Annotated in this window: 89 protein-coding genes, 1 tRNA gene and 3 pseudogenes; 54 read left to right on the top strand and 39 right to left on the bottom strand. The window is 48.0% G+C overall.

Annotated features, from left to right (window positions below; genetic code table 11):
* Window positions 1-1080, top strand: a 1080-nt coding sequence (locus tag ACO0K2_RS18845) for an MBG domain-containing protein (RefSeq protein ID WP_423021606.1), incomplete at its 5' end; no start/stop codon positions are given.
* A 213-nt stretch (window positions 1081-1293) separates the two neighbouring features.
* Window positions 1294-2967, top strand: a complete 1674-nt coding sequence (locus tag ACO0K2_RS18840; RefSeq protein ID WP_423021605.1) for a ShlB/FhaC/HecB family hemolysin secretion/activation protein — start codon at window positions 1294-1296, stop codon at window positions 2965-2967.
* Window positions 2968-3033: 66 nt separating this feature from the next.
* Here the strand turns inward: ACO0K2_RS18840 and ACO0K2_RS18835 are convergent, their stop codons facing one another.
* The 4 genes from ACO0K2_RS18835 to ACO0K2_RS18820 form a co-directional block, all read right to left on the bottom strand.
* Window positions 3034-4779 carry a glutamine--tRNA ligase/YqeY domain fusion protein gene (locus ACO0K2_RS18835; protein WP_423021604.1) on the bottom strand — a complete coding sequence of 582 codons (1746 nt, stop codon included), beginning with the start codon at window positions 4777-4779 and terminating at the stop codon, window positions 3034-3036.
* 352 nt (window positions 4780-5131) lie between these two features.
* Window positions 5132-6460, bottom strand: a complete 1329-nt coding sequence (locus ACO0K2_RS18830) for a diguanylate cyclase (RefSeq protein WP_423021603.1) — start codon at window positions 6458-6460, stop codon at window positions 5132-5134.
* The gene (locus tag ACO0K2_RS18825) at window positions 6457-7440 is read right to left on the bottom strand and encodes an ABC transporter substrate-binding protein (RefSeq protein ID WP_423021602.1); all 984 of its coding nucleotides are present in this window, start codon (window positions 7438-7440) and stop codon (window positions 6457-6459) included. The genes ACO0K2_RS18830 and ACO0K2_RS18825 overlap by 4 nt, the downstream gene beginning before the upstream one ends.
* A 3-nt stretch (window positions 7441-7443) precedes the next feature.
* Entirely contained in the window at window positions 7444-9516 is a 2073-nt protein-coding gene (locus ACO0K2_RS18820; protein WP_423021601.1) for a TonB-dependent receptor plug domain-containing protein, read from the bottom strand.
* Window positions 9517-9818: 302 nt separating this feature from the next.
* Between ACO0K2_RS18820 and dnaE the strand changes: the two genes are divergently transcribed.
* The gene (gene dnaE, locus ACO0K2_RS18815; RefSeq protein WP_423021600.1) at window positions 9819-13346 is read left to right on the top strand and encodes a DNA polymerase III subunit alpha; all 3528 of its coding nucleotides are present in this window, start codon (window positions 9819-9821) and stop codon (window positions 13344-13346) included.
* 210 nt (window positions 13347-13556) lie between these two features.
* Complete coding sequence (gene msbA, locus ACO0K2_RS18810) at window positions 13557-15308, top strand: lipid A export permease/ATP-binding protein MsbA (protein ID WP_423021599.1); 1752 nt, start codon at window positions 13557-13559, stop codon at window positions 15306-15308.
* A 69-nt stretch (window positions 15309-15377) separates the two neighbouring features.
* Here the strand turns inward: msbA and ACO0K2_RS18805 are convergent, their stop codons facing one another.
* Both ACO0K2_RS18805 and ACO0K2_RS18800 read right to left on the bottom strand, forming a co-directional pair.
* Entirely contained in the window at window positions 15378-16496 is a 1119-nt protein-coding gene (locus ACO0K2_RS18805) for a glycosyltransferase family 9 protein (protein ID WP_423021598.1), read from the bottom strand.
* A gap of 35 nt (window positions 16497-16531) precedes the next feature.
* Window positions 16532-17650: a glycosyltransferase family 9 protein gene (locus ACO0K2_RS18800; protein ID WP_423021597.1), complete on the bottom strand. Its 1119-nt coding sequence runs from the start codon at window positions 17648-17650 to the stop codon at window positions 16532-16534.
* 919 nt (window positions 17651-18569) lie between these two features.
* Here ACO0K2_RS18800 and waaF point away from each other — a divergent pair.
* The 3 genes from waaF to ACO0K2_RS18785 all read left to right on the top strand — a co-directional run bounded on the left by waaF (window position 18570) and on the right by ACO0K2_RS18785 (window position 22451).
* Window positions 18570-19664: a lipopolysaccharide heptosyltransferase II gene (waaF, locus tag ACO0K2_RS18795; RefSeq protein ID WP_423021596.1), complete on the top strand. Its 1095-nt coding sequence runs from the start codon at window positions 18570-18572 to the stop codon at window positions 19662-19664.
* A gap of 3 nt (window positions 19665-19667) precedes the next feature.
* Window positions 19668-20243, top strand: a complete 576-nt coding sequence (locus ACO0K2_RS18790; RefSeq protein ID WP_423021595.1) for a Crp/Fnr family transcriptional regulator — start codon at window positions 19668-19670, stop codon at window positions 20241-20243.
* Window positions 20244-20450: 207 nt separating this feature from the next.
* Window positions 20451-22451 carry a diguanylate cyclase domain-containing protein gene (locus tag ACO0K2_RS18785; protein ID WP_423021594.1) on the top strand — a complete coding sequence of 667 codons (2001 nt, stop codon included), beginning with the start codon at window positions 20451-20453 and terminating at the stop codon, window positions 22449-22451.
* A 111-nt stretch (window positions 22452-22562) separates the two neighbouring features.
* Here ACO0K2_RS18785 and ACO0K2_RS18780 read toward each other — a convergent pair whose 3' ends face one another.
* Window positions 22563-24431, bottom strand: coding sequence for a PHA/PHB synthase family protein (locus ACO0K2_RS18780; protein ID WP_423021593.1), 1869 nt, complete (start codon window positions 24429-24431; stop codon window positions 22563-22565).
* A gap of 227 nt (window positions 24432-24658) precedes the next feature.
* On the opposite strand from ACO0K2_RS18780, the gene ACO0K2_RS18775 reads away from it, so the two are divergent.
* From ACO0K2_RS18775 to ACO0K2_RS18735, 9 genes and pseudogenes are all read left to right on the top strand, one after another.
* A complete protein-coding gene (locus ACO0K2_RS18775; RefSeq protein ID WP_423021592.1) occupies window positions 24659-26080 on the top strand; it encodes a TolC family protein in 1422 nt (473 codons plus the stop codon).
* Window positions 26081-26123: 43 nt separating this feature from the next.
* The gene (locus ACO0K2_RS18770) at window positions 26124-27236 is read left to right on the top strand and encodes an HlyD family secretion protein (protein WP_423021591.1); all 1113 of its coding nucleotides are present in this window, start codon (window positions 26124-26126) and stop codon (window positions 27234-27236) included.
* Window positions 27237-27244: 8 nt separating this feature from the next.
* Window positions 27245-27754: pseudogene (locus tag ACO0K2_RS18765) on the top strand (ATP-binding cassette domain-containing protein); the annotation flags it as partial.
* 510 nt (window positions 27755-28264) lie between these two features.
* Window positions 28265-29230: pseudogene (locus ACO0K2_RS18760) on the top strand (ABC transporter ATP-binding protein); the annotation flags it as partial.
* Window positions 29227-30381, top strand: coding sequence for an ABC transporter permease (locus ACO0K2_RS18755; protein WP_423021590.1), 1155 nt, complete (start codon window positions 29227-29229; stop codon window positions 30379-30381). The pseudogene ACO0K2_RS18760 and the gene ACO0K2_RS18755, both read left to right, overlap by 4 nt.
* Window positions 30382-30414: 33 nt before the next feature.
* On the top strand, window positions 30415-31575 hold the full coding sequence (locus ACO0K2_RS18750) for an ABC transporter permease (RefSeq protein WP_423021589.1): 1161 nt from the start codon (window positions 30415-30417) through the stop codon (window positions 31573-31575).
* 137 nt (window positions 31576-31712) lie between these two features.
* Window positions 31713-32492 carry an enoyl-ACP reductase FabI gene (gene fabI, locus ACO0K2_RS18745; RefSeq protein WP_423021588.1) on the top strand — a complete coding sequence of 260 codons (780 nt, stop codon included), beginning with the start codon at window positions 31713-31715 and terminating at the stop codon, window positions 32490-32492.
* A 79-nt stretch (window positions 32493-32571) separates the two neighbouring features.
* Window positions 32572-33996 carry a bifunctional enoyl-CoA hydratase/phosphate acetyltransferase gene (locus ACO0K2_RS18740; RefSeq protein ID WP_423021587.1) on the top strand — a complete coding sequence of 475 codons (1425 nt, stop codon included), beginning with the start codon at window positions 32572-32574 and terminating at the stop codon, window positions 33994-33996.
* Window positions 33993-35222: an acetate/propionate family kinase gene (locus ACO0K2_RS18735; protein WP_423021586.1), complete on the top strand. Its 1230-nt coding sequence runs from the start codon at window positions 33993-33995 to the stop codon at window positions 35220-35222. Before ACO0K2_RS18740 ends, ACO0K2_RS18735 begins: the two co-directional genes overlap by 4 nt.
* Before the next feature lie 17 nt (window positions 35223-35239).
* On the opposite strand, the gene ACO0K2_RS18730 is transcribed toward ACO0K2_RS18735, so the two are convergent.
* The gene (locus ACO0K2_RS18730) at window positions 35240-36274 is read right to left on the bottom strand and encodes an acyltransferase family protein (RefSeq protein WP_423021585.1); all 1035 of its coding nucleotides are present in this window, start codon (window positions 36272-36274) and stop codon (window positions 35240-35242) included.
* Between the two features lie 252 nt (window positions 36275-36526).
* Between ACO0K2_RS18730 and ACO0K2_RS18725 the strand changes: the two genes are divergently transcribed.
* From ACO0K2_RS18725 to ACO0K2_RS18710, 4 genes are all read left to right on the top strand, one after another.
* Window positions 36527-36841, top strand: a complete 315-nt coding sequence (locus ACO0K2_RS18725; protein WP_423021584.1) for a c-type cytochrome — start codon at window positions 36527-36529, stop codon at window positions 36839-36841.
* Between the two features lie 69 nt (window positions 36842-36910).
* Complete coding sequence (locus tag ACO0K2_RS18720; protein ID WP_423021583.1) at window positions 36911-37534, top strand: histidine phosphatase family protein; 624 nt, start codon at window positions 36911-36913, stop codon at window positions 37532-37534.
* A 314-nt stretch (window positions 37535-37848) separates the two neighbouring features.
* Window positions 37849-38229: a DUF2946 domain-containing protein gene (locus ACO0K2_RS18715; protein ID WP_423021582.1), complete on the top strand. Its 381-nt coding sequence runs from the start codon at window positions 37849-37851 to the stop codon at window positions 38227-38229.
* Between the two features lie 250 nt (window positions 38230-38479).
* Window positions 38480-39091, top strand: coding sequence for a Crp/Fnr family transcriptional regulator (locus tag ACO0K2_RS18710; protein WP_423021581.1), 612 nt, complete (start codon window positions 38480-38482; stop codon window positions 39089-39091).
* Window positions 39092-39156: 65 nt separating this feature from the next.
* Here the strand turns inward: ACO0K2_RS18710 and ACO0K2_RS18705 are convergent, their stop codons facing one another.
* The 16 genes from ACO0K2_RS18705 to ACO0K2_RS18630 form a co-directional block, all read right to left on the bottom strand.
* Window positions 39157-41547 (bottom strand): TonB-dependent receptor, encoded by a 2391-nt coding sequence (locus ACO0K2_RS18705; RefSeq protein WP_423021580.1) that lies wholly within the window; start codon window positions 41545-41547, stop codon window positions 39157-39159.
* A 104-nt stretch (window positions 41548-41651) separates the two neighbouring features.
* Window positions 41652-42077: a DUF2946 domain-containing protein gene (locus ACO0K2_RS18700; protein ID WP_423021579.1), complete on the bottom strand. Its 426-nt coding sequence runs from the start codon at window positions 42075-42077 to the stop codon at window positions 41652-41654.
* Between the two features lie 50 nt (window positions 42078-42127).
* On the bottom strand, window positions 42128-43129 hold the full coding sequence (locus tag ACO0K2_RS18695) for a TonB-dependent receptor (protein ID WP_423021578.1): 1002 nt from the start codon (window positions 43127-43129) through the stop codon (window positions 42128-42130).
* A 63-nt stretch (window positions 43130-43192) separates the two neighbouring features.
* Window positions 43193-43738: a YcnI family protein gene (locus ACO0K2_RS18690; protein WP_423021577.1), complete on the bottom strand. Its 546-nt coding sequence runs from the start codon at window positions 43736-43738 to the stop codon at window positions 43193-43195.
* A 42-nt stretch (window positions 43739-43780) separates the two neighbouring features.
* Window positions 43781-44254: a copper chaperone PCu(A)C gene (locus ACO0K2_RS18685; protein ID WP_423021576.1), complete on the bottom strand. Its 474-nt coding sequence runs from the start codon at window positions 44252-44254 to the stop codon at window positions 43781-43783.
* Window positions 44255-44274: 20 nt separating this feature from the next.
* Window positions 44275-44883, bottom strand: coding sequence for an SCO family protein (locus ACO0K2_RS18680; protein WP_423021575.1), 609 nt, complete (start codon window positions 44881-44883; stop codon window positions 44275-44277).
* 291 nt (window positions 44884-45174) lie between these two features.
* Window positions 45175-45606 carry a DUF2946 domain-containing protein gene (locus ACO0K2_RS18675; protein ID WP_423021574.1) on the bottom strand — a complete coding sequence of 144 codons (432 nt, stop codon included), beginning with the start codon at window positions 45604-45606 and terminating at the stop codon, window positions 45175-45177.
* A 212-nt stretch (window positions 45607-45818) separates the two neighbouring features.
* On the bottom strand, window positions 45819-47285 hold the full coding sequence (rng, locus tag ACO0K2_RS18670) for a ribonuclease G (protein WP_423021573.1): 1467 nt from the start codon (window positions 47283-47285) through the stop codon (window positions 45819-45821).
* A 12-nt stretch (window positions 47286-47297) separates the two neighbouring features.
* Window positions 47298-47915 carry a Maf family protein gene (locus tag ACO0K2_RS18665; RefSeq protein WP_423021572.1) on the bottom strand — a complete coding sequence of 206 codons (618 nt, stop codon included), beginning with the start codon at window positions 47913-47915 and terminating at the stop codon, window positions 47298-47300.
* 17 nt (window positions 47916-47932) lie between these two features.
* A complete protein-coding gene (gene rlmH, locus ACO0K2_RS18660; protein ID WP_423021571.1) occupies window positions 47933-48403 on the bottom strand; it encodes a 23S rRNA (pseudouridine(1915)-N(3))-methyltransferase RlmH in 471 nt (156 codons plus the stop codon).
* Window positions 48404-48519: 116 nt separating this feature from the next.
* Window positions 48520-49221 carry a ribosome silencing factor gene (gene rsfS / locus ACO0K2_RS18655; protein ID WP_423021570.1) on the bottom strand — a complete coding sequence of 234 codons (702 nt, stop codon included), beginning with the start codon at window positions 49219-49221 and terminating at the stop codon, window positions 48520-48522.
* 5 nt (window positions 49222-49226) lie between these two features.
* Complete coding sequence (gene nadD, locus ACO0K2_RS18650) at window positions 49227-49898, bottom strand: nicotinate-nucleotide adenylyltransferase (RefSeq protein WP_423021569.1); 672 nt, start codon at window positions 49896-49898, stop codon at window positions 49227-49229.
* Window positions 49889-50788 (bottom strand): oxygen-dependent coproporphyrinogen oxidase, encoded by a 900-nt coding sequence (hemF, locus tag ACO0K2_RS18645; RefSeq protein WP_423021568.1) that lies wholly within the window; start codon window positions 50786-50788, stop codon window positions 49889-49891. Before hemF ends, nadD begins: the two co-directional genes overlap by 10 nt.
* Window positions 50789-50917: 129 nt before the next feature.
* Entirely contained in the window at window positions 50918-52192 is a 1275-nt protein-coding gene (gene purD, locus ACO0K2_RS18640) for a phosphoribosylamine--glycine ligase (protein WP_423021567.1), read from the bottom strand.
* A 1-nt stretch (window position 52193) separates the two neighbouring features.
* On the bottom strand, window positions 52194-52919 hold the full coding sequence (locus ACO0K2_RS18635; RefSeq protein ID WP_423021566.1) for a YebC/PmpR family DNA-binding transcriptional regulator: 726 nt from the start codon (window positions 52917-52919) through the stop codon (window positions 52194-52196).
* 193 nt (window positions 52920-53112) lie between these two features.
* Complete coding sequence (locus ACO0K2_RS18630) at window positions 53113-53310, bottom strand: hypothetical protein (protein ID WP_423021565.1); 198 nt, start codon at window positions 53308-53310, stop codon at window positions 53113-53115.
* Between the two features lie 240 nt (window positions 53311-53550).
* Between ACO0K2_RS18630 and ACO0K2_RS18625 the strand changes: the two genes are divergently transcribed.
* From ACO0K2_RS18625 to ACO0K2_RS18615, 3 genes are all read left to right on the top strand, one after another.
* Window positions 53551-54471: a DMT family transporter gene (locus ACO0K2_RS18625; RefSeq protein WP_423021564.1), complete on the top strand. Its 921-nt coding sequence runs from the start codon at window positions 53551-53553 to the stop codon at window positions 54469-54471.
* 9 nt (window positions 54472-54480) lie between these two features.
* Window positions 54481-55455, top strand: coding sequence for a quinone oxidoreductase family protein (locus tag ACO0K2_RS18620; RefSeq protein ID WP_423021563.1), 975 nt, complete (start codon window positions 54481-54483; stop codon window positions 55453-55455).
* Window positions 55456-55729: 274 nt separating this feature from the next.
* Window positions 55730-57943: a DUF1631 family protein gene (locus ACO0K2_RS18615; protein ID WP_423021562.1), complete on the top strand. Its 2214-nt coding sequence runs from the start codon at window positions 55730-55732 to the stop codon at window positions 57941-57943.
* Between the two features lie 65 nt (window positions 57944-58008).
* On the opposite strand, the gene ACO0K2_RS18610 is transcribed toward ACO0K2_RS18615, so the two are convergent.
* Window positions 58009-58644, bottom strand: a complete 636-nt coding sequence (locus ACO0K2_RS18610; protein ID WP_423021561.1) for a DUF4136 domain-containing protein — start codon at window positions 58642-58644, stop codon at window positions 58009-58011.
* Window positions 58645-59151: 507 nt separating this feature from the next.
* On the opposite strand from ACO0K2_RS18610, the gene pepN reads away from it, so the two are divergent.
* Window positions 59152-61830 (top strand): aminopeptidase N, encoded by a 2679-nt coding sequence (gene pepN, locus ACO0K2_RS18605; RefSeq protein WP_423021560.1) that lies wholly within the window; start codon window positions 59152-59154, stop codon window positions 61828-61830.
* 140 nt (window positions 61831-61970) lie between these two features.
* Complete coding sequence (locus tag ACO0K2_RS18600; protein WP_423021559.1) at window positions 61971-62972, top strand: class 1 fructose-bisphosphatase; 1002 nt, start codon at window positions 61971-61973, stop codon at window positions 62970-62972.
* Between the two features lie 113 nt (window positions 62973-63085).
* On the opposite strand, the gene ACO0K2_RS18595 is transcribed toward ACO0K2_RS18600, so the two are convergent.
* On the bottom strand, window positions 63086-64975 hold the full coding sequence (locus tag ACO0K2_RS18595) for a DUF3857 domain-containing transglutaminase family protein (RefSeq protein ID WP_423021558.1): 1890 nt from the start codon (window positions 64973-64975) through the stop codon (window positions 63086-63088).
* 161 nt (window positions 64976-65136) lie between these two features.
* Window positions 65137-66249: an MBL fold metallo-hydrolase gene (locus ACO0K2_RS18590; RefSeq protein ID WP_423021557.1), complete on the bottom strand. Its 1113-nt coding sequence runs from the start codon at window positions 66247-66249 to the stop codon at window positions 65137-65139.
* A gap of 267 nt (window positions 66250-66516) precedes the next feature.
* Here ACO0K2_RS18590 and ACO0K2_RS18585 point away from each other — a divergent pair, with 267 nt between their 5' ends.
* From ACO0K2_RS18585 to ACO0K2_RS18480, 22 genes and pseudogenes are all read left to right on the top strand, one after another.
* Entirely contained in the window at window positions 66517-67131 is a 615-nt protein-coding gene (locus tag ACO0K2_RS18585) for a TetR/AcrR family transcriptional regulator (protein WP_423021556.1), read from the top strand.
* Window positions 67132-67317: 186 nt separating this feature from the next.
* Complete coding sequence (locus tag ACO0K2_RS18580; protein ID WP_423021555.1) at window positions 67318-68109, top strand: DUF4349 domain-containing protein; 792 nt, start codon at window positions 67318-67320, stop codon at window positions 68107-68109.
* 139 nt (window positions 68110-68248) lie between these two features.
* The gene (locus tag ACO0K2_RS18575; protein ID WP_423021554.1) at window positions 68249-68671 is read left to right on the top strand and encodes a hypothetical protein; all 423 of its coding nucleotides are present in this window, start codon (window positions 68249-68251) and stop codon (window positions 68669-68671) included.
* A 200-nt stretch (window positions 68672-68871) separates the two neighbouring features.
* Window positions 68872-69207, top strand: a complete 336-nt coding sequence (locus ACO0K2_RS18570; RefSeq protein ID WP_423021553.1) for a hypothetical protein — start codon at window positions 68872-68874, stop codon at window positions 69205-69207.
* A gap of 102 nt (window positions 69208-69309) precedes the next feature.
* Window positions 69310-69756, top strand: coding sequence for a hypothetical protein (locus ACO0K2_RS18565; protein WP_423021552.1), 447 nt, complete (start codon window positions 69310-69312; stop codon window positions 69754-69756).
* Window positions 69757-69855: 99 nt separating this feature from the next.
* Entirely contained in the window at window positions 69856-70224 is a 369-nt protein-coding gene (locus ACO0K2_RS18560; protein WP_423021551.1) for a hypothetical protein, read from the top strand.
* A 114-nt stretch (window positions 70225-70338) separates the two neighbouring features.
* Entirely contained in the window at window positions 70339-70614 is a 276-nt protein-coding gene (locus tag ACO0K2_RS18555) for a DUF6881 domain-containing protein (RefSeq protein ID WP_423021550.1), read from the top strand.
* 94 nt (window positions 70615-70708) lie between these two features.
* The gene (locus ACO0K2_RS18550; protein WP_423021549.1) at window positions 70709-71248 is read left to right on the top strand and encodes a nucleotidyltransferase family protein; all 540 of its coding nucleotides are present in this window, start codon (window positions 70709-70711) and stop codon (window positions 71246-71248) included.
* A gap of 124 nt (window positions 71249-71372) precedes the next feature.
* Window positions 71373-71837 carry a hypothetical protein gene (locus ACO0K2_RS18545; RefSeq protein WP_423021548.1) on the top strand — a complete coding sequence of 155 codons (465 nt, stop codon included), beginning with the start codon at window positions 71373-71375 and terminating at the stop codon, window positions 71835-71837.
* A 95-nt stretch (window positions 71838-71932) separates the two neighbouring features.
* The gene (locus ACO0K2_RS18540) at window positions 71933-72733 is read left to right on the top strand and encodes a DUF4272 domain-containing protein (RefSeq protein ID WP_423021547.1); all 801 of its coding nucleotides are present in this window, start codon (window positions 71933-71935) and stop codon (window positions 72731-72733) included.
* 105 nt (window positions 72734-72838) lie between these two features.
* Window positions 72839-73114, top strand: coding sequence for a DUF6881 domain-containing protein (locus ACO0K2_RS18535; RefSeq protein ID WP_423021546.1), 276 nt, complete (start codon window positions 72839-72841; stop codon window positions 73112-73114).
* A 408-nt stretch (window positions 73115-73522) separates the two neighbouring features.
* Window positions 73523-73753 (top strand): hypothetical protein, encoded by a 231-nt coding sequence (locus tag ACO0K2_RS18530; RefSeq protein ID WP_423021545.1) that lies wholly within the window; start codon window positions 73523-73525, stop codon window positions 73751-73753.
* A gap of 40 nt (window positions 73754-73793) precedes the next feature.
* The gene (locus ACO0K2_RS18525; RefSeq protein ID WP_423021544.1) at window positions 73794-74168 is read left to right on the top strand and encodes a hypothetical protein; all 375 of its coding nucleotides are present in this window, start codon (window positions 73794-73796) and stop codon (window positions 74166-74168) included.
* 449 nt (window positions 74169-74617) lie between these two features.
* A complete protein-coding gene (locus ACO0K2_RS18520; protein WP_423021543.1) occupies window positions 74618-75031 on the top strand; it encodes a hypothetical protein in 414 nt (137 codons plus the stop codon).
* 337 nt (window positions 75032-75368) lie between these two features.
* Window positions 75369-75572, top strand: a complete 204-nt coding sequence (locus ACO0K2_RS18515) for a hypothetical protein (protein ID WP_423021542.1) — start codon at window positions 75369-75371, stop codon at window positions 75570-75572.
* A gap of 66 nt (window positions 75573-75638) precedes the next feature.
* A complete protein-coding gene (locus tag ACO0K2_RS18510) occupies window positions 75639-76037 on the top strand; it encodes a hypothetical protein (protein WP_423021541.1) in 399 nt (132 codons plus the stop codon).
* 74 nt (window positions 76038-76111) lie between these two features.
* Window positions 76112-76332, top strand: a pseudogene (locus tag ACO0K2_RS18505) (IS6 family transposase); the annotation flags it as partial.
* Window positions 76333-76373: 41 nt separating this feature from the next.
* Complete coding sequence (locus ACO0K2_RS18500) at window positions 76374-76619, top strand: hypothetical protein (protein WP_423021540.1); 246 nt, start codon at window positions 76374-76376, stop codon at window positions 76617-76619.
* A gap of 24 nt (window positions 76620-76643) precedes the next feature.
* Complete coding sequence (locus ACO0K2_RS18495) at window positions 76644-77006, top strand: hypothetical protein (protein ID WP_423021539.1); 363 nt, start codon at window positions 76644-76646, stop codon at window positions 77004-77006.
* A gap of 102 nt (window positions 77007-77108) precedes the next feature.
* Window positions 77109-77477, top strand: coding sequence for a hypothetical protein (locus tag ACO0K2_RS18490; protein ID WP_423021538.1), 369 nt, complete (start codon window positions 77109-77111; stop codon window positions 77475-77477).
* Window positions 77478-77553: 76 nt separating this feature from the next.
* Window positions 77554-78039, top strand: coding sequence for a hypothetical protein (locus ACO0K2_RS18485; protein ID WP_423021537.1), 486 nt, complete (start codon window positions 77554-77556; stop codon window positions 78037-78039).
* Between the two features lie 591 nt (window positions 78040-78630).
* Complete coding sequence (locus ACO0K2_RS18480) at window positions 78631-78999, top strand: hypothetical protein (protein WP_423021536.1); 369 nt, start codon at window positions 78631-78633, stop codon at window positions 78997-78999.
* 557 nt (window positions 79000-79556) lie between these two features.
* Here the strand turns inward: ACO0K2_RS18480 and ACO0K2_RS18475 are convergent.
* Complete coding sequence (locus ACO0K2_RS18475; RefSeq protein ID WP_423021535.1) at window positions 79557-80294, bottom strand: tetratricopeptide repeat protein; 738 nt, start codon at window positions 80292-80294, stop codon at window positions 79557-79559.
* Window positions 80295-80502: 208 nt separating this feature from the next.
* Here ACO0K2_RS18475 and ACO0K2_RS18470 point away from each other — a divergent pair, with 208 nt between their 5' ends.
* Together ACO0K2_RS18470 and ACO0K2_RS18465 are read left to right on the top strand one after the other, a co-directional pair.
* Window positions 80503-82128 (top strand): mechanosensitive ion channel family protein, encoded by a 1626-nt coding sequence (locus ACO0K2_RS18470; protein WP_423021534.1) that lies wholly within the window; start codon window positions 80503-80505, stop codon window positions 82126-82128.
* A 195-nt stretch (window positions 82129-82323) separates the two neighbouring features.
* Complete coding sequence (locus tag ACO0K2_RS18465; RefSeq protein WP_423021533.1) at window positions 82324-84717, top strand: TonB-dependent receptor; 2394 nt, start codon at window positions 82324-82326, stop codon at window positions 84715-84717.
* Between the two features lie 111 nt (window positions 84718-84828).
* Here ACO0K2_RS18465 and ACO0K2_RS18460 read toward each other — a convergent pair whose 3' ends face one another.
* The 10 genes from ACO0K2_RS18460 to ACO0K2_RS18415 form a co-directional block, all read right to left on the bottom strand.
* Window positions 84829-85512, bottom strand: coding sequence for a DUF4272 domain-containing protein (locus ACO0K2_RS18460; protein ID WP_423021532.1), 684 nt, complete (start codon window positions 85510-85512; stop codon window positions 84829-84831).
* A gap of 102 nt (window positions 85513-85614) precedes the next feature.
* Window positions 85615-85998, bottom strand: a complete 384-nt coding sequence (locus ACO0K2_RS18455) for a hypothetical protein (protein WP_423021531.1) — start codon at window positions 85996-85998, stop codon at window positions 85615-85617.
* A gap of 226 nt (window positions 85999-86224) precedes the next feature.
* Window positions 86225-87502 carry a glycosyltransferase gene (locus ACO0K2_RS18450; protein WP_423021530.1) on the bottom strand — a complete coding sequence of 426 codons (1278 nt, stop codon included), beginning with the start codon at window positions 87500-87502 and terminating at the stop codon, window positions 86225-86227.
* A gap of 74 nt (window positions 87503-87576) precedes the next feature.
* Complete coding sequence (locus tag ACO0K2_RS18445) at window positions 87577-89109, bottom strand: cryptochrome/photolyase family protein (RefSeq protein ID WP_423021529.1); 1533 nt, start codon at window positions 89107-89109, stop codon at window positions 87577-87579.
* A gap of 3 nt (window positions 89110-89112) precedes the next feature.
* The gene (locus ACO0K2_RS18440) at window positions 89113-90447 is read right to left on the bottom strand and encodes a DASH family cryptochrome (RefSeq protein ID WP_423021528.1); all 1335 of its coding nucleotides are present in this window, start codon (window positions 90445-90447) and stop codon (window positions 89113-89115) included.
* Complete coding sequence (locus tag ACO0K2_RS18435; RefSeq protein ID WP_423021607.1) at window positions 90444-90557, bottom strand: DUF2256 domain-containing protein; 114 nt, start codon at window positions 90555-90557, stop codon at window positions 90444-90446. The genes ACO0K2_RS18440 and ACO0K2_RS18435 overlap by 4 nt, the downstream gene beginning before the upstream one ends.
* 47 nt (window positions 90558-90604) lie before the next feature.
* Window positions 90605-92170: an FAD-binding domain-containing protein gene (locus ACO0K2_RS18430; protein WP_423021527.1), complete on the bottom strand. Its 1566-nt coding sequence runs from the start codon at window positions 92168-92170 to the stop codon at window positions 90605-90607.
* A gap of 264 nt (window positions 92171-92434) precedes the next feature.
* A tRNA-Ser gene (locus tag ACO0K2_RS18425) sits at window positions 92435-92524 on the bottom strand.
* A 98-nt stretch (window positions 92525-92622) separates the two neighbouring features.
* On the bottom strand, window positions 92623-93087 hold the full coding sequence (locus ACO0K2_RS18420; protein ID WP_423021526.1) for a rhodanese-like domain-containing protein: 465 nt from the start codon (window positions 93085-93087) through the stop codon (window positions 92623-92625).
* A gap of 39 nt (window positions 93088-93126) precedes the next feature.
* Window positions 93127-96087: a bifunctional diguanylate cyclase/phosphodiesterase gene (locus ACO0K2_RS18415; RefSeq protein WP_423021525.1), complete on the bottom strand. Its 2961-nt coding sequence runs from the start codon at window positions 96085-96087 to the stop codon at window positions 93127-93129.
* Between the two features lie 680 nt (window positions 96088-96767).
* On the opposite strand from ACO0K2_RS18415, the gene glnA reads away from it, so the two are divergent.
* The 5 genes from glnA to ACO0K2_RS18390 all read left to right on the top strand — a co-directional run bounded on the left by glnA (window position 96768) and on the right by ACO0K2_RS18390 (window position 102625).
* Window positions 96768-98183, top strand: coding sequence for a type I glutamate--ammonia ligase (gene glnA / locus ACO0K2_RS18410; RefSeq protein ID WP_423021524.1), 1416 nt, complete (start codon window positions 96768-96770; stop codon window positions 98181-98183).
* Between the two features lie 167 nt (window positions 98184-98350).
* On the top strand, window positions 98351-98839 hold the full coding sequence (locus ACO0K2_RS18405; protein WP_423021523.1) for a DUF4124 domain-containing protein: 489 nt from the start codon (window positions 98351-98353) through the stop codon (window positions 98837-98839).
* Between the two features lie 88 nt (window positions 98840-98927).
* Entirely contained in the window at window positions 98928-100004 is a 1077-nt protein-coding gene (gene glnL / locus ACO0K2_RS18400) for a nitrogen regulation protein NR(II) (RefSeq protein WP_423021522.1), read from the top strand.
* A gap of 81 nt (window positions 100005-100085) precedes the next feature.
* A complete protein-coding gene (gene ntrC, locus ACO0K2_RS18395; protein ID WP_423021521.1) occupies window positions 100086-101585 on the top strand; it encodes a nitrogen regulation protein NR(I) in 1500 nt (499 codons plus the stop codon).
* Between the two features lie 212 nt (window positions 101586-101797).
* Complete coding sequence (locus tag ACO0K2_RS18390; protein WP_423021520.1) at window positions 101798-102625, top strand: HDOD domain-containing protein; 828 nt, start codon at window positions 101798-101800, stop codon at window positions 102623-102625.
* Between the two features lie 81 nt (window positions 102626-102706).
* On the opposite strand, the gene ACO0K2_RS18385 is transcribed toward ACO0K2_RS18390, so the two are convergent.
* Window positions 102707-104317, bottom strand: a complete 1611-nt coding sequence (locus tag ACO0K2_RS18385; protein ID WP_423021519.1) for an NAD(P)/FAD-dependent oxidoreductase — start codon at window positions 104315-104317, stop codon at window positions 102707-102709.
* Window positions 104318-104637 lie beyond the last annotated feature (320 nt).

The following is a 104637-nucleotide window of genomic DNA, read 5'->3' as shown; positions in this document are numbered from 1 at the left end:
AACGGCAATCAGCAAAGTGTTAGCGGCTTCACCGCCACAGGACTCGTCGGTTCTGATACAGCGGCCAACATCAGCGGCTTTACCGCTAGTGGTGCGATAGGTACTAATGCTGGCACCTATACCAACACTGTCAGTGGTAGCAACAGCAACTATAGCAATATCATTTTCACCAACGGTACGCTGAACATTGATCGTGCGATCGCAACGATCAATGCCACCAAGACCTACGATAGCACAACCACTTTAAATGGCGGTCAGATTAGCATCACCGGGGTCAATGGCCAAACACTGAACTACACAGGAACGGCATCAGCAAACAATGCCAATGTTGCTGCTAATGGAAGTAACTATGTCAGTGGCATTACTGGTTTAAGCGACGGCACTGGTTTGGCGTCAAACTATATCTTACCAATTCAGGGTAAATCTTCGTTAAATAATATCGTTAATATTCATCCTGCTTCACTCGCGATCATAGCCAACAGCGTATCGAAAATAGAGGGGGAGACCATCACGGTGAGTGGCTTCACAAGCACAGGATTGCAAGGTCGGGATAGTCTAGATTCTGTCATTGTAAAGAGTGATGGGGTTGATCCAAGCGCGACTCAGGGCTTTTATACGATTACCGCCAGTGGTGCTCAAGGGAGTCGTTTTGACGCGTCAAACTACAACATCAATTATGTAAGCGGCCGATTGGATGTCTTACCGGTTCCCGAAGCACCAGCTCCTACCGTTATACCTTTTGTCGGACAAAAACAAACAGCCTCACCGACAGTCAACTTTAACGACTTTATCAGTGTCAAGGCGTTTACGCCGCTTGCATTATCCCATGCATCACCGTTTGTGTTCACGCTTCCCCCGGATACCTTTGTGTTCAGTAATCGGAAAATTAATTTGGTGTTTGAGGCGCATTTAGCGACCGGAGAAAGTTTGCCAAAGTGGTTGAAGTTCGATGGTACAACGGGAACTTTTAAAGGTATTCCAACAACGGAAGTGAAAAATATTGATGTCGTTGTGACGGCCCATGATGGTTCTGGCGCTCAAGCGCAAACGAAGATTGCGCTTGTATTTGATAAAACCTAATAACTCAATCATGCCGTGTTGAGGTAAGAGCATTGATCTGAAAAGAGATGCCCCATTAATTGCGACTTGTGTATTCACCAGAATGCGAAAAGGTTCTGGTATTTTTAGCCTATATCAATGATATTTTTTGATTTTTTTCTCGAACGACACCATTTCTCTCGCCCCTCTAATCTTTACAGGCTGATCGTCTATTTTTTTCAGCGCAGTCTTATTTTGACTCTTTTCATTCTTCCACAATTTGGTGTTGGTCAAAGCATCCCTGATGCTGGTGCGTTACTACGCCAAAATAAAATCGATGGGAATGTGATCGAGCAACAAGTATTGAAGAGCACAACCACGCCAGCCATTATTCCTATGTCATCAGAAAGATTGGAAGATAATTCGCTGACATTTGTTGTCACTTCTTTTCGGTTCACGGGAGCGACGTTGCTCTCTGAATTGGAGTTGCAACAGATCGTTCAACCTTGGGTTAATCGCATGTTGCATTTCCATGATTTAGAAGTAATCTCGAATGTAATAACCGAGGAATATCATTCCCACGGATGGTTCGTACGCGTAGTCATTCCAGAGCAAGACATTGATGATGGTATCGTGACATTGAATTTCATCGAAATGAAACTAGGTAGAGTCAGGGTCGTCGCTCATCAGGAGCATCCGCGTTTTCATTCGCAAACGTTGATCGATATTGTTACCGCTCGACAGAAAATTGGAGACTATCTAAACGTAAATAACTTAGATCGGGCGAGTAACTTGCTGGGCGATTTATCTGGTGTAATTTCTCGCTTATCACTCGCACCTGGCGAGGGCATTGGCGTCACCGATGTTGTGATCGATGTCGAAGAGAAGCCACTCCTATCTGGTCTTTTTCAAATAGACAATAATGGTACATTATCTACAGGGCTCAATCGGATCACTGCGTCATTGAATATCGAGGATCCTCGCGGGATCGATGATCAGATATCGTTCAATACCATTTCTAGTTCCGGAAGTGAGTACGGACGTATCAGCTACACGGTCCCTTTTTTTTATGACGGGTTACACGTAGGTGCTGAATTTTCTGAAATGAGATACCACCTTATTGGCGATTTTGCGTCTCTTGATGCGAATGGCTCGGCGCAAACTCGTGGCCTATTTTGTACTTATCCTGCATTACGACTGAGAAATCTGAGTATGTCGATGAGTTGTTCCTTGGAAGAGAAAATATATAAAAATAACGCTGCGATGCAGCAAGTATCTGACAAGAAAGTACGTGCATTGACCCTCGGTGTCAGTGTCAGCACATCGGCGGCAGATGAAAGTTTTACATTATTAGGTAGTAATATCACGCTAGGCAACCTTCGCTTATCTGCTAACCCAAAAAATGAAATGGTTGATCTCGCGGGAGCACATACCGAAGGCGTCTATGGAAAAATAAATCTCAACTTCGCACACCTTCAACATTTATCAGGTAGGTGGAGATTATGGTTCTCGATCAAGGGTCAACTTGCCTTGAAAAATCTTGATTCCTCTGAGAAATTTTCGCTCGGTGGGCTCGATGGCGTTAGCGCTTATCCTAACCTTGAAGCAACTGCTGACAATGGCGTTGTCGTTACTACGGAGTTACGTAAAATATGGAATCAAAAGTTGCAAACGACACTGTATTATGAATTCGGTGCAGTGACGGTGAACCACTTTGCGAACTATCCAGGTGCTACTCAACTGAATGACTATTCTCTGGCTGACGTGGGGATAAGTTCCACTTGGAACGAAGAGAGTAAATACTCGATTAAGGCAAGTGTGAGTAGACGGCTTGGAATTAATCCCGCTGCGAACTCAGCTACTGGTGCAAATAGTGATGGTAGCATTGGCCGTACACGCTATTGGCTATCTGCTTCCTTCTATTTTTAGAAAGAGAGAACGAAAGATAATAACGGCACACCAGATCTTATTGTTCTGATGTGCCCTTAGTGCTGCTTACTTGCCGAATGAATCTTTCAACGTCGTAATCCGGTTAAATACGGGCTTTCCGATGGCGCTATCAACGCGGTCAGCGACAAAGTAGCCATGGCGTTCAAATTGGAGGCGGGTATCCGGATTGACTTGCGCAACACCCGGCTCCACATAGGCACGAATCGTTTCTAACGAAGCGGGATTGAGCAAGGTCATAAAATCCTTACCACCAGCGTCTGGATTCGCATCGGTAAAGAGGCGATCATAGAGACGCACTTCGACCTCTAATGCATCAGCAGCATTGACCCAGTGGATATTGCCTTTGACTTTGTAATTGGCGCTACCCTCGGTACCGGATTTGCTATCAGGGAAGTAGTTACAATGAACAGCAATGACGTTACCATTGTCATCTTTATCGCATCCAGTACATTCGACCACATAGCCGTAGCGCAGGCGTACTTTGTTGCCAGGGAAGAGGCGGAAATAGCCTTTGACTGGCTCTTCCATAAAATCTTCTTGCTCAATCCATAGTTCTTTACCAATCGTGAACTCGCGGTTGCCACGCTCAGGATGATGTGGATGGACCGGGGCTGTGCAATGAATATTTTCGCCCTCTGGGAAATTATCGATAATCAGTTTCAATGGACGCAAGACGGCGGTGACACGTGCTGCTTTTGGATCAAGATCTTCACGCAAACAGCCTTCCAATGTACTGTAATCGATCCAGCCATCTGAGCGGGTCACACCGATACGTTCACAGAATGCTTGAATTGATTCTGGTGTATAGCCGCGACGACGAATACCAACGATGGTTGGCATACGTGGATCATCCCAACCGCTGACGATATTGTCTTCAACGAGCTTACGTAATTTACGCTTACTAGTCACCACATAGGTCAGGTTGAGACGTGCGAACTCATACTGACGCGGAACGGGGCGTTGCACAAAACCACCTTGCGCTGCGTGTTCAATGATCCAGTCATAGAACGGACGATGATCCTGAAACTCGAGAGTACAAATCGAGTGAGAGATGTTTTCAATCGCGTCTTCGAGTGGATGTGCATAGTCATACATCGGATAGATGCACCATGCGTCCCCTGTACGATGATGGTGTGCGTGGCGAATACGGTAAATTGCCGGATCACGCATGTTCATATTGGGCGAGGCCATATCGATTTTGGCGCGTACGATATGTTCTCCATCTTTAAATTCACCCGCTTTCATACGGCGGAATAATGCTAAAGACTCAGCCGGTGCGCGATCACGGAACGGTGAGTTCACGCCCGGTTTAGAAAAGTCACCACGGTTGGCGGCCATATCTTCTGCCGATTGGCTATCCACATAAGCATGTCCAGATTCGATCAGATATTCTGCGATCGCATAAAACTGATCAAAATAATCGCTGGCAAAATACAAATGATTGCCACCACCAGCAGACGCTGGTTGCTGCCAATCAAACCCCAGCCACTTGACGCTATCCATGATGGAATCGACATATTCCTGGTCTTCTTTTTCTGGGTTCGTGTCATCAAAGCGCAAGTGGCAACGACCCGCGTAGTCGCGCGCCAGACCAAAGTTGAGGCAGATCGACTTTGCATGACCGATGTGCAGATAGCCATTGGGCTCTGGTGGGAAGCGCGTAATGACGCTTGGCATACCGGAGCGTTGATAGGTGCCAGTTGCCTGATCGTTATCAATGATGGCGCGCAAAAAGTTAGAAACGGGGGCGTCGGAAGGGGCGGCTGCGGCTGGCTTTTTTTCGTTGCTCATAAAGTTTGCTGATAAATTTTCGTAAGACGGCATTCGGTTTATAAAAGACGACGCAAGCGCGTTGCACACATCGTTGGCGGAGTGAATCGTGTCATCACCGCAGCCGATGTACATTGGACAATAAATGTGCACGGTAATCTGCTGGTATACAACCACGAGCGATAGGTCTTTTATGGGGGTATAGCAAGTATTTTACCGTAGCGCAGCACAGAAAGGACGTTTGTTTGTGTTTTGATAGCTATTTGCTGCGCTTAGGAAAGTATTCATCAATGGAAGACGCTCAGTATCGATGGCAATCTGCGATGAAAGTTGAAGTTATTGCAATTTCTGGTTCGATTCGAGACACTCGAAATCAATGGATTTCAAATTGCACCAGATTGCGTCCTTTATTTTTTGCCTGATAAAGGGCATTATCCGCTCGGATCATCATTTCTAAGATGCTATCTGGATGGCGGTAGCAGGTAACACCGAAGCTAGCTGTCCGATAGCCAACCATGTGGAATGCATGGGTTGCAATGGCTTCACGCAGTTTTTCTGAGATGATCAAAGCATCATCGAGATCAGTTTCCCTGAAAATGACGAGGAACTCTTCGCCGCCCCATCGCCCGACTGCATCAATACTACGGATATTTTCTTGCAAAATGATACCGATGCTGACCAATACTTGGTCGCCTGCGGAGTGCCCGAACGTGTCGTTAATCGACTTAAATTTATCCACATCGATGAGTGCGATCGAAAAATGGCTTCCATAACGTTGGCTACGAATATGTTCCTCTTCGAGAATTGTTTCTAATCTTAAACGGTTAAATAATCCAGTCAGCCTGTCCGTATTGGATAAATATTCCAGATCCTGATTCTTCAATTCAAGTTCTCGTGTGCGAGCAGCAACAAGATGTTCAAGGTTCGCATTCACTTCGAGCATTTTGTTGTGACTATTTTCGACCTCTGCTGCCATCAAATTGAAACCCTCTTCGAGATCTTGTAACTCACCACCAGAGTCTGCTTTGATGCGGATGCTGAATTCACCTTTCGCCATACCGTGTACGCCATCGATGAGGCGCGAGAGTGGGCGGGTTAAATCGCGACTCATCCTGAATGCGAAATAAGAGGCGCCCGCTGTACCTACTGCACCGATCAGTAGGCAAACGAAAACAAATAAAATTTTTGCTTGCTGACTCGATGCGGTGCTGAGCTCGACGAAGACAAATCCTAATAATTTTGGTTTTCCAGCAGGTTCGGTTCGACCATGATCAATCAGGTCAAAGTTATCCGCCGCAGGCATACCTTGGTAGATCGGGGCACCAAAAATCAGACCACCATGTGCACCGTGACGAATGCTTCCTTTAAGCGCAGCTTGGATCAGAGGTTGATCAACAAGCTCTAGTTTTCCGCTCGCTGCAAGAATGCGGTTGGCCGGGTCGGTCACCACAACACCTTGTGCGTCTTCTTCCTTCAAAGTAGCTTGAGTCAATGCCTGCAAGACCTCACGATTGCCTGAAAACGCTCCGTATTCACAGGCGCTACTCAGATGTCGCGCAATCAGCGCACCTCGGTCCTTGAGCGCACCATCAATTTGCGAGGTGCCGACGATGGCAACCATGCCGGTCAGCAACATCGTAATGATCCACATCGGCGCGAGTGCCAATAATAAAATACGGTGTGAGAGGCGCCATTGTTTCATGGTGCACGCTCCGTTATATGTTTAAGTTTGTATTGCAATTCAGGTTCAGGGGCAATGTTTATTCCGAGAGACCGAGCGACTTGAGGATTGGTATTGATCGAAAAATAGCGCGGATACTGTGGAGGGGGTAAATTGCCGCTGGCTGGCAGATTATTGATGATTTCTGCCACTTGCTGACTCACTTGGGTCGGTAAGCTATACACCGATGCCAGAGCACCGGCCTTAACGTACGATGCCGAAAATCCGAACAGGGGAATTTGCTGCCGGTAGCTGGTGAGTAAAATACTTGAAATGTTGTTCCTGTTATATATTTTAGGATCAGGCACCGCCAATAAGGCATCGCTGTTCGCGAGTAGTTTGCGCAGCGCAGTGAGCAGTTCAGCATCGTCAGCGACTGTTTCGATATTGAGGCTCATATCAGCGTCTTTCGCAGCACTTTGTAGTGCTGGGATCGACTCCGTTTCCTCTTTACCGAGCAATACACCGACCCGCGGATGACCTGACATACTGACCTGGATTAAACCTAATTGCCGAGCCCATGACTGATCAACAAAAATGGCTGAGAATTTGCGGCTATCCTGGAGCCGACTATTTTGTCGGGTGATTTTGTAAAAATTGTTTTGGGGAATGAGAACATTGAGTACAGGTATCGGCGTTGGTTTTTGTGCCAGAGCGACCATGGCTGTCGTGCCTACTGCGACAATCATTTGATTTGAAGTTGTCCGTGGCAAATCGTCTGCGCTGAATTTGTTGGCGGCAATGATTTTCACCGCAGGACGGGTGGTTGCTGATTGGGTGAGTATGTTGCTGAGGTTAATAGCAAATTCCGAATACACCCCTGCCTCTTCACTTAAAACAATGGTGACACCATCAACTGCTGCACTATAAGCGGAGGTCGCAACGAGTGAAAAAAACAGCACTAGCCGCAGCAACCATATTGAGGTTGTTCGTGTTCGACGGAAGAGACGCGCCCAATGCATGGGTCAGAATTCCGTTTTTACATTGAGTCTCGCCAGCCGACCGGGTACTTCGTTGTCGTGCCGAAGCTCGAAATAGTGAGCATTGGCGATGTTTTGCACAATGACCGCTACTTCTGTTGGTCGTCCACATAAAAGAAAACGACGTGACAGCTTCGCATCAAAGCGTTTATTTCCCTCGATGAAATAGCCGCGCCCCTCACCGAGATTGAAGTCAGTATCGTTGAACTTTGTCCGCGAGATTTGGTAAGCAATCAGACTTCCTCGCCATTGTTCGTTAAACTGATGCGTGATCGTGAGGTTATGGTTGTAGGCTGGCAGCGAGTCTGTGTAAATGACACCATTGACGTTGTCACTTTTTACGCCCCCACCCGAAAGGCTGTACACAACGTGCGTCTTATCCGATAAAGGCGCTTTGAATTGCAATTCATAGCCACGCATTAATGCATTACCCGCATTCAGATTGCCACTTTTTGGCGACTTGTGGTTTTTGACATCGATTAGATTGGTGTAATCGTCATAAAAAAGACGAAAATCAAGATCGATTTTTCCGATGCGTCCGATGTAGCCCAGATCTGTTGCTTTGGCTTTTTCTGGCTCTATTTTCGGTAAATTCGGATATTCACCTGGCGCTCGCCAGTATGTTTCGTAGACTTTTTCATAGACAGAAGGTGCACGTGTTGCCCGCGAGTGGCCAAGACGGATCGTGTGATCCGGCGTAACGTGCCAGTTGAGCGCCAAACGCGGCGTGAATTCTGTTCCCGTGTAGGAATTATTCTCTACCATCGCCCCGGTATTGAGTAGTAAGTCTGGACGTATGTGCCACTCTAGGTTACTAAAAATACTACCTAGTCGATAATAGAAGTTGCCAAATAAATACTGATTATCCTCAACGCCAAGGTAATAGGGCGCGTAAGTGACGTCTTGCCTGACAGTTGCACCCCAGACAATCCGCGTTGCTGCTGTTGGTGAGAAGGTGTGTTGCACATCAAGTTCGTCACGTTTGAATGAGGCATTGCCATTGCTGATGCCGTCAGAATCCATTAAGCGTCCGTTGATACGCTCCTCTGTGTGGTACGCCTTGACGGTCAATTCGCCATTGCCTTCGAGGGCGCGCCGCCAGTTAATCATCTCAAAATGGTTACTTGATGTGCGGTCGATCGAGATAAAGTTATCATATTCGCCAGCCAGTCTGGGGCCGCCGTTGTAGCCAAATTGAAATTCGAGCGTGTCCGATGCGTTGATCTGATATGCGCCTCTGAAATTAAAAATTTGGATATTTTTATTGTCGTATTTGTTGAGTGTCCAAAACAGGATTTGTGACGTCGGATTGTGAATTCTGTCGCTTTCACCGTTATCTTTGCGCTCACTTGCCGTAATTTGATAAGTGAGATTACCGCTTTTACCCCCATACCGAAACACCCCCTCCATGCGGTTTGTGCCGTAACTGAGGGAGGCCGATGCGCCCTGTGTTTCTGCAGGATGTCGGGTAATGATATTGATGACAGCGAGGAACGAGTTAGCGCCATAACTGGCAGAATCGGGACCGCGTACGACCTCGATCCGCTCGATATCGTCCATCACGATGGGTAAATCACTCCAGTTCACACCGCCAAATAAGCCAGAGTAGACAGAGCGCCCATCAATAAGCACTTGCATACGATCGGACGTCGTACTTGTCACCATGCCATGATAAGCAACAGTACTATCGGCAGAGTAAAAGTTTGGATCAGCGTGGTAAGCGACAAACATGCCGGGTACCAGACGGAATACTTCGGATAAATCCCATGCGCCTGAATCGCGAATGGTTTCTCGGTCCAACACAGTGACTGCTACCGGTGCTTCATTCACAGGTTGTACGAGGCGCGATGCACTCAAGACAACGGGAACATCGTCGAGAAAAATGGATTCGTCGTTATTTGCCTCGGCATGTGCCGTGTGGATGAAGGGGAGTGTGCAAAGCAGCAAGCCCCACGTGAGTGAGGAGGGACTGCGTAAAGAAACCAAATGACTGGAACGCAACTTCCTAAAAGCGCGTTCTCTGTGATTTGAGCTGATGTTACCGTTGGAGCCTTGCATTTCTATTACCACTATAACGAATAATCTTATTGATGTTGAAGTTACCGTACCGCTATACAAAAATGCTGCACTGCAAACAAAGACGATCTTCTCACAGCATAAATGTGTCTGTATAGAAAATCGATCTTTTTCCATCAATCACTATCTCGTTTGAAGAAAAAAACCACTAATTCGTGATTTTATGATTATTTTGTCAATTGATGGGCGCTATTTTTCAAACGAAATCTTGCCATGCAATGCCGTAGAGAAATTGTATGGTCGAAAGCCTATAAACCGTTCTCTCTACACGGTAGAATAGCGGAATGACTACAGAACTAAGCATTTCTCCGACAAATGGAGACCAAGCAGTAGCGGCAACTCCCGCAGTGCCTCGCGACCCACAATTTGTCCATCTCCGTATCCACTCTGAATATTCGATTGTGGATGGTCTTGTGCGCATCGACGATGCGATTAAAGCCGCTGTCAAAGATAAACAGCCCGCCATGGCTATCACCGATCTGGCCAACTTGTTCGCCATGGTGAAGTTCTATAAATCCGCGCGTGGCAAGGGCATTAAGCCGATCGCAGGTTGTGATGCCTGGATTACGAACGACGATGACCGCGAAAAACCGTCCCGTTTGATGTTACTGGTAAAGAATCGCAAAGGTTACCTTCAGTTGTGCGAATTATTGGCTGAGGCGTGGTTGACCAACCAACATCGAGGCCGCGCAGAAATTCGCTATGAATGGCTGAAAAAAATCCATGACGATGGCGAAAGCGGGGGCTTGATTGCGCTTTCAGGTGCGCATTTTGGCGATGTTGGGATTGCCATTGATAATGGCAATCTTGATTTGGCTGAGCGCTGTGCGCAGCGTTGGAGCAGTATTTTCCCTGACCATTTTTACATTGAAATTCAGCGTGCCGGCCAAGCCAACATGGAAAATCATGTCCGTGCCGCAGTGATGCTCGCCAATAAACTGAAATTGCCGGTCGTTGCAACGCACCCAGTACAGTTTATTAGCAAAGAAGACTACATCGCACATGAAGCGCGGGTATGTATCTCCGAGGGTGACATGCTCGCCAACGCGCGTCGCGTGCGTCGCTTTAACGATCAGCAGTGCTTTAAAACGCAAGAAGAAATGGCTGCCTTGTTTGCCGATTTGCCGGGCGCGCTCAAAAACAGTGTTGAGATCGCCAAGCGATGCAATTTGACGCTGGAGCTGGGAAAACCAAAATTGCCGGATTTCCCCACACCGGAAGGCATGACGCTCAATGACTTTTTAGTGCACGAAGCCAAGCGTGGATTAGAGTTCCGGTTGCAGCACTTGTTTCCCAATGCAGAAAAACGCGAAAAAGAACGCGCACGCTATGAAGCCCGGCTCAAGTTTGAAACAGACACCATTATCAAAATGGGGTTTCCGGGGTACTTCTTGATCGTTGCTGACTTTATCCAGTGGGCAAAAAATAATGGCGTGCCGGTCGGACCAGGTCGTGGATCTGGTGCGGGTTCGCTGGTGGCGTATTCCTTGTTGATTACGGATCTCGACCCGCTGCAATATAACCTGCTGTTCGAACGTTTCCTTAACCCAGAGCGGGTATCCATGCCCGACTTTGATATTGACTTTTGCCAAGAGGGACGAGATCGCGTTATTCAATACGTGAAAGACCGTTATGGTAAGGATGCGGTCTCGCAGATTGCGACCTTTGGTACGATGGCCGCAAAAGGTGCGATCCGTGACGTTGGACGTGTTCTTGACTTTGGTTATATGTTCTGTGACGGCGTTTCGAAGCTGATCCCGTTCAAACCGGGTAAACAAGTCACGATTGCCGAGGCGATTGTCGAAGAACCGTTGCTAGCCGAACGCCAAGAAAACGAAGAAGAAGTCAAAACATTACTCGACTTGGCGCAGCAAGTAGAAGGTATTACCCGTAACATCGGTATGCACGCGGGTGGTGTGCTCATTGCGCCGGGCAAGCTGACCGATTTCTGCCCACTTTACACACAGGGCGGTGACTCTGGCGTCGTTTCTCAATACGATAAAGATGACGTTGAAGCCGTCGGTTTGGTGAAGTTCGACTTTTTGGGTCTGACAACACTGACGATTCTTGACCGTGCGGTGCGCTACATCAAAATGCTCGATCCTGCGATGGCGGACTTTGATCTGGCCAAATTGCCGCTCGATGACCGCGCTTCTTACGAATTGCTGACCAAAGCCAAAACCGTTGCCGTATTCCAGCTGGAAAGCCGTGGTATGCAAGGGATGTTGAAAGACGCTCGTCCGGACCGTTTTGAAGACATTATTGCGCTCGTGGCGTTGTACCGTCCGGGTCCGATGGATCTGATCCCTGACTTCTGTAAGCGTAAGCACGGTGAGAAATTCGACTATCCGGATCCGCGTACCGAAGGCATTTTGTCTGAAACCTACGGCATTATGGTGTATCAAGAGCAGGTGATGCAGATGGCGCAGGTGGTCGGTGGCTACTCCTTGGGTGGCGCTGACTTATTGCGTCGTGCGATGGGTAAAAAGAAAGCAGAAGAGATGGCGGAGCATCGCCAGATTTTCCGCGATGGTGCTGCGAAGGATGGTTTGCCGCAAGAAAAAGCAGACGAGATTTTCGATTTGATGGAGAAGTTCGCGGGCTACGGCTTCAATAAGTCACATGCAGCTGCTTATGCATTGCTGTCTTACCATACCGCGTATCTCAAAGCACATCATCCCGCCGCGTTTATGGCAGCCAATATGTCGCTCGCCATGGACGACACAGATAAAGTCAAAATTCTCGTCGAGGATGCGATTGATGTCTGTAAGCTCAAGATGCTGCCGCCCGATATTAATCAATCCGATTACCGCTTCGTCCCCGTCGGAGAGCCAGGCAAAAAATCAAATCAAATCCGCTACGGTTTGGGCGCGGTCAAGGGCTCGGGGCAGAATGCCATCGAAAATATCGTGGCATCCCGCCAAGCGGATGGACCGTTCAAAGACTTGTTTGATTTTTGTAAACGCGTCGATAAGCGCCAAGTCAATCGTAGAACAATTGAATCCTTAATCCGTGCAGGTGCAATGGATTGTTTAGGGAAAGACCGCGCTGTGTTATTGGCGACCGTCAGTTTGGCCATTGAGGCGGCAGAACAGGCCGATAAAGCGGCGAACCAAGTGAGTTTGTTTGGCGACGATGATGATCTTATCCCGCCGCCACAATACATCGAGGTGCCTCGATGGACCGACAAAAAACGGCTCACAGAAGAAAAACTCGCGCTCGGATTTTATCTGTCGGGTCATTTGTTTGATTCTTATGCCCCAGAGGTACGTCAGTTCATCAAAACCACGCTAGCGAAAGTAGAGCCGTCGCGTGATTTACGGTTGATCTGCGGCATTATCACAGGTGTTCGCACCCAAATGACGCAGCGGGGCAAGCTGATGGTGGTCACCCTTGACGACAGCACGGCTGTTGTCGAAGTGACCGTCTACAGCGAGCTCATGGAAGAATTTAAATCATTACTCAAAGAAGATGAGTTTTTAGCCGTATTGGGCAAAGTGTCTGAGGACCGATTCTCAGGTGGTTTGCGTATTTCTGCTGAAAAGGTGATGGATATTGGTCGTGCACGCGTCCAGTTTTCTCAAGGATTACGACTCACATTAGACGACAAAACGGACACCAAAAAGCTGCAAGAAGTGCTGAAGCCGCACCTCAATCCTGATGGATGCCCCGTCTTGATTCAGTACCAAAATGCGACGGCGAGTGCGGAGTTGTATTTATCTGATCAATGGCGAGTGAATCCAGATGATGAACTGCAATTGAAATTGGTAACGATGTTAGCCCAAAATAAAGTGGCTATTGTTTATTCGTAAATTCTTGAAGTGAGCCCGCATTTCCCCGCATAGATCTTATTATTTCTTTTGCTATATCGGGGATGCGCGGCATGATTGCCCCCATAGCGATAAAATGCGCGGCGGCAATCATGCCTAATGATCTGGATAATTTCTTAATATTTGCTTTAATTGTAACAAGTTATTTTAAGTAGTTTTTATTGTTACAGTCTGCGAAAGAACGCTTTTTTTATGACTATCAATCCTTATTTCGTGCGCCTGTGGCGCGCCGTAGAACCCTATAAGCACCGCATTGGTTTGGCATTATTAGGGATGATTGGTGCTGCGATGACAGAGCCTATCTTTCCGGCGTTAATGAAAAAATTAACCGATAATGGCTTTTCAGAAGACAGAACAATGCCAGTCTGGATGGTGCCGCTTGGTATTGTCGGCATTTTCTTTGCGCGCGGTATTTGCACCTTTTGTACGCAATACTATATGTCTTGGATCGGCAACAAATTGCTCAGTGACATGCGCGGTAGTATGTTTAAACGAACCCTGGATGTTCCTATTAGTTACTATCAATATGAGTCCAGTGGTCGTTTGATTAACACGATCATTTCTGAAGTGCAGCAAGTTGTTGAAATGGTGAAGGTTTCCATCAACACATTGATCCGTGACTCTATTACGGTGTTTGCATTAATTATTTTTCTCGTTTATCAAAATTGGCAATTAACGATTGTTGCCTTATTGATTGTCCCATCGATGGCGTATGTTGTTCGTCTGACGGGCAAACGACTACGTTTGTTGAATCAGAATCAGTTGAAACTCAACAGCGAATTAACGCAAGTCGTTGAAGAGGCGACCCGCGCCAGTCAGGTTATCCGGATTTTCGGTGCGCAAGACTACGAATATCAGCGTTTCCATAAAAAGAGTGAACAGTTACGCGGCTATGCGCAACGTGTGACTGTCGCGTCAGGCTCCACGACACCGATTACACAAATGGTGGCGGCGTTAGCGGTATCCTTGGTGGTGATCGTTGCGATGCGTCCCAATTTACTGCCGTTTCATAGTGATCATTTTACGCCCGGTGATTTCATCGCGTATCTGACGGCCATGTTGTTGCTGCTTGCGCCATTGAAACGTTTATCTGACCTCAATGGTCCTTTACAACGTGGTTTGATTGCTTCTGAATCCGTCTTCAATTTAATCGATTCACCAGCAGAACCTGTCGGTGGCTTTGAGTTCGAGGAGCGTGCAAAAGGCGATTTGGAATTCATCAATACAGAATTCAGTTATGAACGTCAGGAGATGCAAGCCTTAAAAGGGATCAATCTCAGGATTAAGGCTGGCGAGACGGTCGCATTGGTCGGCATGTCGGGTGGTGGTAAAACTTCATTAGTGAATTTGGTACCTCGCTTTTATGCGCCAACGGCAGGCGTCATTAAATTAGATGGTCACGACTTAGCTGATATTTCCATTTCGAGCTTACGTGCGCAAATTGCGATGGTCGGACAGAGTGTGGTCTTATTTGATGACACGATTGCCGCCAATATTGCTTACGGTGACCATCATCCCGATCAGGCAAGAATTGAGGCGGCTGTAGCTGCAGCTCATTTGTCAGACGTGATTGCAGATCTTCCTTTGGGGCTGCAAACAGAGATTGGCGACAACGGCACACGGCTCTCCGGTGGTCAACGTCAGCGTTTAGCCATCGCTCGTGCTATCTACAAAAATGCACCGATCTTGATTCTCGATGAGGCAACGTCTGCGTTGGATTCAGAATCTGAGCGTGCAGTACAGGCGGCGTTAGATACCTTAATTCAGGGGCGAACAACACTTGTTATTGCACATCGATTGTCCACGATTGAGCGCGCTGATCGCATTGTTGTATTAACCGATGGCGAAATCAGTGAAATGGGAACGCACGCAGAGTTGCTGCAGAAAAATGGGACCTACGCGCATTTACACCAGTTGCAATTCAGTGCGGAAGAAAATCATTGATCAGGCATCTTCCATAACCGCATATAAAAAAAAGGGGCACCAGCCCCTTTTTTTATGGGAGTGCGTTGATTAGGGTAAGGCAGCCATGACCTGCTCAACGGAAATAGCATCAATCCACGCCTTGCGGTCGGACACTTTGACTAGCGTCGTAATGTCAGCGTTGATGGGCACCCACTCAGGGCTTGTGAGACGCATTAAGGCAATCACAGGAACATGAACTGCATTTGCGAGATGCATTACGGCGGTCTCTACAGAAATAATCAAGTGGCAACGACTCAGTACCGCGGGAAGTTGGAAGAAATTATCAACGGCACTAAATAACTTCACATCATCAAGGTGATATGTCGCGTGCATGGCCTTCGCCTCAGGGAGCTTTTCTGGGACGACATTGACGACGAATTTGACCTTGGACCATTTTTCACGTTGTTTCATTTGAATAATTAATTCAAAAATACGCTCCAATGGCCATGTGCGATCGAGTGATTTAGAAAAGCTATTGAGAAACACGATCTTTTCATCTGGCGCAAAACCCCAGTCCGCTATTTGCTTGGAGGCGTAGTCCTGCCACTCTGCTGGAATGGTCACAAATGGAAACAGATCCGTTGTCGGAATATCGAGGTTAAATAACTGGTGAAACCAGTTTGCATAAATGCGGCTGATATGCGGGATATCGACTTTTCCCGCCTGTTGTTCGCGCGTGACTTTGTAAGCGGGAATGAAGGCATCTAATTTGCTGTAGATATAGTGTTTTCTGATATCTAACAAGCGTACGCGTTTCTTTTGTCCAACGATAAAACCTTTTGGACTGATTTTACGAATCAAATTGACATAGCGATGGCGGTTGTGGACCGCAACGGAAATAACAATCGGGTAGTCTTCTGCTTGCGCCTCTTTAACAGATCGTTCAAATAATTGTGGGCTGTATGTTTCGGTATAGACTTTGTCAAACATATCGCAAGCGTTGATCCAATCGTAGAGGGAATACTTGCGCAGATGCTCCCATTGTTTTTTGTCAGATGTGCGCCGTAACTCATCAATCCAAAGATGTATTTTGATATGCGGATACGCTTTTGCAAAAGCCCGGAAGCTGTTTTGCATATAGGTGAAATCACCGAGTGCCAAGTGAGCAACAAACAAGATTTTGTCTGCTTTAGCGAGCAGATCTGGTGGTACGAGTTGGGTGGTCATTACTATCGTCGATTTTTAAAAATGGCATGAAAGTTTCAATCAGTCTTCTTGCTTACTGCGTCAACGATTTTTTCGACTGGGATGGCATCGACCCATTCGCTACGACGCTCTGTCATGACGACCGTGCTACGTTGATGGTCAATGGGAACCCATTCTGGATTTTTTTGGCGCATCAGTGCAATAACAGGAACCTGCACCGCATTGGCTAAATGCATCACCGCTGTCTCAACGGAAATAATGAGATTGCAACGTTGCAAAATGGCGGGTAACTGGAAAAAATTATCGCTGGCACTAAAGACGTAAGTATCGCTGATCTGATACGCATTAAAAATCGTCTTTACATTTTTTAACTCCTGCGGAACTGCATTGATCACAAAATGCGTTTGACGCCACTCTGGAAGTTTCCGCATAGCAATCACTAATTCCGCGACGCTCTTGAGCGGCCAGCATCGCTTTTTTGTTTTTGCAAAAGCATTGATAAAAACGATTTTATCGCCTTGCGCAAGACGCTCTGATGTGATTCCCCATTCCGTTAATTGACGTGTCGCATAGTTCGTCCACTCGTCAGGAATGTGCACGAAAGGTAGTCGATTTTCAGTCGTGACACTGACGCCACCTAATTGTTGAAACCAATCAGCATAGACATCGGTAATGTGGTATCCATTTTTTGGTGCTTTGAATGGAGCGAACGTTGCATCAAGCTGTTTGTAAGCAGCAGCATCCCATGGGGCGTACCATCTTGTTTTGCCACGAATGCCAACGGTAAAGGCATTGGGGCCCACTTCACGCGCGAGACGTGCGTAATTGTGCGGTCTGAGTGTGGCGAGAGAAACGACAAGTGGATAGTTTTCTTCACGGGCTTCAACAATGGTTTGCTGTAATAAATCAGGGCTGTACGTCTGTCGATATACTTTCCTGAAAAAAGAACAGTTTTCTGCCCAATCGTACAGCGAATACTTTTTGAGAAATTCCCATTTATTCGGATCGTTGGTGCGGCGGACTTCATCAATCCAGATGTCGATCTGAAGATGGGGATAGGCGCGGGAGAATGCACTGAAAAAATTCTGTAAATACGTAAAGTCGCCGATCGCCAGATGAGTAATGAATAAAATCTTAGTTGATTTTTCCAGTGATTGCGCTTGGATGAGTTGCATATGGGGGAGCTGACTTATTCTGAGAAATTAAATATGGGAAATAATCGTTGCAAGTGCGTTGACAATCAACCTGTGATGTTGCGGACGTTTACGATTGCGGACGACGGCATCAAATGCCATGCAGACCCAGTCCGGGTCAACGCGTTGATCTCGACGTTGCATCATCAACGATGCCGGTAATGCGCAGAAATATGATGTGGGAATACTATCCTACATGGTCAAATAAGGCAATTTGCGCGCCGGGAACGAGTTGCCTAATGTATCTGATTGATGCACGAAAAAAGGGCATTGTTACGTGAATTTTCATGCTCGCCATATCAACGGTGGTGCGTTGATTTCATCGAACACGTTGTCGTCTGTGTTGTGATCGCTGTCATGTGGTCTGCTTTGATATTGAATTACAACAACGCAGTCTATCGGCTTGCTTTTACGGTGATCGGACGAGAATTCAAGTTGAACACTGGTATAATTTCGCTGCGGTAACTGTCTGAAACAATTTAATCAATAAGTTCTATAGTACGTTACTTTTCTTTTAGAATTTTTGTTGTGTGTCGGGTGTTTTTGGATAAGAAAATTAATTTTTTTATCACATTAATAGGACGCGTTTTACACAATCAATGCTGAGTTGCTATTCCTACGTCCCCACACGAAGACCGTTGTGGAATTGGATGGGGCGGGAACCAGTTGGTACGTAGAAAATAATGTGAATCAAGATTGTTGAATGGACGAGAGCGCGTTTCATTTCTCGATAAGATGGCGATCGTCATCTGTGACTAAAAATAAGAGGGTAGTTGATGATGAAGGATGTCTCGCGTTTCCCAGTACCTGAGTTATTCACTTTACCAGAAGATATTCGCGCGATCCTTCTTCCATGTAGGAACAATGGGATTCCGTTCTTCTCGATGGGACGACGCTCCTGATGAATGCATTAGTTGCCCCAACGGGCGGTAAGCCCAAGCGCTTGTTGATTATCAGCCCGAATTGGATTGGTGATACGGTCATGGCGCAGCCACTGTTGCAATTACTGAAAAAACAGTATCCTGACCATCTCATTGATGTCATGGCACCCGGTTGGGTTGCGCCGGTACTTAAAGCGATGTCGGAAGTCGATACGGTATTGGAAACATCATTTTTACATGGCGCTTTGCAGTGGAAAGAGCGCCGTCGTTTCGCTGCCGTGCTGCGGCAACGTGGTTATGACGCGGCTTATATTCTCTCCAATACCATTAAATTTGCGCTATTACCTTGGATGGCAGGGATCAAAAAGCGGGTGGGCTATCGTGGAGAAAGTCGTTACGGTCTTATAAACGTTATGCATCATAACGACAAAGCAAATCCGCTCCCCATGGTACCGTTTTATGCTGCACTTGCTTTTCCGCCCAAGCAGCCGATCAAGGATCAGTTATCACGGTTACCTAAGCCACGTCTCTCAGTGAGCGACGACGTGCGACGAGCGGCGATGGAAGAGGCGGGACTGGCCTATGACCAACCCTTGTTTTGTTTTTCGCCGGGTGCCGAGTTTGGTTCGAAGAAGCGCTGGCCTGCTAGTCATTTCGCGGAACTCGCAAGACGAATTCTGCAAGAAAATCCCGGTATCCAGATCGCCTTATTGGGTTCAGCAAAGGATGCTGAGGTGTGCCTTGAGATACAGCAGATGGTGCCGGAACTTCATCAGCTTGCTGGTAAGACGACGCTTGATCAGGCTGTGGCGATCATTGCGGGTGCCATCGGTATTGTGAGCAATGACTCTGGATTACTGCATATTGCATCAGCCTTAAATCGCCCCGTATTTGCTATTTATGGACCGACAGACCCTGATCATGCGCCACCGTTCTCTGACGTGTCTTATAGTTTTTCTTTGCGCCCATCGTGCGCGCCGTGTGATGGTCGCGATTGTCCTTTAATCCATCATGCATGTATGCAGAATATCCTCCCCGAGACTATCTGGAAGCCCATCCAGCCTTTGCTAACACCAACGGTGATACCCCCTGATTTAGAAATTGAAGTTGAATAAAAAATGATGCAGCAAACCCGATTATTAATGGAGCGAGCGGCAGGTGAAGCGCTGCCTGATTGGGACGTTCTTAACGCGTCTTTTCAGTTGCTTCATATCGCGAAGGGCCACGATGTTTTCGCGGCAGACGAATGGCAGCCAAATGTCTATGTTGTTCGCAGTGGTATTGTGAAGCTCACTTATCTCAGTGAGGATGGTCAAGAGTGGATTAAGTCGTTTATTGGTGAGGGCGATTTTTTTGCTTGCCCTAACGTACTGATTGCCGGTTTAAAAACGGATTATTTTGCGACGGCTGTTGAAGACTGTGAGATTGAACAGTTTGATTCGCAATCCATGAAAAAGCTCACCGACACCTATCCACAATGGCAGAAAGCGATTCGTCAACTATTAGAGTGGCATATCGTACGGAAAGAACTGAGAGAACGTGAGCTATTAACAATGGCACCTGAGGCGCGTTACCAATCCTTCCTCAAAACCTATCCGCTGATTGCGGCGAGAATCCAGCTCAAGGATGTCGCTCAATATTTGGGTGTGACCGCCGAGGCATTAAGCCGTATCCGAAAACGGCTACAGATGTGAATGTTGTAATAGCTACTCGTTTCCTGTTGATTTGATGTCAATTTACTATATTGTTGATATGAAATAAAAAAGAGACCATCAAATCTTTTAGTATTGACTTGTCGGCGATATTCGTTGATGAGCGTGTTCGACATCCACCACGGTGACTGGCACTGTGTAATCTGGGAAGAACTTATTTATGTATTGCATTCAATGGGTGTGTGGGCCATGAATCGCTTTAAATGCTTATTGTGTGCGATGGTGCTGGGGCTGTGTTTTCCGAGCTTCGCAACGCAAGCGTTCGCCCTTGATAAAGTCAGCTTGCAACTGAAATGGACGCACGCTTTTCAATTTGCTGGGTACTACGCGGCGAAGCAACAGGGCTATTATCAACAAGCCGGACTCGATGTCGATATACGCGAGGCAAGTCCCGGCATCAACGTCACCGACGAGGTCATCAGTGGTCGTGCTGATTTTGGTGTAGGCACGAGCAGCCTCATTTTGGAGCGCAAAGCAGGCAAGCCGGTTGTTGTCATCGCCGTTGCATTTCAGCATTCACCACAGGTGTTCGTGACACAAAAGACGCCACGCATCCAGAGCATTCATGACCTGAAAGACAAGCACATCATGCTTGAACCGCAGTCGGAAGAATTGCTCGCTTATCTCAAAGCTGAAGGTGTTCCTTTAGATAGTATTCATTGGCAAACGCATCGTTTTGATGTGCACGACTTGATGTCGGGGACGACCGACGCGATGTCTGCTTACTCGATCAGTGAGCCGTTCTTTCTTGATCAGGCGCAGGTTGCCTATCAGGTCTTTACACCCCGATCTGCAGGGATTGATTTCTATGGGGATAATATTTTTACCTCTGAAAAGCAGATCAGCCAGCATCCAAAACGTGTCCAAGCCTTTCGTGATGCGAGCATGCGTGGTTGGGAATACGCGCTTTCTCATAAAGAACAAATTATCCAATTAATTCTGAATCAATATCCGACCAAGGACCATCGAAACACACCGGAATTTTTACACTTTGAAGCTGATAAAGTGGCTGACCTTATGCGTAACGATCTGGTAGCGGTTGGTTATATGAATCCAGGTCGGTGGCAACATATTGCCGATACGTACGCAGATCTTGGCATGCTACCGAAGCACTATGCGCTCGATGATTTTCTTTATGATCGCAATCTGCCTGTGAACTATTTGTTGATTTATGGCGTCGTTGCAATTGCCTTATTGCTTGCGTCGTTGACGGGTGGGGTGACGTATTATATTTTGCGCGTCAATCGTCGTTTGGCAAAGACCGTTGCCGAGTTGAAGGCAGGGGAGCTCAAGCTGAAATTATTATCGATGGCGGTTGAACATAGTCCAACGTCGGTCATTATTACGGATGCTGATACACGGATTCAGTATGTGAATCCGCAATTCACTAAAGAAACGGGTTACTCCAGCGAAGAGGTCTTTGATAAGACACCAAAAATTCTACAGTCAGGCTTGACCCGCATCGATACTTACCAAGACATGTGGGCACATTTGACGCAGGGTGATTCATGGAAGGGTGAGCTGATCAATCGACGTAAATCGGGTGACTTATACTGGGAGGAAGCGCATATTTCTCCCGTCTTTGATGAAAAGAATCAGCTAACTCATTATGTGTCCGTCAAACTCGATATCACCGAACGCAAACACGCGAATGAACGCTTGGCACATTTGGCGCATCATGATGGATTAACGAATCTTCCTAACCGTACTTTGTTTTTTGAGCGGGTTGAGCATGGCCTCAAATTAGCGAAGCGTCATCGCACGCGGTTAGCGTTGATGTTCATTGACCTCGATAAATTTAAGCCCATTAACGATCGTTATGGACACGCGATTGGCGATGTGATTTTGCAGGAAGCGGCAAAGCGCATGGTACAGTGCATCAGAGAATCAGACACTGTTGGGCGTATCGGCGGCGACGAATTTATTGGCCTGATGCTCGATATTGGTGATCACGAACATGCTGAACACTTGGCGCATAAAATTTGTCATGCATTGAACTTACCGTTTGAGGTTGCTGGGCAGGTGCATCAATTATCGGCAAGTATTGGCATTGCAGTATATCCGGAGCATGGGGAAGACGATATGCATCTCGCAAAAAGTGCCGATTTGGCGATGTACTATGCCAAAGCAAGTGGTCGTAATAACGTGAAGATTTTTCATGAAAGTATGACTAACTATTACCATCCCTAAGCCAGCTACCAATTTTTGATGACGCTGAAAAAGTGCTTTTTTCAGCGTCATCATCTTCCTCAGCTACATACTCATCTCACCGACATCGGCAGTGAGATAAGACATCAAGGCTCACTTTTCAAAAACGTAGGTTCCCGGTGCATCGCCTAATGTTGCATCGCTCTTTGGTTTGATTGCTTTCACTTGCTTCTCATCAGAATGATGTTTGAGCCAGTCTTGCCAGTAGATCCACCACGAACCTTGTTCTGTCATCGCTTCCGCTTGCCAAGCATCAGGATCGTTATAGGTCTTATTCCTCATGCTTTCTGGTAGATACTGGTAGGTGCGATGTGCATGTCCGGGTTCGGAAACAATACCGGCATTATGTCCACCGGATGCCAGTACAAATTCAATCGGGGTATCGGTCAGAACGTGGATTTTGTAGACCGAGCGCCATGGTGAAACGTGATCTTTGGCGGTGCCGACGACGAACATAGGCACACGAATATCATTGAGAGCGATGGCACGCCCATGGACTTCATAATGTCCCTTTGCGAGATCGTTATGGAGAAACAAATGCTTGAGATATTCACTGTGCATCCGATATGGCAGACGCGTGGTATCACTATTCCACGACATCAAATCATTCGGTTGGGTGCGCAACCCCAATTGATAATCACGCATAATTTTTGACCAGATCAGATCTCTTGAATTGAGTAACTGAAATGACCCCGACATCTGCTTACCATCGAGATAGCCTTGTTTCCACATGAGTGCGTCAAGCATCGCTAACTGACTTTCATCGATGAATAAGCCAAGTTCTCCCGGTTCGCTAAAGTCTGTCTGCGCAGCGAGTAGCGTCACACTGGCTATCTGTGCAATGGGTTTGGACACTGCGGATATGCCATTGTTTCTGGCGAGTGCCGCTGCGCCGATCGCCAACAAGGTGCCACCTAGACAATAGCCGACGGTATGAATAGCACGTCCATTAGTCGCATCATTGACAACGGAAAGTGCGGCGTAGAGACCGTGTTCCACATAATCATCCATACCCAAATTGCGGTCATCCTTGTCGGGATTGCGCCAAGAGATGATAAAGACAGTGTGTCCCTTCTCCACCAGAAACCGCACCATCGAATTGTGATGCGATAAATCGAGAATGTAATACTTCATAATCCACGAAGGAACAATCAGCAATGGCTCCGCATACACCTGGGTGGTTTGAGGTGTGTACTGAATCAATTCAATGAGATGATTCCTGAAAACCACTTTGCCGGGCGTGATCGCGACATCGTGGCCTGGTTGGTACTGAGGCCGATCAGCATGATCGCTCTGTTCGTTGAATTCATGATGGTGAGGGAATTCCATGCCCAAGTCTTGTAAGAGATGAACAAATCCGGAGGCGAGATTTTTACCGCCACTATTCACACTTGCTTGTATGACTTCTGGGTTGAGTAAAGGGCTATTGGAGGGCGAGACCATGTCCAATAATTGCCGCGACATAAAGTTGACGACGTCTTCATGATGCGCTGTCATGCCACGGACGCCCGATGTGGCCACCTCCCAGAAGTCCTGTGATTGGAGAAATGCTTTACTCATTACGTTATAGGGCCATTGCTGCCAGGCTTTATCTGCAAAGCGGGTATCCGACGTCGCTTCAGAGATCTCTGGTTCTGCAGATTGCGCGCCAGCCGTTTGACTGATCTGCAGCAGTTTCTTTTTCAGAAATGGAGGCCACTCGGCAGCTTGGCGTTGCGCAAGTCCCACCAACTCCATTTGCTTTCCTGGTGACGTCGCAAGATGCATCGCCCAATCCATCCACGCCAGACTGACGCTTGCGGGAGAGATTCCACCCGTTAATTTAGCAATATGGTTTTGCAGCGCCATATCCAGTGGGTTGATGGGATAGTGGGCTTCATGAACGTAGGTGTCGGCTTGAGCAACCTGTCCTGACTCTGACACGGTGGGTAACTGCACTACATCAACTTGGTTGTCGCTCATTTGTATTCCTTTAAGGCTAGTCATGAGATGCGAATGTTGCGCATCGACAGGGGGAGAGTTGGGTACTAAGGTCGTTACTGTGCACTGTCAGAATCAAATTTCAATGCATTCCGCGATGCGCTGATTGTTGCAAACTAAATCACGTTTCGAATTGATTCTGATCAATTTGATTGTGCATTCGCAGCAATACACTGTGATGACTTACTTTAGGTACCACAATGAGAAACATGGATTTCACACTCAATTACCCTGACAATGTGGTTAAAAATAGTCATCGACACGTCGGTGAAAAATGCTATTTAAGACCTGAAATTCGCTCAAAATACAACAAAATGACGCTATCATCAAAAAGATTGATCTGGATCAAACTTTTTGGTTTGAGTCTGTTGATGAGCGGGATGCCTTGCTTTGCCGAGACATTAGAACAGGCATGGTCGGTGGCTTTGTCACGGGATCACACACTTGCTGCGTCGCAATATAAAGAAGAGGCGGCACAGCATCAAGTTGCTGCTGCGCAAGCCAATTATCTGCCGCATGTTTCTCTCGAAACAGGACACTTACGAACGCAATACGAGCCTGCAGCGAAACTGTCTATTCCTGGTTTACCAATGTTGCAGGGAGTGGCTTTACCGTTTGCGCAAGATTCTGCCTATTACGGTGGGGTGACCGTTTCTGCGCCATTGTTCACCAGTGGCAAGATCTCTTCAGGTGTGGCCGCCGCACAGGCCATCGCTGACGCCAGTCAGGCGCATGCCAGTATGACACGCAGCGACATTAAACTGGCCGTCGCACAATCGTATATCGCTGTATTACGCGCTCAACACGCTGTGCAGGTTACTGACAGCTACATCAACGCGGTCAGTCGTCATGCCACTGATGTGCAGGAACTATTCGTTCAAGGTTATGTGGCAAAGCATGATGTGCTAGCGACTCAAGTGGCCCTCGCGAATGCCCAGCAGCTCGGTTTGCAAGCTAATAACGCCTTAGAACTTGCCCGCGCAGCATATAACAGGTGGATGGGGCGTCCATACCAGCAAGGTGTTGAATTACAAGAAATGAGTGAAGCATCGATGCAGGAAAGCGATAAAACGCTATCGACCTTACTAGATGCAGCCCATGCCCAGCGCCCTGAATTAAAAGAGCTCTTAAAACAAAGCGAAGCGTATCAACAGCAGGCATCGAGTGTGAAGGCAGGGCATTTACCACAGATTGGTATCAGTGGTGGGTACGGCAAATTAGAGAATAAATATCTGGCAGAGGACAAGGGCTGGTGGGTTGGTGTTGTGATGAAGTGGAATCTGTTTGATGCCGGACTGGTTCGTCATCAGGCATCAGAGCTTGCTGCCAATGCGAAAGCCATTGACGAAGTGGCACAAGACACCCGCGAGCGCATTGGCCTTCAGGTACGCCAATCTTGGTTATCTCACCAAGAAGCCACTGCGCGTATGCGGCTCGTGGATAAAGCGGTAGAACAAGCCGAAGAAAGTCTCTCACTGGCACGCGAACGCTATCGCTCTGGGCTCGCACCTAATAGCGAAGTATTAGACGCAGAAGCCAGTCGTTTGCAAGCGTATTCAAACCGAGATAACGCGAGGTACGACCGCGAATTATCGCGTCTTCAACTTCAGTATGCCACTGGCGCTTTATAAGTGCTTTCCACATCAATGAAGCAGCAATCCGTAGAAAGTGAATATGGAAAACAAAAATAAATTATTAGGTCCTGTATTAATTGGTATTGTCGCCGCGGTGATTGGTGCGGGTGTGATCTACTATTTTATAGAGAGTCGCAAACTCCCTGAGGGATTACTTGTCGCTAACGGTCGGATCGAAGGCGATCGTATCGTCGCTGCCGCGAAATATCCTGGTCGTGTGAGCCAGATGTTTGCCAAAGAAGGCGATACCGTGAAAGCAGGGATGGTGATCGCACAGCTCGAAGATGCCAGCTTTCAGGCTAAGGTAGAACAAGCGCGACAAGCGCTCTCTGGTGCCGATTCGCAACTTCGAGCAGCACAAGCCAATCTCGCGATCGCGCAGAGAGAAGTGCCGATGGGCGTGAGCGTGGCGGATGCCAGTTTGAGCCAGGCGAAGGCTGCATTGGCAAAAGCAAACGCCGTAGAGGCGCAAGCGAAATTAGATGCGCAACGCCATAAAGACTTGTTTGAACGCGGTGTGATTGAGCGTCATCGGTATGAACAAGCTGATTTGGCGTGGCAGGTTGCACAATCGGATGTCAAAGCGGCACAAGAGGCCACGAACCGCGCACAACAAGGATTGGCGCAAGCCGATTTAGGTACCGATAAAGTCAAAGCAAAGCAACAGGATGTGGAGGCATTACGTGCGCAACGAGATCGTGCCGCAGCAGCGGTTAGCGAGGTAGAGTCAGTGTTGTCAGATCTGGTGATTAAGTCTCCTGGTAATGGCGTGGTGCTTACTCGCCTGCGTGAACCGGGTGAAGTCGTAATGCCCGGTGGTGCTGTCGTGGAGATTGTTGACCTCGATCACTTATATTTGAAAGTCTACGTTCCTGAATCAAAAATAGGGCAACTGCGCCTTGGCTTGCCAGTCCGAATTTACACTGATGCGCAGCCCGATCACTTTTATGAGGCAACAGTCAGCACTATTTCTTCTCGCGCTGAATTTACCCCGAAAGAGGTACAGACCACCGATGAGCGTGTGAAGTTGGTGTATGCCGTGAAGTTAGTCATTAAAAATAATCCCCAACACCAGCTCACACCAGGGATTCCTGCCGATGCTGTGATTCGCTGGAAAGAAACCGTTGGTTGGCAAAAACCACGTTGGAATTGAACGCGTTCATGACAATGGCTTCTCAAGTAACCTCTGTTGTCGAGGTCAATCACCTCATGAAACGCTACGGCGATCGCATGGCGATGGATGGTGTGTCGCTTCAGGTACAAGCGGGTGAAATATTCGGTCTGATTGGCCCCGATGGTGCGGGTAAAAGTAGTCTTCTCAAGGTCATCGCTGGCGTTCTCGCCCATGATGCAGGAACGCTGCGCGTCTTTGATTGTTTGATTGATTCTGAGCGGACAAGTGAGCAAATCAAAGACCGGATTGGTCTGATGCCACAAGGATTAGGACAAAATCTCTATGGCGATTTGTCTGTCGAGGAAAATATCGACTACTTTGGTGGACTGCGTTTGCTGAGCAAAGCAGAGTTGAGTAGTCGTAAAGAAGCACTCCTAAAAAGCACCCGACTGGATCGCTTTCGTGATCGTCCCATGAAAAACCTCTCTGGAGGTATGAAGCAAAAGCTGGGTTTGGTTTGTACGCTAATCCATGAGCCACAATTGGTGATCTTGGATGAACCCACGACTGGTGTCGATCCTGTATCACGGCGTGAGTTTTGGAGCATCTTGGCGCGGTTACTCAAAGAAAAAGGGATTACTGCGATTGTATCAACGGCCTATATGGACGAGGCAAGTCGCTTCCATCGCGTCGCCTTAATGCATGCAGGAAAGATTTTGGCTTCGGGTGATCCGGAGCAATTGAAAGCGTTAGCAGTCGGTGCCATTGTCAGCACGACTTGTGCTGATGCAATACAGCAGATGCAGGCAGTACAACGATTATCGCAACGTTTTCCGCAAATGGAAGTGCTAGGCCAAGAGATGCGCTTATTTGTGGATGAGGCCGACCCTGTGAAAGCCACCGCGGAGGTCTTAGGCTGTCTTTCAGCGATTCCGCAGAAACAGATGGATGTACTGGAGCCAGAATTAGAGGATGTGTTTATTGCGTTACTGCGCAAAACTGGTCCCGATCATGGTGCGCAGAAAAAAACGGAAACCGTCATGGGGATGCGCCATCCCGATCAAGGGTTGGCGATCGAAGCTGAACAGTTGAGCCGCACATTTGGCGATTTTAAGGCCGTGGATGGGGTCAGTTTCAAGGTGCCACAAGGAGAGATCTTCGGTCTACTAGGTGCGAACGGTGCGGGGAAAAGTACTGTCATTAAAATGTTGACGGGGATTTTGAGTCAAACCGCTGGTAAGGGGCATGTAGCTGGCGCTGACGTACGTACGTCGGGCAGGCAAATTCGGGAACGGATTGGCTATATGTCGCAGGCTTTTTCGTTGTATCTGGATTTGTCGGTACTTGAAAATATCCGTTTGTATGCCGGTATCTATGGACTTACCCGCAAAGAGACCGCGGCGCGTATGGACTGGATTCTCGATATGGCTGGATTACGTCCGTTTGGAAAGTCCCTCACGGGTAGCTTGCCCATGGGCTTACGTCAGCGACTGGCACTCGGATGTGCCTTGATTCATCGACCACAAGTGCTTTTTCTAGATGAACCGACGTCCGGTGTTGATCCTATCGGTCGCCGCGCGTTTTGGGATGTACTATTTCAGTTATCCCGCGAAGAAAATGTCACGATTCTCGTCACCACACACTACATGTCAGAAGCGGAGCATTGCGATCATATTGCCTTGATGTATGCCGGACGGGTCGTGGCAGATGCGTCACCTGATCAATTGAAAGCGGATGTCGAAGCGCAAGCAGGAAAGCTGATCGAAATACAGGTTCCAGAACCACAAGCCGCATTAGACCTGCTACAGGGCGCAGGTTATACCAGTGCTGCTTTATTTGGTTCAAAATTGCATGTGCTCCTGCCTGAGATGGCGGCAGATCGAGAGCGGATCGCCCATTTATTGCGCCCGCTTGGCGAGTGTCACATGTCGCCGCGAAAGCTATCAATGGAAGACGTGTTTGTGGATATTGTGACCCGTTTAGAGGCGCAAGAAGCGCACCATGCGAAACCAACACAAGGAGCGTCGTCATGAATTTGCGTCGGATCCGCGTCGTCGCTTACAAAGAGTGGCGTGAAATTATTCGTGACCGATTATTCTTCGCGTTGGCTTTCATTGTGCCCTCATTGCTGATGCTGTTATTTGGCTATGGACTCTCATTGGATGTGGAAAATATTCCCTTAGCCATTGTGGATTATGATCAGTCCGTCACGTCACGGGATTATGCCCACCATTTCACGGATTCACGCTATTTCGCGTTTCAGGGATATGCGGGCCGTGAACAAGAGGCGGAAAAACTGCTCATCGATAATAGCTTACGTGCCGTGATTATTATTCCACCGCAATTCGGAGAGCGACTTCTTGGCGGTCGATCTGCTGCAGTGCAGACTTGGATTGATGGAACATTTCCGTTCAGAGCATTGACAGCCAAGGGCTATGTGACGGCGATCAATGCCGCGATCAATCTGGATCATCTCGCGTCTTATTTGTCAGGGGTCACCGGTGTCAGCGAAGACGATCTGCGTAACGCAGCACAACCGGTGAAGCTCGAAACCCGCTATTTATATAATCAGGAGGTGAAGAGTATTTGGTCAATGGCCCCCAAACTGATTATGGTCATTTTGATGCTTTCACCACCGTTTTTAACGGCGTTGGGGGTCGTCAGGGAAAAAGAGTCGGGTGCGATCTACAATGTGTATTCATCCACCTTATCGCGCGGGGAATACCTGATCGGGAAACTGTTGCCGTACGTTGGTATTTCGGTTGTGAACGCATGCGCCTTGGCAGCCATGACTTTATTCCTGTTTGGTGCACCGTTTCGGGGTGATCCTATTTTCTTTTTTCTCTCAACCATTCTGTATGTGATTTGCACGACAGGGATTGGACTGCTCGTGTCTGTTGTTGTCAACACGCAGGTCGCGGCAATGGTGGGGACGTCAATTGTGACGGTGGTGCCGGCCATTTTATATTCCGGCATGATTATTCCGATTCCTTCTTTATCGGCGGTCGCCACAATCATTGCGCATGTGTTGCCCGGCATGTACTACGCAGAAATTGTCATTGGAAGCTTTCTGAAAGGGGTAGGTATCGGTTCTTTGTGGATGGATATGGCGATTCTCGCGGGGTACGCCACGGTGTTATTTACTGCCGGTTTTCTAGCGTTTCATAAGCGCCCCGACCGTTAAGTGCAGAGCAGAAAGAGAGTCGCGAGGATGACGATGATAAAGATGATGTTAAGCCGTGTTTGGTGGAGCCGCTTGCAAGCGATGACATGGAAGGAATTATTGCAGCTCTTGCGCGATCCTATTTTGTTGGTGTTCGTCATTTACGCCTTCACCGCTGATATTTATAACGCGGCTTCGGGCGTCTCATTTCAGCTCAATAATGCGGCGTTGGTCTTGTTTGATCTTGACCGTAGCGCTGCATCGAGAGAGCTTGCAGGGCGCTTTATGCCGCCAGAATTCAAATGGCTTGGTGGCATTACGCATAATGAACAGGGGCAGGCATTATTAGATGATGGCAAAGCCATGGCGGTACTGGATATCCCACCAGGTTTTGGGGCAAAACTGGCTCGAGGAGAGCAACAGTCAGTGCAATTACAAATCGATGCCTCGAATTCAGTACAGGGTTTTCTGGCGTCGGTGGATGCAACGCAGATCATTGCCCGATACGGCTTAGAGCAAATGGCCACGCGTCTGGGTGCAGAGAGCGGTGGGGTGGCTGGGGCCCCCCCTGCGATCGATAATGCCACACGGGTATGGTTCAATCCTAACCAGAATGATGCTTGGTTTATGGGTATTTCTGAATTACTCAATGTGGTGACGCTATTTTCAATGTTATTGCCGGCAGCTGCGATGGTGCGAGAAAAAGAACGGGGTACGATCGAACAATTACTTGTCTCACCGTTGTCACCTTTGCAGATTATGATGCCTAAAATCATTGCCATGGTTGCCGTGATTTTAGGGGGGATTGCGCTGGGTTTATTCGGAATTCTCATTCCTGTGTTTTCAATTCCAGTTGTTGGGAGTCTCTTGGTATTTTTTGCTGTTAGTACTTTATATGTGAGTACCCTAGCAGGGATTGGTATTCTGATCGCCACAGTAACAAATAACATGGCGCAGGCGGGAATGATGGTGATTTTGATTTTGGCACCGATGATGTTTTTGTCTGGTGCCTGGACGCCACCCGAGGCGATGCCGGTGGTGATGCGTTTAGGGATGTATGTTTCTCCGTTGTATTACTACATTAATGCGAGTTACGGCATTTTGATGAAAGGCGCTGGCCTCATGGTGCTATGGCCGATGTTAGTAGGGATTATCGTGATTGGCATGATGGTGAGTACAGTGACGATACTGAAATTTAAAAAGCAGTTTGGCTAACGATGTTACGGTCACGAGACATTGTTAGCGTTTGGTTATTGTTGTTGAGTCTTAAATGGTGCAAGCAGTCTCGGCAGCTTCAACGTCATCCGTACGTACATGAAGCTACAACATTACTTATCTGAAGGGATAGCAATATGTCAGAACAACATTCTGCATTTTCATTGGCTGGCAAGCGCGGTTTGATTATCGGGTTGGCAAATGAACACAGTATTGCCTATGGTTGTGCAAAGGTGCTTCATGGCATGGGGGCAGAGTTAATGGTTTCCTGCGTCAATCAAAAAGCGGAGCCTTATGTCAAACCCTTGGCGGATCAACTGCAGGTACCGCTCGCCATTTGTAATGTAGAAGAAGAGGGCGCACTTGCCGCTCTCGTCGCGCAGGCTGTTGCCCATTTTGGACAATTAGACTTTGTTATCCACTCAATTGCATGGGCTCCGCTGGATGATTTGCACGGACGGGTGGTCGATAGTTCGAGCGCTGGCTTTTTACGTTCGATGAATGTGTCTTGCCATTCTTTTGCGCAAGTTGCTAAGTTATGTGAGCCACATTTAAGTCCAGAGGCGAGCCTCATTACGATGACCTACTTAGGGGCCGACGAAGCGGTAGCACACTATGGCGTGATGGGGCCCGTCAAGGCCGCATTAGAGTCTCTCGTGCGCTATTTGGCGACAGAATTGGGTGAGAAGGGCATTCGGGTGCATGCGATTTCACCAGGACCTGTTCCCACCCGCGCAGCGTCGGGATTGCTTGAGTTTGATGCGTTGATGGAAAAAGCCATTCAGCGCTCTCCATTGAAGCGTCTGGTGACGCTCGAAGAAGTCGGGCAATTAGCAGCATTTTTAATCAGTAATGCTTCATCAGGCATGACTGGGCAAACGCTGTATGTGGATGGTGGGTATCACATCGTCAATTAAACATGGCGTTTGATATCACCCATCACGTTGTCAATCATTGCTATTTACTCTGACGCATCAGCATCAAGGAGCATACATCATGAACGATCCAATCTACCCAGTAAATCAAGACCAGACGATGATTTCCAATGTGGTCTACGACGACATCACTATCGGTCAAACGGCCACGCAAACTCGGACGCTCACGCAGGCGGATATCCAAGCGTTTGCCTCGATCTCGGGGGATGTCAACCCAGCCCATCTAGATCCGGAATACGCAGAACACACGTTGTTCCATGGTGTCATCGCCCATGGCATGTGGGGTGGTGCGCTGATTTCTACTATTTTGGGTACACGCTTACCCGGTCCCGGTACGATTTATCTAGAGCAGAATCTGCACTTCGCGCGCCCTGTACGGATTGGTGACACGCTTACCATTTCGGCCACGGTCATCGCAAAAGACGATGAAAAGAAGCGGGTGACGCTCGACTGTGAAATTGTCAACCAACATGGAACGAAGGTCGTGTACGGCAACGCGCTGGTGATTGCGCCGACGGAACGCGTTAGTCGCCCTCGGGCGAGTCTTCCGACGATGGCTTTATTTGATTTGGGGGCGCGTCAAAAGGCTTTGGTCGATAGTGTACGTGACGTCGAAGCGGTCCGCTGTGCGGTTGTTCATCCTTGTGATGCAGATTCCTTGCAAGGCGCATTAGACGCTGCAAAGCAGGGATTAATCATTCCGGTATTGGTCGCGCCAAAAGATAAACTGCTAGCAGTTGCTGCGGCGGCAGGTTTGGATTTGACGGGAGTTGAGATCGTCGATGTGCCGCATAGTCACGCTGCGGCAGACAAAGCCGTCGAGCTGGCGGCGGCTGGGCAGGTAGAGGCATTAATGAAGGGCAGCCTGCACACCGACGAATTGATGTCTGCGGTGGTGCATTGCGCGGGATTAAAAACAAAATACCGTTTGTCTCACGTGTTCCACCTCGATGTGCCAATGTACCATAAAGTGTTATTGCTGACTGATGCAGCCCTCAATATCGCACCGACACTCATGGAAAAAGCAGACATTTTGCAAAACGTGATTCATCTGGCGCATGCGCTCCAGATCCCGATGCCTAAGGTCGCATTGTTGGCTGCTGTGGAGACCGTGAACTCAAAAATGATATCGACCATTGATGCTGCCGCTCTGTGCAAAATGGTGCAGCGTCAACAAATCAAAGGCGCTATCGTTGACGGACCGTTGGCATTTGATAATGCGATTTCTGCCGAGGCTGCACGTATTAAAGGTATCGACTCTCCCGTCGCGGGCGACGTGGATATTCTCATGGTACCGGATTTAGAGTCGGGTAATATGTTAGCGAAACAATTCGAATATCTGGCTGGTTCTGCGACATGCGGCATCGTTCTTGGCGCCAAGGTGCCTATCGCATTGACAAGTCGTGCGGATGGGCCAAGTTCTCGTGTTGCATCAGCCGCACTCGTAAAACTGCTGGCACATGAATATAGGAAGAATGCACCATGAAAGACCATGCCATCTTAGCGGTGAATGCCGGTTCCTCTTCGATCAAATTTGCCCTTTATCCTGTTCACCATGCCTTGGTGGATGCGGCAAATGTGTCTGGGATTGTCGAGGGATTGGAGCCAGGTGGTGCGCCGGCAATTTCGATGGAGAGTCAAGGGGTAAAGCAGGTATTCCCGCTCGTCAGTGATAACAGTGATAGCACTGACAACATTGATGATACCGACCGGTTTGCTTTAGCACTTAATCATCTGCGGTTATTATTGGAGCGGCACAGTGCGGCAACAACAGTGGTGGCGGTGGCTCATCGGATTGTTCATGGCGGAGATCGCTATGCGCAATCCATCGTGATCACGAGTGACGTCATCGATTATCTGCAGACCCTCAACCCACTGGCACCATTGCATCAACCCCACAACCTAGAAGGCGTGGTCGCGTTCCAGAAGGCCTACCCAGACCTGCCGCAAATCGCCTGCTTTGATACCGGGTTTCACGCTAATTTGCCGCGCAATGAACGTAGCGTTGCCTTACCGCGCGCGTTAGTGGCGAGTGGAATCAGACGTTATGGGTTTCATGGATTATCTTACCGTTATGTAGCAGGGAGACTTGCACAGCAATCCCAGCGCGCTCAGCAGCGCGTCATCATGGCGCATTTGGGAAACGGTGCTAGCGCCTGTGCGATGCATCGTGGTGAGAGTGTCGCTACCACGATGGGGTTTTCTGCCTTGGATGGCTTAATGATGGGGACCCGATGTGGCGCACTTGACCCAGGGATCATTCTGCACCTGTTGCAAGCGGGCTGGGATGCGAAGAAGATTGAAAAGACCTTATATAAAGAATCAGGTCTTCTTGGTGTCTCAGGCATTTCAGCCGATATGCGCACGCTAAGACAAAGTCAGGCTCCAGAAGCCAAAGAGGCGATTGATCTCTTTACCTATCGCGTAACGAGAGAATGTGGTGCACTGGCAGCGTGTCTCAATGGTGTGGATGTCGTCGCCTTTACCGGAGGAATCGGAGAACACGATGCGCAGCTTCGTGCGGACGTGATTGCTGGATTGGCGTATCTGGGTTTAAAGATCAATCCACAAAAAAACCAACTCGCACGTGGTGATGCAATTGCGGCGATCCATGCCGACGATAGCGTACAAGAAATATGGGTGATTCCAACAGATGAGGGACGAATTGCAGCGATGGATACGGCTGTTTTGCTCACCGCGACGAGACCTTAGCCGTCACACGCTCGTTATTAGTTTCCACTACGCGCTTTAAATGATAGCCAACCCGGTGGCTGGAAAAGATAGCGCAGCTTGTTCGTTGGTGGTGTTGTCGTCATTCTGACCACCACCAGCGGCAACGCGATGCCAATGACGGTACCGAGCACGATATGTACCGTCGCATCATCGATATGCATGAATTTACTTAATACAATCCGTACGCCACTGCCGGCCAGAATGTGCATCAGATAGATTGGCATCGAGTAGATCCCTATGCGTTTGATCCATGTTGTTGTTTGATGTGCTCGTTTGGAAAGCATCACACTCAGACTACAAACAAGACCGATACCGGACACCGCTAATGGAAGGGCGAGCAAAGAGGGGTCGCTGAATACGTGTCCCAGCTTGATGTGATAGACCCAGGCCAAGGTGCTAAATATCAGCGCGCTGAGGATACTTGCCAGACCTGCATGTTGTTGTATCCGCGAGAGCCAACGTGGTGTGGTGGTGCCGATATAAAAGTAAATCAGGTAGGTCGCTAAAAAATCGATGGGAAAAGGCATGGCGACATGAAAACGGAGCGCCCATGCGCCAACCAATGCTACTGGAAGAATCCAGGAAACAATGCCTCGTCTTTCGCGATAGCACAGTGCCATCACAATAAAAATCAACAACAGTACATACAAGAACCAAAACTGAGCGCGGGGTTGCCATAGAAGCGATAAGACGTCGACCATGCTTGTTTTTGCCGTTGTGTAGCGTGACAGAAATACTTCAATCACCCCTTGTATCAAAGACCAAATCACGTAGGGATAAAAAACAGTATCCAGCTTATCGAGGATCAGACGCCGGCGACCGTATTTGTTGAGCGACGGAATAAAGAAAATGCCCGATAAGAAAAAAAATAAAGGCATATGAAAGCTGTAGATAACACTATCGACAAGCTTAAACACATCGGCGTCCATCGGTACGCCACCGTGAAATGCACCGCGACTGACATGACCGATCACGACAAGTAAAATGCCAAGGCCTTTCGCGTAGTCTACCCAGTGGTCACGGTTTTGCATGTTGAATAATGAAATAAAAGTCGGCGTCTCAGAAACGTTCGCTATTGTAAGCCGCGTGCTTTGGGATGGGGGACGTGTTGATTACTTTTCTTGCTTTTTTGACCTGTTTTAACAATTGCAAGCCTTTTTTTCCTCAGGTCTTATGGGGTAAGAGCGATGATTTCAGGGGCGAAGTCGCTGCCAGCTGATTCGCCGTTTTCGTGCTACATTGCGCGTCATACATAAGTTCACTACCTTCTCTATAGGTCTGCGATGTTAAAGAAATTTGTCCTGGGAATGACGGTCTTGATGAGTGGAAGCATCGCGCTTGCCGCGCCAGCGCCTGTCCGATCGGGTGCCACGGTATTCACCTTGATGTGCGCCGAATGTCACATCACTGGGATTAGCGGTGCTCCCAAGGTGACCGATAAAGCAGCGTGGGCCTCCCGCATCAAGCAAACGCCGGATACCTTGATTGAACATGCCTTACATGGCTACAAGCTTATGCCAGCACGCGGTTCCTGTAGCAGTTGCAGTGATGCCGAGATTAAAGCGGCCGTTGAGTACATGATTGGCCGTGTGAAATAACGGCATCCTGCGATGGAATCGAGCCTAAAAAACGAATAGGTCATCAAGCATAGTTAAGGATGAGAGACGATGGGTCATTTTCTTTTGCACTTTATTCAACGTACTCTCGCGCACGTCACTGTTCGCGCGTGGATCATGGGCGCATTGGTGCTGTGCGTTCTTTCCCCAGAAGTTTTTGCGGAGACTAGTGATCTAGCGCGTCTACTAGCTACACCTGACTATGTGTTGATGATGCGGCATACTCGCGCCCCAGGCGTTGGTGATCCACCCACATTCACTTTGGGAGACTGCGCAACGCAACGAAATCTCAGCGAGGAGGGGATTGCGCAAGCCGTCCGCATCGGCGATTGGCTCAGGCAACAAGGTATCCGCGATGCCACCTTGTTTGCTAGTCCTTGGTGTCGAACAATTGATACTGCAACGCTCTTACGCTTGGGACCCGTTACGCCAGAAAATAGTTTGGCATCGACCTTTGAAGAAAAAAATACATCGGGTCTTGCGAAAGGTGAGTTGGCTACTTTTATTGCGCAGGCATTAAAAAACAAAGGTTCGAAAGCGCTTATTCTGGTCACCCATCAAGTCAATATTGAGGCCTATACCGGTGAAGATACGGCTGCAGGTGAAATGATTCTAGTGCACGTCGATGCCCAAGGGAAAATGCTTTCACATACCCTTTATCCAAGACCAGACTAATCGTTGCTGATCGCTCCTGACCGTTTCCCAATGTTGTCTTGCCCTGACAAGCGTCGTCACAGGACGATGTCTTCGTGGTCGATTGATGCATGTCAATTGTCCATCGCTATTTTTCAAATTAGCGGCGCTGCTATGTGATCGTTGATCGATTTTCTGGTATGGTTTATCTTTATCGTGAAATGATTGCATTTGACTTAAGTTTGTTGTCGGTATCCAAAGGGTACTGATGTTCTATCAATGCAGCGTTATTCTCTCTGATCGTGTTAAATATTTCCTCTTGTCAACGTCGTGAACAGGCTAGCAGGATCGCCATTGTGGCCATCCTGAGTGTGCTCTTAAGTAGCCTGATGCCATTGATTTCACAATCGTTGGCAACGACAGCGTTGAGCCTCAACAATCAGCGCAGTGAGTTACTAGAGGTTTGTACTGTTCTGGGCACGAAATGGGTGTCCGCCGACCTTGCCACTGACAATGCGGGCGGTCAAAAGAAAACAGCCAAACCGCCTATTTCCTTCCATAGTAAGTTTTGTGATTATTGCCTCACTAGTGCGGCATCCTTCGCATTGCCACCGTTTGCTGGGCTGGTCTTTGCAATTCCGCTAGCCTATTTTCCTCTTCCTTTTTTCCTCTCTCAACACGCGCTACGGCCGGCCATTTGGCTTGTCCCTGCTGTTCGTGCCCCGCCACAAGCCTGATTTGATGTGCTGAAGCGTCAAATCAGCACCTTGAAGATATTGATCAGGATAAAAATGCGTTCCATGTTGTGTACGTTTTTATTCTCATGAATGACTTTTGACGAAGACGGGCAGATTGATCAAGCGACATGCGTTTTGTTGATCGATGTTCGACCCCGATCTTCTGAAGAGAATGCATCTGTGTTGTCCATGCGGTAAAACGCTACCCGTATTCCCAATCGGGGGATCGCACATCAACAGCAGTGAGGAAATGATGAAAAAGAATTCTACGACGATGCAACACCGCCACTTGTCTGCACGGCAGGCAATGGCCGAATTGGATTTACAAGTACTTTGGCGTATCGAAAAAGGCGCGATGCGGATTGATAGCCAAGTCGGTGATGAACCGGTGAGCTTTGTACGCTTAGCATTACCCGGCGATATTATTGGGATGGAACATGTGGTCGGTGTGAAGGATAGCATCACTGTCCGCGCCATCACCGAAGTGAGTCTTGCACCTGTGTTTTATTTGGACGATAAGCAGTTGACGAAACTCCTGATGTCCACGGTTGCCACGAATTATCAGCGTTGCCGCGAGGCGATTAGCTTACGCTCAGGCCCCGTTGATGAGCGAGTCAAACGCTTACTCCGGATGTTAGTGGATGAGTCTGTCTCAGAAGCAGAGACAGAGTCTGAAAAGGCGAGCGCGTGTGTTTTACCTAGTCTCGGTAATATCGCTGATATTATTCACTCAACACGCGAAACTGTTTGTCGCGTATTGAATAGTCTCAAAGAAGCACGTTTGCTCGTTGATGGTGACCCTGAAAAAATGAAGCGCCGCCATCTTGAAAACCGTGAGCATGTCTTGCAACTATCGGCATAAAGCTGACGTCGGCATCATAAAAAAGGGAGACCAAAGTTGGTCTCCCTTTTTACTATCCGAGGCGATTAGTAGGTATATTTCACCTCAGCATATGCGGTACGCTGTGGAAATGGATGGAAGAGGTAGTATTTCTCGTTATTGAGATTATCAATGCCCGCAGCGATCGTCCATTGACGGTTGTAGTGATAGTTCACCCTTGCGTCCGCAACGAAGAAGCTCTGGAAGCCTTGATAAGTGCCTGGGTTGGTATCCGTGTTATCGACGGTAGCAAACTGGCGGCCGCTGTAACGTCCTGCCAATGTGTATGCCCATTTGGCATCAGGACGGTAAGTCGCCACCAAGGTTGCGCGCCAGTCAGGGACGTACGGTGTATGCTTGCCAACCGATGTTGCGCCAGCAATCGTTGGTACGTATGAGCTGTTGGCTAAAATAACGGCGTCGACAAACGTGAGGCTACCTGTTAACTGTAAGCCTTGGATAAACGCATTGTCTTTTTCAGTCACGATTTCGATACCGCGTTGGCGCGTTTTATCGATATTTTGGGTGAAGGAAACAGGTGTCGCGTAACCCGTTATCGTGGATGTTTGAGAAATCAATGCATCCGACACCAGCTCGCCAAATAAAGATACGCGGACGCGACTTTCTCTCGTTTTTCGCTCAAATGCAAATTCCGCAGAGGTTACATCTTCCGGTTTCAGGTACGGGTTTGCTTGAGTGTAGGTGGTGCCAGTCTGTACGTTTTGGTACAGTTCGCCAACGGTTGGGAAGCGTAACGCACGACCAACGGAGCTTGAAATTTGCCACAGGTCATTGGCCTTCCAAGCGAGCGTCGCTTTTGGTGAGAAACCATGATGCGTCACTGTCGGTTGATTGACTGGGAATCCTGTACCCGAACTCGCAATTGCATAGTTATAACCGTCGAGTGCTTTCCATTGCTCATAACGTCCGCCGACTGTCGCTAAGAGCGATGGATTAATGCGCCATTCATCCTGCAACCAAATCGCACTTGTTTGCGTTTTTCCGAGGGAGTTTGTATATAACGTACCCTTATCGCCATTGAGCCAATCGGTCGTGTTGTAGGTGGGGCTTACCAATTTAAATTGATCGCCATGGATGCCGAAGGTAATGACGTGCGATGTTTGATTGCCATCAGGACGATAGGTTGCTCTGGCATCAACTGTTGTCCAGCCCGTGCCACTGGCATCGGCAATACGACCAGCACCGGATGTCATTACTGTTGGGTAGAGGCCCGTTGAAGAGCGGGTCAGATCCGTCGCATAGCGAACATTACTGACGACAGCATTCCAATCCCATGCGCCGTTATTTTTGCTATCGAGCTCAAGACTTTGCATCCAGTGTTCTTGTTGGGTATTGTTACTGGAGAATTGTCCCGCGATGGTGGATGCACTGTAGCTGTAGCCACCAATATTAACGTTACCACTCGCCGCACCGTAGTAGGGTGCTCCGTTAGCACTATTGAGATAAGTTGACGCCTGCGAGTTGGCTGAATTTTGCCAGAAGCCAAGCGCGTAACTTAGGTGCGTTTGTGGGCTGAAGTCGTAGGCCAGTTTTACCTTCGCAGTATCCTGAACGGTATGGTTCAGATTGCCAGCACTAATGACTTGAAGAGCGCCACCAGTTCGGTTGTAATCAGATGTTGCACCGTTGATGACGGGGAGAGCGGCCGTCGCTGCTTTCGTCGATTGCGTCACTGTACCAAAAGTAATCGGCTGGCTGAAACTATCTTGATGATTGGCACTGAGAAACCAGGAGAATGCCCCTTGGCGATTGCCGATCGTCGCATTGAGCTCACCAGATTTAAAACTCTTACTCGTGTTGTATAAGTCGAAGCTTTGTGTTGAGAGATTTAACTTTGCCGTTGCTTCGAATTGTTTTGGCATACGTGTGTTAATTTGCACAACGGCACCATACGAGTTACCTGCGTAAGCGGCTGAGAAGGGACCATACATCACATCGATACTATCGATTTCCTCTGGGGATACCATGAACCATTGTGGAGAGCCATTACCGTTATTGTTATTGACTAATGTGGACAGCAATACACCATCAGCAAAAATCAAAGTACGCGCACTTGCATTGACGCCGGTTGTTCTTGATGTCACTGGCTCATTGGTGTCGCCATTGTAGCGTTTGCGAACCAGAATACTTGGGAAGTACTTGAGCGCATCCTCCACGTTCATCACATTCGTGGTATCGCTCAATTCTTTGGCGGTGACCGTTTCGATGGTTGCAGGAGAATTCATGACGCTGCTTGTTTGGCCTGCGCCAGTGACAATGACGGTGTGCGTATCTGCTGCTTCTGCACTATCAAGACCCTGTGCCATCGTACCGCCTGCGAGACAGGCCAGTACTGCGCTAGCGATGGGGCGTAAGCTTGTTGACATGCGACGTGGGTGACCCTGCTTGGTTGTGTGTGTGAAGGTGATTTTTTTCATATTCAGTGTAAAGCAAATAAAAATAGCGTAAGCGTAAGCGTAGGCCTGCTCGCCAAGTACGAAAGGCAATGGTCATTAGCAAGCGAGGAAAAACGGAGAGTGACTTAAAGAGGGACTGGTGGCGCGCGAGGTTGAGCAGACAACCAAGCAAGTTGGCGCAGTGATGACCGGTCAATGATTGACGGATAATGGAAATGAAGATTGACAACCGGAACCGATAGGGTGGCTGTTGCCGGAAGAGCGAACGATCCGGCGTGGGTTAAACAGAAAGGGCAATGCGCTGCATGCAGCGGCGCTTGACGAGGAAAATCGGGACCCGCCTGATTTTCTCGTGTAGCACGACGTTTGATTACACGATTAATAAGACGATCGGTAATAGGATTGACGTTCGTTGTGCTACAGATGGCTTCCGTATACGAATTGCTTCCCGCAAAAATCACATCTGAAATCGCAGGCGCAAGCTGTAGCATCAGCATCGCTAACATAGCGACGCTGGTGATCAGATGTCGAAAAAAGGCTGCGTGGCGCATGACAGAGGATCGTTGGAAGAATCAGGCGATATCGTTTAAGGTTCGTGAGATTAAAACGACACCTTCACGCCGACTGAAGCGGTGTAACGCGGCGCAAGCTGCACACCTCGTACATTTTGATAGACGGGTACCTGTACAAAGCTATACAGCGATACGCGGTCGGTCACGTTTCCTACGAGACCTGGGCTGAAGTAAATCAGCGTGCCGCCGGTGCTATTCGTGTCTGCATTAGCGCCAGTATCGTGCTTGACGTATTTGGCATTCAATTGCAACATCGGTTTGACGTTGTTGAAACCGTTATAACGTAAGCCACCATTGATATTGATGCCGGTCCCTGGTTTGTAATCGTCGCTGGTAGTCAGCGCTGTTTGTACAATAGATTGGGCAAAGTAAGACCAGTCCTCATTCACCGCGTCAGCATAAAAAACACCCAAGATGAGATCGGTCGTACCTGTTCCTGGCTGCAAGCCACGGTCAATCGATGCCGTGCCGGGGTTTGTTGCATCGGTCGATGTACCCGTCAGAGTATGGCTGCCGGTCGGCAATTTTGTACCGAATAAGATGCCCCATTTGTGCTCTTCAGCAAAGCCTGAGTACCGTCCAACGATCTTTACATCACCAATGCTCGAGGTGGAGGAGTCATATTGGCCGCCATCAGATCCTGCTGTGCTGCCATCGGAAGCAGTTCCTAGGGTACTGTGGTCGCGACGGATATAAGGTACAACGACATTTACGCCCCAGTTCCGACCACTGTTGTAGTCGAGGCTCGCTGTCAGGTAATTATTTTTTGTGAATTTTTCGACTTCTTGCGCACCAGTGCTTGTTTGAATCTGACTTGCAGCGGCAGGGCTGATGGTGCTGGTGCCCGAACGTAACTGATTTTGGTTTAAATAGTCATAACGGACATCGAGCTTAAATCCGGCTTCACCCGCAGTACTGAGTCCATCCCAGTCAGAACTGAGCGTGCAACCGCAACTTGCACATGCGTGGGCAAAAGCGGGAAATAACAGGGCAATTGTGGTGGCTATAAGACTTGATTTTTTCATGTTCATGGTCGTTCTCGTTCAGCGTGATGAGTGTTAAATGGGTATGTTCATCGACAACAGAGTTATCGTTCAGTGTTGATGTATGTGGTCATGGTCAGCAGCAGGGGTGATGTCCATGCTAGGTGCTGGATATCTGAGGCTTGCTTTGTCCTTGCCTTCTTGTGGTATCTCGATCCATGCAAGATTCCCTTTTTCACATTGCTGCACGACGTTAAAGTAGAGTTTTCCTGGGGTACCTGGCAGTTTTACATGAATCGAAAATTCATCGTAGTAGGCATCTGGTAATGGACCACCAGTCCAAGTGATTTCTCGGACATCGCTCGTGATTGTTTTGCCATGCGAGGTGTAAGGTGTTTTTAAAGGCTCGACTTTTGTTGCCAGTGTCCATCCCGCTTTCGGCATTGGCTTGGCACCCGCCACACTTTCAGGAATACTGATTTTAATTACATTCGTCGCGCTTCCTTCGCAACCGTGGCCGACTTTGAAGGTCAGTTTTTGATAGGATCCAGCAGTGGCGGATGGCTGGTCGAGCGTAATATGTGCAGAGGCGATCTGCGCATACACGAGGCCGGTGGCGACGAATGCCAAGCGAGACAGCAGTGAACGTGTTTTCATGATCAAGTCCGTGGGTGAATGGTTGACAATCAATTTATCTGATTAATGTTGATGCTCTGACATAGCAGCAGGAGCACCCATTTGTGTCAGTGGCTTGACGACGGCGTTGACTGTGATCGTTTCACGCTTTTTATCTTTATTTTCAAAAACCAGCGTTAAGGGAATCACATCTCCCACTTTTGCTTGAGCGTTGAGTCCCATGAGCATAATGTGATAGCCGCCGGGTTTTAGTTCTACGGCTTTGTTGGCTGCTAAATCCAATCCTTCCGCCTCACGCATTCTCATGACGTTATCGACCATTTCCATTTTGTGAAGCTGCGTCATCGATGCTGCGCTAGAGCGAATTTCTACTAAGTGGGTATCTTGTGTTGACGTCAATTGCATAAAGGCGCCCGTCGCTTTTTGTTGGGGAACGGTAGCGCGTACCCATGCATCAGTAACTTTGACCTCGGCTTGTGCTGCAACACTGGAGAAAGCCATCAAGCCAGTCAAAAGAAGGTGTTTAAAGTGGTTCATGGTAAAGATCCTTGGTGAAATTAAGATTGCATTAATGTGTGTAAATCGGCGACGCACTGTTCTGCGGTCTGTTCATGCTTAAATGCCAGTCGTAAGGTGTTTTTCGCATCATAAACGTAGGTGATTGCCGTATGGTCCATGCTATAAGCTGTGCTATCACCGCCTGGATTAGGTACTTTTTTATAAAAAATTCGGAACGAATGTGCAACCTCGGCAGTTTGCTCTAGCGTGCCGTAGAGTCCCAGAAAACTGGGGTCAAAGGCATGCATATATTCGGCCAGTAAAGCAGGGGTATCGCGCTCAGGATCGACCGTCACAAACAAGATTTGTAAGCGATCAGCGTCGGCGCCTAATTGCTGGCGAATCGCCAATGCGCGGGTCAATGCTGTTGGGCAAATATCGGGACATTGGGTATAGCCAAAAAACAGCATGACATATTTCCCTTTGAACTGACTCAGCGTGTATGGCTTGCCATCATGTCCTGTCAAATGAAAATCCGATCCATAATCGGCGCCGGTGATGTCAATACCGTTAAAGTTTGCGAGGGGGCGCTTGCATGCGCTCAGCGGTATACAACTGATGCCAAGCAGGCTGAGCGTCGCGAGCATAGTGCGTCTTTGATGATTCATTGTTGTCTGTTGTTGCACGTGGTTTCCTGTTAATTATTGCAGGAGCGTCGTTGGCTAGTCAGGGAGGCCAGGGGGCAAAACACGCGATGAATACTCTTCAAACTCACAGTGGTGCGAAGCATTTTCCAGTTATATCGCCGATTGACTTCTTAGTTCAACGGTGATGACCGGTATTGCGACGATGGCCAAGCATGGCATCTGCAGCAAGTAATTCAACAAACACGGGCGTAAGTAACGGCGATTGCGTGATAGCGTGATTTTGCCTACCCGAACTGACAATTGGGGGGCGAATTAGACGGCAACTGGGGGTGCACGTGCATGGGCACTTGCCCAAGAGAACAGGGTAGAAGGGGCGTGGTAAAACAGCGAAGGATAGGCGTCATGCCCACTGATGATGGTCAGCGCCTGCAGATCTGGCAACGGAAGAACCGGATTGCCTGCTTGATTGACGCAACATTGACAATGTTTCAAATGATGCAAAGCAGAATTGGAGGCGTCTTGGTCTGGCGTTATTTGCTGCTTCGCCAAAGACGACGAGTCACCCACATCAGATTTCACCACTTGTGTTGAGCAAATTTCAGCAAAACCGAGTGCGCCTCGGGTGCCAGAGGTGGCATCCATCATCGTCAGCGCATGAGAAACGGACGGCGCAAGGGCATTGATCAGTATCGCAAAGCATGCGATCCAGATTTGCCATGGACGGACGTGTAGAAAATTTCTCATGGCGTCATTATAGCGAAGACTGACGACAAAGACTTGGATCTGTATCAATTTTGATGAAGTTGCTGAGAGTGAATATCGCTTTATTCACCGTTGTGCGGAGTGGTAAGTCACTACTTGTTTGAAATTACATAAGCGCTGCAACGGATGCAGATCATCTGCATCCCATTGCCTTCTTTCACCTGTCCGTCGCGCTAGGGGAAAGGATAGATCCGTTACATTAGAATAATGTCGTACTGCTCCTGATGGAACATGTTTTCAACTTGCAATGAAATCGGCTTACCAATGAAGTCGCCTAGCATGGTCAAGTGCTGGGACTCCTCTTCCAGAAACATGTCGACAACGATTTGGGATGCCATGATACGGAATTCACGTGGATTGAACTGTTTTGCTTCTCGTAACAGTTCACGCAAAATTTCATAGCAGATTGTCCTTGCGGTTTTCACTTGACCTTTGCCTGAGCAGGCGGGGCAGGTTTCGCAGAGGATATGCGCAAGCGATTCGCGAGTGCGTTTGCGGGTGACTTCCACCAAACCGAGTGCTGAGAAGCCGGAGACGGAAAGCTTGGTTCGGTCGCGCGATAGTGCTTTGTTTAATTCGGCTAACACGGCGGTTTGATGTTCTTCATTCTCCATATCAATCAAATCGAGAATGATGATGCCGCCTAAATTACGTAAGCGAAGTTGGCGAGCGATCGCGTGTGCGGCTTCCAGGTTGGTTTTGAAAACGGTATCGTCAAAGTTGCGACCCGCCACAAAACTACCGGTGTTGACGTCGATGGTCGTCATTGCTTCGGTTTGGTCAATGATTAGATAACCACCCGACTTCAGATCCACCCGACGTCCCAATGCACGTTCGATCTCTTCTTCCACGCCATACAAATCAAAGAGCGGTCGCTCTCCCGTATAGTGCTGCAGTTTTGGAATCACCGAAGGCATATATCGAGTGGCGAATTCCTGCAACATCAGGAAATTTTCCCTTGAATCGACCTGAATACTATCGGTCTCCTCGTTCACAAAATCACGGAGTACGCGTTGTGCCAGATTCAGATCTTGATAGAGAAGTGTCGTCGGTGGCTGCGTTTTAGCTAATTGCGTAATCGTCGACCATGTCCGGCGAAGGTAGTCAACGTCTGCCTTTAAATCTTCATCAGAGGCATCCTCTGCCATCGTACGAACGATAAAACCGCCTTTTTCATCGGGTTGTTGCAGGCTCTGCACCTTATTGCGCAAGGCCTCGCGCTCTTGTTCGTTTTCAATTTTTTGAGAAATGCCAATGTGCGAATCTTGTGGCAAATACACCAGCATACGTCCCGCAATCGAAATCTGCGTCGACAAGCGGGCACCCTTGGTGCCGATCGGATCTTTGATGACTTGGACTGTCACCGCTTGACCATCATAGAGGAGCTTTTCGATGGGTGTCGGTGCTGTGGTCCCGCTTCCTTCAGGGGCACGGGCATCCCAGATGTCGGCGATGTGTAAAAACGCAGCGCGTTCAAGGCCAATATCGATGAATGCGGACTGCATACCTGGAAGGACGCGAACGACTTTTCCGAGATAGATATTGCCGACCAACCCACGGGATAAAGTCCGCTCAATGTGCAGTTCTTGCACCGCGCCTTGAAAAATCAGGGCAACGCGGGTTTCTTGCGGTGTAATGTTGATGAGGAGGTTTTCGCTCATGAAATTCAGAGGTTAAGGGATAAAAATTCCAGCCTGACGTAACAGGTTGCAAGTCTCAAATAACGGTAATCCCATGATGCCAGAATAACTGCCATTGATGTTAGAAATAAAACGTGCAGCAACACCCTGAACACCATAACCACCGGCTTTGTCATAAGGCTCGTTAGTCTGACAATACGCCAGCATTTGCGCTTCGGTCAGTGGTGCAAAACTGACTTCCGACGTGTGTGTTATTGCTTCGAGTCCCTGCGCATGCGCAATCGCGATACTTGTCAGAACATGGTGCGTACGACCAGCCAAGAGTCTTAGCATCGCCATGGCCTCTTCTTGATTGGCAGGTTTGCCGAGGATTTGTTGATCAATGACGACCGTAGTATCGGCAGCGAGAATCGGTCTCGGCAGTAGTTTTCGCATGTGCATGACTTTCCATGCCATCGTTGCCTTTTCTTGCGTTACTCTGCTGACGTAGTCGTAGGGGAGTTCGCCTGGCAGAACCAATTCGGTCACGTCGGGACCTCGTGGTGGCGCATCGCGTAGCAGTAGCAGATCGAATTCGATGCCTACTTGGTGCAATAGCTCACGGCGACGAGGACTTTTCGATGCAAGATAGATTTTATTTTCGTTCAGCATACTCGTCAGAAAAAAGATTAAACCCGGTGATAGGGATGGTTCTGGGTGATGGTCCAGGCGCGATAGAGCTGTTCGGCAAGAATCACTCTGACCATCCCATGCGGCAGGGTGAGGCTAGAAATGCGGATGAGTCCATCGGCATTGGCCTTAAAACCAGCATCGAGGCCATCCGCACCACCAATGACAAAAACGACGTCGCGACCGTCTTGTTGCCAGTTGCTGAGGTTCTGTGACAGCGCAACGCTGGTCCAGTCTTTCCCGCGCTCATCAAGGGCGATGACACGGGCGTTTTTAGGGATCGCCGCTTCAATTTTAGCGCGTTCTAAGGCCATAACAGTCTCGGCCGTTTTGCTTCCGGAACGTTCGACAGGCTTAATTTCCTTGAGATGGATGCGGATTTCAGGCGGCATACGTTTTGCGTATTCCTGAAAGGCTGTTTCTATCCATTCGGGCATTTTATGGCCAACGGCAGCGATGATGAGTTGCATAGTATTACTTTTGAATAAGCGTAAAAAGAGTCTGTGTTGTGCTGGCGCGTTCAAACCGAGAGCACGCAAGCAAATGGCTGCACAAGGCAGCCATTGTTTGCGTCAGAATGTCGTGCTTATTCAGCTGCTTTTTTACGTGCCGGACGTTTGGCTGCAGCTTGTTTTGCGGAAGCAACAGCTGTTTTTGTCGCCGCCACTTTGATGCGTGCGCCTGTCGGGATTTTGGCAGGTTTGACTGCTGTACCGTCGGCCGCTTTACGCGTTGCTGGTTTGCGCGCTGGTTTTGTTTCGCCATCAACTGCTTTTGGTGCGCGAGGTTTGCGTGCTGGCTTTTTCTCGTCATCCAGGGTGGTCTGGATCGCCATCATGTCATGCGTTACTTCCAGTGGCGCAGCTTTGCCTGCGGTTTTACGTGGAGCACGTTTTGGCTTGTCTGTTTCTGCCGCATCTGCCGTTGCGCGCTTCGCAGTACGTTTTTCAGCGCCGAGTTTGACTGGCTTATCGCCCCATAACTCTTCAAGACGATAATAAGCACGAATCGCTGGCTGCATGATATGGACGACCATATCGCCCAGATCAACCAATACCCATTCGCCGGTCGTTTCACCTTCAACACTGACCACGTTGCCACCATTTTCTTTGACTTTGTCACGAACGGATGCGGCCAACGCTTTAGTCTGACGATTCGATGTACCGGACGCAACTAATACGCGATCAAAGAGGCTTGTCAGATGGGTGGTGTCGAATAATTGAATATCCTGACCTTTCACGTCTTCGAGGGCATCAACGACTAAGGCTTGTAATTTTTTAATATCCATTTTTTTTAATAAATTGAATGTTGTTGTATGTAGTCTAGCACCTTGTGAGGGACTAGCAATCTCATTGTCGGGTTATGCTGTTTTAATTCGGTGCGCAGTTGGGTTGCGGACACATCGACTGCTAACGCTGGTTCTATCATCGTTGTGCCGTTGGGCTGATGACGCATATCCTCTGCGCTAGTCAATCGGTCATGCCATTCTTTGGCAACTTCCTGCGACACTATCTTTAAACTATATCCGGGACGTGCCGCAACGCATAAATTGGCAAGCTCGAATAAATCACGCCATTGATGCCACGTGTGCAAGTTTTGCAGCTGGTCTGCGCCCATCGCAAAGATAATCGATGTGTCAGCGCCACATTCTGCACGCAATTGCTTGAGTGTATCGATGGTGTAACTGCTCTGCTGTTGTTCTGCGCGCTGGATTTCCTGTTCATCGATGGTGATGGGGCAGTCTTTCCAGTCCTCAAAAGCCAGTTTCAGCATACTGACTCTTTGCTCTGATGTAGCCGTCAGAGCTGATTTTTGCCAAGGTTGTCCAGCAGGAATGAGTCGTAATTCATCCGGCTGAAGTCGACGAGTAAGGCAACTCGCCAAAGCAACGTGCCCAAGGTGAATGGGATCAAAACTCCCGCCCAGCACGAGGACACATCGCGTGTTGTTATTGGTTAAACCCATTCCCTGTGTGCCAGAAAATCGGTGGCTAACCGGGCTTCCGGACTGTTGGCTTCGGGAGTCCAGTTGTAACGCCATTTGACGATCGGTGGCATCGACATCAAGATGGATTCGGTTCTACCACCTGATTGCAGTCCAAAATGGGTACCGCGGTCAAAGACCAAGTTAAATTCGACATAGCGACCACGGCGATACGCCTGAAAATCACGCTCTTGTTCACCATAGACCAGAGTGTGACGCTTTTCAAGAATAGGACGGTACGCAGGAATAAACGCGTCACCGACCGCTTTGGTCATCGCAAAACTGCTTGCGAAGTCGAGTTCGTTAAAATCATCATAAAAAATACCACCCACCCCACGTGCTTCTTTTCGATGTTTGAGATAAAAGTACTCATCACACCATTTTTTAAAGCGCGGATGCAGGTCGGCACCAAACGGAGACACCGCATTTTTACAGGTTTGATGGAAATGTAGCGCATCTTCCTCAAATCCGTAATAAGGTGTCAGATCCATTCCACCACCAAACCACCACACGGGATCATGACCCTCAGCATGGGTGATGAAAAAACGGACATTCATGTGCACCGTTGGCGCATACGGGTTGCGTGGGTGTAAGACCAGCGACACACCCATGGCTTCCCATTGCCGTCCAGCGAGTTCAGGTCGGCTCGCGGCAGCAGAAGGAGGTAAGTTGTTTCCCATGACGTGCGAAAAATTAACGCCGCCGCGCTCAAAAACCTGACCTTCTTCAATCACGCGGGAGATACCGCCGCCACCTTCAGGGCGTTCCCAGCTATCGGTCAGAAATTGTTTGCCATCGACTTCTTCTAACGCTGCAACAATGTTCTTCTGCAAGGATAAAAAGTAATTCTTAACAGCCTGAGTATCCGTCATCCTACTGCCTTCATAAAAGCAAGACGGGCTGGACAGTGTCCAGCCCCAATTTCACGCAAGTCGTGATTTTACAGGACTTGCGCCCTCGAGCTCAGCTTTCTTTGAGCCTGAGCTTTACTTGATGCGCCTTCAGTGTTTTCTGTTGAGCGCACGCCAGCCGATATCGTGGCGATATTGTGCGCCATCAAAATGAATCTTCTCAACAACATCGTATGCGTGCTTCTGTGCCAGTTTGACTGTATCGCCTAGCCCGACGACACACAGGACACGTCCACCGCTTGTTTGCAAGGTTTTGTCCGTCATCACCGTTCCTGCATGGAAAGTCACGCTATCCGCTGTTTCCGCTGGAATACCAGTGATTTTATCCCCTTTACGTGGTGTATCAGGGTAGCCTGCAGCAGCCATGACGACGCCCATTGCTGTACGGCGATCCCATTCGAGTTCGACGGTGTCTAACGTGCCATTGACGGCGTGTTCCATGACATGCAGCAAATCGGTTTTGAGACGTGCCATGATCGGCTGCGTTTCAGGATCGCCCATACGGCAGTTGAATTCGAGGGTCTTCGGGTTGCCGTGATCATCAATCATCAGACCAGCGTACAAGAAACCTGTGAACACGATACCGTCTTTAGCCATGCCTTGGACTGTCGGATCGATGATTTCACGCATCACGCGGGCATGCAACTGCGGCGTCACGATCGGCGCTGGTGAATACGCACCCATGCCGCCGGTGTTAGGGCCTTCATCGTTGTCCAAGAGACGCTTATGATCTTGGCTTGTTGCGAGTGGCAAAATGTTCTTGCCATCGACCATGACGATAAAGCTTGCTTCTTCGCCTGCCAAAAATTCTTCGATCACGACGCGGGCACCAGCATCACCCAGCTTGTTGTCAGACAGCATCATATCGACGGCGTCATGTGCCTCTTGCAAGGTCATGGCCACCACAACCCCTTTGCCCGCTGCTAAACCATCGGCTTTGATCACGATGGGTGCGCCTTTGGCAGTAATGTAGTCATGGGCTGCTTGCAGGTCTGAAAAAGTCTGGTATTCCGCCGTCGGAATCGCATGCTTTTTCATAAACGCTTTAGCAAAATCCTTAGAGCTTTCCAGCTGCGCCGCTTCTTTTGTTGGGCCGAAAATTTTCAGACCACGGTCACGGAAAATATTCACAATCCCCGCTGCCAATGGCACTTCAGGTCCCACGACAGTCAGCCCAATATGCTCTTGCTCAACGAAATCCGCCAATGCGGTTGGATCCGTGATCGGAATATTTTTTAAGCGAATATCACTCGCGGTACCGCCATTGCCGGGGGCGACGAAAATCGTCTGTACGCGGTCTGATTGAGCGAGTTTCCAGGCGAGTGCATGTTCACGGCCACCCGAGCCGACAACGAGAATTTTCATATTATTCTTCAACGATAGCGTTGGTGTAGATTTCTTGGACATCGTCCAGATTTTCGAGGGCGTCCAGCAATTTTTGCATCTTGATGGCGTCTTCACCGGTGAACACGGTTTCTACATCTGGTTTCATGATGACTTCGGCAACCTCTGGTTTGAAGCCAGCGGTTTCTAATGCAGCGCGGATATCAGAGAGACTGAATGGCGCGCACAAAACCTCGATACCGCCTTCATCATCAGTGATCACGTCGTCGGCACCGGCTTCTAACGCGGCTTCCATCAAGGCATCTTCATTGGTGCCAGGTGCAAATAGCATCTGACCGCAGTGTTTAAACATAAAGGCGACCGAGCCTTCGGTGCCCATGTTGCCGCCGTATTTATTAAAAGCGTGACGGACTTCAGCGACCGTACGCACGCGGTTGTCTGTCATACAGTCAACGATCAACGCGGCGCCGCCGATACCATAACCTTCATAGCGGACTTCTTCGTAATTAGCGCCTTCCAATGTGCCAGCACCGCGTTGAATCGCGCGAGTGACGTTTTCTTTTGGCATATTGGCATCGGCTGCCTTGTCGACAGCGAGACGCAAGCGTGGGTTGGAGTCCACATCTTCACCACCCATACGGGCGGCAACGGTAATTTCTTTAATCAGTCGGGTCCAGATTTTGCCGCGTTTTGCATCAGTCGCCGCTTTTTTATGCTTAATATTGGCCCATTTACTATGTCCTGCCATGATCGCTCTTTCCTGAATCGGCAATAACACACCCGGAGGGTGGCAGTTTTGCCTGGCTTAGTTTGATATTGAAGAGCGGCATTTTACCATATTGCCACTGCAGAAATTCTTGAAATCGATACCATGCCCACGCAAGAGGTGAGGGGAAGGTTGCTGCAACCTAGATGAAACAGCGAAGAGATGGGCGTTTTACTTACTTCACTTGCCCGCGTTGGCTCGCTGGCTGTTGTGTTTGCGATAATCTCTGAAAAATTCGCTGAACCTCGTTGGTGCCATCGCCAAGAGCAAAGTCAATTGGCGCGCTCGCGGGGGATGGTCGCCCCTTGACCGCAGGTGTGGGGCGAATAATTTCTTGGTCAGAAAAATGTTGTCGGGGGGAGTAGTAGTCCATGTGATATTGCTTCTTATAAAAATAAGAATAGATTGTAGTCAAAAATTTATTGATTAATCGTTAATAAACGTGACATTTCAACATTGTTGCACCGCAAATTGTAATGGATTGTTATTTTTTGTCCATAAGGAATGATGCGTAGTGATGTTAGGCAGGAATGGAGCGATGGATCGACAGAAAATCGCCCTTGGCGACGGTTGCACCACGTAAAGAAATCAGATTTTTTCAGATGGCTTTACAATGGCATTTATGAACTCAACCACTTTCCCCACTTCTGGTCGCCGACACTATCTTGGTGGCTTGCTGATTGCATTGACGGGGGCAATCTTATTTTCAACGAAAGCCATCGTTGCAAAGTTAATTTATCGTTATCACGTCGATGCGGTGACGTTGATTACTTTTCGGATGGCATTCTCTCTGCCTTTGTTTGCTGGCATTGCTTTTTGGCAAATGAGAACGGCAGTCCCTCTATCTACTGCTGATCGCTGGCGTCTCATCGGATTAGGTCTTGTTGGCTATTACTTATCGTCGTTTTTAGATTTCTTGGGATTGCAATACATCACTGCTGGCTTGGAGCGGCTGATTCTATTTTTGACGCCATCATTTGTGTTGTTGATGTCGGCGACATTACTGAAGAGAAAAGTCACGCTATTGGAGTGGGCGGCGCTTCTCGTCAGTTATGCCGGCATTATTCTGGTTTTTTTACATGATCTGAAATTTGGCGGCGATAACGTATTGTTAGGCTCGGCGATGGTGTTAGGGGCTGCCGTGTCCTATGCTGTCTATTTGCTGCAATCAGGCCAATTGGTCACGAAGGTGGGCTCAATGCGTTTGGTTTCCTATGCGATGTGTGTGTCGAGTGTTGCCTGCATCTCACAATTTTTTCTTTTGCGTCCGGTGACGATGCTGGTGCAACCAACTGAGGTATATTGGCTGTCGTTAATCAATGCCATTTTTTGTACGGTACTGCCCGTATTTATGACGATGATCGCGGTCAAACGCATCGGTGCTGCGACAGCATCGCAGGCTGGAATGATTGGACCGGTTTCGACCTTATTTTTAGGTGCTTTTTTTCTGGCGGAGCCAATCACCTCGTGGCAACTAGGGGGTACCGCCTTGGTCATGGGTGGGATGTATTTATTATCAAAAAAGAAAATATAGGAGAGCACGATGGTCAAAGCAGTCAGAATGCACAGTGTGGGTGGGCCTGATGTCATGGTCTATGAGGAGGTTGAGTTAGGTAGCCCGGGCCCTGGCGAGGTGCTGGTGCGCCATAAAGCATGCGGTCTCAATTACATCGATGTGTATTTCCGTACTGGTTTGTATCCGCAAGCGCTCCCTTCTGGTTTAGGGATGGAGGGGGCAGGTGTGGTCGAGGCTGTCGGTGACGGTGTTTCTTATGTGGCAGTCGGTGATCGTGTCGCATACGCGGGCCGCCCCATCGGTGCTTATGCCGAGGCGCGTATCATGCCTGCTGATAATCTCGTTCGTTTGCCGGATAGCATTTCCTTTGAGACAGCCGCGGCAATGATGTTGCAGGGCTTGACGGTTCAGTACCTGTTTCATAGAACATTCCCATTACAAGGGGGAGAAACCATCCTGTTTCATGCCGCCGCGGGTGGGGTGGGTTTGATCGCTTGCCAATGGGCGCGTGCGATTGGCGTGACCATGATTGGTACGGTGGGGTCCGATGAGAAAGCGGCACTCGCTAAAGCACACGGATGCACACATGTGATCAACTACAACAAAGAAAATTTTGTCGAGCGGGTGAAGGAAATCACGGAAGGTAAGGGTGTGCCAGTCGTTTATGATTCTATTGGCAAAGATACATTTATCAATTCATTGGATTGTCTCGCTCCGTTAGGAATGATGGTCAGTTTTGGTAGCGCATCGGGTCCTGTACCGCCGTTTAGCCTCAATGAGCTGGCGTCGCGTAGCTCTTTATTTATTACGCGGCCAAGTCTGATGAGTTACACCGCAAAACGAAATGATCTCGAAACAATGGCCGCCCACTTGTTTTCGATGGTGGAAAGTGGCAAAGTGAAAATCGACATCCATCAGCGTTATCCACTGAGTGAGGTCGCACAAGCGCATCGCGATTTGGAAGCCCGAAAAACAACAGGTTCGACAATATTAATTCCATAAGGCAAAAGTTATGGCTCAAAATAACGCCGATTTAGAAACTGATACGAACGGAAGCCCTCAATTTGGGCGTTTACTGCTTGTTTTGTTCGTGGCAGTGATGTTGATTGTTGTTGTCACCTTTTTGAGTGAAGCGTACTACACTTCCTAATAGGGACGGTGCGTTGATGACCTGAAACCACTTGGCGATGCGCCTAGGCAATAAGCTTGAACGCCTGGGAAATGTGTTTCAGGTTTTCACCTTGTATGTTGCATTTTGTATTTTAAACACGTCGCCATGGATACCATACCTTTACATACTGCAAAGAAAAGTGAGTTTTCCAGCTCGAGTCGCTTGCTCTTGTTGCAGAGTTTGGTGCCCATTGCGACCAATTTGGTCTCGTCGCAAGTGGAGGCATTTTCCTCCCGCTTGACCCAAGCGCTGTTTGTCGTCTCTGACCAGACGGTGCGTCCGGAAGAAGCGGCGAGCAGTTTTTTGGCCTACCAACTGCTCAAGCGTAACCAAACAAGTTTCTATAAAATTCTGACCTCCCAAATTAACGCCATACTCGCCAAAGAAGTCAGTGTCGTTAACACGCGCAAAATAAAATCGTCCCCAGAAACACAGCATATTTCGCTCGTGAGTTTCGAGGAAATGGAAAATAAAGTGTTGACGACGAACCTCAGCAATGCGCTGGAGGTACTGAATGCAGAACAATTGGTGGCATTGAATATTCGCATCGGTCATGTACTACGCCGCACACCGATTAGTGTTGCACAAAATCCCTTCCGTCCAGAATTGTTTGTCTCTGCAGTCATGCAGGCATGGACTGAGTTTGAAACCAGCAAAGAAACGCACCACCTCGTTTTGGGGCTACTTCAGCCCGAACTATTTTTGCATCTTCAAAGCGTGTATCAAGGTCTCAATGATGCGCTGATTGAACGTGGCATTCTGGTGGATATCGAAAGTGCCAAAAAAGACGAAAAAAAACGTTTTACACGCACTAGAGTCAATGATTTACAGGCGCAGGATCCGTATCTGGAAAATAAACTGCGTAATATTTTTTCTTTTTCGCGCGGCACTGGCAATGAAGGGAAAGAAACCTCAATCAATTCGACATATGCGGCGGATCAGGTACGAGATCATGCTGAGGGACGTGCCAATTTGGGTGACACGCATGGTTGGGCTGATTCGCCCCAAGCGACGCAAGGTGGCCGCTCCACTGTCTCCGACACGGTCACCATTGATCGCGCTTTTTTTAATTATTTGACGAACCTGCAAAGGTCGAAGGTGGCGGAGGAGTCATCTGCATCGCCCGTCCATTTGCGGGAGCTTTCTCACAATCCGGTGGCGGGTGAATTAACCCACATCGACCAAAATACCATTGAATTGCTGGCGAGGATTTTTGATTACGTCTTCAATGATCCAAGTATTCCTTCAGAAATAAAAAATCTGATCGGTCAATTGCAAATTCCGACCCTCAAAGTCGCGTTGATGGACAAGGATTTTTTCTTTAAAGAAAGTCACCCAGCCCGTGTCTTGATTGATACGCTAGCCAAATCAAGTGTCTTTTTTGGCAGCGATACGACAGCAGAAGATCCGTTGTTTCAGATGATTGAAGGCATTGTTGAAAAAGTGCAGCAGGACTTTGACCAGCAAATCGATCTTTTTTCTGACGTGGTGGCTGATCTAGAGGCTTTTCTGAAAGAGGAAGAGCAGACCGCAGAGCAGGCCATTATTGAGCCGGTTGCATTGGCGCTGAAGCAAGAAAAAATGCGTCTCGCTCGCGAATTTGCGGAAAATGACGTGGCAATTCGTGTCGAAACGGGTGAGGTGGCTGGATTTTTGGAGGCGTTTTTACAGAACCAATGGATTCGAATTTTAACCATCGCGCACAACGTCAAAGAAGAAAAGCCGAATGCACTTGAAAATGCATTGCGGACGATGGACGATCTCATTTGGAGTCTCAAGCCGAAAAATAGCTCAGAAGAGCGTAAAGAGTTGGTGAGCAAGCTTCCCGCCATGCTTACGTTATTGAATGCATGGCTTAATGCAATTAAATGGGATGAGCCGGAGCGGGTTTTATTTTTCTCAAAACTCGCTGAGCGCCACGCCGCCATTGCGCGCGCACCGCTAGAGTTGTCTCCACGGCGTCAGCTTGAAATCGCCGTTAATATCGCTCAAAGAGCGAGTGAGAAGCGGCTCAATAAACATGCGCAAGATCAGCATGAACAGTTGACTGATGATTGTTTGCACATCGTCGAAAATATGGAGCGTGGTGTCTGGGTCGACTTTACGACGAGTGCTGGTGTAACGACGCGATTTAAATTAGCGTGGGTGAGTCCAAAACGAACCCGGTACATTTTTACGAATCGTCAGGGACATGACTCGTTCTCGATTTCGAGCGAAGAACTTGTTGAACAGTTCAGAAGCGGTAGTGCGGTAGAAATATCAGCAGCGTCAGTCGTTGATCGGGCGCTCATTGAAGCCCTACGCGATCCACCGACCTAACCGGTCGCGAGGCAATAGGCGCGCAAGCAACGTGGTCATTGCTTGCGCCTCCTCTTCCTATTTTGCTATTTCATATCCTTTTTTATCGGTAGTTCGACGGTGACTGTGCTCCCGTTTTGACCTGGAAATCCTTGCAAGGCACTTTCCAATAAATACGGCATTTGAGGTGCGATATTAGGGTTTGACTGCTCAGTACTAACTTTGATCGAGGCGAGCTTCTTATTGCTACTATAGTCGCTGATGTTGATTTCTAACTGATGCAGATAGTAGCGCACCGCGTTGGTATCAATTGGGCCGGGGAAACGCCGTCCATAAAATGGACCGTAACCGAACGGACTGTAGATATAGGCGCTTCGGAAGTGCATGCCCCAATAGGGGTCGTACATCGCAGGGTGCCATGGACCGATAAATTGCAATTCGCTGAGCGTCGTCGCGTATTGCATGCCAATTTTCAGTGCAGGTGTTGCGCCTGGCGCGATCTCTTTAAAGCCTTGTACACCTAGTTCAGCACGTAACTCTTCTTCGTAGAACTTGTATTCGGGATCATTTTCTTGCGCAGGAAGTCGCTCTAGGATGTAGGACTTATCTTGCGTCGTGGATGGCCATTCGTGGAATACACTGACTTGGCTGCTGTAAGTGGTGGCGCATCCGGTCAGCATCATGCTCATGGCCAGAACGGCGGTGCTTAAATAGTGTTTCATTGCAACTCCTTTGTTATTGTTTTCGATAAACGTTATGTCGTTATCCAATAGCGTGCCGGTTTGCTTTTCTTGCTGGCGATCGTTGTTGCCTATTTTCAGGAAGTGAGCGGCATCGCTACACATTGACATGCGGCTGAGAGTGTTTCAGTACGTCAATTGGTATCGAGAACATGATGATAAATCTATTTAATTGGTCATCTGTGTCGGTTTGTAACTCTTTGATCTCAATATACGACAATAGTTCCTATTATTTTTCTGTAATCGTCTCTCTGGGCAGGTGAAATTTAAAAGTTTCAAAAAAATTAATACTTTAAATCAGTAATCTTGCACTGGTTTTATGCTTATCGCTTGTTGACTTGGTAAAATGCAGGTCTGAGCAAGGTTCATGAGACTTTGGTACAGGAGCCGTGATGCGCTAATGATGCGTTGATATTGAGGTATCAACACTGTGCCGCAGTATTTCGCGAGCGTCCTGTGACATTCACTTTTAATAGAGACATTCATCCCATGCGTAACGATATCGCAACGACACCACCAACGATTTTCCGAAAAGATTATGTTGCCCCAGGATTTTGGGTTGACACCGTAGAAATGGGTTTTGATCTGGATTTGCAGGCAACGCATGTCGCAACACGTATTACCATGCGCCGCAATCACGACAGTGCAGAGAAAGACTTAGTTCTGTTTGGCGCGTCCCTGAAGTTGCTGCAACTGCGCATGAACGGCGTTAATTTGAAAAAATCCGCTTACACCATCGATGGTGAAGTGATGCGCATCCCGAATGCCCCAGACGACGTGACGTTGGAAATTGAAACACTGATCAACCCGTTAAAGAACACATCGTTGTCCGGTTTGTATGCATCTAACGGCAACTTTATTACGCAATGTGAAGCCGAAGGCTTCCGCAAAATCACGTGGTTCCCAGATCGTCCGGACGTGATGGCGAAATACACCGTCATGCTGCGCGCCGATAAGAAAAAATTCCCGATTTTATTGGGTAACGGCAATCTGATTGAAGAAGGCGATTTAGGCGATGGTCGCCACTTTGCGAAATGGGAAGATCCATTCAAAAAACCATCCTATTTGTTTGCCTTGGTTGCTGGCAAATTGGTTTGCCAAGAAGAACATTACACCCTGAAATCCGGTCGCTCAGTACTTTTACAAGTCTGGGTGGAAGATGGTAATCTGGATAAAACCCAGCACGCCATGGATTCATTGAAAAACAGTATCCGTTGGGACGAAGAGCGTTTTGGTCTTGAACTCGATCTGGATCGCTTTATGATTGTTGCCACCAGCGACTTTAATATGGGGGCGATGGAAAATAAAGGTCTTAACATCTTTAATACCAAGTACGTCCTCGCCAATTCCCGTATCGCGACCGACGTCGATTATGCTGGTATTGAATCTGTTGTTGGTCACGAATATTTCCATAACTGGACAGGCAATCGCGTTACCTGCCGTGACTGGTTCCAGTTATCGCTGAAAGAAGGATTGACGGTATTCCGCGACCAAGAGTTTTCAGCAGATCTGGTCGGTACACCAACGGGACGCGCTGTGAAGCGTATTGAAGATGTACGCGTGTTGCGCCAAGTCCAATTCTCTGAAGATGCAGGTCCGATGGCGCATCCGGTTCGTCCTGATTCATTTGTCGAGATCAATAACTTTTACACCGTCACGATCTACGAAAAAGGATCTGAAGTGGTGCGGATGTATTACACCTTGCTGGGCCACGATGGCTTCCGTAAAGGGATGGATTTATATTTTGAACGGCATGATGGACAAGCCGTTGAATGTGATGATTTCCGTGCTGCGATGGCAGATTCAAGTGGTCGTGATCTGACGCAGTTTGAGCGCTGGTATAGCCAGTCCGGTACACCGCGAGTGAAGGCGGAAACCGCTTACGATGCCGAGACGCAAGTTTATACATTAACTCTGACACAATCTTGCCCAGCAACGCCAGGACAAGCTGAAAAACTGCCATTCCACATTCCCGTGACTATGGGCTTATTGGATGCCGAAGGCAAAGATATCGCGCTTTATTGCGACGCGTATCCAGCACAGTCCGGCGCGACGACGTTGATTCTTGAATTGACAGAAGCAACGCAGACGTTCACGTTTACAGGTGTTTCTGCACGTCCAGTTCCTTCTTTGCTGCGCAATTTCTCTGCGCCAGTGATCTTGGACATTGAGTACACGGATGAAGAGTTGAGCTTGTTATTGGCTAATGACAGTGATCCATTTAATCGTTGGGAAGCAGGTCAACGTCTCGCGACACGTCGCTTGGTCAAGCTGACGAAAGCAGTGCAAGCAGGTGAGGCTTTAGAGCTTGACACCATGTTTATCGAAGCATTGCGTGCAACACTGATCAATGAAGAGCTCGATCCTTCTTTCCGTGAACTGGTGTTGACATTGCCATCAGAGGCGATGATTGCTGAAGAGTTTGAGATCGTCGATCCGCAAGCAATTCATACAGCGCGTCAGTTTGTCCGCGCAACGTTGACACAGCATTTACGTGCCGAATTATTGACGGCATATGAAGCTAATCTGACGCCAGGTCCTTATTCACCTGACGCCGCGTCGATGGCAAAACGTGCGTTAAAAAATCTCGCATTGTCTTACCTGTGCGCTTGGGCAGACGACAGCACGTTCGCATTGGCGACGACCCAGTTCGACGAAGCTGAAAACATGACTGACCGTTTAGCAGCACTCGCCGCATTGACTAACTTCAATGGTAACGAGGCACAACAAGCTTCTGCAGCGAAGTCGCTGAAGAAATTCTATAAAGAGTTCAAAAAAGAAGCACTGGTCATCGATAAATGGTTCATGTTGCAAGCCACCGCGCACACCACGGACGTTGAGAAGGTCCGCGAGTTAATGACGCACAAAGCTTTTACATTGAGCAATCCGAATCGTGCACGGAGTCTGACATTCAGTTTCTGTAATGCTAATCCTTCCCGTTTCCACGCAGCAGACGGCAGTGGCTATGCATTGTGGGCCGAACTGGTGATTGAGCTCAACAAAATTAATCCACAAGTGGCGGCGCGTTTGGCTCGTAGTTTGGACCGTTGGAAGAAATATCCGCAGCATTTGCAGGACCACATGAAGTTGGCATTAGAAAAAGTCGCAGGAACGAAAAAATTGTCGAAAGACGTTGCGGAAGTCATTGGTAAAGCATTGGCAGCCTAAGTCAGATCATCGCAAGAGGATCGACAGTCATAGAAAAAATTGTGTTTGCGCGTCGGTGTTGCTGGAAAAAGAACGGTTTACTTTTCAACAACGCGACGTGACAAACCATGCGTCATCACTACTTTTAAAAAAGGAACCGTATGAAACGTGTCAGTCTGACCCAGTATTTGGTCGAAGAACAACGTCTGAATAATTCTATCCCCGCAGAGTTGCGCTTATTAATCGAAGTGGTTGCACGTGCATGTAAAACCATCAGCCACGCCGTTGGTAAAGGTGCACTTGGTGAGGTGTTAGGTACAGCGGGTAGCGAAAACGTTCAAGGCGAAGTGCAGAAAAAATTGGACATCTTGTCGAATGAAATTCTGCTTGAAGCGAATGAATGGGGCGGTCATTTGGCAGCGATGGCATCGGAAGAAATGGAAACGATCCATCAGATTCCAAACCGCTATCCCAAAGGCGAATACATGTTGTTGTTCGATCCATTGGATGGCTCTAGTAACATCGACGTTAACGTATCGATCGGTACTATTTTCTCAGTATTGAAGGCACCTGATGGCATGACTGCACCCACCGAGCAAGACTTCTTGCAACCGGGTAGCAAGCAAGTGGCTGCCGGTTATGCGGTTTATGGCCCTCAGACGGTATTGGTACTGACAACAGGTAATGGTGTCAATTGCTTTACGCTCGACCGCGAAATGGGTTCATGGGTGTTGACGCAACGTGGAATGCAGATTCCAGAAGATACCAAAGAATTTGCGATCAATGCATCGAATACACGTCATTGGTATCCGCCAGTCACTCGTTATGTGGAAGAAATGTTGGCTGGTTCAACAGGTCCGCGCGGCAAAGATTTCAATATGCGTTGGATTGCATCGATGGTCGCAGATGTTCATCGTATTCTGAACCGTGGTGGCGTGTTTATGTACCCAGCAGACAAGCGTGAGCCGGATAAGGCAGGTAAGCTGCGTTTGATGTATGAAGCGAATCCGATGTCGTTTATTGTTGAGCAGGCTGGTGGCGCTTCAACCAATGGCAAACAACGTATGCTCGATATCCAGCCAACAGCCTTACATCAACGCGTGGCAGTCTTCCTTGGCTCGAAAAACGAAGTAGAGCGTGTGACGCAATATCACCAAGAGTAATCGATGGGTGACTGCCAGCCATGGCGCGTCATCGTTAGTACCGATAAAAAAACCGCGGATGCCGCGGTTTTTTTATATCAATATCGATACCAATACCAGCATCACATGTCGTGTCACATGTCGTGACGGGCTTCATTCTTATTCATGAACAACAAGCGACCATGGTAGGCTTTATCAATATCGTTCATGGTTTTCTTCATAGCATCGTATTCATTTGGTGCACACCACGCTCTGCTTGAGGTGGAGCGTAATTGACGATGCATTGTATAAGTATTGTTATGCTTTTTATAGACGGTATCAAACGTGATATCGCCTGAAGTGATGTGAACATCTTTTGGTACGTATAAAACTTTGAGTTCAGGGGCGAGTTGGATGTCGATTTCATCTTCGACATCATAAGAAGGGCATCGGAAATCAGAGCTACGATTTTTCTCTGTAAAGCCACGTAAAATCTGCACAGCAGATACCGGACCACTCAGTCCCGCATTAAACCCAAGTGTACTGGCTTCAGGCTGCGAGATATAGTTGGTCACTTGTTCGATATAACGGTAGCTGTTACTTGCAGGATCCTCAGACTTAAGAGGGATCAGTTCTGCTTTACCGTGCATCCCCGTGTTTTCTAGCGTTTTGCGTGCCCAGTCCGCCTCTTTGCCAGGCCCGATTTCATCGAGAAAGGTTTTCACAGCGACGGCGGTGAGACCGTAGCCCGTGATGTCGGTTGTCCGTGTTGCTGAACCGTCGGCGGCCAAGACAATGGTGGCTTTGCGTAGCAGTCTAATGTCATCGGCGACAACCGGTGGTGTCTTCGATAGCGCCGTAAAATTCTTTGTCACTATCACTTCATGGTTGTAATCCATCTCTGGTAACAAACCGAAAGTACTGTGGTCAGATGTTGAGTCTAAAAATAAATGCAGACTTGGGACGTAGTTGATCGCATGGTTGAAATCAAAGACCGGAATTGGCAGCATGCTGTAATTATCGGTGCTGGCGTTAATGAGTACCTGTGAGGCAGGAATACCGCTTGCTTCTAACAATGCTTCGAGAATAGTCGCGTGATCTTTGCAGTCACCGTATCGTTTTTCAAGAATGGTTTTCGTATCATTGGGTACAAAACCGCCATCGCCAATATAGCTCGCGACGTACCGAATATTTTTTCTCACCCAGTCGTAAAGCGCTTTGGCTTTTTCCTTATCCGTCTTCAGTCCTTGCGTTAGTTGTGTTGCGAGTGCGTGAACCTCAGGGGTAACCACCGCCTTTTCCGCTGCGCCCAACTGATATCCATCTGCGATGGCTTTGTAGTCTTTAAAGCTGCTCACCATCACATAAGGCGTCTCACGCCAGGCATTAATCACATTGGAATCGCTAATCCGCGTGTCTGTACTACGATGAGTCCACGTGACGGTGTGGATGCCATTCTCGACTTTGTCCTCTTTTTTCTCGAGTCCATTGCTGGCGACGTGGAGTGGCATGGTCTCGGGATAATGTAAGGTGAACGACGTATCATCCCGAATAACATCATAACCATAGTACTCGGCGTGGGAATCACCTCCGGGTAAATCGAGTTTTAATTGCTTCTGCCGGTAGTGGAGATGAATCGCGTCTCCTGGAGACAATTTAGAAAAAGTGATTTGATAGAGTTTGCGATGGGGATAGGAGATGCCTCCCAACATACCATCTTGCAACTTAATATCGGAGGCAGGTACTTTGATTTTTTCGCCGTTCGCACGAATCGTCTCTGCTTCAATAATCTCTAACTCTTGTTTATCTTGATCAAAACTTAAATACTGCTGTCCAAGACCGTTGGCACCCTGTTGATCAACACCGCGCCAGATATATTCCGCGTCCATGACGCTGGTACTGTCTGCATGCATAGTTAAATCCGTGTGCTGATACAGCGAATGGAAATGTCCCTCGCCCGCAGCATGCGCCATCGTTGGTAAAGAAAGAAGTGCTGCAATACTGAGTGAGATCTGGAGCGCGATGCCGTTTTTGTATGTGAACATGAATGTCGTGTGATGTGCTACGGAACGAAGTGGAAGAGAATGTGGCTTTTTAGTATAGCGATCTTTTATATCAATATCAATAATGCAATTTTATAAGCGGTCATACAAAAAAAGGCTTGTCACTATCGAGTGAGCAAGCCTTTTGATCGTGACGATGAAGCTTATTCCATCATGACGGTATGTAACGCAACAGGACGCCTCACCGCATGCTCAAAACGCCACCAATGCTGTCCGGCTTGTGGTTCTGCAATATCAACAGCTTCTCCCATTTGCGGGGTGCTGATGTTAACGCCATGACGTCGAGCGAGGGCCACGATACGTTCAAATGGTTCATACCAAGCATGTAAGGACAAATCAAACGTCCCATTATGAATTGGTAAAAGGTATTTCCCACCGAGATCCAGATGCGCCTGAAGGGTTTCTTCGGGTTGCATATGGACGTCAGGCCAGAGAGCATTATAGGCACCTGTCTCCATGAGCGTGAGATCAAAAGGCCCAAGACGCTCGCCAATTTCTTTGAATCCTTTGAAGTAACCCGAGTCCCCGCTAAAAAAGATACGTAACTCAGGCGTTAAAATACTCCAGGATGCCCACAACGTTTGATCTCTGTCGTTGAGTTTTCGTCCTGAAAAATGCTGTGCGGGTGTCGCAACGAATCTTATTTGATGAACCGTTGTCTCTTGCCACCACGCTAACTGACGTACTTTTTCTTTCGGAATACCCCATTGAATTAATCGATCACCGACACCGGTCGTTGTCAGGAAATGTTCTGTTTTTTCGGCTAACGCCAGCACCGCTGCACGGTCCAGATGATCATAGTGATCATGCGACAAAATGACGGCTTTGATGTCCGGCAATTCGCTGATGGTAATAGGTGGTTGGTGGAATCGTTTTGGCCCCATCCACTGAAATGGCGATGCTCGTTCAGAAAATACCGGATCGGTGAGGAAAAATGCACCCGCTAATTTCATCAATACGGTTGAATGTCCAAGACGAAACAAGGTCGCATCAGGTGCTGCTAATAATTGGCTTCGAGTCAATTCGTAGACAGGGATACTCCCCGCAGGAACGGTGTGCTTTGGCTTATTGAATAAAAAGACCCAGGCGAGCGAGAGATTTTTCCAGAACCCAGGTTGGCGCATGTGTTTTTGGTTAGTGAACTTTGCGCCGTCTTTTTTCGTCACGAATTGTGCTTCCACCGCTGGCGTCTCAATGGACGATGTCGATGTAGGCGTTGTCGTTGGCAAAATCGTTGGTACTGTCGTCGAATTCATGGTTGCTCATTCCGTAGTACGAAGTGGTTCGATAGTCGGTCTTTCATCACGTGATCAACGCTTTGAGAAAGACATGGTGACGGCGTGACGTGCTCACATGCTTTTGCGCATACTACAGCGAGATGAATATTGTTGCTGATGGGGAGGGCGTTAATAACACCTTCATTCCATAAGTACACTACACAGTGTAGTTTTAAAATCCTTAAAAGTAAACTACTTAGTGTAAAATATTCAATCGTTACCGACATTTCTTATTGGCTTTACACTATGAATCATCCTCAGCGACAGACGGATCGCAAACGTGAAGCGATTGTACAAGCTGCAATTGACGAGTTTCGTCTGAATGGATTCGAAGCCACTAGTATGGATAAGATTGCGGCGACGGCCGCGGTGTCCAAACGTACCGTGTATAACCATTTCGCAAGCAAAGAAGAATTGTTTGGCGCAATTCTCTTACAGCTCTGGCACAGCGCAGCCACGCAAGATGCACTGACATACACGCCAGAGAGCTCGTTGCAAACACAACTCGAATCCTATTTGAGAAAAAAAATGACGATGCTGTCAGATCACAATTTTCTGGATCTTTCTCGTGTCGCCGTCGCTGCAACGATTCATTCTCCCGACAGAGCGAGAGATATCGTTGAGAAACTCAGCAAAAACGAACAAAGCATTGTGACGTGGATAAAGAGTGCGCAACAAGATGGCAAACTCCGTCCCGAAGATCCGCTATTGATGGCCGATATGTTGCAGGGACAATTAAAATCGATCGCCTTCTGGCCACAGGTTGCAATGGGACAGCCCGTTTTGACGACGACGCAACAAGAGGTCTTGGTTCGCACGACAGCGAGTATGTTTTTAGGGTATTACGCAGTAGCTCAGTGAGGAAGAAAACCTCAACTTATGTGTGCTAGTTCTAACTTCATCGGACATGAATTGTCAGATGGGTTTGAATTTCGAAAGGGCGCTATCGGTCAGGAGCAGTCATCCATTTGCACCTACAAATTGATATTGCTTTGCTAATTTTTATATGCAAGCATATGCCATCACCTCTCTGCCAATAAAAAATCAATGAAAATATTATCGAGCCTCTTTGTCGTTGGCCTTCTTCTTTCTGGGTGCTCCGAACGGGAAGCGCCGGCTTCCGTAAGCAAAGGAACAGCGTCAGTTGCGTCATCAATCGAACATGAAACGGGTCGCAATAAATATTTGGCGTTTGTGCATGCGATGTCCGTGGAGACAGACCAGGACGGGGTTAAGGCACTTTTTGACAAGATTATCGACAACTGCACCAACGACAAAGTATTTGAATGCACGTTGCTCGAGTCGAAGCTGACTTCTGGTCACTACCCTACGGGAAATATAAAAATTCGTGCCAAGCGGGAAGGCATAAAGAACTTGGTTAGCGTCGTCTCTTCAGGTGGCAAGATTCTCGAAAAAACCACGAATGTTGAAGATTTGGCGCGCCCAATAGTCGAGAGCAATAAGAGAATTGATATGCTGCAGCAGTATCAGAAGCGGCTCTTGGAACTGGAGCACCGACCAAACAATGACGTTGATTCGTTAATCAAGCTTTCGAAGGAGCTCGCTTCAACACAATCTGAGCTTGAGCAGGCCTCCGGTGAAAATGCAAGGCTACTTGCACGAGTTAATATGGATATATTGCAGATTTCCATCAGAACAGACGCGAATCATTCATTCTGGCCACAAATCACAGAATCGGCCTCCGCATTCACTGGAAATTTATCGAGCGGAATTTCAAGTACGATTACCGGCCTTGCCTATATTTTGCCTTGGCTCTTTGTTGTCTGTATCTTTGGTTTCATTGGCAGGAAAGTTTGGCGCAAAAGAAAATCGCCATAGTCAAAACTTGGGGCTTCTGACCTAGAGAGGTCGAACGCCAATTTTAAAAGATGTAAGCCGGACACAAGTAGCCATTCAATAAGCGGCGAACTTATTAAACCTCAGGGTTACTTTTATGCGACAAGCTTTGCTCTCTCGAATGGAAAACATCTTAAATTACGCTGGGACCAACTATACGGTTTTCCTTCGCTCCTACACCACGGATGTCGTCGGCGCCCACTCAATCCAAGGAATAGTACGGCGCATGATAGGCGATGAAGCAGTCATTGATAACGTTCGTGACGTGGATTTTCCCGAGATTGACCTTGAACTGCGAGAATCAATCGGGTACCTAGGGGATGATAGTGCTGGTCCAGGCGCTGCAACGCTTGTGTCGACTAATTTTCAAAGCTTGCTTGAAGAAATATGCGAAGATGCCAAGTCTAAAAGCCTCCGCAGTATCGGGTTAAAGGCATTTCGCTTCAAGGACGGGCACCCCGCCTATCCTGTCTTTTGGGATTTTGCATTTCTTTTTGTAGGGAACCGAGAATGCGAGTTATTGGTTGGCTCAAGCTCGGACTGATGATATTCGCGCTGAAAATTTAAGTCAGTTTGCAGTCGGCGTCTGTTGGCCAAAAGCAGACAAATTACGGCTCTGGCTAATCTTTTTTTGATGGTGATTGGATAAATGTAAATCGCTACCAATTATGGTTTAGGACGGATAAATTCGACATCATCGAAGGCGAAGATGCCGAAACTAATCCATTTCGCTTCGGCAAGCAGTTGGCAGAATGGCTCCGTGAACAGCTTATTTCTAAGGGCTACTCCCCTGAAGAAGTAATTCCTGAAGACTGGGGTTGGTGCATCACGTGTTCGCGCGCACCATTTATGCTTTGGATCGGTTGTGGCAATGTAGTCGATGAAATTGCTGCTATTCCAGAGAGTCCAATTCCTAGAGGTAAGGATGTAGTCTGGACTTGCTATGTGGTTGCAGAACAATCGATTTTCAGTAAGCTGTTCAAGCGAAGTGACACCGAAAAAGCGGTTCACCAATTATTTGAGCAGATACGGTCGTCACTTGCTGCAAATTCTAGTATTACTTTTGTTGAAGAACCATGATTCGTATCCCTACACGATTTCGGTAATAGTGAGTTCCATTTCGGCCAATTGCCGACGTAACGTTTTGCTACTCATATATGGAATTTAAATAAACAAAATAATATGAAGATTGAGGAAATTGAGCAGTGTTTAACCCAGTCGGATGCCTTTAAGAACAAGGATTTAAAGGCACTATTTGCTCTCGCAATTGAAAACTATGTTGCTTACCGGATTGATTTCACTAACGAATTGTCTGGTGGAGATAGACTTCTTTTTCAGTGGGGTACTTGCGACTGGGGCAAGGGAAAATTTTTTGAAATTGATCTTACGCGGCAAGTCATGTTCGATATTCAAGAGCCCGACGACCAATCGGACAGCATGCAACAGCTGAGAGTGACTTTTACTTATTCATGCAATGAAGAAACTGAAAATCTTGGAGAGGGTAACAGATGGTGCGCATCACCTTCGACAATTGGTGAATTTAGAGACTTTCTAAATGCAACGGGTGCAACCTTATGGGGAAATGATCACACACCTCAGGATTTAAAAGTTAATTTGGGGTACATCTAGTCTAGCGTGTCATCTTTGCAGCTTAAAAGGGCATGTTGCGATCAATTGCAGCCGCCCATGTTATATTGATAATTTTTGATATACAACGCTTTAGGCCATATGCAAATTCAACCGTTCCCTTGGAAGTCACTTTTACTGGCTCCTTTCGCTAGCGTTCCTGCCTTGGCGATTGCCGGCTTGGGAAGTTCCGATGCGGGCGCTGCATCAGACTTTGGTTGGGGAGTTTTCTTTGGGCTGCTGCTGGCGGTTCCAGCTTCCTTTGTGGGTATGCTGCTTATCGGTGTCCCGATTTTCTTGATTTTGCGACCTTACAGGTACGCGCTCATGCTGGCTACTTGTGCCGCTGGCTTTGCTATACCGTTTCTCATGTTTTTCGGAGATGCACCTTTAAGAACAACTTGTGGGGCAATTGCGTCAGGCGTCGCTGTGGCTGCAGCTGCATATTTTTTACGTCCACGTAATGCCTAACTACGTAACCAAACAGACGGCTCATGCGTTGTGCGTGGCAGCCGCCGAGTATCGCAAACGTTAAAATGTTGGCAGAAGCCGGCCAAAAGCAGACGCCTATTACAGGAATCCAGAATGAGATACATCGATGTAAAGTGGTTGCACGAAAATCGAAACTACCCAATTCGGTTAGTGTCTGAGATTGGCTTGGATGGTTATGAGATTCGAAAACTGGAATTCTTCAGAGATGGGCGTTGTGGCTTTGCGTGCGAATCTGGAGCAACTCTTGGCGTTGAGCTTGGTTCCGCTCCAACACCAACGCTTGATAACATAAATGCGATTGGTGAATTTGAGGGCGTTGAAATAAGCGAAGCGGATTTCGAAGCATTGTGGGTGACAGTGGTGCGATAAATTGCACGCGCCGAAATCGGCCAATAGCAGACCTTTACGCGAAAATAGTCCAATGAGCGAAGATGAAAATGCATTAGAAGAACGCCTCGTCCAAATGGTACGTTCTAATCCGTCATTGATGGAGCTATTGCGTGCGGCAAGGAGCCTGAAACTGAAATCCTGGTGTATCGGCGCTGGTGCAGTGAGGTCACTGGTGTGGGATAAGTTACATGGATTTACTACGCCCTCTCACATTGATGACGTGGATGTCGTGTATTACGATGAAACCGCTGGCGCCGAACGGGACTCTGAACTGGCAAAGCAGCTCTTGGAATTCGCTCCCTCAGCCTGCTGGGAAGTAACGAACCAGGCTCAGGTACATGAATGGTTCTTGGCCGCGCGCTCGGAAGTGGTGCAGCCCTTGCGCTCGTTAGAAGATGGAATTGCAACATGGCCTGAATATGCCACTTGCGTAGGTGTCAGACTGAGCGTGAACGATACTATCGAGGTCGTTGCGCCGCACGGCTTGGAGGATTTGTTTCATTTGCGTGTTAGGCACAATCCAACTCGAGCCAGTGCCGCTGTATTCAAGGAGCGTGTAACATCAAAACGATTTACTGAACGGTGGCCGATGCTTTCCATAGTTCCAGGTTGACCGCGGTACTTTGCCGCTGCCGGCCAGGAGCAGTCCTTCAGGCGCACCTCCCAACTGATATTGCCTTGCCAATTTTTGTGTGGCAGCATGCATCATTCATTTTTTTATAACGACTGGGCTCCATTTGAAGCGAAAAGAAATTTTAGAACAGATTAACGTTTTTGTAGGAGCTGCAAATATCGAAGACGCTGTATTGGTCGAGAGACTTCAGAACGCAGGCGTTGCCTTGAGTACCGCAGAGCGGTTGATTTCTTTGCTACCCATCGCGTTTGGTCGTGTGGTCATCGAAAAACTCGCGCAGGTCACATTCTCCAATAATTTTATAGTTAGAGAAACTAACCAAGAATTGCCTTTGTCGGATGAGGAAATATACATCGAGGCATTAAGTCTAGCCAACGAATGCTATCAATCAGGAGTTATTCAAAGAGAAGAATTCTCTGACATCGCAATCCGTAGTCCTGAACTGGCGGCAGTAAACAAGGCATTAAATGAAGGGAACTCCATCAACGGAGCAAATTTTGCGCCTGTCGTTCTTTGGGGATATAAAACTATTGGTAAAAAAAGCTGCCTCGAACGCATCTTTAGTTAATGCACTAGTATGATTCGCCTTGACGTGGAGCCTTGCCTCCGGCGGCAAGAGCTTGTAATAGGCTTCCATCGGCCTTTTAAGGGCATCATAAAAATATGAAAAAGCAATATCGGATATACGTGAGATTTCTTAGTTTTCCATTTTTTTGCACGATGTTCGTTTTGTCGACTGCGTACGCGGTTGAACCTATATATCCGACTGTTTCGGAATCCACGCTGAAGGGCCATGTCAGAACGAATCTCGATAGCCCCAAACCCACTCAAGACCAGCTGCGAAGGAAAGAGCATTTCACAAAAATGGTGGCTGCTCTGGGTGTGCCTATCAATGAATCTCTTCCAGTTACAGAGGATGCAAAGAAAATTAAGCCTCGTGGAGTGGACAAGGTTGCGAGGAGAGCTATTGCTGTTGCGGTGGCAGCAGTTAAGGGCGAAGGAATGCCGCATGATGAGGTTGTGTCAATCGTTAAGCGTTGGCAGATTGAAGATTATTTTAGTCCGCAAGAGCTAATGTTCATAAAGAACCCTCTACCGACGCAAAACGACAAAACTAAGTTTGTTTGGCGTTATGAAGGACTTGAAGTGCTTCTCTGGGCCCTGGGGTACAACGCTCAATTACCTCCGCCAAATGTCATCTGTGACGTAAAAAAAGATACAAAGACAATTGTGGAAAATAGAGCAGCGCTCCTCGCGAAGAATGCTAGGCCGCGGAGCATCCGCGAGATTCTTGATATGGCAGACTACTATTATCGCCTTCACTGGGGAGTAATTGAGCTTCGCCTCAAAAACAAGAAAAATTCAGCCGTTGACGAGGAAATTATAGAGGAACGACACCGTGCCCTTAACTGGCTCATTAGGTACATGGGCGCGGACTGGGACGATGTGACGACCGATACTTAGCCTCAGTTCTGAGAAGTGAGAACAGCTTGCTAAGCGCTGCCTCTCCCTTGTCATCGCAACTTGCAGAGACCGGCCAACAGCAGACGCTTATTACAGGAATCCAGAATGAGATATATCGATGTAAAGTGGATGCACGAAAATCGAAACTACCCAATTCGGTTAGTGTCTGAGATTGGCTTGGATGGTTATGAGATTCGAAAACTGGAATTCTTCAGAGATGGGCGTTGTGGCTTTGCGTGCGAATCTGTAGCAAATCTTGGCGTTGAGCTTGGTTCCTCTCCGACACCAACGCTTGATAACATAAATGCGATTGGTGAATTTGGGGGCGTCGAAATAAGCGAAGCGGATTTCGAAGAATTGTGGGTGACAGTGGTTCGATAAATTGCATGCGCCGAAATCGGCCAGTAACGGACATCCAAGAGCAACTGCTAGACTGATGATGAAATTTAACAGTTCAACCTAATGTCGATACGCCACTATTTCGCGGAATTGCTTTCAACATCCGACGCAACAGCTACATATCGCTTTTCAACGGATTCGATAACAAAAAATATTAGGGTATTGTTGAGTTCGACTTAGCGACGTGTGAGCACAAAATTGAAGAGCTCGCCCCTGACCCGGATGGATGGGGGAGGGCACAAGATTTTATTTGCGTTTGCTTAGCAAAAAAATTAAAGCAACAAATTGGAAAGCCAGTCACAGTAGTTTCAGTAGTGCAAGAGTGGGTTTCTTAAATTTGCTGTCAGACTGGAGCTGGCCAGAAGCAGACTTGATGGGGGAGTCACACAAATGAAATTTGCGCAGTATGATGTTGTTCGCCTCGTTGCCATATGCCGACCGCTCACTGAATCTGATGACGCATTCAATCTCTGTCGGCCCGTGGTGGGAGATGTGGCAACCATCGTAGAGATTTATTCGACGCCACCGGGTTATGAACTGGAATGCAGTGACGGTAGCGGCGCAACGCAATGGCTGATGGCATTTGCACCAAACGAAGTTGAACTGGAATTGGTCAAGTAGCGACCAAAAGCAGCCGTTGTCGATAAAAGGAAATGAAGTTATGGATTGGGCACCGATTTCAGAAATCGAGTTATGGGACAAAATCATTAAGGCCGAAGGTCGCATGTCGCCGCAGATTTTTCGGCTATGGGAGGTCATCAAAATTGCACCCGAAAAATGGGCCGAAAAATCATATCGCAAAGCCGGTGACGGATTCTGGGTGGTAGCGGTAATTGGTCGCACTGCTGTTTGGTACAACGACATTGAGTATGGATTTAATCGCTCGTCATATACGGAATTTGGTACGCTAGACGATTATTTCTGCAATCAGGATGATCTTGAATATACCGTTCAGGGTGTGTTGAATTTCATCGATGCAGGCGTGGATAGTACTGTTCGATGCGACGCGCCCATTGCTGGAACATACTTACCGTAACTTCTCGGCTAACAGCCATAAATAGACATTTAAATTCTATTGAAAATCCGATGCTCTTTGACTCTCTTCCAATTCATGATGCTACCTTGGTGGCCATTTATATAAGCTGGGATGCGGCTCGATGCGACATACGATTACGCCCTGTTGGATTGCCACCTTATATGCTGGTGTTTGAAGGATTTACAAACATCGAACTTCCGAGACGTGAGAGTTGGGGGGCCATCTTCATCGGTCAATAAATCAATCCAAGCACAAGACGGGAAGTTTGAAATTGAACTCCAATCCGGTGATACGATTCGCGTTGAAGCCGCTCGTTGGGAGTTTCGTCCAGAAATTGCCTGAAGGCGGTTCGCGGCCAGAAGCGGACGTTGCAGAGCGGATTGCTATTTAGATGTCAGGTGTGCTACCGGCAAGCCTCAGAATATGAAATTTGGAAGGGAGATGACCATATGAAAATAGTTGCCCAAATAGTCTTTGCGCTACTTACTTTATCGATGTCCACTTTTGCATTAGCTTCTAAGGAAGGAGTCTTAAGCCTTGGCTCCTTCCAAGTTTCGTCAGCCAGTATTGGGAACTCTGGCCCGGTCACAGTATCTGGCGAACAAAATGCGCAGCATCTACTGTCGATGAATGTCTCCGTTTTTGGGCGGCGTGTAAGCTTGAATCAAGACCAACTAGCAGAGTTGAGGGCTGGCCTGTTTAATGGAATTCAAATATCTTACGAGTCCGGTTGGAAAGAGGTTGGCGGCCGCACTGTTTATATTGTCTTTTCAATGGGATTTACAAGCGGTGTCCAGAGCACGCAAATAGTTTCTGTAAATGAGCAAGGCATTGTTAAAGTCAGCCCCGCAGTTTCGAATTAAGAGAAACGGGACGATGGCCGAAATCGACCAAGACCTGCCTCTCAATAACATCGCCTAGTTAATGTTGTATTTGCAATAATTTCATGGCAAGATTAGCTCATTTCGTCATAGGCCATTTTTGAATCGCGATGCTTTCCCGCGAACAAGCAAATCAAATAGGTAGTGAACTCATTGAGCAAGCAGAGGCACTGCGACTTGAGAAAAAGAATGCGAAAGTACGGCGCATATCCTTCTTTTATCGTTTTCCGGAACTGCAGGCCTTTGCATTGTCGGAGCGTCCGGGACGATTGCAGGAAGCGCGTACTGCAACTATGAGAAAGCCAACAATGATTGTCGTATGGCCGTGCTCACGATTGCGGCAGCACTCTATTCGCTGAAATACAAACCCTTGGGAAGGTTGCCGCCGATTGCCTATTGGCCGGCGATGGCAATTCTGATGAGCCCCGTATTTTTCTATCAGCGCACATTGATGAGGCGCCATATTCGCGCCGAAGCTTTGGCACCTCATGGAAATGCGGCCGCCGCAGGGGCAGCCGACTGACGAAATCCGCTGCTATGAAAGGTAACGGCTCTTGATGGCATCCAACACTGATGGGAGAATTAGAAAATGAGTAAAGCGGATTCCGAGCTTGATTTTGCTGTTCTGCTCGAGCGGGTCCTCCATCGTTGGCCGGAGTCCGTTGATGTGGCGAATTTGCGTGCAGACGAAGGCCGCCCGGATTTGTATGTCGTGAATGGCTTGGGAGCTATAGGCGATTCGATAGCAGAGGAATTTGACGGTGAGATTGACGCCGTGCTCGTGACTGTGCTTTGCGACGCCGTTACCTCAACCATTCGTTCTGCAGCACTATTCTGTACGGAAATTAAGCCAGCATTGTTGCGGCTAGATACAGTGCGTGAAAACTTTGAAAAGCGACTACATCGAGCCGCAACGAATCCCGATCTTGGGTGGAAAACGGACGATGTTTTGTTGATAAAGCGCTACTTTTCCCTGAACACGCAATAGGGTTTTGTCGCATTAATTTTGAAAAGAGAGTGATTAAGTTAAACTAAGGTGTTTGATTCAAGCGATAATTTTTGATGACGACGTTGAACACCAAAGGCTTACGTTTTCCACTGGAAGTGATTTTGTTTTGCATACGGTGGTATGCCGCTTATCCTTTGAGTTATCGCCATATTGAAGAGAGGATGCAAGGACGCGGTGTGTTTGTTAGTCACTCTTCTTTTATCCTTGGGCGTGCCAGTTCTTACCGATGTCGGAAAAGATCGCGCGTCGCTACAAACGCAAGGTTGGCAGAAGCCGGCCAGAAGCTGACATTCGAAGTTTCGAGGAAAATGAATAATGCATAGATTTCAAGTAGCCTCAGATGTTATGCGCGACGGCCTGGGTATCGAACTTATAGACTCGGACGGAAATGTGCTTGCGGAGATTTTTCGATGCGATGCAGACAACACATTAAAATTTTTCTCGTTTACCGAAGAATTACCATTTCCGCTGGTCGAAAAATTGGTTTTGATTGCGCGTAAAAACTTGGGTAACTTTGAAGATGGAAGTCAGTTGCCAGTTCCGATTTTGATTGATGGATGACTGTGCGCGTAGTCAGGTACTCGGTTGACAACCGGCCAGAAGCAGACGCTGAGTGTGAGTGGCACCAGGGCTGCCAAACTGACAATTATTCTGGGGTATTATTCAAAGATGGTATTTTTTAATGACGCGCAAGAACTGAGCAAGTTGTATCCAGAAACTTTTGAGGCACCGTCCCAAGATGAACTCGCTTCGGTGCGGGAGGGTTCTCTCGTCAAAATTTGCGCCAATGACGTAGAACGGTTCTGGGTTATTGTGAAGAATGTTGACGGCGATAAATTGCAAGGAACTGTCGATAACGAACTATCACACGGCGAAGTGCATCATTTGAAATGCGACGACGTTGTTTCGTTCGAATTACGACATATTTATCAGATATTTCAAGATTGAAAATCCCAGCGAGGGCTGTAAATTTATTTAACGAGAGTTATCCGCATTCGGCTAGCACCGGACAGTTGAATCGTCGACCCAAAATGCACGTTGTGTTGCACAATGAAGTTCTTTGCAATTATCTTTTTCAGTGTTGAGGCGTCTACGATGGAGTTTACACATGGATTTTTGCTTGAAACGAAAGACAGCCTTCCCGTTGGTTTTGCGCTTGGCTCCCCCAGTTTTAAAGTAAATACTGGTGAATGCATATTTATGTTACACCCCGGGTTGGTTGGTGTCATTGAAACTCCACTTGCTATAGCGATCTCAGAGCTGAAAGTGACCGGAGAACATTTCTGGAAAAAAGAGAACGGTGGAATCTCCGTCCGTTCTGAAGGACGCATATTTTTAGTCATCGAACATGACGGAGCCGTACTTGATGGGAACAGGAAAGACATCGGCATGGCGAAGCCTCTACCGGAAAATGCGTAATGCCAAACGGCGTCAAGCGACCAACAAACGTCAATGACAAGTTTGTGACGAAATCTCCTTATTTTCTTGAATTCTCATGCGCGCTATTTGCCTTCTCATAACCATTCTCCTCTCGCTCAATTCCGTTCACGCTGAAGACGTACAATGTGGTTCGCAGCGAAGCATACGAAAAATAATTGGCCCTGAACCCATCACTTCAAAACTCCGTGCCGAGGCGAAGAAAATAGACGACTTGTTTTTCGAAAATGGGAAATTTGACCAAGAGGAATTTTCATACATAGGCATTGTCAAAATCTCCTCAGGTAAATCATGGCATATCGTACTCTTGGAGACCATTTGGGGATGTTCAGACCGGTCGACGCCAAGGTTGCTGGTCTTTTCCGAGAATATTCATTACGTAGGAAAATATTCGCACTTGAATGGGAGACAACCTAGAGTTGACGGTACGGCTATCGTTTTCAATGACATTGCGCCAGATGCGGGAAACAGGATTCCATTCACTGAAGAAGGCCCCCAGTTTCGCGTCTTGATTGATAATGACATTCTAGTTTTTAACAAATAATGGCATTTGAGCTAAATGTACTGACGGTCCGCTTCGGGTCGAAATCTGCCGGTCATCTGTCGATCACCGTGTGTCAAGTCAAGTATGAACGAGTACACGTCATGACAACCGAAGGGCATATCAATCATCGAGTTGACAGCTATATCGCATTTCAAAAAGCGAATATTGATCCGTTTAAAAAGCGGTGTGTGCGATTGATTTCTTTGATTTGAGATCAATCACATTTTTAAACGTTGACATTTTAAATTCAAGACGCTTACAATTTGTTTATTGCATTTTATAAGGTTTCTGTCATGGACAGTAGTAGTTGTTATTTTCAATTGATGAGACGGGCTTGCCCTGTCGAAATCGCACGTATTTCTGCACTTTCCTGATAGACCTTCCTCTACAGTAGCGTGCGCAATGCAGGCTATCTGACAAGACGTTTTTTCGTCACTCGCTTTCCCGTCTTTTTATTTTTCCCTGATCCACTAGGCTCATGGTTGCTCGTTTTTTCTGACATCGTCTCAGAGAAACTGCTTTACCATTTTCGTCTCGTTGATCTGCCATGGCATCGTGAATGATGCCGACAATAATAAGAAGGAGGTTGCTATGACACTCTTTGATTTAGCTTCATTTGTTTTTCATCAAATTTCTATCCCAACACGGGATGGTTTGCGCCCCAGTGTGCCTGCAACGATCAATCCAGTTGCGTCTTTGTACCATATTCATGCCGCTTGCCGCAGCGAAGATATCGCTCATGTGGAATCACTGATACGCCAATCGCTCAGTCGTGATTGCGGTGTGATCAAAGGTTTTCATTACGGATCCAGAAACGATGGTGCCATCGCTGTCGTTGATGTAGAAGTACAGTGCAGCGATCATAAGAGAAATCACTTGGTGAATGTGGTGAGCAGATTAGGATTGGAGCCTGCTGTTCGCAGTGTCTCTTGGAATTCGATGTCCAAGCAAAATGCTTAAATACTTTTTGTTATTTGTGATGCGCGATGGGGTGTTGCGAAATGACAAATGAAAAAAGACATTGAGAGCGGTGTTTTTTAAAAAAGAATAATAATTTGCGCTACGATGCAAATTCCGATGGACGAACCAGGAGAAAAAATGACGGACAGTGATCTTCGTAAAACAGTTATCACCTCGCATTATTTATAGTTAGCTTCGGTATAGTCACACTTTATCTCTAGCACCCGGCGGCGATTCATCGTCAGACTAAAGATGAGTAGCACTGTTCCGATTGGCGCCACCAAGGAGCAGAACATCATGCACTTCGCTTATCTCGTTAATGGTCTACCAGAAATTTATCCACAAATTTCTCTCGGAGAAGAGGACGCACAATCTCTGAAAAAGGAATATGCGTTTCTCATGCCGATTAGATGGCTTATCGCGCATCGACCATTCCTACGTTCATTATCATGATGGAAAAATGAATAAAAAAAGCAGCGTATTCGCTGCTTTTTTTTCGTTTACTGAGAGACTAATGATTTTGCTAACTATCACGGAAGGTGCCGGTGAATACCGTTTTATTGCTCCGTTTTTTCCTGATTTTGTGCAAATTCCTGCTTCCAGTCATCTGCAAGTGCGACAGCTTTGTCGATTTGCTCTTGGTTCATATTTCGCGACAGGTAATCTCGGTAGACAGGTGCATCGTCATACTCACCCGCCAAGGATAACCACTTGTAGGCCTCAACCATATTCACCGGCATCCCCTTGCCTTTGAAATTCATCAATCCGAGTTGATATTGGGCACTGGTGTTGTTTTGATCTGCTGCTTGCGAGAATAATGTTTGTGCTTTTTTATAGTTGAGTGGCACGCCATTACCTGTTACGTAGAGAACACCAAGGCTATATTGCGCGTCGGCATAGCCCTGTTCAGCCGCTTTATCAAACCAAGAGACGGCCATTTTGTAATCAGGAACGAGTCCAGCTTTTCCTTTGGCATACATGCGCGCTAAATTCACTTCGCCTCTGACGTCACCTTGCGCAGCGGCTTTTTCAAATAGTTCTAACGCTGTCTTTTCGTTTTCCTCAACACCTTCACCCTTGAGATACATTAATCCGAGGCTTGTTTGTGCGTTAGCATCACCTTGTTCGGCGGCAGCACGAAACGCCTCTGCAGCGGCGTCGTAGTCGTTTTCAGCGTATTTACTTTCGGCACTATCGCTATCATCTGCGTGGGCAAAATGGAAACCCGCGCCGATCATGAGAAGCAAGGTAACACCAGCGATCGTACGTGGCAGGGTCATAGAGTGGGAACGCATGGCATGCTCCGGACAAGAAACTATAACGAGTTAATTGTAGTCAGGTTTGATTTAAGATTGAAGGGTAGTTTACCTTTATTTTCATTCGTATTGCTAGATATGCATCAGTAAAGCATGATATTTTGTGCGTAAGGGATAAAGCGCGGTCTGTCTTTATCTACACGTATTTTTTCGACCAACGTTTTTCTATCAAAGACATGAGACAAAAATGAAATTAGTTAAATCATGCTGGCTGTTGGTATTAATGCTACTTGTTTTCCCATTTAATCATTCTTGGGCAGGCGATGCGAAGGGTAATCCGCCCACAGAGAAAATAGACGAGGCAAGCGTATCGATTTTTAATCGTGATATCGTGGTTTTTCGTAGTACTGTGCTTGGGATGCCACCCGCTGAACGGGCAAAGCGGGCAGAGGGGCGTATCGCCCAGCAACTAGAACGTGCAGGGGAGCATCGCGCGACCGCCATCAGTGTGCCGCCGGGCATGCTGGTGCAAATTGATGGCGCTGGTAGTTTTTATATTGCACCAGAAGATATCGATCCTTTTGAGCAAGAGACACTGGCTGGCGTGACGGAGAAGGCGGTGAATACGCTTAATCAATCATTGTCTGAAATTCAGGAAAGTCATCATCTCACGGCGATTTTGCGTGCCTTGGCTTATGCGACGGCGGCAACGCTTGTCTACGGCGGCTTGATTGTCGGATTGATCAAATTACGCCGCATCGCGGTTCGTCGGCTATTGAATTACGCACATGAAAAAATTGCAGGTTTCAATGATGTCGGTGTGTTACTGATCCGTCGCGAGCGACTACATTGGATCATGCGAAAGGGATTTCAGTTATTGACCTGGCTGATGATTCTGTTGCTCAGCTATCAGTGGCTGGGCATCATGATGTCGCAGTTTCCTTTTACCCGACCATGGGGGGAGCATCTGAATAGTTATCTGTTTGGACTCTTGTTGATGCTGGGTGGGGCGATTCTTAAAGCGATTCCTGATTTGTTTGTTGCGTGTTTGATTTTTGTCCTTGCGAAGTTATTTTCCAAAGCAGTGAATCACTTTTTCGATTTAGTGCAACATCGCTCAATTGAGGTATCTTGGCTTGACGCCGATCTAGTGGGCCCCACGCGACGGATTGCGACCATTGCTATCTGGCTCTTTGCGCTTGCCATGGCGTATCCGTATTTGCCTGGATCCGGTACTGAGGCGTTTAAGGGCGTGTCGGTTCTCGTTGGTTTGATGTTGTCGATGGGGGCGTCGAGCTTGGTGGGGCAGGCAGCAAGTGGTTTGATTTTGACTTATTCTCGTGTGTATCGTAAGGGTGAGTTTATTCGTATTGCAGAGCACGAAGGCACAATCACCGAACTCGGTATGTTCACAACCCGTATCCGCAACGGCATGGGGGTGGAGCTCACTTTGCCGAATTCTTACGTCTTGAGTAGTGTGACTAAAAATTATTCGCGTGTTGTGTCCGGTGACGGGTTTGTCGTGGATACCAAAGTGACGATTGGCTATAACACGCCGTGGCGCCAAGTGCAAGCGATGCTCATCGAGGCCGCACAAAGAACGCCGGGTGTATTAATGGAGCCGTCACCCAAAGTATTTCAAACTGCCTTGTCCGATTTTTATCCGGAATATTTATTGATTTGCCAGGCGATTCCCACCGAGCCGCGTCCCCGTGCTGAGGTGATTAACTTGTTGCATGCCAATATTCAAGACGTCTTTAATGAGCATGGCGTGCAAATTATGTCGCCTCATTATTTGGCTGATCCAGAAAAAGAAAAAGTCGTCGCTAAAAGCAACTGGTATAAGGCACCTGCAACACCGCCTGAGGTGTAATTGCTCAGATCGTGTTTCACATGGGGGAAGTGTTTTTATTTGAATGTTGTTGAATGGTCATGTTCTAGTCATAAAAAGTTACTAAGCTACGCACTATTCAAAAAATTGCCTAAAAACAATGAAAAACTGGTTTTCATTGTTTTTGGGTTCGTTGTTAAAAAACATCGACCATTCACCATAACCATCCAATCCATCATGAAAATCTCTCCTCTCCGGACACAACCGGGATTGCCAGCCCGTTTTCCTTTATTAGCGATGTCCGCTGCATGCCTGATGGCTCTGACTCAATTTGCTCACGCGCAATCGACGCCAGCAGCGAATGGTGCCAAAACAGCTGATGCAGACGCTGGTGTGTCTACCGTCGAAATTTCATCACAATCGACACGTTCTTCGGTGTCATTGCGCAGCAAAGAACTGCAAAGCCAACTGCCGGGGATGAATCCTTTGAAAGGTTTAGAGACTTTACCCGGCGTGAGTTTCTCAACGGCAGATCCTTGGGGTAACAATGAACAAAATCTGACCTTATTCGTTCACGGTTTTAACGGTCAACAACTCGGTTACACAATGGATGGTGTGCCATTGGGTGATCAACAATACGGTAACTACAATGGCTTATCACCACAGCGTGCTGTCATCAGTGAAAACGTCCGCAACGTCGTGCTGTCATCTGGCGCCGGTGATCTGGCGACACCTTCTACCAGTAATCTCGGCGGTACGATTGAAGTGTTTTCCAGTGATCCATTAGCCGCCAAAACGACAAGTCTGCAACAGACTTTGGGCAGTCACAATGCGTCGCGCACCTTTGTTCGTTTCGATACGGGCAATTTTGGGAATGGCAATAGTCTTTATATTTCTGGACTTCATCAAGAGGCGAAAGCCTGGGATTTCGACGGCAAGCAAAGTGGCAACCAAATGAACACCAAGTTTGTTCATAGCACTGACGCCGGCAAATTAACACTGTTCCTCAATTACAGTGACAAGACTGAGCCCAATGAGGATGCTACAGTACATGTGGCAGGAGAAAGCAGTGCACCCTACACACGGCCATTTTTGTATCCCAATTTCGGCGCTGCATTGGCTTATTTGTCGCCCACGGGTAATACACCAGCGGCAGATGGTTCCAACTATCACAACTACTACAGCGATGCGCAGCGTACCGACTACCTGACCTATGCCAAATATGATTGGAATGTCAGTCAGACCACGAGCTGGACTAACCAGGTCTACTTCCATCACGACGATGGTGTGGGTGTCGTTGCGGGACCAATTGGTGCCGCTGGATTGCCTGCATTGTTTAACGTCTACTTCCCGGGTCAGAATCTCAAACAGATTTTTGGTAATTCGGGTTACGCAACCCGAGCGACGCAATATGTGATTAATCGTCCAGGCATTATTTCAACAGTACACATGGATTTGGGTGAGCACCAACTGGAGTTTGGTGGTTGGTGGGAACATAACAATTCCTCTACATACCGTCGTTGGTTTGCTTTGGATGTAAATAATCCGAGTACGCCATATCAGCGTCCAACAAATCCATTGATTACACAATACGGTAGCGATATCACGAATAATGTGGTGCAGTTGCATTTGCAAGATGAATGGCGTGTGAAGCCCAACGTGGCGATTCAAGCTGGCTTTAAATCAAGTTTGCAATTCGCTGATGGCGAGTTCCCTGTTCAACCTTTACCGGGTGCGATTTCTGGTGGTTCACTCGCCTTGCCCGTCGGTAAAATCGATACGAAGAAATGGTTCTTGCCTGAGTTAGGTATTTTGTGGGATATCAATCCACGCGACCAGTTCTTTGCCAATATCCAAAAAAATATGCGTCAGTTCGTGACCTACGGCGCAGGCGGTGCATCACCATGGAGTTTGGCAAGCCAGTCTGCATTTGATCTGTTTAAAAATACGGCCCAGCCAGAATCATCCGTGACGTATGAGATGGGTATCCGCGGTAAGCGCGATGTTCAGTTGGGCGCATTGGATAAAATTGATGGTCAGGTCAATCTCTATCACGTTGATTTTAGTAATCGTCTGTTGCAGATTAGCCCGACATCCGTGATCTCCGCGATCGTCGGTGGTAATCCTGTCTTGGCAAACGTGGGTAGTGTAACGACGGATGGTATCGATATTGCCGGTACGCTGCATTTCGGTAAAAACTTCAGTCTCTATAATGCGTTTTCCTATAATCGTTCTGTGTATGGCGATAACTACTTAAATGGCAGCACCGTGGTGCCTACGTCTGGTAAGCAGGTGCCAGGCGCGCCGCAGTGGATGGACAAGGTCGTTGCGACAGCGACCTTTGGTGATATCGAGACACAGTTGTCGGGTGATTATGTAGGGCGTCGTTATGCTACATATACCAATGACTTACATGTCGGTGGCTACTTTATGCTGAATTTAGGCGTGACAGCGAAATTACCATCTCTCAATACTGGCTTCATGAAGAACGCAAAATTGCGTTTGAACGTCACGAATTTGAACCAGATTACGGGTGCTGCAGCCGTCGTTGTTGGCGCAGCAAGTGGTACGTACAATACTTACCCTATTGCGCCACGTCAGGTCTTCGCGACGTTTGGGGCTGAGTTCTAATCAAGGGAGTAGGAAAGAAACGCATAGCGTTTTTTGAGAGCGGCAGCGAAAGAAGCTGCCGCTTTTTTGTTTCTCGGTGATGATGATTGTTGCCAGCGTTATTGGCTCAAGTTATCCCGCTGTTTCAGTACTGATACGATCCCAATCGTCCTCGTCGTCATAGCGGATCAACCAATTTACTGCCTTGTGCCATTCGTGGACGGCATCCGCGTCGAGTCTGCCTGGTGTTGGCTTGCCAGTGATATGCGCGTGGCGTACCGCCCAATGGAGGCGATACAACAAATCAGCCCAGTCTAATATCGCTGATTTACTTCTTACCTTGATCTGCTGCGCAAGATGGGTGGGGTGTTGAGTGATAGCCATGATGGCTGATTGCGTTTTTTCATCGATTGCCTGACCATCCGGCATGCCTATCGTTGGTACGAGACCACTTGCCCATAGTAGAAAGCGCAATGCTTCACCATTGAGTGCACGCTGATCGAGCAAATCGGGGCTGCTGGAGGCGTCGCTCGGGGATAATAAGGCACGCTCATTTTCTGAAAAGCATGTATGTAATGATGAACCAAGCTTCGCGTTTAACGTGGATGTTGCGGCGGCGGTCGTTTTTTGTTCGTCGTCACTGTGAGCGAACTGGTGTAAAAGACACAGCGCAAGAAGACGTGCTGCTAGCGTATCTGCGTCTCGCAGCACGATTTCGTCTTCACTTTCGATCAGAGGCAGTTGCAGATTGATACGGATACCACGTTTGTGCAGCACCAGTTCTGATAATTCTTTGCGCAGTTCTGGGGATTTCATAGAGAGCCGGAAGAAAAAAGGTCACAGATTGTACCAGTGCCGCTGACGTACTTGCAGATGATGGGCAGTTTTTTCTTCCGGATGAGGGTTCAAAGACTTGAATTATTGCTGCACAACATGGTCGTGACTGATTGTGTCAACGACAGGTGCTTTTTTGCGTCTGATCAACATCACGATCCCAACCACCAATAACAGTGGTAAGCAGAGTGGGGCGACTGCCACGGCGACAGCAGCGGCAACAATGGCAAAAATGATAATCAATAACGCTGATACACCCGCCAAGATGGCGCTCGTTAGAATGAAGGTGAAAACACAGGCAATGGCTGCGATGAGTAAGCCAATGACCGTCGCACCAAAACCAGCCACACCGACGATTTCTTCGTCACCAATGATCACGGTCGGTGGCGAGTAAAAATACAATCCAGCAGTGATCACAATAGCGACAAGAACCAGTAACGCGAAAAGATGACGTGTAGTTGTTTTCATGATATTTCTCCCTTGAGGTCTTGATGAGTTTTTTGTATCGATGTTTTTGTTGATGAGTGCATCTTATGTTTTGAGATGCGCTACAACAATCGACATGCGATAAACGGTAAAAACGGCATGATGAAGTGCATCTAAGACGGGATAGCTGAACGTCGTGGCGCTCAACGTCGCCGTCTAAGGGAATCAAGGGATGAAGTTGGGTCTTAGTCTGTGAAGCGTATGAACGTTAATTGTTTGCAATGAATTGATCGATGAGTTTGACCGCTTCAGCGACACCATTTTCTTTTTTCATCGCAGCGGCGACATCGGCCGCTGTGGTGGCCATGTCAGGGCGCTCAACCACATAACGTATCTGTTGTGCCAGCTTGCGCACCGTGAGTTGGCGGCGTTTAGTGTATGGTCCTGCAATGCCGATCTGTTGCATTTCGCGTGCCCAGTATTCTTGCTCACTGATATGGGCAACGACAATCGATGGCTTGCCTGCGAGCGTTGTTGCTTGGGTGGTCCCAGCACCGCCATGGTGGACGACTGCCAAGCAATGTGGAAAGATCAGATGATGAGGAGCAGCGGAGATGTAGAAAATCTGCGCATCTGACACAAACCCGCATTGGGCGGGCGTAGGGCTCTGAATAATCGCTCGGCAACCCGCTTGTCGAGCTGCTTGTGTCATCAGTTCCAGCGTCGCTGTTTGCAGGCTGATATCACGCGGCATCCAACTGCCAAACGTCATATAGACAGGTGCAGGACCTTGTTGAAGAAAGTCAGACAAGTGATCTGGCAGCGTCCCCTCGATACTCAGATTAGGCGTGTCAAGAAAACCGCAGACTTTCACCGAGGCAGGCCAATCCGGTTGTGATGGACAAAATTGTGGACTGATCGCTTGTAGTGTCAGTGCTTTGGATATCCACACATCTCTCATCACATTACTGATCGGCGGCAGACCAATTTGGCGACGGAGGCGATTCGGAAACCGCTGAATCGCCCGATGAACCCCCCATTGCGTCAACCACCAGATCAACTGATGTCCCCATCGCCCCAACGCGTTGATACCAAGGGGATTACTGTAAGCCGTTGGGACAACGACATTCGCTAGCACAATGCTGACATACGGCTTTTGTGCTTTTTCAGCTGCTATCTGCAAAGGATGCATGAAGAAGTGTCCGATCAGCAGATCATTGTCTTGGCACAATTGCTGTGCAGCGATAAACATCTCGTCTTCGGCGGGTTCGAAACCGGTTTCCAAAATAGTCGCCACCTGCTTCATCGGATCGCGCGTTTCATAGACCAGTTGTGCGATACGCTCGCCCTCGGCGACATCCATCACGGGAGAGGCGACTAATTGAATGTTGACGCCGTTCGCTGAAACAACTTTGGCATAGGATTCGTTGTCAAAGCACGTAATGTACAAGGTCACACGATGACCAGCCGCTTGAAGCCCCTCCGCAAGCGCCAAAAATGGACGGATGTCGCCATGACTGCCCCAGGTCTGCATCCCGATTTTCATATGGTTGTGCCTTTTTGTGATATGGATTACCTGTGTGTTTGTCGCTATCCCATGGTTAGCAACAAGCTGCACCGTCAGAGGGTCTCTATACGATCAATGATTTTTTGTGCCTGTTGTTGAAAATCAGCGATCGCTTTGTCATCCATTTTTTCCAGCTGTCGATACGCCATCCCGATCCGAGGATTATTTGCTAGTTTTTGTCGGTTACGATCAAAGAAGTCCCAATACAAGGCATTGAACGGGCATGCATCATCACCAAGGCGTGACTTTTTATCGTAATGGCATCCTTTGCAATAGTCGCTCATTTTATCGATATAGGCAGCACTGGATACGTAAGGTTTCGTGGCGAGTAGTCCGCCATCTGCAAATTGACTCATGCCCATGGTGTTGGGCAATTCCACCCATTCAAACGCATCGATATACACGCCCAAATACCATTGGTGTACGGCATGTGGATCCAATCCCGCAAGAAGAGAGAAGTTACCAATCACCATCAGACGTTGAATGTGATGTGCATGCGCCTGTTCTAACGATTGACCGATGGCATGAGACAAACAATTCATCTTCGTTTTACCCGTCCAGAACCAAGCAGGGAGGGGGCGTTGATGGTCAAAGAAATTCTTTTCTGCATACGCAGGCATGTGTGCCCAATACACCCCGCGAATGTATTCTCTCCAGCCTAAAATTTGCCGGATAAAGCCTTCTGCTGCTGCCAGCGGAACGCGACCTGTGTGATACGCCTCTTCGGCGCGTTGAATCACCTCTCGCGGTGAGAGCATTTTGACGTTGAGTGCAAATGACAGAAGGGAATGGAAAAGTCGCCACGCCTTTGTGCTCATAGCGTCTTGGAAATCCCCAAAATGCGGTAGGCCGAAGTCGATAAAAATAGTAAGTTGCTCGAGCGCTTCCTCACGGTTTAATGCCCAACGACTTTGCTTTTCATGTGGTTCGCCAAAACTCTGTACGCCAGCGGCGACAATCTCTTGCCACAGTGCGCTATGGTCATGCAGTGGTCGACGATCGACCGGCTCAGCGGGTGTGCCGCGCCACGCCTTCCGATTATCGTGATCGTAATTCCATTGTCCGCCAACGGGTTTGCTGCCTTCCATCAATACCTGGTGTTGTACTCGCATCTGCCGATAAAAATGCTCCATAAGCCATTGCTTACGGGCGGCAAAGATATCGGCGGCTTGATGACGTGTTGTGAGGAAATGCTCACTATCGACCATCACCCAGGGGATCGCTGCTTGTCGGCTGTGGTGGTATAGTTGCTCATCCAGCCGCCATTCATCGGGCATTTGGTATTCAACACGTTGCGCTTTTTCTTGCGCGACTAACAGGTCGATATTGGCCGGAATGGAGTGTAAATTGGCAGGATCATCAATACGCAAATAATGCACACGGTGTCCTTGCGCGCTGAGCTGTCGCGCCATCTCGCGCATGGCTGCAAAGATCGCAATGATTTTTTGTGCGTGATGCAGCACGTAATCGGTCTCCTGACGTACTTCCATGAAGACATATAACTTGTCATCAGCGACGTCGCTAAACCATGAATGTTGGAGGTTTAACTGATCACCGAGAATCAGTCGTATCGTTGTTGTTGTCATTCGTTAATCTCCAAGCCATAAGCGACGGTAGGTTCCATCACGATCGTGATCATGCACTTGTTTCTGTACATTAAAGCGACGTCCGTTACGTGGATCGGTACCTCTTCCTGCGATGTATAGCCAGTTTCCTTGATTGCTGTAGACATCGTAGTCAACCAATTGTGCCTCAAACCACGCAGCACCAGCGCGCCAATCACAGCCAAGGTCATAGATAAGATAACTCGCGACGATTTGCCGTAATCGATTCGATAAATAACCAGTAGTGGCAAGCTCAATCATGCCAGCATCCACCAAGGCTTCTCCTGTTTGACCTTCGCACCATCGTTTGAATTGCGCAGCGTCATGGGATGGCGGGGGGAGTTGACTCAATCCACGGGCAGTATAAAGACGTTGTCCGTATTGCAGATGCAAGAGACGGAAATAGTCACGCCATAACAATTCAAACCAGATCCAATAACTACTCGGATTGGCGCCGTGTTCGGATTCAAATTCCTTCAGTGCCTGATAAATCTGACGCGCCGACAGGGCACCGCATGCGAGCCATGGTGAGAATTTCGTTGAGTAATCAATACCCGTAAGCTGGTTGCGGGTTTCTTTGTAGGTATGTGCTAACTTGCGCTGCAAATACTGCTGGAGATGACGCTGTGCCGCTGAGGCATGTCCTAGAAAACGCGCATCAGTATAAGGAAAAGAGGAGCGCGGATCACTTGGCGGCACCGCATTCGGTGCTGTACTTCGCTTCCACCGATGAGCGATCGCATCACATTGTGCAGGTAACGGTGGTATCGCCATCGGTGCAGGGCAGGGCGCGGGCGGTACAACGGCCGCCTTTTCAATCAATGTTCTACAATGGGTGAACACCTCTGGCAGCTGGTTGATCGTAAATGGTAAATCGGCAGGCGAGAGCATGCTTGATTGCCAAAAGGCGTGGACCTCGATGCCAGCGTGTCGAATCGCGGTGACCTCGTTTTCCTCTTCTGGTGCAGCAATCTCTTCGCAGTAAATGGCCGTCGCGTGTAGCTCCTTCGCGAGTTGGGGCAGACCATCGCTGGCGCTGGCATCGATTTCAAGTAAATCATTGCCGAGTTGGTTTAAACGTCTTTTCAGTTCAGCGAGTGCCGCGTCGATGAATTGCGCTTGATGGACACCTAGACGCGGGAATCCCCAGCGTGTGGTTTGCTGTGCAGCGTGGCAATACACAAACACCATCGACTGCGCTTCAGAGCAAGCTTTCAACAGTGCCGGATTATCTTCGAGACGCAAATCCCGGCGAAACCAATAGATGGCGACGGCATGCTTGTGCTCAGCTTGTGGGGTAAGGTTCTTATCCGTCATCATGCTTTTGCTCTACTTTCTCTTCGGCATCGCTCTGAACAAAATTTCACGTCATCCCACACTTTCTCCCATTTTTTGCGCCATGCAAAAGGGCGCTGACAATGAGGACACATCTTCGTCGGTAAGTCTGATTTTTTTCGCATTCGCATTGTCGTTTATTTCACCAGTCGAGTTCTAATTGTTGTACAGCAGCAGGTAACGATGTTTTCTTTGCTCGCGATGGGGAGCGTGCGCGATCATGATTACCTTGCCGTGAACCGTGTTTTTCAACGATGGCACGTTTGGCTGCGCGAACCTGTGGCTGAGCGCGTACCGCGAACAAACGCGCTTTTGCTTCACGTGTTGCTGTGTCGAGTTCCACAACGGGGATAGGAATATCGACCCCCACTTCAACACCGCATGCACGCTGGACATCGGGTGGCATACGCCAAGGTTCGAACAACCACGTATCCGGCACGCGTCGCATTGCTGGTAGCCAGCGCCGTACAAAATGTCCATGAGGATCGTGATCGCTTGCTTGTTTGATCGGGTTATAAATACGAGGAATGTTGATCCCCGTCGTGCCCGATTGCATTTGCATCTGACTCCAGTGTATTCCTGGTTCATAATCCAAAAACTGGCGTGCTAGCCAATGCCCAACAGGACGCCAGTCAAGCCATAGTGGATACGCGGCGACAGAAACCAACATGGCGCGCATCCTAAAATTTAACCAACCGGTTTCCCGCAGCATCATGACGCACGCATCGACCAATGGCCATCCTGTCCTCGCAGTCGTGAGGGCATCGAAGTGTGCTTGATTCCAGTCATGTTCACGTAAGCCGTCGTAGCCTCGGTGCAGGTTGCGATATTCCAGCTCCGGCTCACTCTCTAATTTTTGAATGAAATGGCAATGCCAATAGAGCCGGCTGATAAAGGCATTCAAACCTTTCTTTTGGCGATCTTCATTGGCTGACAATGTCGCTATCTGCTGCCGAGTGGCATGAACGATCTCACGTAGACTGACACAGCCATACGAAAGATAAGGTGATAAACGCGAGCAAGCAGTGGGTGCTGATAACGGCGAAGAAATTCCCCCTCGGTACTGACGGCATCGCTCGGTCAAGAATTCATTCAAGGTCTGCAAACCTTGTTGCCGTCCTCCTCGTTGACGTCGCGGAGGATCAAAAGGGTCCAGGCCGAGATCACGCACAGCGGGTGGCAACTGAGGAAGCGCCAACCCCGGCGCGAGTTGTTCAAAATGCGCGGCACTGAGTGTGGGCACTGGGACACAGTCCGCATCGTTATGCGCATTCCAGTAGTGCTGCCAGTCATCTCTGTTTTTTAAGCGCCTAACAACCCCAAATTGCGCAAATTCAACCCAGGTAACGCCGCTTTGTTTGCACCACCGCCCCAGTGCCTTGTCGCGAGCATACGTCATGGCATTGCCGGTTTCTTCGTGCGAATAAATGGCTGAAAAAGGCTGATGGGCAAAGAGCACAGAAAAGACGTCGCTCACTTCCCCTGTCATGATGTGTAATTGACCACCCCGCTGACGGAGGGCAGCGTAGAGTTCTCGCAGGCTTTCCAACAAAAATTGATAGTGCTGATTCGCGGCATCCTTCTGCGCCCACAGCGAAGGCTCGACCACATACAAGCACAGTACCTTGCCTCGGCTGACTGCGTTGTGGAGTGCGAGATGATCGTTCAAACGCAGATCACGTTTAAACCAAACGATGCTGTATGTCATGCGGGCATTATATCAACGGATAAAAAATCGCATCGGCTGCCGCTATTTCTCGCTATTTTTGACTATTGCTCGCTATTTTCGCTACTTCTTGCAAGAACTCTTGGTGTTGGCGAAGGAAAGCCAGCGATGAAGCCGTCAACGCGTTTTGATGTGGATGGGGATCGAGCATGCATGAGCATGGGCGGGGTGGGGGAAAGAAAAAAGCCCCAAGTTAATGAAAACTGGGGGCTTTTTTTGCAAGCTTGTTGCGACTTGCGATATTCGTGGCGGAGAAGGGGGGATTCGAACCCCCGGTAGGGATTAACCTACGCACGCTTTCCAGGCGTGTGACTTAAACCACTCATCCACCTCTCCTGCATTTCAACGCTGCGGTGTTGCTGCATCAGCGAAGCTCGCTATTCTAGCAAACTATTTCTGCATAGGGAAGCGTTTGCGGTTGAATTATTCAATAATTAGGCGCCGACCCACGGTAAATCGTTGTAACACCAGCCGCCCACCGTCTTTCTGTGACCGTGTTCGTCTTTGTCGCCTTCAAATCCTTGCAAGATGTCAAAGCAATTGGTGTAGCCATTTTCTGTTGCTAGTTTTGCAGCATGACGCGAACGAACCCCAGAGCGGCAGAGAAACAAGATCACAGTGTGATGGTCATTCGTTACCGCTTGTAACTGGGTGAGGAAGTCGGGGTTAGGTGTGCCTCCTGGGTAGAGACTCCATTGCACAGCGAAATGTTGTTCATTGGCGATGGCCACTTTACCAATCCAGTCTCTCTCGGCGTTGGTGCGTACATCCACCAGAATGACGGAGGGCGTTGACTGCAATAATGAATAGGCTTCATTGGGTGTCAACGCACCGGCGTAGGGTAAGTGTTGTTCTTGTCCGCGCTGGCGTCCAAGTTGCAGCAAGGAATCATCAGACATGCCTAAATCTCTTCATTAAGAGTGGAAAAAGAAGATTCATTATGCATGACTGTGCGTGGTTTGCACAGTCACGGATTCCGTTGTGATGAGCGTGTTTTGACCGTAAGTGAGGGTGGGCGCGGGGCGGCCAAATAAGTAACCCTGAAATGCGTGACAATCCTGACGTTGTAAGAAGGCGCGTTGTGCTTCCGTCTCCACACCTTCTGCGATGACCGCTAGTCCGAGGCTTTTGCCAAGGCCAATAATGGTGCGCGTGATGGCGGCGTCATTCGGGTCGATCAAAATATCTCTAACGAAGGATTGATCGATTTTGAGCTGATCGAGAGGGAGCCGTTTCAGATAGCTTAATGACGAGTAACCAGTCCCGAAATCGTCTAATGAAAAACAGACGCCGTATGCTTTGAGTTGATGCATTTTTTGAATCGTCTCTTCGATATCATCGACCAATAAACTTTCTGTGAGTTCTAATTTAAGTTTGTTCGGGTTGATGCCAATTTCTTTTATCGTGCTGAGAACTCCTGACACAAAATCAGGCTGACGAAATTGTTTTGCACTGACATTCACAGCCATCGTGAGCGCGGCAGTTTGGGGATCTTTTTCCCATAGCAGAAGTTGTTTGCAGGCGGTCTTAAATACCCACGTTCCAAGAGGAATAATTAATCCTGACTCTTCTGCTAATGGGATAAATTCGGCGGGTGAAATCATTCCTTTAAATGGATGTTTCCAGCGAACTAAGGCCTCTGCCCCAATCAGGTTTCCAGCACTGTTGACCTGTGGTTGATAATATAAAACGAATTGGTGTTGGCAGATACCTGTACGCAAATCAGCTTCCATCGCGGCGCGGGCGGTCACGATATTGAGCATGTTCGGATCGAAGAAGCAAAGTGTGTCCCCACCGGAAGATTTTGCTTCGTACATGGCGACTTCCACTTGCTTGAGCAATTCATTGGCTGATTCTGTGTTGGCGCTAAAAATATCAACGCCAATACTCGCTGTGGTGTGAAATTGTTGTCCGTCGATAAAGAAAGGGCGCTTCAGTTGTTCGATGATGAGCGTGGCCGCTTTTTTGGCTTTCATCGCAGCGCCTTGTACCCGTTCATCGAGATCTTCGAGGATCAGTGCGAACTCGTCGCCACCAATGCGTGCCAGCGTATCAGCACGACCGATACTGTCGCTTAGGCGTTTTGCAACTTCCCCCAACATCATGTCGCCGATCGTATGGCCGTTAATATCGTTGATCGTTTTAAAACTATCAAGATCCAGAAAAATAATAGCGCCATGTTGCTTACTCCGGTTGTTATTCGCAAGCGCATGTTGTAAGCGATCAAGGAGTAAGCGCCGGTTTGCGAGTCCAGTTAATGGATCGTGGTAAGCGAGGTGCTCTAGCTTTGCTTCTGTGGCTTTACGTTGGGTAATGTCTTGCATCGTGCCCACATAGTGGATCGCCTTGCCGTCGTGCGACTTGACTTCAGTAATGGTCAGCCATTCTGGATAGATCTCTCCATTTTTACGCCGATTCCATATTTCTCCTTGCCAAAATCCGTGTTCATTTAATTGCGCGGACATATCGCTGTAGTAGCTACTGCTGTGCATCCCCGATTTGAGAAGACTCGTTGTTTTGCCAAGGGCATCTTCTTTTTCGTAGCCAGTGATTCTGGTGAACGCTTTGTTGACGCGCAATATCGTGCGCCGTTCATCGGTAATAACCATGCCTTCCTGACCTTCAAAGGCAATCGCGGCAATCCGAAGATCGTCCTCGACTTGCTTACGGGCTGTAATATCTTGGAGCGTACCAATGCGCCGAATCGTCTCGCCGGAGGCGCTCTTATCCAATTCAATTTGGGAATGAATCCAGATGATTTTGCCGTCGATCAGCAGGCGGAATTCTGATTCGCTATGCGTATCCGTTGCCATCTGTTCCCAGTGCTTCATGGCATGGCGACGGTCATCCGGATGGATTTTTTTCAAAATGGTTTGATAACTCAGTTCGGTATCGAAAGGGATGTTGAGGATGCTATAAACTTCACTAGAACAAGAAATCTGATCATATACATCGGCAGCCCAACTCCCGGTTCGAGAGATACGCTGCGCACGACAAAGGTCCACTTCGCGGGCGGCGAGTTCCTTGGTGCGTGCTTTGATCATATCTTCGAGACTTTGTTTTTGATACCACGTGTCGATGAGCAGTTTGATCATCGCAGCAAGCAGGAGGCTACACATCAGAACGAGACTGTATCGAAAGAACGAGCCCGGAAAAGCGCGTTGTGCATTGCTGTGGACGACGTCGAGGTACCAGGTCGTGTTGGGCAATCGGATGATGTGTCGAATGCTCTCTTGATGTGCAAAATGGGGACTCTTGTTGATACTTTGTTTTAAGCCTGTCGTTGGATCATACCGCCAGAGTTCGTAGTCGTAGCCACGCTGTCCGAGGAACGGCAGTTCGGCTTCCTTGAGAATCGATTCAAGCGAGATCGCAACGGAGACCATTCCCCAAAAACGGTCAGTCCCATCCTCTTTTTTTAAAAAAATAGGTAGACGGCCAATGATGCCCAGACTGCCTCTTTTTAACATGAGTGGTCCGGCGAGCGAAAGCTGGTTGGTATTTTTAGCGATGAGGGCTTCGGTCTTTCTGGCAGGGTCGCTGAATAAGTCGATACCTAATCCAAATTTAGCCCATACCGGTGGAACGACTTCGCGTGTGACACCATCTGGCGCAAGATAGAGTGCTGAGATTCCTGCGTGATACTGCAAGAGATGACTTCCAAACGAGGCGAAATTGTTGACCTCACCATTGTGGTCTTTGACTAATGCAGCAACAGCATAAGTAGCAGACAGTGCTTGTGCGAGCTTGTCTTCTAGTTTCCTGACTTGCATTGTGGCCAAATCGGCTGTTGATAAACGCTCCTCAAGATGCGCGCTTTGCTCAAACCGCATGACGATCGATGTGCCTATCGCGATGGCGATGAAGAATGTCCATATCGCACAAAGCTGAGAGTTCATGGGAATTCTTCGTAGGATGCGTTGCATGTGATGTTTACTCATTTCGTTGTGGCGATGGAAGAAACCTTGTTAATTGCCACATCTTGCCCAGTCATCGTGGTCGTGCAATCACTCGTGTGACGATATCTATTTGCTAAATAAGGGTCAATCTCATTTGTTTCCAATCAGCAGTGTTTCTGATACGCATCAATCATTGAACGTAGAAAAAGGCTAATATTATTAAATAATTAATTTTTATCATCGATGGCGCACTCGTCTGCGGCACATGAACAAACGGTAGAGCGGCTGGTTTGATGGCTTCGCTCTTTACTGTGGCGAAAAATACCGACTGACGCACCAAAAAGACACGCTTTCGCCAAGAATGCACGTAACGCATTTATTTGGTGCAATATGGGCGTTTTGCACTGTTTTAGTGCTGCATTTATTTGGTGCTCTTTTAAATAGTTGACTCAGCGGAAATTAAAAACGACTAAAACCTTATTTTCCGCATGAATTTATTTGTTTTTTGCGGAGCTGGAAGGTGGCATAGTTTCTGCTATGATTGATAATTGAGTTTAGCCGATGCATGAAATTGGACGGGACAGAGGGTGATCAATACGCTCATTTCTGTCAATTAATATGACTGGCGTAGTGCTCAGCAATTTCCGAATTTATTTTTAGCTCTATTTGAGGAGTTTCACATGGCAATGACAGCCGCAGAAGTCTTGAAAATGGCGAAAGACAACGAAGTTAAGTTCGTTGATTTTCGTTTTGCTGATACCCGAGGCAAAGAACAGCACGTAACTGTTCCAATTTCCCAATTCGACATTGATAAATTCGAATCTGGCCACGCATTCGACGGCTCTTCTATCGCCGGCTGGAAAGGCATTGAAGCGTCTGATATGTTGCTGATGCCTGATCCAAACACGGCAAATATCGATCCATTCATGGAAGAGACAACATTGTTTATGCAATGTGACGTGATCGAGCCATCTGATGGTAAAGGTTACGACCGTGATCCACGTTCCATCGCAAAACGTGCAGAGGCTTACCTGAAATCTTCCGGTATCGGTGACACAGCTTACTTCGGTCCAGAACCAGAATTCTTCATTTTCGACGGCGTACGTTGGAAAATCGATATGTCTGGTTGCTTCGTGAAGATTGATTCCGAAGAAGCTTCCTGGACAACTGGCGAAAAACTCGAAGGCGGCAACACTGGCCATCGTCCGACAGTCAAAGGCGGTTACTTCCCAGTTCCACCAGTGGATAGCTTCCAAGACATGCGCTCTGAAATGTGCTTGATCTTGGAATCCCTGGGCATTCCAGTAGAAGTACATCACCACGAAGTGGCTGGTGCTGGTCAAAATGAAATCGGTACAAAGTTCTCTACTTTGGTTGAGCGCGCTGACTGGACTCAAAACCTGAAATACGTTGTATGGAATGTTGCTCACACTTACGGTAAGACAGCGACTTTCATGCCTAAGCCAATCGTTGGTGACAACGGTTCTGGTATGCACGTTCACCAATCGATCTGGAAAGACGGCAAAAACCTGTTCGCAGGCGACGGCTATGCTGGTTTGTCTGAATTCGCTCTGTACTACATCGGCGGTATCATCAAGCACGCAAAAGCACTGAATGCGATCACTAACCCAGGTACAAACTCTTACAAGCGTTTGGTCCCAGGTTACGAAGCACCAGTGAAATTGGCTTACTCTGCGCGTAACCGTTCTGCTTCGATCCGTATTCCTTACGTTGCGAATCCAAAAGGTCGTCGCGTTGAAGCACGTTTCCCAGATCCACTGGCAAATCCATACCTGTGCTTCTCTGCACTGATGATGGCAGGTCTGGACGGCGTACAGAACAAGATTCACCCAGGTGAAGCAGCGACAAAAGATCTGTACCATCTGCCACCAGAGGAAGATGCATTGATCCCAACAGTATGTTCTTCTCTGGAAGAAGCGCTGGATGCATTGAACAAAGACCGTGAGTTCCTGACACGCGGTGGTGTGTTCAGCGACAGCATGATCGATGCTTACATCGAGCTGAAAATGCAAGATGTACAACGCATGCGTATGACGACACATCCAGTTGAATTTGACATGTATTACTCTCTGTAATTCGTTGTCAATGGTTGTGATTCGTTGCAACTCACAAAAAAAGCGGGGGCAACCCCGCTTTTTTTCTGCCGGGTGCCCGATGGGGTTTGTTACATCTAGTAAGCGGCAATTGTGTATGGTCCCAGCTTGGAATACACTACGATTCTCTTTGTGATTATTGAATGTATATGACGCGATTATTGACTGGCCTGATTTCCTTACTCTTGTTACAAAGTATCGCCTACGCCCAAACCGAGGTGTATCTGTGTGTGGATGCGAATGGACGTAAAGAGTATAAAAATACGGGTGCCACTAAGGGATGTAGTAAAGTCGATTTGCCCGGAATTACTGTCGTTCCAGCGCCTGTGTTGCCATCCTCCTCCAAAAAAGCATTGAGCAAATCTGCATCTAGTCCTGCTGATTTTCCAAAAGTGGATGATTCAACGCAAAAGGCCCGTGATTCAGACCGTAAGCAAATTCTCATGGACGAGTTAAAGTCGGAACAAAAGAAGTTGGATGACTTGAAAAAAGACTACAACAATGGCGAGCCAGAGCGACTTGGTGGCGAGCGTAACTATGCGAAATACCAAGAGCGCACCGCGGCCATGAAAGAAGATATTAGTCGGACTGAAAAAAATATCGAAGCATTGCAGCGTGAACTAAATAACCTTAAATAGCCTGAGTTGATGATCATGCTGATATATCGCTATCTCTCAGGCATGATGTTTGCGTAAAGGTCGCCATGTGCGGCCTTTTTTTTGGACTATGTTGAAAAATACTCTCACCTCATTTGCCGGACTCGATCTGCTCACGTCGGCGGTCATTGTACTCAATGGCGAAGGCGGCATCATTTTCGCTAATGCTGCTGCCGAAAGCTTGTTAGATAGTTCGTTGAAAGCCTTAACGCATCAAAAGTTGAGCGATCTTTTTTTGAATGCGAGCGAATTGATGGCAGTCTTTGAGCAAGCGGTTGAACACCAGTTTGCTGACAAGCGTCAGGACTTAACTTTGGAGCGCGTAGGACGGGAACCATTGCATGTGCATAGTATTGTCACGGCCTTGGATAATCCAGAGTCGCCAGTATTAATTGAATTCCGTGAAAATGTGCAGCAGCTCAAGCTTGATCGAGAGGAACGTATGCTCGATCAAAATAAAGCAAACAAAGAGCTGATTCGCAATCTTGCACACGAGATTAAAAATCCCCTTGGAGGGATTCGTGGCGCGGCGCAATTACTTGAATTAGAACTCCCTGAACGCCAGCTGAAAGAACTCAGGGAATATACCCAGGTGATTATCAAGGAGGCGGATCGTCTACAGACATTGGTCGATCGCTTGCTTGCTCCCCATCGGTTGCCGCATATTGTCGGCGACGTCAACATTCATGAAGTCTGCGAGCGGGTACGGAGTTTGATCGTTGCAGAATTTCCGCAAGGACTGACGATTCAGCGTGATTATGATTTGTCGATTCCGGAATTTCGTGGCGACAAAGAACAACTGATCCAATCTGTTCTCAACATTGCACATAACGCCGCACAAGCCTTGAACGACAGAATTCGACAAGGCGACGCACGCCTGACTTTTAAAACGCGAGTGGTGCGTCAAATTACGGTCGCCAAGGTGAGATATAGGCTGGCATTAGATTTGCATATCATTGATAACGGACCTGGAATTCCACCAGAAATCCGCAACCGGATTTTTTATCCCCTCGTATCGGGAAGAGATGGCGGTAGCGGTTTAGGCTTAACCTTGGCACAAACCTTTGTGGATCAGCACATGGGGGTGATCGAATGTGAAAGTCGACCTGGTTGTACTGATTTCCGGATCCTGATTCCGCTTCCTTGATACAAGTAAGCGCATCAAGTGTGAGACGCCAAGTGTGTCATCATTAAACGCTACGTTGAAACCTGAGACTAAGATAAAGATATGAAACCAATTTGGATAGTGGATGACGACGACTCAATTCGCTGGGTCATTGAGAAAGCCTTGGCCAGAGAAAATCTGACAACGAAAAGCTTCACCAATGCGCGCGATGCGATGTTGGCGCTGCAATCCGAAGCCCCGCAAGTATTGGTTTCTGATATCCGTATGCACGGTGCATCCGGACTTGAGTTACTACAAACCGTAAAAGCTAAGCATCCCGGATTACCCGTGATCATTATGACGGCATTCTCGGATCTTGATTCTGCCGTTGCGGCGTTTCAAGGTGGTGCCTTTGAGTATTTGGCTAAGCCATTTGATCTAGATAAAGCAGTTGAACTGATACGTCGTGCATTGGAAGAAAGTCTGCGCGAAGCGAACGTCGAGCAAACGATTTCTGAAACCCCTGAGATTCTTGGTCAGGCACCAGCAATGCAAGACGTTTTTCGTGCGATTGGCCGATTGTCGCAATCCAATGTGACTGTATTGATCACGGGCGAGTCAGGTAGTGGTAAAGAATTAGTAGCACGTGCGCTGCACAAACACAGCCCTCGATCCAATCAACCTTTCATTGCACTCAACACAGCTGCGATCCCTAAAGATTTATTGGAATCAGAGTTATTCGGCCACGAGCGCGGTGCATTTACTGGCGCGCAAACGATGCGACGAGGTCGGTTTGAGCAGGCTGAAGGTGGTACGCTATTTTTAGATGAAATTGGTGATATGCCTTTTGATCTACAGACGCGGTTGTTGCGTGTCTTGTCTGATGGGCATTTCTATAGAGTGGGTGGGCATCAGCCGATGAAGGCAAATGTCCGCGTCATTGCTGCTACGCATCAAAATCTCGAGTTGCGGGTAAAAGATGGGCTGTTTCGAGAAGACTTATATCACCGTCTTAATGTCATTCGTTTGCGCTTACCGAGCCTGCGTGAGCGTAGAGAAGATATACCGTTACTGGCAAAATTTTTCCTCGCCCAAAGTGCGAAGCAACTTGGCGTTGATGTGAAACGGTTATCTGACGCTTCAATGCATTATCTGTCTGGCATGGATTTTCCAGGTAACGTAAGACAACTGGAGAATTTGTGTAATTGGATTACCGTCATGGCACCAGGTCAAACGGTCGAGATTGCCGATCTTCCGCAAGATATGCTCCCTTCGACTGTGGCAAGCGCCGCCTCTGAGGTGCGTAGAAGCGATGCACCCAAGCTCGCGGTATCTGAAGCGTCATCCACCGCTGCACATGATCAGACAGGGAATGAGATTCCGCCACTGTCGAGTGCAAATTGGATTGCGTTACTTGAGGCAGAAGCCTCTGCGATGCTCAATGACGGGCAAACGGATGTGATCGTCAAATTGGGAAAGAGCTTTGAGTCAATCGTGATCCGAGCGGCGCTGAAACATACGCATGGCAGAAAAAATGATGCAGCGATTCGGTTAGGGATTGGACGTAATACGATTACCCGAAAAATTCAGGAGTTGGGCATCGATGGGGCAAAAGACGATTAATTGTTGTCATAAATAAGGGCAATTTGTTGGCGGAATGACGGTTTCTGATTAAATCGTTGTGTAGGGCATCAATATCAGAGTATGATTTTTGATAGCAGGCGGCATTGTTCAAGTGTTTTAGTTTGCTATTGATCATTGTTGCTGGCATAAATTTCAATGAGGATGCACGACCCACGCAGTGCTCGCGCTGCTACCCTATATGGAGATGCCCTATGAAAATCGATGCACTGTTCCAGCAACAAAATGCGTTGCCATCCATTCCTAAAGTTGTGCAGGAGGTGATTGAGAGTTTCAATAATGATAGCGTCTCGATCGACGAAATCGCTAAAAAGCTCTCTGCGGATCAAGTTCTGAGTGCCAAGCTCTTGCGTCTGGCGAATTCCTCCTACTATCACGCCTCACGTAGTGTTGGTTCAGTCGACGACGCGGTGTTGATGTTGGGGTTTATGACTGTTCGAACCTTGGTTGTGAGTAGCGGTTTGACGGGCGGTTTTAAGACGATGCCTGGCATCGATTTGAAGCAATTTTGGCGTTACAGCCTTCATACTGCAGTCGTGGCAAAGTGGCTCGCAAAGCAAACCCACGGCAATTCTGATTTTGCATTCACCGTCGGGCTCATGCATGCCATTGGTCAATTGGTGATGCATGCGGGGATGCCAGAAGAAGCATTGCAAATAGATAAATTTGCCGGAACACTTGACCCGCGCCGCGCTGGGGTTGAACGCAATTCATTTGGCTACGATTTTTATGATGTCGGTGCTGAACTCGCAAAACGGTGGAGATTTCCAGATACATTTTCTCAAACCATCAAAGGCTCAGCATCGCCTTTAGATACGCAGGATTTTGAGCCAATTGCTGGTATCGTGCACATTGCGACGTGGCGTGCGAGAGCAGAAGAAAATCAACTCACCAGCGAAGAGCTTGAGGCCACATTACCCATCGAGGTTGCTAAGAAGCTGGGATTAACTGCCGAGACTATCCTGCAAGACATGCCATCTCTCGCTGAATTGAGTGAGGGTCTTGGGGACTTGCTCAGCTAATAGTAAAGCGTATTTTTTCACGGCACCAAACCCGTGCCACATGTTGTTGCAGGTTGTGGTCGGGTTTGGTGCAGTATGGTTTTATGGGCGATTACGTTCGATATCCAACGCGACGGCTTCAGCGACTTTAATGCCGTCAACACCCGCTGATAAAATGCCACCGGCGTAGCCCGCGCCTTCACCTGCAGGGTACAGACCTCGTGTATTCAAACTCTGTAACGTGCTGTCGTGACGCTTGATGCGAATCGGTGAGGATGTTCGCGTTTCGATCCCCGTGAGAATGCCATCGCTCATCGCAAAACCGCGAATTTTCCGGTCGAATTCAGGTATCGCCTCTCGAATCGCTGTAATTGCAAATTCAGGAAGTGCTTTGGCTAAGTCGACCAAGGTAACGCCTGGTTTGTAAGAGGGGAGAACTTCACCGAATTCCGTTGATGCCTGTCCCTTAATGAAATCACCAATCAATTGGCCTGGTGCGTTGTAGTTTTCACCGCCCAAGTGATACGCTGCTGTTTCGAGCTTGCGTTGGAAATCAATCCCTGCGAGAGGGTGACCAGGGTAATCGTCAGGTGTAATTCCGACCACAATCGCACTATTCGCATTGCGCTCGTTACGCGAATACTGGCTCATACCGTTTGTGACGACACGCCCAGGTTCAGAGGTTGCAGCAACCACTGTTCCGCCTGGACACATACAGAAGCTATACACAGAGCGACCATTTTTTGCGTGATGCACGAGCTTATAGTCGGCGGCACCTAATATTTTATTCCCCGCATTGGGACCAAACCGGGCTTTATCAATGACTGATTGAGGGTGTTCAATCCTGAAGCCGACGGAGAATGGTTTCGCTTCGACATAAACGCCGCGATCGTAAATCATCTGGAAAGTATCACGAGCACTGTGACCGATAGCGAGCACTACGTGATCTGTTTCAATATATTCGCCGTCATTCACGTGAAGACCGCGAACCTGACCGTCCTGAATGTCGATATCCGTGACTTTTTGCTGAAAACGAATCTCGCCACCAAGTGCTTCGATGTTATTACGCATCTCTTCGATCATCTTCACCAGACGGAAAGTTCCGATATGAGGTTTGTTGACGTAGAGAATCTCCTCTGGCGCACCAGACTTCACAAACTCCGTGAGCACTTTCCGACCGTAATGCTTGGGATCCTTAATTTGGCTATAGAGTTTGCCGTCTGAGAAAGTACCTGCACCACCTTCACCAAACTGTACATTGGATTCTGGTTGCAACTCACGCTTACGCCACAGTCCCCACGTGTCTTTGGTTCGCTCCCGGACAGTTTTCCCGCGTTCAAGAACAATAGGGCGATACCCCATTTCTGCTAATAGCAGTGCAGCGAACAGGCCGCATGGTCCAAACCCAATGACGACTGGGCGCTTAAATGGTGTAGTGCCTGCCTTTGCGACGAACTTATAGTTTGTGTCGGGCGTAAGGCCGAAATGTGGACGATTTTTAAATTTGTGCAGCAGGGCATCGTCTTTGGTAGTTTTAAGGTCGACGGTATAGATCAATACAATCGCCGTCTTTTTCCGTGCATCGTAGCTGCGACGGAATACAGTGAATTCTATGAGGTCACTCGCTTCGATCGATAAAAACGCCAGAATCGCTTCTTTGAGAGCGTCTTCCGAGTGGTCGAGCGGTAACTGTAAATCGGTAATGCGTAACATAATTCGTGTCCAAAAAACTTCACCTAGGAAGTAAGCTAATTCTTCTAAAGACGGTATTTTACCTGTTACTTGTCATAAACCTGCTTCTTTTGTGCGCAGAGTGAGATCTTCCCCCATGTGATGACTAGTAACGCAAATGAAGGGGGAGTGTTGCTTGTGCTTCTCTATTGGATTAAATGATTTTCAAATTTCACTTGCCTAAACGGGGCGGACTTTGCTATAGTTCGCCTCCCGCTAAAACGGGAAGTTAGAAGAAAGCAGCAGCCAGCAACTCCGGCGGTTTGATTTGATGAAGTTGACGCGAAAGCGACAACATCTGC

The sequence above is a fragment of the Undibacterium sp. MH2W genome, assembly GCF_049340215.1.
GTDB lineage: Bacteria > Pseudomonadota > Gammaproteobacteria > Burkholderiales > Burkholderiaceae_D > Undibacterium.
The sequence above is the reverse complement of the archived record's forward strand: the minus strand, read 5'-3'. Positions and strand labels throughout refer to the sequence as shown.

Coding starts and splice junctions, on each gene's coding strand:
- glnL (WP_423021522.1), top strand. CDS start 98,928: ATGTTGAAAAATACTCTCACCTCATTTGCCGGACTCGATCTGCTCACG.
- ACO0K2_RS18620 (WP_423021563.1), top strand. CDS start 54,481: ATGGTCAAAGCAGTCAGAATGCACAGTGTGGGTGGGCCTGATGTCATG.
- rng (WP_423021573.1), bottom strand. CDS start 47,285: ATGAGCGAAAACCTCCTCATCAACATTACACCGCAAGAAACCCGCGTT.
- ACO0K2_RS18550 (WP_423021549.1), top strand. CDS start 70,709: ATGGTACGTTCTAATCCGTCATTGATGGAGCTATTGCGTGCGGCAAGG.
- ACO0K2_RS18610 (WP_423021561.1), bottom strand. CDS start 58,644: ATGAAACACTATTTAAGCACCGCCGTTCTGGCCATGAGCATGATGCTG.
- ACO0K2_RS18480 (WP_423021536.1), top strand. CDS start 78,631: ATGACACTCTTTGATTTAGCTTCATTTGTTTTTCATCAAATTTCTATC.
- ACO0K2_RS18750 (WP_423021589.1), top strand. CDS start 30,415: ATGATAAAGATGATGTTAAGCCGTGTTTGGTGGAGCCGCTTGCAAGCG.
- purD (WP_423021567.1), bottom strand. CDS start 52,192: ATGAAAATTCTCGTTGTCGGCTCGGGTGGCCGTGAACATGCACTCGCC.
- ACO0K2_RS18755 (WP_423021590.1), top strand. CDS start 29,227: ATGAATTTGCGTCGGATCCGCGTCGTCGCTTACAAAGAGTGGCGTGAA.
- pepN (WP_423021560.1), top strand. CDS start 59,152: ATGCGTAACGATATCGCAACGACACCACCAACGATTTTCCGAAAAGAT.
- ACO0K2_RS18470 (WP_423021534.1), top strand. CDS start 80,503: ATGAAATTAGTTAAATCATGCTGGCTGTTGGTATTAATGCTACTTGTT.
- ACO0K2_RS18805 (WP_423021598.1), bottom strand. CDS start 16,496: ATGACCACCCAACTCGTACCACCAGATCTGCTCGCTAAAGCAGACAAA.
- ACO0K2_RS18535 (WP_423021546.1), top strand. CDS start 72,839: ATGAGATATATCGATGTAAAGTGGATGCACGAAAATCGAAACTACCCA.
- ACO0K2_RS18770 (WP_423021591.1), top strand. CDS start 26,124: ATGGAAAACAAAAATAAATTATTAGGTCCTGTATTAATTGGTATTGTC.
- ACO0K2_RS18485 (WP_423021537.1), top strand. CDS start 77,554: ATGCGCGCTATTTGCCTTCTCATAACCATTCTCCTCTCGCTCAATTCC.
- ACO0K2_RS18390 (WP_423021520.1), top strand. CDS start 101,798: ATGAAAATCGATGCACTGTTCCAGCAACAAAATGCGTTGCCATCCATT.
- ACO0K2_RS18685 (WP_423021576.1), bottom strand. CDS start 44,254: ATGAACCACTTTAAACACCTTCTTTTGACTGGCTTGATGGCTTTCTCC.
- fabI (WP_423021588.1), top strand. CDS start 31,713: ATGTCAGAACAACATTCTGCATTTTCATTGGCTGGCAAGCGCGGTTTG.
- ACO0K2_RS18415 (WP_423021525.1), bottom strand. CDS start 96,087: ATGAACTCTCAGCTTTGTGCGATATGGACATTCTTCATCGCCATCGCG.
- ACO0K2_RS18720 (WP_423021583.1), top strand. CDS start 36,911: ATGGGTCATTTTCTTTTGCACTTTATTCAACGTACTCTCGCGCACGTC.
- ACO0K2_RS18695 (WP_423021578.1), bottom strand. CDS start 43,129: ATGAACATGAAAAAATCAAGTCTTATAGCCACCACAATTGCCCTGTTA.
- ACO0K2_RS18460 (WP_423021532.1), bottom strand. CDS start 85,512: ATGAAATCCCCAGAACTGCGCAAAGAATTATCAGAACTGGTGCTGCAC.
- ACO0K2_RS18440 (WP_423021528.1), bottom strand. CDS start 90,447: ATGATGACGGATAAGAACCTTACCCCACAAGCTGAGCACAAGCATGCC.
- ACO0K2_RS18540 (WP_423021547.1), top strand. CDS start 71,933: ATGAAAAAGCAATATCGGATATACGTGAGATTTCTTAGTTTTCCATTT.
- ACO0K2_RS18475 (WP_423021535.1), bottom strand. CDS start 80,294: ATGCGTTCCCACTCTATGACCCTGCCACGTACGATCGCTGGTGTTACC.
- ACO0K2_RS18630 (WP_423021565.1), bottom strand. CDS start 53,310: ATGGACTACTACTCCCCCCGACAACATTTTTCTGACCAAGAAATTATT.
- ACO0K2_RS18830 (WP_423021603.1), bottom strand. CDS start 6,460: ATGAAACAATGGCGCCTCTCACACCGTATTTTATTATTGGCACTCGCG.
- ACO0K2_RS18565 (WP_423021552.1), top strand. CDS start 69,310: ATGAAGATTGAGGAAATTGAGCAGTGTTTAACCCAGTCGGATGCCTTT.
- ACO0K2_RS18435 (WP_423021607.1), bottom strand. CDS start 90,557: ATGTGTCCTCATTGTCAGCGCCCTTTTGCATGGCGCAAAAAATGGGAG.
- ACO0K2_RS18690 (WP_423021577.1), bottom strand. CDS start 43,738: ATGAAAACACGTTCACTGCTGTCTCGCTTGGCATTCGTCGCCACCGGC.
- ACO0K2_RS18800 (WP_423021597.1), bottom strand. CDS start 17,650: ATGCAACTCATCCAAGCGCAATCACTGGAAAAATCAACTAAGATTTTA.
- ACO0K2_RS18780 (WP_423021593.1), bottom strand. CDS start 24,431: ATGAGCGACAACCAAGTTGATGTAGTGCAGTTACCCACCGTGTCAGAG.
- ACO0K2_RS18615 (WP_423021562.1), top strand. CDS start 55,730: ATGGATACCATACCTTTACATACTGCAAAGAAAAGTGAGTTTTCCAGC.
- ACO0K2_RS18675 (WP_423021574.1), bottom strand. CDS start 45,606: ATGAGAAATTTTCTACACGTCCGTCCATGGCAAATCTGGATCGCATGC.
- ACO0K2_RS18680 (WP_423021575.1), bottom strand. CDS start 44,883: ATGAATCATCAAAGACGCACTATGCTCGCGACGCTCAGCCTGCTTGGC.
- ACO0K2_RS18595 (WP_423021558.1), bottom strand. CDS start 64,975: ATGTTCACATACAAAAACGGCATCGCGCTCCAGATCTCACTCAGTATT.
- msbA (WP_423021599.1), top strand. CDS start 13,557: ATGACTATCAATCCTTATTTCGTGCGCCTGTGGCGCGCCGTAGAACCC.
- ACO0K2_RS18590 (WP_423021557.1), bottom strand. CDS start 66,249: ATGAATTCGACGACAGTACCAACGATTTTGCCAACGACAACGCCTACA.
- ACO0K2_RS18455 (WP_423021531.1), bottom strand. CDS start 85,998: ATGAAAACAACTACACGTCATCTTTTCGCGTTACTGGTTCTTGTCGCT.
- rlmH (WP_423021571.1), bottom strand. CDS start 48,403: ATGCAACTCATCATCGCTGCCGTTGGCCATAAAATGCCCGAATGGATA.
- ACO0K2_RS18555 (WP_423021550.1), top strand. CDS start 70,339: ATGAGATACATCGATGTAAAGTGGTTGCACGAAAATCGAAACTACCCA.
- dnaE (WP_423021600.1), top strand. CDS start 9,819: ATGACTACAGAACTAAGCATTTCTCCGACAAATGGAGACCAAGCAGTA.
- ACO0K2_RS18600 (WP_423021559.1), top strand. CDS start 61,971: ATGAAACGTGTCAGTCTGACCCAGTATTTGGTCGAAGAACAACGTCTG.
- ACO0K2_RS18420 (WP_423021526.1), bottom strand. CDS start 93,087: ATGTCTGATGATTCCTTGCTGCAACTTGGACGCCAGCGCGGACAAGAA.
- ACO0K2_RS18405 (WP_423021523.1), top strand. CDS start 98,351: ATGACGCGATTATTGACTGGCCTGATTTCCTTACTCTTGTTACAAAGT.
- ACO0K2_RS18835 (WP_423021604.1), bottom strand. CDS start 4,779: ATGAGCAACGAAAAAAAGCCAGCCGCAGCCGCCCCTTCCGACGCCCCC.
- ACO0K2_RS18730 (WP_423021585.1), bottom strand. CDS start 36,274: ATGCAAAACCGTGACCACTGGGTAGACTACGCGAAAGGCCTTGGCATT.
- ACO0K2_RS18725 (WP_423021584.1), top strand. CDS start 36,527: ATGTTAAAGAAATTTGTCCTGGGAATGACGGTCTTGATGAGTGGAAGC.
- ACO0K2_RS18585 (WP_423021556.1), top strand. CDS start 66,517: ATGAATCATCCTCAGCGACAGACGGATCGCAAACGTGAAGCGATTGTA.
- ACO0K2_RS18825 (WP_423021602.1), bottom strand. CDS start 7,440: ATGCATTGGGCGCGTCTCTTCCGTCGAACACGAACAACCTCAATATGG.
- ACO0K2_RS18740 (WP_423021587.1), top strand. CDS start 32,572: ATGAACGATCCAATCTACCCAGTAAATCAAGACCAGACGATGATTTCC.
- ACO0K2_RS18775 (WP_423021592.1), top strand. CDS start 24,659: ATGGATTTCACACTCAATTACCCTGACAATGTGGTTAAAAATAGTCAT.
- ntrC (WP_423021521.1), top strand. CDS start 100,086: ATGAAACCAATTTGGATAGTGGATGACGACGACTCAATTCGCTGGGTC.
- nadD (WP_423021569.1), bottom strand. CDS start 49,898: ATGGGTTTAACCAATAACAACACGCGATGTGTCCTCGTGCTGGGCGGG.
- ACO0K2_RS18575 (WP_423021554.1), top strand. CDS start 68,249: ATGGAAAACATCTTAAATTACGCTGGGACCAACTATACGGTTTTCCTT.
- ACO0K2_RS18790 (WP_423021595.1), top strand. CDS start 19,668: ATGATGCAGCAAACCCGATTATTAATGGAGCGAGCGGCAGGTGAAGCG.
- ACO0K2_RS18385 (WP_423021519.1), bottom strand. CDS start 104,317: ATGTTACGCATTACCGATTTACAGTTACCGCTCGACCACTCGGAAGAC.
- ACO0K2_RS18635 (WP_423021566.1), bottom strand. CDS start 52,919: ATGGCAGGACATAGTAAATGGGCCAATATTAAGCATAAAAAAGCGGCG.
- ACO0K2_RS18490 (WP_423021538.1), top strand. CDS start 77,109: ATGAAGTTCTTTGCAATTATCTTTTTCAGTGTTGAGGCGTCTACGATG.
- ACO0K2_RS18735 (WP_423021586.1), top strand. CDS start 33,993: ATGAAAGACCATGCCATCTTAGCGGTGAATGCCGGTTCCTCTTCGATC.
- ACO0K2_RS18500 (WP_423021540.1), top strand. CDS start 76,374: ATGCATAGATTTCAAGTAGCCTCAGATGTTATGCGCGACGGCCTGGGT.
- ACO0K2_RS18450 (WP_423021530.1), bottom strand. CDS start 87,502: ATGAAAATCGGGATGCAGACCTGGGGCAGTCATGGCGACATCCGTCCA.
- ACO0K2_RS18515 (WP_423021542.1), top strand. CDS start 75,369: ATGGCCGTGCTCACGATTGCGGCAGCACTCTATTCGCTGAAATACAAA.
- rsfS (WP_423021570.1), bottom strand. CDS start 49,221: ATGGATATTAAAAAATTACAAGCCTTAGTCGTTGATGCCCTCGAAGAC.
- ACO0K2_RS18705 (WP_423021580.1), bottom strand. CDS start 41,547: ATGAAAAAAATCACCTTCACACACACAACCAAGCAGGGTCACCCACGT.
- ACO0K2_RS18580 (WP_423021555.1), top strand. CDS start 67,318: ATGAAAATATTATCGAGCCTCTTTGTCGTTGGCCTTCTTCTTTCTGGG.
- ACO0K2_RS18560 (WP_423021551.1), top strand. CDS start 69,856: ATGCAAATTCAACCGTTCCCTTGGAAGTCACTTTTACTGGCTCCTTTC.
- ACO0K2_RS18445 (WP_423021529.1), bottom strand. CDS start 89,109: ATGACAACAACAACGATACGACTGATTCTCGGTGATCAGTTAAACCTC.
- waaF (WP_423021596.1), top strand. CDS start 18,570: ATGAATGCATTAGTTGCCCCAACGGGCGGTAAGCCCAAGCGCTTGTTG.
- ACO0K2_RS18700 (WP_423021579.1), bottom strand. CDS start 42,077: ATGCGCCACGCAGCCTTTTTTCGACATCTGATCACCAGCGTCGCTATG.
- ACO0K2_RS18430 (WP_423021527.1), bottom strand. CDS start 92,170: ATGACATACAGCATCGTTTGGTTTAAACGTGATCTGCGTTTGAACGAT.
- ACO0K2_RS18665 (WP_423021572.1), bottom strand. CDS start 47,915: ATGCTGAACGAAAATAAAATCTATCTTGCATCGAAAAGTCCTCGTCGC.
- ACO0K2_RS18625 (WP_423021564.1), top strand. CDS start 53,551: ATGGCATTTATGAACTCAACCACTTTCCCCACTTCTGGTCGCCGACAC.
- ACO0K2_RS18520 (WP_423021543.1), top strand. CDS start 74,618: ATGAAAATAGTTGCCCAAATAGTCTTTGCGCTACTTACTTTATCGATG.
- ACO0K2_RS18465 (WP_423021533.1), top strand. CDS start 82,324: ATGAAAATCTCTCCTCTCCGGACACAACCGGGATTGCCAGCCCGTTTT.
- hemF (WP_423021568.1), bottom strand. CDS start 50,788: ATGACGGATACTCAGGCTGTTAAGAATTACTTTTTATCCTTGCAGAAG.
- ACO0K2_RS18530 (WP_423021545.1), top strand. CDS start 73,523: ATGAAATTTGCGCAGTATGATGTTGTTCGCCTCGTTGCCATATGCCGA.
- ACO0K2_RS18820 (WP_423021601.1), bottom strand. CDS start 9,516: ATGCAAGGCTCCAACGGTAACATCAGCTCAAATCACAGAGAACGCGCT.
- ACO0K2_RS18510 (WP_423021541.1), top strand. CDS start 75,639: ATGAGTAAAGCGGATTCCGAGCTTGATTTTGCTGTTCTGCTCGAGCGG.
- ACO0K2_RS18525 (WP_423021544.1), top strand. CDS start 73,794: ATGGATTGGGCACCGATTTCAGAAATCGAGTTATGGGACAAAATCATT.
- ACO0K2_RS18710 (WP_423021581.1), top strand. CDS start 38,480: ATGATGAAAAAGAATTCTACGACGATGCAACACCGCCACTTGTCTGCA.
- glnA (WP_423021524.1), top strand. CDS start 96,768: ATGGCAATGACAGCCGCAGAAGTCTTGAAAATGGCGAAAGACAACGAA.
- ACO0K2_RS18785 (WP_423021594.1), top strand. CDS start 20,451: ATGAATCGCTTTAAATGCTTATTGTGTGCGATGGTGCTGGGGCTGTGT.